Below are 115,343 nucleotides of genomic sequence, written 5' to 3'. Positions count from 1 at the left end.
GCGGAGTCGAAGGAGTGGATCAGCTACGCGATCTACCAGGTGCGTACGAAGGAGGAGGCGGTCGAGTGGACCTCGCGGTTCCTGAAGCTGCACCGCGACCTGTGGCCGGGTTGGGAAGGCGAGGCTGAGGTACTCCAGATGTTCGGACCCGAGGACTTCGCACCGCCGGCCTGAGTCTGTACCCAACGCGTACCCAACTCGGACCCAACGCGTCCTTCGGGCCGAGAGTCACGCCGGGATGGTTGGATCGGTAGCCATGATGGCTGCCGACCACCATCAAGCCGCCCGCCGTGCCGTCGAGGCGGTCTGGCGGATCGAGTCAGCCAGGCTCATCGCGGGCCTCTCCCGGATCGTCCGCGATGTCGGTGTCGCCGAGGAGCTCGCCCAGGACGCCTTGGTGATCGCATTGGAGAAGTGGCCCGAGTCAGGCGTCCCGGACAATCCGGGCGCCTGGCTCATGTCCACCGCGAAGCACCGCGCGATCGACATCCTGCGCCGGCAGTACCGCTACGAGGACAAGCTCGCGGAGCTCGGTCGGGCACTCGCCGTGCAGGAGGCCACTGCCGGGCCCGACCTCGTCGCCGCCATCGATGATCACATCGGTGACGACCTGCTGCGGTTGGTCTTCACTGCCTGTCATCCGGTGCTCAGCACCGCCTCCCGGGTGGCATTGACACTCCGGCTGCTCGGTGGGCTCACCACCGTGGAGATCGCGCGTGGGTTCCTGGTGCCAGAGCCGACGGTCGCACAGCGGATCGTCCGCGCGAAGCGAACCCTCACCACGAAGCAGGTGGCGTTCGAGCTTCCGACGCCGGGTGAGCTGGGCGAACGACTGTCGTCTGTTCTTGAGGTCATCTACCTCATCTTCAACGAGGGCTACTCAGCGACCGCCGGCGTTGACTGGATGCGCCCGGCACTGTGCGACGAGGCGCTGCGTCTCGGCCGGATCCTGGCCGGTCTCATGCCCAGCGAACCCGAGGTGCACGGCCTCATCGCACTGATGGAGTTGCAGGCGTCCCGGACACCCGCGCGCACCAGCCCGTCCGGCGAACCCGTCCTCCTACCGGCACAGGACCGCAGGCGGTGGGACCGGTTGTTGATCCGGCGCGGCCTGGCGGCACTCGAACGCGCCGGAACCCTCGACGGCGCCTTCGGTCCGTACGCGTTACAGGCCGCGATCGCTGCCTGCCACGCCAGGGCGGCCACACCTGAGGACACCGACTGGGACCGGATCGCCGCGCTCTACCAGGTGCTCGCCCACGTGCGACCGTCACCCATCGTGGAACTCAACCGCGCTGTGGCGGTCGGGATGGCCGTCGGCCCCGCCGAAGGGCTGGCTCTTGTTGACACGCTCCGCGCCGAGGGAACGCTGCGGAACTACCCGCAGCTACCTGCGGTCCGCGGTGACCTGCTCGCCAAGCTCGGCCGGCACGCCGAGGCACGGCAGGAGTTCGAACGCGCCGCCGCGCTCACCCGCAACGATGGCGAACGCACCCTCTTCCTTGCTCAGGCCGAGGCGGACGAAGGTCCACGCGAGTCGGCCTGACGGGAAGCCGCGCCCGGGCACCTGGTCAGGGCGTGGTCTCTCGCCGGTCGACAACCTCGCCCTCGATCACGGGTCCGGGCGACGACCCAGCGGGGACACCGGGCCCACCATTGGCGCGGCGTACCCGCTCCATCTGGCGGGCGAGCCGGCGACCGAGAACCCACCTGAGCATGCGTCGCGTGACTGGCCGGGTGCCTGGGAAGAGCAGCGCCAGCCCGGCCGCGTCGGTGACGAACCCGGGCGCCACCATCAACGCCCCGCCGACCAGGACGAGTCCGGCATCGAGCAGCTCCCCGTCGGGCGGCCGGCGTTCCTCCAGCGCGCGGTTGAGGGCCCGCCAGGTACGTCGGCCCTCGCGCTTGACCAGCCACAGACCGGCCGCGCTGACCGTGAGCAGAGCGGCCAGCGTCCACCAACCGCCGATCACCTGTCCCACCTGGATGATGACGTAGATCTCCAGCAGGGGTAGGCCGATCAGTGCGAGGAGTGCGAGCAGCGGCATCAGAGCGTTCACCTTCGTTTCCCGGACACCAGCTCCCGGATCTGCTGGACGCGGTACGCCGCGCCCCACGCGGTCACCCGGCGGAAGGACTCGATCATGACGTTCCGGTCCATCTTGCTGGTGCCGTACTCGCGTTCGAGGAACACGATCGGCACCTGGGCAATCCGGAAACCGGTCCGGTAGGCCCGCCAGGCAAGCTCGATCTGGAAGCAGTACCCCTGCGACGCGACGTCGTGGAGGTCGATCCCCTCGAGAGTAGCTCGGCGGAACGCCCGGAACCCCGCGGTCGCGTCGCCCAGCGGGAGGCCGAGCGCAAGCCGCGCGTAGAGGTTCGCGCAGCGGGACCACACCTCCCGCGCCTTCGACCAGTTCTTGACCCGACCGCCCGGCACCCAGCGGGCCCCGATCACCAGGTCGGAGGTACGCAGGGCCGCCAGCAGCTGCGGCAACTCCTCGGGTTGGTGGGAGCCGTCGCAGTCCATCTCGCAGAGGACGTCGTAACCGCGCTCCAGCCCCCAGGCGAAGCTCTCGCGGTAGGCGGTGCCAAGACCTGCCTTCCTGGGCCGGTGTAGTACGTGAACCTGGGGGTCCTCAGCCGCTACCCGGTCGGCGATCTCGCCCGTCCCGTCAGGCGAGGCGTCATCGGCGACAACGACGTCCGCCTCCGGCACCGACGCCCGGAGCCGCTTCAGGGTCCGCTCGAGGTTGTCCGCCTCGTTGTAGGTAGGCAGGACGACGAGGATCCGACCCAGGTCGGCGAAGGTCCGCTCCACTGACTCGCTCATACGCATCCTCGCTTCGCTCCGGGTGCGCATGAGGCACTCAAGGCGCTGCGTTGAATTGTTCGCTCGCTCACGCGGCCCCCTTGTGCTCTGGTGTCGCCCGATCGGTGTCCGGATCCGTGGACGTGCGCCGGCGCCGGCGACTGAGGGCGAGACCAACCGCGCCCAGGCCGACGGCGATCAATAACCATTCGGGAACCGCGCCCAGGCGGGCGGCCAACGTCGGCGTGGTGCGCAGCGGCACCTTCGCGACGTACACCTGGCGGGTGGCCTCCTTCGACTGCGCGATCACTTTTCCGTCGGGGGCGATGATGCCGCTGATGCCGTTCGGGGACGCGACGAGAGCTTCCTTGCCGTACTCGATCGCGCGCATCCGGGTGATCGCGAACTGCTGCTGAGGCTGGCCGGTGCCAGTGAAGGTGGCGTTGTTGGTCTGGACGACCAGCATCTGCGAGTCTCCCTGGCCGACCTCGCGGACGATGCCGTCGTAGGCGATCTCGAAGCAGATGACCTCACCGACGTCGTAGCCGGCGATCCGCATCGTGCCAGGCTTGTTACCCGCGTAGGTGTCGCGCCCCACCAGCTGCAGCCGGTCGATGTAGGGCAGGAGGAGCTGGCGGAACGGGATGTACTCCCCGAACGGCACCGGATGCTGTTTGACGTAGGTCTGTCCCGGCCCGGTCTTCGGGTCCCAGACGACACCGGTCGTACGACGGTAGTAGGGGCCTGGGCCGTCGAGGATGGCACCGACCAGGATCGGTACGCCGGCGGTGTGGACAGCCTGCTCCACGGTGTCCCGGGTGATCAGGTCGTTGAACGGGTCGATGTCGGTGGAGTTCTCGGGCCAGAGCACGAAGTCGGGCCGGGGCACCCTGCCCGCCTCGACGTCGCGCATCAGCTCCTGGGTGGCCGCGAGGTGGTTACGGGTGACGGTACGCGCGCGGCCGAGGAACTCCAGTCCGCGGCCGGGGATGTTGCCCTGGACGACAGCGACCGTGGCCGTGCCCTCCCCCGCGGTCGGCAGTGGCACGAGCAGCCCGCCGAAGGCGAGCGCCGCGGCCGCGCCCACGGCAACTCCCCGGACGCCGAGCCCGCGCCCACGCGCGAGCACAGCCCAGAGCAGGAGGTTGCCGACCAGGGCGGCGACGAACGACACGAACGGCACACCGGCCAGGCTCGCGAGCGCGGCCATAGGGGTGTCGTCGAGGGCGAACGCGAGCCGACCCCACGGAAATCCCCCCAGCGGGAACACCCCCCGTGCGAACTCGACGCCCACCCAGAGAGCGGCGGCCCAGACCGGCCAGAGCCGCAGCCGCGTGACGAGGGTGAGACCGGCGCCGAGAGCCGCCATGAACGCGGCCTCGACCAGGCTCAGGGCGAGCCAACCGTCGAGGCCGGCGACCCGGGACCACTGCAGCAGCACGAGGAAGAAGCCCACTCCGAACCCGAAGCCCAGCAGGGCTCCCCGGCGTACCCTCACGCCCCGACAGACCAGCGTGAGAACGGCCACGGAGAACGGCATGAGCCACACCCAGCCGAGCGGCGGGAAGGTCACGGCGAGGGAGGCGCCTGCCACCACCGCGAGCGCGAGCCGCGAGGGCAGCGTGTCCATGCGTCTCCTGGTGCCGGTGGCGCTCGTCGCGACGCTCGCGCGCTCGACAGTGCGCTCGTCGACCGTCAAGGCCACCGCCCTTCTCCGAGGTGGGGACTGAGCCGGTACGGGGGCTCACGAACGTCGATGACGAACGCGACGGATCCCGGCGTCACCAGATGTCAGGACGGTACAACGCGTAGCTGTGTTCTGGTGTCCCCGGGCTCAGAACTGGGCGGGGCAAAGTGCACGTAACAGACAAGCCCGGGACCTCGGAGGTCGCGGGCTCTTGGAGAGACGGAACGGCCCGCACGCCCTTCGGACCGACGCGCGACCCGCAGGCTGCGTGCCACGCATCGTTGTCTACTGGGCGGCGGACCGTTCCGTGGCCACCCCACCGCACGGAGCGGGTCCCAAGTCGTCGCGTGGTACGAGAACTGGCTCCGGACTCCTCACGCGAGGACCAGGACTCCGGCCCGAGCCGAATCGACCTGCGGTGGACAGGACACGACGATGGCGAGGAAGGCCGGGTGGTGTCAACCAGCCCATGACCTGCACAGACGCCATAAACACGCAGGTCATCGGCCCTTTCGGTCCACCTGCGCGACGCCCAAATTTTGTCGGACGTTCGGCGTGTCGGATCCCGGCGTGTCGAAGGCTTACAAGATCGGCAAGCGGGACAGCACGGAGCGTATCGCAGGCAGCGAGATCATGGGAATGCCGGCACCACAACCGTCGCCCGGGCCGTCACCGCGACGATCGGCTCGTCGAGGACCCGCGCGGCCGACTCCCCACGCTCCGGCTCCCCCCGGGCGAGGACTCGCGCCGCGAGGTCCAGGTCGCGGCTCCGCCTCCCAACCCGCACCACGGTGGCCGACACCTCGAGCAGGTCGCCGGCGCGTACGGCGGCGCGAAACTGCACGTCGGCGTACGACGCCAGCAGCCCCTCGTCCCCGTCGGTGCGTACGCACACCTCGGTCGCGACGTCGCCGAACAGGCAGAGCACGTACCCGCCGGCCACCAGGTTGCCCGCGTAGTGCGCATCGGCGTACGACACGTACCGGCGATGGGCGACGGTGAGGCCAAGTCGCGGGTCGGCCCCGGAAGCAGACCCTGAAGCTGAGGTTGAGGTTGATGCTGCAGCTGAACTGGAGCTTGAGCCTTCAGCGGAGCCTGAGGCTGACGTAGAGGTCGAGGTGGAAGCCTGCTCGCTCATGCGCGTCCTCGCTTCGCTCCGGGCGCGCATGAGGCACCAGGCACACTGTGCTGAATGATTCGCTCGCTGCGCTCGCTCATGCACGTCCTCGCTTCGCTCCGGGCGCGCATGAGGCACTAATGGCGCTGTACTGAATGATTCGCTCGCTGCGCTCGCTCATGCACGTCCTCGCTTCGCTCCGGGCGCGCATGAGGCACCAGGCACACTGTGCTGAATGATTCGCTCGCTGCGCTCGCTCATGCGGTCCTTTCTCGGTACGGCGTGGATCGGCTGTCCACCAGGGCGTGGACGAGATAGCTCGCGACCTCTCCGGGCGTGGTACCGCGACCGAAGACCCGGTCGACGCCGAGATCAGCGGCCATCGACTCGTGGAAGCGCGGCCCGCCCACCACGAGCAGGGGGCGGTCCGCTTCGTCGTAGGCCTCCCGGAACGCCGCCGCCATCTCCCGCGTACTCCGGATGTGCGCGTCGTTCTGGGTCACGACCTGCGAGACCAGGATGGCGTCCGCGTGCTCCCGGCGGGCGCTGGCGACCAGGTCCGGAACCCCCACCTGCGCACCCAGGTTGACCACCTTGAGCTCGCGGTAGTACTCCAGCCCCTTCTCCCCCGCGAACCCCTTGACGTTGAGGATCGCGTCGATGCCCACCGTGTGCGCGTCCGTCCCGATGCAGGCGCCGACCACGACGAGCCGGCGCCGCAGCCCACGCCTGATCGTCAGGTTGGCTTCCTTCGGACTGAGCAGTGGGTAGTCACGCTCGACCACCTCGACCTTCGAGAGATCGACCAGGTGGCTCACCCGCCCATAGACGATGAAGTACGTGAACGCCGGCCCGACCGCCTTGGCGTGCACCACCATCGCCGGGTCGAGGCCCATCTTCTCCGCCAACTGCAGTGCCGCGCCCTCGGCGCGCTTGTCGTGCGGGACGGGCAGCGTGAACGACAGCTGCACCATGCCGTCCCCGGTGGTGTCACCGTACGGCCGGACGATGCTGCGCCCGCTCATGGCCTCGCCTCCTCCAGGAGTTCGGTGGCGGGGTTGTAGTAGTCGCTCGACTTCTTCGCCACGCCGTCGAGTCCCTTGCCGCCGGAGGCGGGCCGGCGCATCAGCCCGAAGGTTCCGTCCGCGATCGCGTTGAGCAGGCCGTCGTCAGTGATGCGTTCGAGCAGGTCGACGGCCTCGGCGAGCACCTGGCGGGCGCGCTGGGCGATGAAGCCGTCCGGCGCTGGCTGGAAGTCCTCGTGCAGGTTGCCGCAGGCGTTGAGAACGTAGCGGACGTTGCGCAATGCGAGGTCGCGGTCAGACAACCACGGCGTCACGACCGCCTCGGTCATCATGCCGACGAGCAGGATCTGCTGGCCGGTGAGGATGCCGGCCAGGTTGAAGAAGCCGTCCAGCAGATAGCCGCGGAAGATGTCACCGTCCATGTGCCGGGTCGGCGGCATCCACTTCAGTGGCGCCTTCGGAAACAGCTCGCGGGCGAGCAGGGCGTGGGCGAGTTCGAGCCGGAACGACTCGGGCCGGGCCGGGTCGATCTCGAACGCGTGCCCGAGGCCGAGCTGCCAGTCCTCGAGTCCCGCCTCCTTCGCGAAGTACTCGTTCAGCAGCTGCGAGACCGTCACGGTGTGGGCGGCGTCGACCGCGTCCGCGGTGGTGAGGTAGTTGTCCTCGCCGGTGTTGATGATGATGCCGGCGCGGGCGTGGATCTGGCGGCTGAACCGCTGGTCGACGAAGGTGCGGATCGGGTTGATGTCGCGGAAGAGGATGCCGTACATCGAGTCGTTCAGCATCATGTCGAGGCGCTCGAGCCCCGCGAGCGTGGCGATCTCCGGCATGCACAGACCGGAGGCGTAGTTGGTGAGCCGGACGTAGCGCCGGAGCTCCTTGCTCACGTCATCGAGGGCCGCCCGCATCAGCCGGAAGTTCTCCTGCGTGGCGTAGGTGCCGGCGTACCCCTCCCGGGTCGCGCCCTCGGGTACGAAGTCCAGCAGCGACTGCCCGGTCGAGCGGATCACGGCGATGACGTCGGCGCCCTCGCGCGCGGCCGCCTGGGCCTGCGGGATGTCCTCGTAGATGTCGCCTGTCGCCACGATGAGGTAGATCCACGGCCGCTGGGGCGGGTCGCCGAGTCGCTTGACCAGGCGCTCACGCTCCCGCCGCCGGGTGTCGATCCGACGGATGCCCGCGTTGACCGAACGCCGCGCGGCGCGGGCAGCCTGTCGGGCCCCCGAGCCGTCCGGCATCCGGAACCGCACCGAGCCGGCGGACGCCTTCTGGGCAAGGGCGGCGAGATCGTCGGCCGTACCACGGGTCAGCGCGTCCCAGACCGGGAGCGCGACTCCGTGGTCGAGCCCGACGTCGGCGCGCACGGCGTCCACCAGGCGGTTGACCCACGGCGTGCCGTCGGGGTCGGCTCCGGTGAGCCCGGCGAGCCGCAGCACGGCGCGCTCGACGGAGACAGTCGTGTGGGCCCGGGCCAGCTGGACGATCGGGCGCCCCGCGCGCCGGGCCAGTGACCGCGCTCTGCGCACGGTCGCCGGGTCCAGCTCGAGGTGGCGGCGGTAGGCCGTCGTGGTCATGGTCGCTCCCTGTCGTACACGGTCTGCCCGGCGACGACGGTCCGGACACAGCCCGGCGTCGGCGCACCCGGCGTGAGCGGCGGAAGCCCCGGTCCCGTGCGGTCCCACACCGCGAACGTGGCCTCCCCACCTACCCGCAGCGTTCCCCCGTCGTCGTGGCCGGCGGCATACCAGCCACCGCGGGTGTGGGCGTCGAACGCCGCGCTCACGTCGATCCGGTGCTCGGGGTTGTGGTGGTACGCCGCCGCGCGGACCCCTCCCCACGGGTCGAACGGCGTCACCGGCGCGTCTGACCCGAACGCCAGCGGAACGCCGGCGCTCAGGAACGCGGCCCACGGGTTCGCGGCCAGGGCACGGTCGGGACCGAGGCGGGCGGCGTACATCCCCTCCCGCCCACCCCACTCCGCGTCGAATGCCGGCTGCCCGCTCACCACCACGCCGTATGCCGCGAGCGCCCGGACAAGCTCCGGCGCGATCAGCTCGACGTGCTCGAGCCGGTGCCGGGACGCGACCAGCTGGTCAGCGCCGACCGCCTTCTCCGCGAGCCGGAACCCCTCGACCACCGCCGACGTGGCGGCGTCACCAATGCAGTGGAACCCTCCCTGCAGCCCGGCCCGCGTACACACGATCAGGTGCTCGGCTATCTCCTCGGCGTCGAGGTAACCGTGGCCCGCATGCCCCGGTCGATCGGCGTACGGCGCCAGCAGCGCGGCGGTCCTCGACCCGAAGGCGCCGTCGGCGCACAGGTCACCGGCCGCGCCCGCACAGCCGAGCGCGCGGGCCCGCTCGACCCCACCGGTGGAGGCGTGTTCGCCCCAGTAGCGGACGACTGTGGGGATCGGCCGCTCCCCCGCCACCTCGTCCAGCAGGGCGAGATCGTCGACGGGGTTGACGTGCGGTGCGGCCATCTCGTGGACCGAGCCGATCCCGACCGCCGCGGCGGCGGCGAGCGCGGCGACGATCGCGTCCTTGCGCTGGGTACGGGTCACCAGCGCCATGGCGGCGTCCCGGGCCGCGTGGTGGGCCTCGCGTTCGACCCGGCTCGTGCCATCCCAGCCAGGTGCCCGCACCAGCTCCGGCGCCCGGTCGAGGAGCGCTCCCGACACGAGACCGGAATGGACGTCGACCCGCGCGAGGTAGACGGCGCGACCCGGGGTTGCCCGCTCGAGCTCGGTACCGGACGGGATCCGGGGGTCGGGCCAGCCGGTCTCATCCCATCCGAAGCCGAGGATGACCGCGTCGCTGTTGGTCCTCGCGTACGCCGCCAACGCGTCCAGCAGGTCCTCGCGACGGCGCGCGTCCGCGAGGTCCAGGCCGGCCAACCGCAACCCAGCCTGCGACAGGTGGACGTGCGCGTCGACGAACGCGGGCGTCACGAGCCGGCCGCCCAGCGCGACGATCTGGTCGGCGCCATTGGCGTACGGCTCGATCCCGTCGTCGGTGCCCAGCCAGACGATCGTGCCGCCGTCGACGCAGAAGGCGGTCGCGGCCGGGCTTCCGGGCGTGTGGACCGCACCGCCGCGGAAGAGGATGCGCTGCGAGGAGGAGGTGGTCATGCGCCCATCCTGGCCTCGAACACCGCGCGGACGCCGGGCTCGGCGCGCAGCAGGTCCAGGGCGTACGCCGCGTGACCGGGCACGTAGCCGTTCCCGATCAGCATCGTGACGTCGGCGGCGAGGCCCTCGGCTCCCAATGCCGCGGCACTGAACGACGTGGCCATGGAGAAGAAGATCACGGTCCCGCCGGCGGCGGTCGCGAGGACGGCGCCGCCCTCGCAGTCGGGTACGTCGACGCACACCACCGTCACGTCGGCCGGACCGCCAGCCTTCTCCACCGCTGTGGCCAGTCCGACCGGGTCGCGGGCGTCCGCGCGGACCACGGCGTCGGCGAGCCCTGCCTTGGTGAGCGCCCGTTCCTCGGACTCGACGGGTACGACGCCTATGGTGCGGGCAGCACCAGCTCTTCGCGCCGCCGCGAGGGCGAGGGACCCGGACTTGCCGGCCGCACCGATCACGCAGACCGTGGGCGCGCGGTAGCCCTCGACCACCCGCGCTGTGAGCGCCGGCGCTCCACAGACGTCCATGACCGCGAGCGCGAGCGGCGCCGGGAGATCGTCGGGCAGCTTCGCCGCGATCGAGCGGCCGAACAGGATCGCGTACCCCTCGCACGGGACCTGCTCGCCGCGACCGTCCCAGCCACGCAGGTCGTCCTCGATCACCAGCGGGGTCAGCGTGAGGGAGACCAGCGTGGCGATCCGATCCCCCGGCACCAGCCCGAGCGGTGACGCCGGTCCGACCTCCTCGACCGTTCCGACCAGCATGCCGCCGGACCCCGTGACGGGGTTCTGCATCTTGCCGCGAGCCCGCACGATCTCCAGGACAGCCCGCCGCACCGCATCGGGATCGCTGTCGTGGGCCTCATGGAGTTGGCGGTACGACGCGGCGTCCAGGTTGAGCCGCTCTGTCCTGATCCGAACCTCGTCAGGCCACAGGTCGGGCCGGACGTCCAGGCGGGTGGCGGCCTGCGGGAGGACACCGGGGGGCTCGAGCACGCGGTGCAGCCCGATCGGGGATCCGGGCGGGCGGGCTGGCTGGGACATGTAAACACGACCTCCTGGGAGATCCTGCGGGCTACAGTCATTGCTACTGGATATTCTTCTGTATTCTGCCGGACAGACAGTACGACATCCTCAATCTGGCTGCTTGGTCGGAGGAGTTTCCGTGACGCAGACATCCCAGGGGCAGCCCTACGACTACCGCTTCCACCCGCTCGTCGAGCCGGGCTGGACCCGGTTGCCCGGATGGCGGGACGTGACGGTCGCCGAGTGGGAGTCTGCCCAGTGGCAGCGGGCGCACTGCGTCAAGAACGTCAGGCAGCTCCAGTCCGTCATGGGTGACCTGCTCGACGAGCGGTTCTACGCCGACCTCGAACGCGATCAGTCCGAGCGGGCGACCATGTCGATGCTGCTTCCGCCGCAGATGCTCAACACGATGGTCCCGGGTGAAGCCCCCACAACCGAGACGTTCTACGCGGATCCGGTCCGCAGGTACATGCTGCCCGTGTTCTCTGACCGGCGTACCGACTGGCCTTCCCACCCGCGGGCGACCCGGGACTCACTCCACGAGCACGAGATGTGGGTGGCCGAGGGCCTGACCCACCGCTACCCGACGAAGGTGCTCGCCGAACTCCTGCCGACCTGCCCGCAGTACTGCGGGCACTGCACCCGCATGGACCTCGTCGGCAACTCCACCCCACAGGTGGAGAAACTGAAGTTCGCGCTCAAGCCGCAAGGCCGCCTTGACGCGATGCTGGACTACCTGCGGGCGCATCCCGGCGTCCGTGACGTGGTGGTCTCCGGCGGCGACGTTGCCAACCTGCCCTGGCCCCGACTGGAGGCGTTCGTCTCAGCTCTCCTGGAGATCGAGAACATCCGCGACATTCGCCTGGCCACCAAGGCGCTGATGGGACTCCCCCAGCACTGGCTCCAGGACGAGGTGCGCGCCGGCATGGAGCGGCTCGCGCAGACCGCCAACGCGCGCGGCGTGATGATCGCGATCCACACGCACGTCAACGCCGCACAGTCGGTGACGCCGCTCGTCGCTCGGGCCGCCAAGGCGATGTTGACAACCGGTATCCGCGACGTCCGCAACCAGGGTGTGCTCATGCGTGGGGTCAACGACTCCACGCAGCAACTGCTCGACCTGTGCTTCGCGTTGCTCGACGGCGCGACGATCACGCCGTACTACTTCTACATGTGCGACATGATCCCGTTCAGCGAGCACTGGCGGATCTCGGTCAAGCGTGCCCAGAGCCTCCAGCACAGCATCCTCGGCTACCTTCCCGGCTTCGCGACCCCGCGGATCGTCTGCGACGTGCCGTACGTCGGTAAGCGCTGGGTGCACCAGGTGGAGCAGTACGACGAGGTGCGCGGCATCAGCTACTGGAAGAAGAACTACCGCACCGGCATCGAATTGGCCGGCGACGATGACGCTCTCGCCAGGACGTATGAGTACTACGACCCGATCGACGCCCTACCCGCGGCGGGCCAGGCGTGGTGGCGTGAGCATGGCGGCGGCGACCACCTGGCGGTCGCCGAGCAGCGCGCCGCCGACTCACGCGCCACCTCCGAGCGTCAACTCCTCCTTGACACCACCTGAGTGACCGAAGGAGACGCCACGGCGTGACTCGAGGTGGCGCTGGATCCAGCAGCCCCTGTCCGTGAGGTAATCCGCGGCCCGCGAGTACGTTCGCGACTTGTCCGAAGCTTCTCTGTGTGAAGGGGGTCGATCCTTCGGACCAGTCCACGATCCCTCGCCGCGGTGGGGCCAGTTGTCCCACAAACCGGACGGGCTTGCGGTTGGCTGAAGATCGAGGCCTATTCGAAACCCTCACGCCGACAGGTCGCGGCTTCGTGAGGGTAGCGGGCGGCAACTTGGCGGAGGTGTCTCGGCTTCTAAGCCGACACTCCTCCGCCAAGTCACCGCAACCTCGATGGGCGATCTCGCATAGTGAGCCCACGATATGAAACAAGGTCGCTGGGCTTGCCGGGCTGTCAGAGGTTTCTCGGTCTCTTAGCCGAGAAACCTCTGACAACTCGGGCTTGCGCCTCCCCATCAGGTCGCCGGCCGCCTCATAGGGGCCAGGTCAGTCCTGGCCGAGCACCCGCGCGATCTCGGGTTCGGCGTCGACGTACCCCCGCAGGAGGTCACGCGCGACCGACACCGAATCCACCAATGGGTGCAGGGCGAACGCCTTCAACGCCGCGTCGGATGAGCCGGTCGTCGCCGCCTCGATGGTGAGGCGTTCGACCGCCTTGATCTGCTGCATGAGTCCAAGCTGGTGAAGGTCTGGAGCAGTCGTGGCGAGCGGGTGCGCGCCATTGGCATCCACCAGCGAGGGCACCTCGATGACGGCGTCTGCGTCCAGGCCGGAGAGCGTTCCACCGTTGCGGACGTTGAGGATGATGGTCGACTTCTCATCGCGCGCGATGGCGGCCATCACCGCGAGCGCCACGCGTTCGTACCCCGCCTCTTCGGTCTCGATTTCCAGCGCGTCGGCCTCAGGCGTGTCGTCATGGCGCTTGCCCTTCGCCTCCGCCATATAGAGCGCCTTACGCTCGGCAATCGTCTGGCGCCACAGGTCCAGTGCGTGGCCGGAGTCCTCACCGGCGGCGCGGTAGAAGTCGGCCTGCTGGCGGGCCAGGAACTCCCCTCGGGTGTTCGGCTGGTCGATGATCGACCGGACGGCGTCCCGGTTGAAGTAGTAGTAGTACAGATACTCGTTCGGAACGACACCCAACGTCTGGAGCCAGGCCGGTCCGAAGATCGCGCCCTCCTCCAGTGCGGAGACGGCGTGCGCGTTCGCGAGGAACTCCGGGAGCCGGTCCCGTCCCTCGACGATCAGGCGGCGCAGCCAGCCAAGGTGGTTGAGGCCCACGTAGTCGACCTGCACCCTGGTCGCGTCGATCCCGAGCGAACCAGCGATCCGGCGGCCAAGCCCACCAGGGGTGTCACAGATGCCGATCACCCGCTCCCCCAGCACCCGCTGGAGCGCCTCGGTGATCATGCCAGCCGGGTTGGTGAAGTTGATGAAGTACGCCTCGGGCGCGAGCGCCTTGACCCGCTCGGCGATGCGCAGCATCTCGGGGATCGTCCGCAGGCCGTACGCCAGACCTCCCGGCCCGGTCGTCTCCTGGCCGAGCACGCCCAGATTGAGCGCGACCCGCTCGTCCCGCGTACGCCCTTCCAGGCCACCAACCCGGATCGCGGCGAAGACGAAGTGCGCCCCCTCGAGCGCCTTGTCGAGGTCAGTTGTGACGACGACCTTCGGCGGGTCGTCATATCCCTTGGCCAGTTGGCTCAGGACGGACTCGATGACGGCGAGGCGTTCTGGCGACTGGTCATACAGCGCCACCTCGTCGACACGGGGCGAAGCAGTGTCGCGCAGAAGTGCGCCGTACACGAGTGGGACCCGAAATCCCCCTCCGCCAAGAATCGCCAGCTTCACGTTATTAGTACCTTTCCGCCTGCCTGTCGGCAGATATCAACCGTTTCTTTGTCGGCGTCCGGAGTCGTGATCAGGACGTCGATTTCGGTCAGGCTGCAGATCTTCAACGAGCCCTTGCCCGGGAACTTGTGGGGCTGAGCAAGGAGTACGACCGATTCGGCGGCGGCGATCATCGACCGCTTGGTCGAGGCTTCCACCATCATGTCGTCGACCACCTGGCCGTCGCGCCGGATGCCGGTGCACGAAAGGAACACCCGGTCGGCCGAAACCTGCTGAAGTGCGGCCTCCGCCAGTGATCCCACCAACGAGCGGTAGTTTCGGCGGAGCATGCCACCCAGCAGGATCAGCTGTACTTCCGGATCGTCGCGGAGCTCGTCGAAGACCGCGATGTTGCTGGTGATCACGGTGACCCGGCGCCCGTGCAGATGGCGGGCCAGTCGAGACGTCGTCGTCCCGATGTCGAGCAGCAACACGTCGTCGTCCTCGACCAGATCCGCGGCGGCCCTCGCGGCCACCGCCTCCTTGGCCAGGCTCTCCTTGTCGTGGGAGACGGCGAAGGGGGGCTCCTCACCGCTTTCGTCGAGGAGCATCGCGCCGCCGTACACGCGCTTGAGCTCGCCGTTGCGGTCCAACCGCTCGAGGTCACGACGGATGGTCGCCGTACTCACGCCGAGTTGGGTGGCCAACTCCATGGCGGACACGGTGCCTTGGGCACGCAGGGCCCTGACGATGCGTCGGTCCCGCTCACGCTGCAGCACGGCGGGATCGTATCCAAAAATTCGCGCAAGGTCACGCAGGTCTTGTCAAAGTCGCTCAGCTCTTGCACACTCGCTGAACACGTATGAGCGTTTGGGAGGCCAACCGGTGTCAGCCGACAGCGCGCCCGCGGCGTCCGCGACGGAACGACCGCGGGTCGATGTATTCCTGGCGGGGGCGCTGTTCTTCGACCTCGTGTTGGCCGGGATAGAAGCGATGCCCACACCGGGCACCGAAGTGTGGGCCCGCGCTCGCGCGGTGTCACCAGGCGGTGTCGCCAACCGCGCGGTCGCTGCCGCGCGCCTCGGACTTCGTACCGGCCTGGCCGGACGCGCCGGCACCGATCTGTTCGGCAGTCACCTCTGGCAGCTTCTCCACGAGGAGGCCAACCTCGACCTGCGCTGGTCGGAACTCTCGCCCGCGATCGAGACAGCACTCACCGTGTCGGTGACCCAGGCCGAGGACCGCAGGTTCCTCAGCCACGGGGAGCCTGACTGGGAGTCCATCACCACGTTGACTCCTGAGCGACTCCCCCTCGCCCTGGCCGCGCAGCTTGGTGTCACCGAGAACGCCGTGCCAGCGTGGGCCCGCCAGCTACGCGGCGAGGGCACGCTGCTCTTCGGTGGTGTGGGCTGGGACGCCACCGAGCGTTGGTCGCCTGACGTTCTCGCCAACCTCGAGCACTTCGACGCCCTCGTGCTCAACACCACCGAGGCGACGGCATACACCCGCACGGACGATCCCACCGTGGCCGCCAAGCAGCTGGCCGAGCGGGTTCCTCTCGTCGCGGTCACCGGCGGCGACCAGGGCGCCGTCGCGGTCGACGCGGCGACTGGTGAGCTCACCTCCGCTCCGGCGTTGACAGTCGAGGCGGTCGACCCGACCGGCGCCGGTGACGTGTTCTTCGCGTCGTTCATCTTCGGCACCCTCGCCGAATGGCCGTTGCGCGAACGCCTTCTTTTTGCCAATCTCTGCGCCGGGCATTCGGTACGAACGCTGGGAGGCGCGGTAAGCGCACCCACCTGGGAGGACCTGAACTCCTGGCTGATGAAGTATGACCCGCAAGGCGAGGAGTCGAGCTTCGCTTTCCTGGGTCCCGAGGTCACGCGACGCACGCGTCCGTGACAACTACCAGCAAGAAGGTAATTCCATGAGTCCACGAAAGACGTTGGGGAGCCGCCCGGGTCTCGCGCGGGTCGGCCTCGCACTCGCCGCGCTGCCGATCGTCGCGGCGGCGGCATGCGCGCCCGGCGGGAGCAGCGGTGACACCGGGGCGACCACGAAGCCAACCGGTCAGATCCAGACCGACCCCGCCAAGGCCGGCAAGGCCACCTTGACAGTGTGGGACATCAACACGTCGGGTGGGGCCAACGACGCGATGCTCAAGCTCAACAAGGAGTTCGAGCAGAAGTACCCCAACATCAAGATCAACCGGGTCTCCCGCACCCTGAACGACACGAAGACCACGCTGAAGCTGGCGTTGTCCGGCGACAACCCGCCCGACGTCGTCCAGGCCAACCAGGGCTACCCGGACATGGGCGCCTTCGTCAAGGCGGGCTTGCTCACGTCACTCGACGAGTACGCCAAGGTCTACGGCTGGAACACCAAGTACCCCAAGCAGCTGCTGGACCTCAACAAGTTCTCCACCAACGGTCGCGACTGGCAGACGGGCAGCCTCTACGGCGTTTCCCAGACCGGCGAGATCGTCGGCATCTACTACAACAAGGATCTGTTGACGAAGGTCGGCGTCGAGGTTCCCAAGACCTTCGCGGAGTTCGAGGCGGCGCTGCCCAAGATCAAGGCCGCGGGTGAGATCCCGATCCAGTTCGGTACGTCCGACAAGTCCCCGGCGATCCACCTCTTCGGTGTGGTCCAGGCGGCCACGGCCGGCAAGCAGGCGGTGCGTGACCTCGTGACGGCGAAGGGCAACGCCTCCTGGAACGACAGCGGCACCACCAAGGCCGCGCAGCTGGTCAGCGACTGGGCGCGCAAGGGCTACTTGACAAGCGGCGCGAACGGCCTGAGCGGTGACGCCGCGTCGGCCAACTTCGCCAAGGGGCAGGGTGTCTTCCGCATCGACGGCACCTGGCGGCTCGCCGAACTCGAGAAGGCCATGGGTGACAAGGTCGGCTTCATGAGCCCGCCGCCGGCCCAGGCCGGTCAGTCCAGCGTCACCCAGGGCGGCGAGGGTCTCGCCTGGGCAGTCACGTCCAAGAGCAAGAACCCCGACGCGGCGGCGGCGTACCTCAACTTCATCACCAACCCCCACGCCGACGACGTGCTCGCCGAGACCGCTAACCTCCCGGCGGTGGCGCCACCGAACTACCAGCCGAAGTCCGGCACCCTCACCGCCGACATCTTCGGTGAGTGGAAGAAGATCAGCGAGAACGACGGGCTGGTTCCGTACCTCGACTACACCACCCCGACGTTCTACGACACCCTGACCGCCAACCTCCAGCAGCTCATCGGCGGCAAGATCAACGTCAAGCAGTTCACTGGAAATCTGGAGGCGGACTACAGCGCCTTCAAGAAGTCCATGTGAGGAAACCGGAGTCTGTGTCGGTGTCCGCGGAGAAGATGGCGGCAACGGCGGAGGTGGGCGCGATCGCGGTCGTGCCCACCTCCGCCCGACGCGCGCCACGCAAGTCTGACCGGATCGCGTATCTCTACCTGCTCCCGGCGCTCGTTGTCTTCGGCGCCTTCCTGTTGTTCCCGTTGCTCCACGGGTTCTGGATCTCGTTGTACGACTGGGACGGCCTGTCGCCCGCGACCTGGGTCGGGTTCGACAACTACGTCCAGGCCATCGCCGACGGAGCTCTGGGGAACGCGTTCCTTCACTCAGCGATCCTGATCGTCTTTTTCTCGGTGCTTCCGATCTGCCTCGCGCTTCTGCTCACCGGGCTGATGACGCACGCGACCAAGCTGAAGGGCATGGGCTTCTTCCGGGTGGTCATCTTCCTCCCGCAGGTGGTCGCCACCGTGGTGGTCGCGACCGTCTGGACGGCCATCTACGCGCCGCAGGGCGTGCTCAACCAGTTCCTGTCCGCCATCGGGCTGGAGGCCGTCACCCGGCCGTGGCTCGGAGACTTCACCTGGGCACTGCCGGCGGTCGGCCTGATCGGCACCTGGGTGCAGATCGGCCTCTGTCTCGTCCTCTTCCTCGCCGGGGTTTCACAGATCAATCCGGAGCTGTACGAAGCGGCTCGCCTGGACGGCGCGGGACCGGTCCGGGAGTTCTTCGCCGTCACCCTGCCTGGTCTCCGCCCGCAGATCGCGGTGGCGCTGACCCTCACTGTGGTGGCGGGGCTCAAGAGCTTCGACCTCATCTTCGTCGCCACTCGGGGTGGACCGGGCACGACCACGACAGTGCCCGGCTTCGAGGTCTACCGCCGCGCCTTCGATCTCAACCAGGTGGGTATGGCCTGCACGGTCGGCATCCTGCTCGCCCTGGTCATCCTCATCGTGACGACCGTGATCAACCGGATCGACCCGGGAGAACGCGCATGATCTCCAAGCGGGAAGCCACCCTCAACTACCTCATCCTCGGGTTCTTCGCCGTGATCGCGTTGTTCCCGCTCCTCGGGGTCCTGTCGTCGGCACTCACCGATCCGGCGAACTCCTCGGCGTCGTTGACGCTTCCGGACTCACCGCACTTCGCCAACTTCCTGACCGCCTGGAACCAAGGCCACTTCGGCACGTACATGCGCTCGAGCGCGATCGTGACCGTGAGCGTCGTGGTGCTGGCGAGCATCCTCGCGATCCTGGCCGGCTACGCCTTCGCCACCATGCGCTTTCGCGGCCAGTCGGTGTTGTTCTACCTTCTCCTGCTCGGCTTGATGGTGCCGAGCGAGGCGCTCATCATCCCGCTCTACTACGACCTACGCGACATCGGACTGACCGACACCTACTGGTCGCTGATCTTCCCGCAGATCGCGCAGTCCTTGGCGTTCGCGACCTTCTGGATGCGTAACTTCTTCCGCGGGATTCCCACCAGCCTCATCGAGGCGGCGCAGCTGGATGGCGCGACCCGCTGGGGCGTGCTGTGGCGGATTCTCGTGCCGATCAGCAAGCCGGCCCTGTTGACGATGTCGATGCTCATCTTCATGTGGACCTGGAACGAATTCCTCATGCCCCTGGTGATGATCACCGCCGAGGATCTCAAAACGGCACCGCTCGGCCTGGCGTTCTTCCAGGGACAGCACACCTCGCAGTTCTCGCTGCTGGCTGCCGGCGCGACGATCGTGGCGGCACCGGTGGTCGTGGTCTATCTGTTCCTGCAGCGCCACTTCATCGCGGGGATGCTGTCGGGAGCGGTCAAGTGACCGCGCGGCGCCCTGGTGTGGAGGGGTCCGGGACATGACTCCGACGTTCGTCTTCGTGCACGGCTCGTTCAGCAACTCGTTCCACTGGGCCCCGCTCCTGCGCGAGCTCACGCTGCGCGGCCACCGCGCGCTCGCTGTCGACCTACCGGGCCATGGCTTCGAGGCGGCGTACGCGGCGTCCTACCAGGCGCCGCAGGACCTCGCGACCCTGGCCACCGCACCGGCCACGCTGGCTGGAGTCACGCTCGCGGACAACGTCGAGCATGTGATCGGGATCGTTCGACGAGCGTCGGAGCATGGGCCGGTGATCCTGGTTGGTCACAGCCGTGGAGGCCTGACGCTCACAGGCGTCGGCAACGCGGTGCCGGACCTGATCAGCCGGATCGTCTACGTCTCGGCCTGGTGCTGCGTCGACCTGACCCCCGCGGAGTACATGCAGACCCCTGAGTACTCCTCCGTCCGCATCAGCGAAGACACCTCCCCGCTGGTCGGAAACCCGGCCGAGCTCGGCGTGCTCAGGATGAACTGGCGTACGTCCGATCCCGCCACCCTCGCCCACTTCAGGGCCGAACTCCTGGCCGACGGGACCGAACGCGAGCTGCTGGCGTTCCTCAACACCCTGGAGCCGGACGAGAACCTCGACGTCGGCTCGGCGGACGATCGAGCCCAGGAAGCCACCTGGGGCCGCATTCCGCGTACGTACATCAGGCTCACCGCGGACCGGTCGATTCCCGTCGCGCTCCAGGACAGGTTCATCAAGGAAGCGGACGCCCGCGCGCCCGACAACCCGTTCGACGTGCATTCGATCGACAGCAGCCACGTCGGAATCCTGATCCGTCCCACCGAGGTCGCCACCATCCTCAGCCACCTGGTCGCCTGAGACGCCGCGCCCGCCGGTTTTACGGCCATCACGTCGAGGCGCTCTCCTCGCGACGCGCCAGCATCAGACACAGGGGTGCGCAGACGATCATGGACGCCGCGATCACGATCGCTGTGGTGGTGAACGCCGCCCGATAGTCGCCAGCGCCCAGCGTCGAGAAGAAGAGCGCACCGAGAACGGCCACACCCAACGCCCCGGCGAACTGCTGCCCGGTGCTCAGGATCCCCGACGCCGACGCGGCGTGCCGTGCCGGCACCGCGGCCATGAAGAGCGTGGTGAGCGGCGGCATGATCAGGTTGATACCGGCACCGAGCAGCACCAGCCCGGGCACGATCGACCAGGCGCCGACGTCCGGCGTGGCCAAGCCAGCGGGCAGGAGGGCGAGCGCGCCGAGCGCGCCGAGCACACAGCCAGCACCCACAGTGCTTCGGCCGAACCTCATGACCAGGCGGCCGACCAGCGGGGCCATCGACATCGCGCCGGCACACAACGCGATCGTGACCACGCCGGCCCGCAGGGGCGAGTAGCCCAGGCCGTTCTGCACCCACAGGGTCAGGACCAGCAGGAGACCGCTGAAGGCGGCGAACACGATCAACTGGATCAGCAGCGCCGAGCCGACTGACCGGATCCTGAGGAGATCGGCCGGCAGCAGGGGGGCGGTCTGCCGCGTGCCCTGGCGCGCTTCGACGACAGCCAACAGCACGACGGCCAGCACGCCGCCGACCAGGCACAGCCAGCACCAGAGCGGCCAGCCGAGACGGCTGCCTTCCAGGAGCGGCACGATGACCGCGACCAGTCCCACCGTGAGGACGCCGGCCGACCAGATGTTCGGCCGGATCGCGCCCGGCACCCGCGTCTCCGGCACCAGACGGGCACCCAGGACGACAAGAACGGCGGCGATCGGGACACTGACCACGAAGACCATCCGCCAGCCAGATCCGGCCAGGTTCGCGTTGACGAGAACGCCGCCGAGCACCAGGCCGAGCGCCTGGGCAACGCTGGCCACGATGCCGAACAGCCCGAACACCGAGGCTCGCTCCCTGCCATCGAAGATCCCGTAGATGGTGCTGAGGACCTGTGGCGCGATCCCGGCCGCCGCCAGTCCCTGGGCGACGCGTGCGGCGATCAGCACGGTCACGTTGGGAGCCAGGGCACACGCGAGGCTGGTCAGTCCGAACGCCGCGATCGAGAGCAGGAAGACGCGTTTACGGCCGAAGAGATCCCCCAACCGCGCGGACGTGATGAGCGCGACCGCGAAGGCGAGCAGGTACGCCGCCGAGATCCATTCCAGGTCGGTGGCTCCGGCGCGCAGGTCGCGTTGGATGCTCGGAAGGGCGACGGTGACAATCGTGACGTTGATCAGGTCCAGCATGAAGGCCACGATCAGGACCACCGCCGCGTACCACCGGCGCGGATCAGGGGTCGGGGCCGGCTCGCGCTCGGCGAGGGCGGCGGACGCGGTGTCGGCGTTCACGGCATGCTCCTCCATGGCTTGGGGTCCGTAAAATCTTTGGGAGGCGACAGGCTTGGTTCGAGACTTGTCGTTGAGACAACTTTGTCGTTCAGGCGATTCTGTCGTCTAGACGACAGATTATGAGGGGAGGTCGGCCATTGGCAAGCCAGTCAGAAAAGCGCTGCCTGCTGGGTCAGATCGAGGCTGCCCTGAGCCGCTTCGGAGCCGCCTCCGCGCGGACCGACCACCTGGACGGAGCCGAAGCCGGGCTCACCCTCAGCACCTGCGAGGCGAACTTCCTCAATCTGCTGGTGTTGCACGGACCCCTGAGTCCTGGACAACTTGGGCAGCGGAGCGGCATCGGCTCCTCAGGCACGATCACCGGGACGATCGACCGGCTGGAGCGCGCGGGATACGTCCGGCGGGTCCGATGCGTCGATGACCGCCGCAAGGTCGTCATCGAGCTGGCCGACGAACACCTGGCCCACCAGAGTTGCCGCTCGCGGCGCGTCGCGGCGATCGCCCGCGGCTACACCACCGAACAGCTCACCGTCGTCGCGGAGTTCCTCGACAGGCTAGCCGAGGCAGAGTCCGAGCCAGCCGCGGCCCAGGACACGTCCCGCGCCACCAAGCGGTGAGAAGGTATGGGACATGCGCAAGCTCGTTTACTACATCGGCATGACCATCGACGGCTTCATCGCCGCACCCGATGGCGGATTCGACTTCTTTCCGGTGTCGCAGGACGTCATCGACTTCATCGTTGAGGCCTACCCCGACACCCTGCCGACGCATGTTCGCCAGCAACTCGGCGTTGACGTCGAGAACCCCACCTTCGACACCGGCGTTCAGGGGCGCGCCACCTACGAACCCGCCCTTGCGATCGGGATCACCAGCCCGTACGCCCATCTACGCCAGTACGTCGTTTCGGAGAGCATGAAGGAATCCCCCGATCCCACGGTCGAGATCATCTCCGGCGACCTGGTGGACAAGATCCGGGAGTTGAAGGCCGAAGCCGGCAAGGACATCTACCTGACGGGCGGTTCACGCCTGGCCGGTGCGCTGCTCGACGAGATCGACACCCTCGTCATCAAGCTGTACCCCATCGTCATCGGCACCGGAATCCCCTTGTTCACCAGTGATTTCTCCCCCACGCACTTCACGCTCGTGGACAACCGCGCGCTCGAGCGCGGCACCGTCATCCTCACCTACGACAAGAAGTCATCCGTGGAGGTATAAGAGCCTGTGAACGTGCTCTTCTGCCTATGCCTCGGCGCCTGACCCGAGCTGCTGCTGGGCGGATCCGGTGAGCCGCCACGTCGTCCACTCCTCCATCGGCAGCGCGCCAAGCGCCTTGTAGAAATCGATCGAAGGCGCATTCCAGTCCAGAACGGACCATTCGAGCCGGGCGTATCCGCGTCGTACGCACTCCTCCGCGAGCGCTGTCAACAGAGCCTTGCCCAAACCCGAACCCCGGTGTGCGGGCTGGACATAGAGGTCCTCGAGATAGATGCCGTGCGTCCCACGCCAGGTGGAGAAGTTCAGGAACCACACCGCACATCCGACAACGACACCATCGACCTCCGCGACATGGGCGAAGAGGGCCGGCGCCGCACCGAACAGCGCCTCGCGAAGCTGCGCCGCCCTCAGATGGCATTCGTCCGCGGCGCGCTCGTACGCGGCGAGTTCGTGGATCAGAGCCACCACGGCATCGACGTCGGACTCGCGGACCCGGCGGACGCGGTAATCGGGCACGACGACCTCCTCGAACGGCGTACTGTCACCACATGGTCGCCGACCTGCCTCGCGGGTCTCGCGCCGGGCTGATCGTCGAGGTGGGGGCGGGCCCAGGCGGGCGTAGCCCGCGTGGGCCCGCCCCCAGACTCGTTCACGGTTGGCCGGCCCCCATCGGTCCGGGCAGCAGGTGGCGACGGCCCATGTCCCCCGTGGCCGCTTGATGCCAGGAGCCGAACGCGACGTCCTCGCCGCCGCATCATGCGGGCAGATCGGTCACCCCTCCCGGCGATTCGACTCCGGAGACCCGACATGGTGCGACAAAGGTCACTGCTCGGCCTGACGACAGCCCTCCTCCTCGTGTCCGCGTGGTTGCTACCGGTCCCCGCCGCCGATGCCGCGAGCACCCTGAACGCCGCGAACTTCCGGCTTACGAAGTCGGCGTACTCCGGCCTCATTCACGACCTCGACGCCGCGTTGCCCAACGTCTCGGTGCCGGACGTCGTCGCCGACGCCAACCGGACCGCCAGCAGGTGCTCGCCCGGAGCAGCTGTCCTAGTCGTAGCGTTCTGCTGGAACTCCGGCGACGCTGCGACCACCGCGTGGTACCCCCAGGCCATCACGACCTCCGCCGACGCCTACGCCGCCGGAACATACGAGGGCGCGAGGGTGATCATGACCAGTTGGTACGACGCCGCCGACGACGGCATCGACAAGGGCGTGCGGGTGTCGTTCGTCGACTGGTCCAACACCTCCGCACCGGTGTACCGCCACACCCTGCTGGTCGAGCCCTACACCCGGTCAGACGGCAAGGCGTCGTTCCGTTCGGTCAACATCCACGCCGGCGGGATGTTCTGGTACGGCTACTACCTCTACGTCGCGGACACGAACATCGGGTTCCGCGTCTTCGACCTCCGCCACATCTGGCGGGTCACCACCGGAGACAGCACGAAGATCGGCCTCCAGGCGGACGGAAGCTACCAGGCGTTCGGCTACAAGTACGTTCTACCGCAGGCCTTCCGCGACACCCGGTCGACGGCGGGTGGGTACCCCCACCTCAGGTTCTCCTTCGCCGCTCTCGACCGCACCAGTACACCGGACAGCGTGGTCGTCGGCGAGTACGGCTATCCGGGCACCGGCACCCGCCTGGTGAGGTTCCCGCTCGACTACACCACGCGGCTGCTGCGCGCCTCCTCTGACGGGCTCACGCCCGGCACCGAGGCGTACGACATGTCGGTGACCAGCATGCAGGGTGCGACGGCGATCAACGGGAAGTTCTACCTGTCCACCAGCGACGGCGATTCCAACAAGGGCGACCTCGCGACCTTCCGGCCGGGTGGCTCGGTGGCCATGCATTACGACACGCTGCCGATCGGGCCGGAGGACGTGTCGTACTGGGGCGACCGTGACCAGTTGTGGTCGCTGACCGAACACCCCAACCAGCGGTCGGTCTTCGCCATCCGAGCCTCGGCGTACTGAGCCCTGGGCCGGCTGAGCTCACGGGCCCGCCCGCTCACGAGCCTGCCGGCTGACTTCGGCCTCCCGGCTGGCAGTTATATTACCTATCGGTTATATTCAAGGCATGGCGACGACCTTCGACGTTCTGGCCGAGCCGACCCGGCGGCGGATCCTCGACCTACTCCTCGAACGCCCCCGGTCCGTCGGCGAGCTCGTGGACCAGCTCGGACTCAGCCAGCCGGGCACCTCCAAGCATCTCCGGGTGCTGCGCGACAACGGGTTCGTGCGGGTCCGGCAGGATGCCCAGCGGCGGTGGTACGAACTCCGCCCTGAGCCACTGGAGGAGATCGACGCGTGGCTGGCGCCGTACCGCCGGCTGTGGGCGAGCCGCCTCGACGCGCTCGAACGCCACCTCGACTCGATGCCTGATGACGATGCCGGATGACGATCCCGGATCGGGCTGAGCTTCGACGGACGGGTGGGGGCACAAGCTGACCGGCCGTCCGCCCGTGGCTTTCCGGGCTTACCCGTCAGCTCACGCCGACGGCGCCGCTGCCAGGCTACGCAGGTGAGTACACACGTAAGCCTTCATCCCGTGACCCCGGAGACCCGGCCCGTTCTCGAACGCCTGTGGCAGCTCTACCGGCATGACCTGTCGGAGTTTCGCGGGATGATGCCGGATGCGGACGGGACCTTCTCGCTCGGCCGGCTCCCGTCGTTTCTGGAAGACCCGGACCGGCGTGCGTACCTGATGTTCAGCGACTCCAGAGTGGCGGGGTTCGCCTTCGTGCGCGGGGTCAACGGCGAACACCGAGTGGTGGGCGAGTTCTTCGTCGTCCGCGCGGCGCGGCGCCAGCGCGTCGGACACCACGCCGCCCTCGCGCTCTTCCGCCTACACCCTGGCCCGTGGCAGATCCCGTTCCAGGAGGAGAACCCCGCAGCCGCGCACTTCTGGCGCCGGGTGGCGACAGCCGAGGCCGGCGACGCCTGGCACGAGGAAGGCCGTCCCGTGCCAGGCAAACCAGAGCTTCCTCCGGACGTGTGGATCACCCTCGCCGAGGTTGGCCTCTGAGCTTGCCAATTGTCAGAGGTTTCTCGGCTAAAAGACCGAGAAACCTCTGACAATTCGGGGGTCCACCCTGATGCAGGCAGACCGGGACCGCAATACCGAGCGTGCTTCGGGAACCGTCTTTGTCTACGCCTTCTCCGGTGTGGGTACGCGGAATTTCCCGCCATGCAATCGGAAATGTGCCACGTGAGGTAAGCATTTGCCACGTAAGGTCCGGCAGCTGGCGGGCGCGGCTGCCTCGGATGGGCGAGCCCATCTCAGATCGTGAAGACTTTGGGGTGCTATAACCCCCTGAAGTCTTCACGATCTCAGTGGCTTATTCAAAACCTCTGGCGCCGGAGAGGTTGCTGGATCTGAGCGGGAACCGGGCCATGATCAACTTTACAGAAATCGCCCAGGTTTCGCGCGAAGCCTGGGCCGCTTTCCAGAAATGATCTTGGTCGTGCCTCCGCCACGTCGCCTCCCGCTGCTTTCACGATGCCGCGACCTGCCGGCGTAAAGGGTTTCGAATGAGGCTCCCCGAGTTGTCATAGGTTTCTCGGCTAACAGACCGAGAAACCTATGACAAGTCGACCAGACCAAAGGACTTCTCTCATATCGTGGGCAGATCTGAAGGGCCTTGCGTCGAACCTCGACTAGATGCCCAGTTCCCGCGCGAAAGTGGGCATCTACTCAAGGTTCGGTGAGCATGGCTGCCTGGACTGCCACATCGCCGCCGGGTCCCACGTCGACCACCGCTCGGGCCAGGGCACAGCAAGCTGTCGGGCGGGACCGGGTTTTGAATAAGCCTCTCACTGAATACAGCAGCGTCTCGAATGGCGTACACCCTTTGCTGCACCTCACACGGCAAGTTCCCACCTCACGCGGCAAGTTCCCTTGCCTGGTGGGAACATACCCCGCCGCCGCGCACGGCAGGAGGCATACACAATGTGAGACACCACCTGCGGCACGCCCCGAACTTGGCGGAGGAGTTTCGGCAAAGAAGCCGAGGCGCCTCCACCAGGTCGACGCCCGCGTTGGTTCAGCGTGTGCGCCCGCGTACGACAGTCGCCGTCAGCGGCGCCGCTTGGTCGCCGCGCGGAAGAACTCGCGGTTCATGTCCGCGATGCTCTGCAACGGAATCCCCTTCGGGCAGGCAATGGTGCACTCCCCCGAGTTCGTGCAGCCCCCGAACCCCTCCTCGTCCATGGCCGCGACCATGTCGAGCACCCGGCCCTCGCGCTCCGGCGCACCCTGCGGCAGGACGTTGAGGTGGTTGACCTTCGCGCTCGTGAAGAGCATCGCCGAGCCGTTCGGGCAGGCCGCGACGCACGCGCCGCAGCCGATGCACTCCGCGTGCTCGAAGGCGAAGTCGGCGGCTTCCTTGGGTACGGCGGTGGCGTGCGCCTCGGGCGCACTACCTGTCGGTGCCGTGATGTAGCCACCAGCCTGGATCACCCGGTCGAGCGCCGACCGGTCGACGACCAGGTCCTTGACGACCGGGAATGCCGCGGCCCGCCATGGTTCGATGTCGATGGTGTCGCCGTCGGAGAACTGCCGCATGTGCAGCTGGCAGGTGGTCGTCCGCTCGGGTCCGTGCGCCCGGCCGTTGATGACCATCCCGCACGCGCCGCAGATACCCTCGCGACAGTCGTGGTCGAAGGCGACTGGTTCCTCACCGCGCAGGATGAGGTCCTCGTTGAGGACGTCGAGCATCTCCAGGAACGACATGTCCGGGCTGACGCCCTCGATCTGGTACGTCACCATCGAGCCCCCGTCCTCGGGCGAATGCTGGCGCCAGATCCGGAGGGTGAGCTTCATCGTGGACGTGGAGGTCGTCCCGTGGGTGGCGGCTGTCATGCGTAGCTCCGCTGGGTGGGGTGGACGTACTCGAAGTCCAGCGCTTCCTTGTGCAGCACCGGCGCGCTCCCCGAGCCGGTGAACTCCCAGGCCGCGACGTAGGAGAAGTCCTTGTCGTCGCGCACCGCCTCGCCGTCGGCGGCCTGGCTCTCGACGCGGAAGTGGCCACCGCAGGACTCGGAGCGGTGCAGCGCGTCGAGGCACATGAGCTCGGCGAGTTCCAGGTAATCGGAGATCCGGTTGGCCTTCTCCAGCGACTGGTTGAGTTCCGCGCCAGTGCCAGGCACCTTGACCCGGCGCCAGAACTCCTCACGGAGTTCGGGGATGCGGTCGAGGGCCTTGTGTAGACCCGCTTCGCTCCGGGCCATACCGCACTCGTCCCACAGGAGCTCACCAAGCTCGCGGTGGAAGGAGTCCGGCGTACGGTCGCCGTCGATGGCGAGAAGCAGGTTGAGCCGGTCCTCCACGTCGGCGACCGCCTCGGCGACGGCCGGATGGTCGGGCTCGACAGCATCGTGCGACGCGCGGGCGAGATAGTCGTTGAGCGTCGCGGGGAGGACGAAGTAGCCGTCCGCGAGACCCTGCATGAGGGCGCTGGCACCCAACCGGTTGGCGCCGTGGTCGGAGAAGTTGGCCTCACCGATCGCGAAGAGTCCGGGAACGGTGGTGGAGAGGTCGTAGTCGACCCAGAGCCCGCCCATCGTGTAGTGGACCGCGGGGTAGATACGCATCGGCCGCGAGTAGGGGTCCTCGGCGGTGATGCGTTCGTACATCTCGAAGAGGTTGCCGTACTTCTCGGCGACCTTGTCTCGACCCATCCGGGCGATCGCGTCCCCGAAGTCCAGGTAGACGCCCTGACCGCCCGGCCCCACCCCATGCCCGTCGTCGCAGACGACCTTGGCGGCCCGGGAGGCGATGTCGCGCGGGACCAGGTTGCCGAACGACGGGTAGATGCGTTCGAGGTAGTAGTCGCGCTCGGCCTCGGGAATCTGGTCGGGCGACCTGGTGTCAGCCTTCGCCTTCGGGACCCAGATCCGGCCGTCGTTACGCAACGACTCGCTCATCAGGGTGAGCTTGGACTGGTGGTCACCCGAGCGCGGGATGCAGGTGGGGTGGATCTGGGTGAAGCAGGGGTTACCGAAGTACGCACCGCGCCGGTGGGCCCGCCAGATCGCGCTCGCGTTGGAGTTCTTGGCGTTCGTCGACAGGTAGAAGACGTTGCCGTAGCCGCCGGACGCGAGCACGACGGCATCCGCGAGATGGACCGAGATCTGGCCCGTCACGAGGTCACGCGCGACGATGCCGCGAGCCCGCCCGTCCACCACGATCAGGTCGAGCATCTCGGTCCGGGCGTGCATCTCGACGTTGCCCGCCTCGATCTGGCGGGACAGTGCCTGGTAGGCGCCGAGCAGCAGCTGCTGCCCGGTCTGGCCCCGGGCGTAGAAGGTGCGCGAGACCTGGACGCCGCCGAAGGACCGGGTGTCGAGCAGGCCGCCGTACTCCCGGGCGAACGGCACGCCCTGAGCCACGCACTGATCGATGATCTCCACCGACGCCTCAGCAAGCCGGTGGACGTTGGACTCGCGGGCGCGGAAGTCCCCACCCTTCACGGTGTCGTAGAAGAGCCGGTGCACCGAGTCGCCGTCGTTCCGGTAGTTCTTGGCGGCGTTGATGCCGCCCTGCGCGGCGATCGAGTGTGCGCGCCGCGGCGAGTCCTGATAGCAGAACTGCACGACGCGGTAGCCCTGCTCGGCCAGCGTGGCGCCGGCCGACCCGCCCGCGAGACCGGTGCCGACCACGATGACCGTGTGCTTACGGCGGTTGGACGGGTTGACCAGCTTCGCCTCGAACCGGCGCCGGCTCCAGCGCTCAGCGATCGGCCCGTCAGGAGCCTTGGTGTCGGCGATCGGGTCGCCGACGGTGTACGACGTGTAGGTGGTCATGTCAGCTCACCACTCCGATCATGACGGCGACGGGGACGGCGATGAATCCGGCGGTCAGGGCGACGGCCAGAACGTTGGCGGTCACCTTCAGAAGGCGGTCGCGGTCGCGGCTGTTGGCGCCGAGTGTCTGCGCCGCGCTCCAGAACCCATGCCGGATGTGGAAGCCGAGCGCGAGCATCGCGACGATGTAGATCACGTTGACGTACCACACCTGGAAGTCCGCGACGACGTTCTCGTACGGATGGTGCGGCTTGCCCAGCGGGTTCACAGTGAGAGTCGTCAGGTCGAGAATGTGCCAGACGATGAAGAGAGCGAGGATGACGCCGCCCCACCGCATCGTGCGGGTGGCGTAGCTCGCGCGGGCCGGCGGCCGGTGCTGGTACCTGGTGGGCCGGGCGGCGAGATCACGCCGGCTGAGTTGGTACGCCGCGACACCGTGGAGCACCACGCAGGCGATGAGGCCGAACCGCTGCAGCCAGAGGAACCAGCTGGCGTGAAGCACTGGCTCGCCGATGGTGCGTAGCCAGCCTGCGTAGGAGTTGAACTCCTCCGGGCCGAAGAAGACCTTGAGGTTGCCGAGCATGTGGGCCACCAGGAACAACAGCATGAGGACGCCGGTGCCGGCCATGACGGCCTTCTTGCCCACGGTGGATGACCACAGCGTTCGAACGGCGGACGGGCGCGCCGTTCCAGTCGCCAATGCCATGGTTCTCGACCGTAGAGCCCTGAGGGTGAGAGGTCCAAGACATGATCGAGCTGGACTCCATAGGGTGCGGCTATCGTTGAAGCTGTGCAGCTCCAACAGCTCGCGTACTTCGTCGCCGTGGCCGAGACCCGCCACTTCACCCGGGCGGCCGAACGCGTGCATGTCGCCCAACCCTCGCTTTCCCAACAGATCAAGGCATTGGAGCGCGAACTCGGCGCCGACCTGTTCAGCCGCGCGCGGGGCAACATCACCCTCACGGACGCCGGAGAGGCGCTCCTCCCCCTGGCCAAGCGGATCCTCGCCGACACCGACACCGCGCGGCACGAGGTACAGGAACTCGCGCAGCTGCGGCGCGGCCGGGTCCGCCTGGGCGCCACCCCCAGCCTCTGTACCGGCCTCCTGCCGACAGTGCTGCGGGCCTACCACCGGCAGTACCCCGGCATCCGCCTGCTGGTGGAGGAGGGAGGCTCGCGCGATCTGGTACGCGAACTCGCGAGCGGCAGCCTCGACCTGGCGCTGATCATCCTTCCGCTGCAGAGCACCGACCCGGCCCTGGCCACCACTGAACTCCTGCACGAGGACCTGGTCGTCGTCTCGGCGGCGAGCGAGCCGGCACCGGTGGCGTCGCCGCGGATCCGGATCGAGGACCTACGTGACCTTCCGCTGGTGATGTTCCGCCGCGGCTACGACCTGCGGGAGTTCACGGTCGGAGAGTGCCGGGCGGCCGGCTTCGAACCCACCCTCGCCGTGGAAGGCGGGGAGATGGACGCGGTCCTGGGGTTCGTCGAGGCCGGGCTCGGCGTCGCCGTACTCCCCACCATGGTCGCTGACCGTCGGGACTCCGTACGGGTGACGCCGTTCGCGGGGCCCGGCCTGCACCGCACCATCGGGCTCGCGCACCGCAAGGACGTCGAACCACCGCGGGCCGCGCGGGAGCTGCGCCGGATCCTGCTGGACTATCTCGGGCACGCCGCCGAGACCGGATCACTCCCGCCGGGTACCCGGCCCGCGCGGGCTTAGAGGTCGCGCGACCTCTAAGCGCCTACGCGCGCCAGTTACTCGTGCCGTGCGGTGGTCACGGGCTCGGAAGGGACGTCCTGGTCCGACTCGGGACGCAGGTGGCGCAGCATGATCGTGGCGACGACGGCCGCGGCCACCATGATCGCGGAACCGATCGCCGTAGTCAGCTGCAGTCCGTCGACGAACGCCTCGCGGGCCGCTCGCAGCAATGCCTCACCCACCCGCTCGGGCAGGCCACGGGCCACCTCGGCGGCTCCACCGAGCGTCTCCCGAGCGGCGTTCAAGGCCTCCGCTGGCAGCGATGCCGGCACCGCCGCACCGACGTTCGCGCGGTACGCCGCGACGCCGACGCTGCCGAGGACCGCGATGCCCAGCGCGCCGCCGAACTCCGCACCCGTCTCCGACAGCGCTGACGCCGCACCCGCTCGCTCCGGTGGCGCGGCGGCCACCACCAGGTCGGTGACCAGGGTCGCGACGGCGCCGACGCCGGCGGCCATCGCCGCGCCGCCCGCGAGAATGACCGCCAGGCTGGAGTCGACCTCGAGCTGGGTGAGCATCGCGAAACCGAGCGCCGCCACGAGCAGGCCGGCCCCGATGACGTACGCCGGACGTATCCGTCGCGTCGCCACGGTCGCGAACGCCACCCCGATCGGCATCCCCAGGAAGGACGGAAGCGACCACAGGGCAGCGGTGAGCGGCCGCATGCCGAGCACCAGTTGGAGGTACTGCGAGCTGTAGAGGCTCAGACCCGCGAGCGCGAACATCGTCAGCGCGTTGGTGGCGATCGACGCGCTGAAGGTCCGGTCACGGAACAACCGCACGTCGAGAACCGGATCGGCCAGCCCTTTCTGCCGGCGTACGAACACCACACCGACCACCAGCCCACCGACGAGCGCCAGGACAGCCATTGGTCCGAGGCCGTCCTCGGCGAGCTTCTTGATGCCGTAGATGACCGGTAGCACGAAGGCCAGCGAGAGCAGCGCGCCGAGGAGGTCGAACCGGCTGGACCCGCTGTCGCGGAACTCCGGCAGCAGCGCGCGGCCCGCGACCAGCAGCAGCACCATGATCGGCACGTTGAGCAGGAACACCGACCCCCACCAGAAGTGCTCCAGGAGCAGACCGCCGACGATCGGGCCGAGCATCGCTCCCCCGGCGAACCCGGCCGTCCAGATCCCGATCGCCGAGCGGCGCTGCGCGGAGTCGTGGAAGAGGTTGCGGATCAGCGCCAGCGTGGAGGGCGCCAGCGTCGCGCCGGCGACACCCAGCAGTGCGCGGGAGGCGATGAGCATGCCCGCACTCGTGGAGTACGCCGCGAGGATCGACGCGAGCCCGAAGGTCGCCGCTCCGGCGAGCAGGAGCCGCCGCCGGCCGATCCGGTCGCCGAGGGACCCCATCGTGATCAGCATGCCGGCCAGGAGGAAGCCGTAGATGTCCATGATCCACAGCAGTTGCGTGCCGCTCGGCGCGAGATCCGCGCTGAGGAACGGCAGCGCGAAGAACAGCACGGACAGGTCCATCGAGACCAGCAGGCAGGGCAGAACGAGCACGGCGAGCCCGATCCACTCCTTCCAGCCGGCCTTCGTCGCAGCGTCAGTCATGCGGCAACTATACAAACGTCTTATACGTACGTATAGAACGGGCGTATAGATGTTGGGGGTAGCATCGGCCCTGTGGGACATCGGGAGGCACTGCTCGTCGGCGCCAAGAAGTGCCTGTTCGAGCGCGGCTACGCGCGTACCACCGCCCGCGACATCGTCGCGGCATCCGGCACCAACCTGGCGTCGATCGGCTACCACTTCGGTTCGAAGGAAGCGCTCCTCACCGCCGCGCTGATCGACGCGTACGGCGAGTGGGATGACGAACTCGTCCGGGTCGCGCAGGAAATCGCCCCCACCGGCGCCACCGGGCTCGAGCAGATCGAGGCACTCTGGGCCTGGATGATCGACGCATTCGACCGGCTTCGCCCGTTGATGGTCGCCAACATCGAGGCGTTCGCCCAGGCACAGCACTCCGAGGAACTCCGCGAGCTCCTCGCCAGCTACTACCAACGAATGCGGGAGAGATACGTCGCGGAGTCGGGGAAGTTCATCGGATCCAGCGATCTGAGCACCCAGGCGATCGCGTCGTTCCACATCGCTCTGTTCGACGGCGTGATCCTGCAATGGTTGATCGACCCGGAGAACGCACCGTCCGCCCGTGACCTCATAGGCGCGCTGCACGCACTCGTCGAGATCGCAAACTCCTCTGAGAACAAGCCGGTCAACTAGGAAGTCGCTGCACCGAGTTGGTTCGCTGTAGGCGATGAGACCTGTTCAGAACTCCCTGCGAGTTCCAGGTCCCCTTCGTTGGGGAGCCAAATGATCACGTATACGTGGTCATTACCTGCCTCGCATGGTGTCGATGCCATGCAAGGCATGCAATGACCACGTATACGTGATCATTTTTGGCAACACGGCTCAATCTGTGGGCCGGCGAGCCTGGTTCGCCTCGCGGAGGGCCGCCCAGGCATCCGCCACGGGACCCATGTGCCCGAGCTTGTCGGGGTTGTTCACCGTACGGATCGTCTGGATCTGCCCGTCGAGGATGTCGAGCGCCCAGGTGTTGAGGACCTTGCCGTCCCGGTCGCGGAAGATCGCGCCTGGCTGGCCGTTTATCTGGTGCGGCTCCACCTTCGCTCCGATCCGGGCGAACAGCGGAACCAGCGCGGCGAGCACCCGGGCCACGTTCTCGGCACCGATGAAGCGGTCGGCCCATTGCGGGGCCTTGCCGCCACCGTCGCCGACCATCTGGACGTCGGCCGCGAGGAACTCCCGCAGCCCGTCGACGTCCCCGTCCCGGAAGGCGTCGAGGAATCGCCCGGCGAGCTCGTCGCGCTCTTTGCGATCGGTTTCGAACCGGGGCCGGCCCGCGTCCAGGTGACGGCGCGCCCGCACGACGAGCTGGCGGCAGGCGGCCTCCGATCGCCCTACGGCCGACGCGATCTCGGGGTACTCGAATCCGAACACCTCTCGTAGTACGAAGACCGCGCGTTCGAGCGGGCTGAGCCGCTCGAGCAGCAGCAGGGCCGCCATCGACAGCGAGTCGGCCAGCTCCGCCGACCGCTCGGGGTCCTGGTATGGGTCGGTCAGCAGCGGCTCGGGGAACCACGGCCCGACGTACTCCTCCCGCCGGGCACGGGCCGAGCGCAGCACGTCGATCGAGATCCGGGTCACCACGGCCGACAGGAACGCTTTGGCCGAGGCGGGTGGTGTCGGGGCGGCCTCATAACGCAGCCAGGTCTCCTGCACCGCGTCCTCGGCCTCGCTCACACTGCCCAGGAGCCGGTAGGCGATCGAGAACAGCAGCGGCCGTAGTTCCTGGAACTCCTCGACCCGGGTCACGCCAGCTCCTCCCGGAAGCCCTGCCGCCAAGAGGGGTGGCGCAGCTGCCAGCCGAGCCCCGTCGCCCGCAACTGGTGAGCCTGCGGCACAAGCCGCCGGCCCAACACCCCGGTCCCGCCTGCGACGAACACCCGCATGACCATCACCGTCCTGATCAGAGCCTGTCTGTGACACCCGAGACAAGACGCCCCGGCCCATCTGTGACATGTGGTCAGGGACCACCCTCACCAGGGCACCGGGCCCTCCTCGCTGAAGAACCCGGCGGTCGGCCCGTCAGCGCCGAGGGTGGCCAGACTCACCAGGACGGCGGCGCCCTGCGCTGGGGTGAGGAACCCGGTGTGGTTGTTGCTGTCGGTATCGACGTAGCCGGGAGCGACCGCATTGACGAGGATGCCGTCCTTCCGCAGCTCATTGGCATACTGCACGGTCAACGCGGTGAGCGCGCTCTTGGACGGCGAGTACGCCGCCGACGGCAGGAGCAAAGCGAAGGGGCCCTCCGGGTCGCTGGCGAGGGTAAGCGACGCGGCGTGCGAGCTGACGTTGACGATGCGCGGTGCCGGTGACCGCCGCAGCAGCGGCAGCATGGCGTTGGTCACCGCGATAACCCCGAAGACGTTGGTCTCGAACACCGCCCGGACCATGTCCAGATCGACGGTGCTGGGGATCTGGTCGTAGGCGTCTTGGGGTGACACCTGCCCGGAACCGCTGATGCCGGCGTTGTTGATCAGCACGTCGAGGTGGCCGAAGCGCGCCTCGATCTGTTTGGCGGCCTCCCGGACGGTGGCCTGGTCGGTGACGTCCAGGGTGACCGCGTGCGCGTCGCCGCCTGCCGCGCGCAGCTCCGCAGCGGCCTCCTCGCCGCGCCGCGGGTCTCTGGCCCCGATCAGGACCGTCGTGCCCAGCGCAGCGAGCTGCTCGGCAGCCGCACGGCCGATCCCCTTGTTCGCCCCGGTAACCAGCGCGATCTTCTGGTGTGTGGTCTGCTCGCTCATGACCGGCCCCTTGCTATGGGAGTGTGCGTTCCTCTCAGAACCCTTTCTTCGAGACCCGAGACGAGACAACAGCCCGGCCACCTGTGACATGCCGACAGAGGATCTCCACGTCGCTGCCGGGCGGAAGACTCCCGTCGTCGCGGGCCCGCGGCGCATCAGACTCGATCGCCTTCCGGATGGCCCGCGCGATGACCGAGGGATCGGACGCCTTGCTGGCCTGATTGAGCGCCGTCTCCGCTCGCGCTGCCATCGCCACGGCGATCTGCTGGTACGCCTCGCGCCCGGAGGTCTCCCGCAACTTCCGTGGCGTGTCGTCCTCGAACTGGTTGTGCGCCCGATCGATCGGCACATCCTCGACAGCGCCGTGGAGCCCGATCCCGGCGTTGTTCACGAGTACGTCGATCCTCCGCTGCTCCTCGAGGACGGTGCGAACGACCCGCTCGAGGTCGGACATGACCGTCCATGCGGCGCGATCGAGCCCCTCCTGTGCGCCCGCTACGGCTCGCGGACGACGTCGCGGGGATCCTTGTCAGCACGCAGGCCTCGCCAGGACGGGTGCCACAACCGGCCGTCCCGCGTCCACAGGGCGAAGGCCACCTCGCCGACCAGCACCGGCTCGACCCAGCGCGCGTCCCGGGCGTCAGCGGTGGGCACGGGTTCGTCGAAGGGTGAGGTCGCACGCGCGAGCGGCGCGAGTTCTGCGGCCAGGGCCGCGAGGGTCTCCTGGGTGAAGCCGGTGCCCACCCGGCCGGCGTACATCAGGCGACCCCGCTCGTGGACGCCGCACAGCAATGACCCGAAGGTGCCCGCGCGCGAACCCTCACCGATCCGCCACCCACCGATCACGACCTCCTGCGTACGCAGATGCTTGACCTTGATCCAGGCGGGGCTGCGGCGTCCTGGTTCGTACCTCGAGTCCAGCCGCTTCGCGACCACACCCTCCAGCTGTTGCCGGGCGCTGGTGTCCAGGGCATCCGCCCCCATTCCGGGGAAGGTGGGCGGGGTCTGCCAGTTCGGTCCGGCCAGGCCGAGCGCGCTGAGGGTCTCCCTGCGAGCGGCGTACGGCTGGTCCAGCAACGGCATGCCGTCCAGATACAGGAGGTCGAACAGCAGGTACGCCACCGGCCGCAAGCTTGCCTTGACACCGGCACCACCCCGGCCGCGGCCTGGCAGCCCATGCATCCGGGACTGGAGTGCCTCGAAACTCGGTCGGCCCTGCTCGTCGAAGGCCACCACCTCGCCGTCGAGCACGCAGTCGCGGCCGTCCAGGACGTCGGCGAGCCCGGACAGCTCCGGATAGGTCGACGTGAAGTCCCGCCCGGACCGTCCTCGCAGAGCCAGGCGCCCACCCGCGGCGTACGCGATCGCACGTACGCCGTCCCACTTCATCTCGAACGCCCACCGCTGCTCATCAGCCGGGCGCGGCATCGCACCCGGAGTCGCCAGCATCGGAGCGATGTACGGAAGCCCCAGGACCTCGTCGGGCATACCCCGATCATCGCCGTTCGTAGACCCAGATCGCCGTGCTGGCGCCGAGCAACCGGAGCGGGTGCCGGTCACGCAGCCGCAGCCCGGCAGGGATGGCGGCCTTCGGGATGTCGGGGACCAGAAGGACGACCTTTCCGGCCGTCCGTGTCACCCGGGCCATCTCGGACAGGACGTCGGCAAGCCACGCTCCCGGCTCGCCCTGCACGCCGTATTGCCGGCCGAACGGCAGGTTGGACACGCAGGCGTCGACCGACGCGTCATCGAGATCGAGCTCCCGGGCGTCGCCCTGGTGCACGCTGGCCACGGACGCGTTCCGCCGGCTGGCCGACACCGCGCTCGGATCGATGTCGCGGCCCTCGACGCCCCACCCCGATGCCTTGGCCTCCGCGAGGATGGTGCCGGAGCCGCAGCAGGGATCGAGCAGCATGCCGGCGGATGTCGAGCCTCTCCCCCGCACCGGGCGGGTCGCCCGGGCCGCTGGGTCACGGGCCAGCGCCACCATTGCCGCGGCCACCGTCGGCCGCAGGGCGCCCGGGCGTTCGGATCTCCGGCCGCCATGTTGGCGCATCGCCGCGGTCGTGAGTCGGAGGCCGGCGACGAACCGGCCGCGGGCATACTCCAACGCCCACAGCTCCAGCTGCGCCGGGTCGGTGGTACGCCAGGACGGCTCCGCGGCCGCCACCCCACCGGAAAGGGCGCGGCGGAGTTCGGTGCGGTTCCAGGCGCGTTCCTGGAGAACCCTCGCCACCACGCGGTAGGTCGGCGGCCCCTCCCGACGCCCGCGCCGGGGTTGACCGGCGCCGCTCTGCCGGCGCCAGAGGTTGACTGCGCTCGTGAGGCGGGCCGGCCGCAGGAGCCGGCGCGCGATCCACGGCGGTCGGTCCCCCTCGGTCCGCAGCGTGCGGCCGAGTTCGACGAACACATCCTCGACACTGCGGAGCTCGAGCAGGGCCCGCTCGCGGCCCGGGTCGACCTCGCACAGCAGGACGTCCGCGCGACCGTCGTTGCCGGTGTCAGTGACATGGATGCCCGGCAGGTCCGCGAGCTCGCGCCTGACCAGGGTGGCGAGGCCCGGGACCGCGAGCACGAACATCCGGCTCGTGGACCCGGCCCCCGACGCTTGCTCCGACCTCCGTGCGGAGGACCGCCGCGACCGCACCGCCGACCGATCTGTCATAGGCCGGCCAGCCTAGCGATCCGGTCCGGCGCCCCGAGCCCGCGACCCACCCTGCCTCGGCGGCGTTCTCCCGGCGGACCGCGACTGGTCAGCCCATCCGGTCAGGATCGTCGTCGCCGGACCGGCTCGCGCCCTGGACCGGTCGCAGCTCGTACCGCACGGGTGTGTCGCGGTAGAAGAGCCGGTACACGAGAACCCAGAACCTCGCCTGGAACGACGAGACGTCCACGTCGTCCAGCCGATGAACGACGCACTCGACCGCCTCCCCGGTGACCCGCCCGCGCCGGTTGCAGGGAGCCACCGTGGCGCGCGGATCACGTGCCAGCCGCCGTACCTTCCACGTCCTTGACCGGGTGGTGAAGTAGGCCCGGTCCCCGGTCACCTGGATGCCGACCGGGGTGCCGACCCCCGCGCCGTCGCGGCGGTACGTCGTGAGGAGCGCGACCCGCGACGTACGGAGAGGCTCGAGGGCGGGATCAGCGTGCCCGGTCGCGGTTGGTCGGACGGTCATCGCTGCACCCCCGTCCCCGCTGGGGCGCTGCCGGCGAGAACCGGCGGAGTTGTCCGGCGGGTGTTCTGGAACGACGCGAACCGCCAGCCGCCGGCCTCCCGGACCGCGGTGAGCGTCATGATCGAGTCACGTTCAGGGTCAGGTGCGTCGGCACCGGCGAGCGTCGTACCACCGGTCGTCACCACCACGGCCACGTCGGGACGGAGGAGCCTGACGGAGGAGTTGGACTGGCTCTGGGTGCCGCCGCTGAGGCGAGATCCCCTGAGCGGTCCTTCGAACAACGGCCGGTGGATCTCCTCGATGGCCGTCCGGCCGTGGAGGTGGGCGCCGAAGAAGGTGATGTAGTCAGCGTCCTGCGTGAACAGCTCCGCGAACGCGCGCGCGTCGCCCGCATTCCAGGCCGCCACGAGGCGCTGCAGTAGGGCGTGGATCGCACTCTCGTCGGACATCTGCGACTCCAGTTCTTTCGGAACGGAAGGGATGGACGACCCCGCGACGGGGGTCCACTCCGCGAGCCGCAGCCTGGCTATCGTTACTGGCGTAGGTCCTGGACGGCCGGCTGCGTGCGAACGCGGAGTCGTTCGGGTCGGGCTCGGCCGGGTGTTGGCGCACCCGGCCGAGGCCTTTGTCAGGTGTCGGTCGATCGACCTCCCGGCGGCGTGGACTCTCGCGTCAGGTAGGCGTGAACGGCACCGAGGTCCTCGCCGCTGAGGGTCGCTGACCAGCGCAGCTTCCCCGCGCGTATCTCGTCCAGCAGGCTGCGGACCCAGGCGAGCTCGGCCGCCTTCACGGCGCTCTCGTACTCCAACTCCAGAACGAGGAGACGGGGAAGGCCGCCTTCGATCTGGCTCGAGGCCACACCGTCCAGGGACGCGATCGCGCCTTCGAGGCTCGCGGCGCGGGTGGCGAGGCAGCGTTCGACATCGCCCGGCGGAAGGCACCCCATCAGCGAGATCGCGGCGGCGAAGGTCGCGCCGTCGACGCCTGAATCTTCGAGCAGGCGGCGCAGTCGTCCGGCCAGGTCGGCTCGGCCGTCCGCGGTGATCTCGTAGACGGTGCGTTCCGGTCGCCGCCCCTCGCGGTGGGTCTCGACGGGGACGATCAGCTCGTCCCGGGCCAGGCGGTCAACCGCGTGGTAGAGGCTGCGGGGCAGGCCCGTGATGTAGTCCTTGTGCGTGTCGACGATGAACCGGTGGAGCTCGTAGGGGTGCCGCGGCCCCTGCACGAGAAGAGCGAGCACGGTCAGGCCGACCAGGTCTTCCTGCTTACGCCGGCGCGCCATGGTTCCGCTCCTCCCTCAGATTCGTGCATCGTTCTTTATTGCACGGTGCACTATAGCGGCAAGCAGGCCTCCTCCGCGACAAGGACCCGACTGAGTCCAGAATCTGGATGCCCTTGCTGTACGCAGTGAGGGCTTATTCAAAACTCCTGGTCGCCGCACAGTGGCGTGAGGATCCAAATGATCACGTATACGTGATCATTTGGGGCCCCAACCAAGGGGACCTGGAACTCGCATGGAGTTTTGAATGGCCTCATCTGCGATGGACTGCCCATCACGAGGCTGCCGGTGGGTTCACCAGGCTCCTGCGCGTGGTGAACCCACCACGGGCTTGGTGAGGTAACGCCGCCCGCGACCAGTTGTCACCGTGCAAGGCGAAACCCCAAGTTGTCATAGGTTTCTCGGCTAAGAGACCGAGAAACCTATGACAACTCGACCAGCGGCGCCCTAGACCGCGGGCGGGCGTTGTTCGTAGGGCGTCGACAGCACGATGATCGTGCGGGTCGAGACATTGGCCTTGGCCCGGATCCGCGCGAGCAATTCCTCGAGCGCGCCAGGGCTTGCCACCCGGACCTTGAGCAGGTAATTCTCGTCGCCCGCGACCGAGTGGCAGTCTTCGATCTCGGGAACGTCGATCAACAGGTCTGGCGAGTCGTCGGGCTGGCTCGGGTCGATCGGCTTGATCGACACGAAGGCTGTCAACGGCAGGTTGAGGGCTTCGTAGTCGACCACCGCGGCGTAGCCCTTGATGATCCCGCGCTGCTCCAGCCGGCGGACCCGCTGGTGCACAGCCGAGGTTGACAGACCCGTCATCTTGCCCAGGTCTGTGTAGGACATCCGGCCGTTGGTGGCGAGCAGCCGGACGATCTGTCGGTCGATCTGCTCCACGCCGGTCACCGTACCGCCTCAGTGCCTCGGCGGTCAGCCATCGACGACCACGAGATCACGCGGTCGGACGTTCAGCGACTCGACGCCGTCCTCGGTCACCACGACGATGTCCTCGATCCGGGCACCGTGGCGGCCCTCGAAGTAGATGCCGGGCTCGATCGAGAACGCCATGCCGGGCTCGAGCGGGAGGGTGTTGCCGGTGACGATGTAGGGATCCTCGTGGCTCTCCATCCCGATCCCGTGGCCGGTGCGATGGATGAACGCCTCGCCGTAGCCGGCGTCGCTGATGATCTGGCGGGCCACCGCGTCGACGGACTCGGCGGTGACCCCGGGCCGGACGTGCGCGGTGGCCGCCGCCTGGGCGCGCTGGAGTACGTCGTAGTAGCGCCGGATCTCGTCGTCAGGCTCGCCTCCCACGACGTAGGTGCGGGTCTCGTCAGAGCAGTAACCCGCCTCGGTGGTGCCGCCGATGTCCACAACGACCGGCTCGCCCCGCTGGATCACCCGATCGGAGACCTCGTGGTGTGGGGAGGCGCTGTTGGGGCCGGAGCCGACGATCACGAAGTCGACCTGGACGTGCCCCTCGGCGAGGATCGCGTCATAGATGTCGCGGCCGACCTCGCGTTCGGTGCGGCCCGGGCGTAGCCACTCTCCGATCCGCGCGTGCACGCGGTCGATGGCGGCCCCCGCCTCCCCCAGGGCCTCGACTTCGGCGGTGGTCTTGCGCATCCGCAGCTCCCGCAGGATCTCGCCGGCGAGGGTCTGCTCCACGCTGGGAAGCGCCGCACGGAAGGCGAGCACCTTCTCCGCCCACATGTGGTTGTCAAGCGCCGCTTGGCGTACGCCACCGGGCAGCAACGTGCCGACCAGTGCGTAGGCGTCATCCGTCTCCTGCCAGGGCACGATCTCCAGCCCGAGCGCGTCGGCCCCGGCCGCCTCGGCGGCGGTCCGTTCCAGGGCCGGCACCACCAGCGCGGGAGAACCCTCCACCGGAAGGACGAGACAGGTGAGCCGCTCGAGCGGCTTCGCGTCGTAACCGGTGAGATAGCGCAGGTCCGGCCCAGGCGAGACGAGCAGAACGTCAACCCCAGCGGATGCCGCGACGGCGCGGGCGCGGGCGAGCCGGTCGATCAGGTCAGTGGCAGGTGGCGAGAAGGACGTCACCCCGCTCACTCTAGAGCGTCCGCGCCCGGGCCGGCCCGCCGAGCGACGCCTCCGCCGCGCGGGGCCGGAACCACACAGTGGGGGTGGTCCGTGCCACCATCGGACGGTGACCGATCGTGCCGAGGCTGCCGCGCCCTCTGACCGGCTGATGCTGCTCGATACCGCTTCGCTGTATTTCCGCGCGTTCTTCGGCGTTCCCGACTCCGTACGCGCTCCGGACGGCGCGCCCGTCAACGCCGTACGCGGCCTGCTCGACTTCATCACCCGGCTGGTCAGCACCCATGCGCCCAGCCACCTCGTGGCCTGTTGGGACGACGACTGGCGCCCAGAGTGGCGGGTGAAGTTGATCCCGACCTACAAGTCGCACCGGGTCGCGGAAGCGGTGGCCAAAGGTCCCGACGTCGAGGAGGCGCCGGACGCCCTCGAGGCGCAGGTCCCGGTCATCCGCGAGGTGTTGCGGGCGCTCGGGATCGCCGTCGTGGGCGCACCCGCGTGCGAGGCCGACGACGTGATCGGCACGCTCACTGCCCGGGCGACCATGCCGGTGGACGTCGTGACCGGTGACCGCGACCTCTTCCAGCTCGTTGACGACGCGCGGTCGATCCAGGTGCTCTACACCGCGCGCGGTGTCGGCAACCTCGACGTGGTTGACGAGGCGTGGGTCGAGAAGAAGTACTCCATTCCAGGCCGTCTTTACGCCACCTTCGCCGTCCTGCGAGGTGACCCGTCCGACGGCCTGCCTGGGGTGCCCGGCGTCGGCGACAAGACCGCCGCCGCACTCGTCCGCACGTACGGCGACCTCGAGGGCATCGTGGCCGCCGCGGCCGACGACTCCAGCGCTCTCGCGCCAGGCTTGCGCCTTAAGATCCGGCAGGCGATCGACTACCTCCCGGCGGCCCGTGAGGTGGTCATCGTCTCCCCCGACGCGGAGCTGCCCGAGGTCGACGCCATGCTTCCCCGCAAGCCGGTCGATCCGGGGGCGTGGGATCAGCTGGTCGAGCGTTGGGGTCTGGGTTCGTCCGCCGAACGCGTGGTGGCCGCCCTCGCGGCGCGTCCGTCGTAGCCCCGCCGCGCGCGGGGACGAAGTGCGGAGAGCGGGCGGCGCTCGCTGTTCGGGGCCAGTTCACGACAGTGTGCGCGTAGGTTCAGCGACCAGTCCTAGCGTCGCGGAACATGATCACAACACGTGGGTTCAAGTCCCGCCTCCGTGGCCGCGTCCTCGCCGGCGCCGCGGCCACCGGTCTCGCTCTCGCCGGCACGCTGACGCCTGTCCTGGGGTCCAGCCCGGCAGCGGGTGACACCAACACCGTCGTCGTGTCCGAGGACTTCTCCGGCTCGACCCTTCCCTCCGGATGGAACGCCGTTCTGGGCGAGTGGAAGGTCGAGAAGGGCCGGTTGTACGGCACCTCGGTCAACTCCGGGCAGCTCAGCCGGATCACGTTCGGCCGGCACCTCACGAACTTCAGGTTCGAGGTGACGGCCCGCTTCGAGTCCGTCCAGGACGCCGCCCGCTGGACCGCGCTGGGTCTGGACGTCGCTGCCGACGGCTCCACGCCGTGGTCCATCGCGACGATGCGTTCGGGCACCACGGCGCCCAACGGCCTGGAGTTCGCCCAGCGCACCACCGCGAACACCTGGAACGTCACCGACACCGCTCCGGCACCCAAAACCGCCGGCACGGGCAAGGACGTCCGCATCGCCGCCGAGGTGCGCGGCAACCAGGCGCGGTGGTTCTTCAACGGCACCGAGGTCATGCGTACCACCCGCGTCCAGCGCTCACTTGAAGGAGGCCAGGCCCTGCTGGTCAACGGATCCACGGTCTCGTTCGACAACCTGAAGATCACCGAACTGCCGTCGCCGGCCTACATCCGAGCCCGCGGCGACGCCATGACGGTGATCGCCCACCGCGGCGCGTCCTCGGCAGCACCGGAGAACACCCTCGCCTCCGACGAGGTCGCCAGGCGGGCCGGGGCTGACTGGATCGAGAACGACGTCCAACCCACCAAGGACGGCGTGCCCGTCGTCCTGCACGACACGACGGTGAACCGGACCACCAACGGGTCCGGCAGGATCCGGGACCTCACCAGCACCGAGGTGGCCGACCTGGACGCGGGCTCGTGGTTCGCTCCGATGTACGCCGGCCAGCGCGTCCCGACCCTCGCCGCCCAACTGGCGGACCTGCGCACCCGCGGCGGCAAGCTGCTGCTCGAGATCAAGGGCGCGCACACCCGCGAGCAGGTGGCGACGATCATCCAGACGGTCCGCGACCAGGACATGGCCGATCGGGTGTTCGTGCAGAGCTTCGAGGTCGACCATCTGAGGTACGTCCGTGAGCTCGCACCCGAACTCCCGCTCGGTCTGCTGCGGAGCACCCTGGACACCGACCCCGTGGCGATTGCGAAGGACCTCAAGCTGACGTCGTACAACCCTTCCGAGGCGGCGCTGATGACCCGCCCCGACATCGTCAAGGACCTCCACGCCGCCGGCATTGCCGTGATGGTCTGGACGGTGGACAGCCCGGCCAGCTGGCAGCGGCTGGAGGCGGCCGGCATCGACGGGATCATCACGAACCGCCCGGCCGAGCTCCTCGGCTGGAACGCCGCGTACCTCCAGACACGCGAGGACTGAGCGTCGGACCCCGCGGGGTGGCGGCTCACGCCACGTTGGCGGAGGACTGTCGGCAAAGAAGCCGAGAGACCTCCGCCAACTCCCCAAAGTCAGCTCCCGCTAAGTTGGCGGGTCATGAGTCAAGAGTCCGAGATGGGCGCCGCCACCAACCTGCCGGAGGCCCCCCGCCGGGTCGCCGCCGTACTCCACGACCTCGGCGCGGAGGGCACGGTCCAGCGGTTCACCACAGAGGTGCCGACGGCGGCCGCGGCGGCTGCCGTGCTCGGGTGCGAGGTGGGCGCGATCGCCAACAGCCTGGTGTTCGCGGCGGGTGACGAACCCCTCCTGGTCCTCACCTCCGGCGCGCACCGGGTCGATACCGCGCACCTGGCCAGGCTGCTGGAGGTCCCGAAGATCAAGCGGGCCAGCCCGGAGTTCGTTCTGGCTGCCACCGGTCAGCACGTTGGCGGGGTCGCGCCGGTCGGGCATCCCGCACCGATCCGGACTCTGGTCGACGTGTGGCTCGGCAAGTACGACGTGGTGTGGGCCGGTGCCGGTGACCACCTGAGCATGTTCCCGACCACGTTCGAGGAACTCCTCCGCCTCACCCACGGCCAGCCGGTCGAGGTGGCCTAGCCGGCTCACCGGTGACCTCGGCGTACACCTCGTCCAGGTCGGCCAGGTGCTCATCGAGGGCAGGATCAGGGGAACCCGTCCACGGTCCGGCGAGGTCCGGACGGTGGCGAGCGACGTGGACCGCGAACGCCGCGATCTGGTCGCGAGCGTTCGCCTGCCGGCTGACCTGCTCGCCGACCGCGAGCCGGGCAGACCAGCACAGGTCGATCCGCTCCCGCAGCCATCGGGGTGCGAGAGCCTCGCGGCGGGCGCACTCGTCCGCGTGCGCCCCAGCGAGGACGGCGATGCGCTCCGCCAGTGGGCTCCCGCCGTGGGTCTCGGCCATCCGCTCGAACCGCGTCCACTCCCGACCCATCGAGCCCAGGCGTTCGCCCCATCCCTCCAGAACGACATGGCGCAGTGCCCGAGCCGCCTCACGCAGGAAGTAGGTCGCCTCGTCGAGGCGCTCCGCGGCCCGGGCCTCGTACGCGCGATCGCGGGCCCCCGCCGCTGACTCCCGCCACCAGGCGAGGCGCGCCTCGACCACTGTGGGATCGAAGCGGTTCGCCCCGATCCAGTCGAGGAAGCCGCGGGTGAGTTCGTCGTCGGGATCCGCGGGGCTTCCGCCGTAGGCCTTGTCCATGCCGTGGAACCAGCGTTTGTCCGCCCTCAGGCGTTCCACGGCGAAGTCCGGGCCAGCGGAGGTCGCTGCCTTCGCCTCCTCGACCGTGAACGCAAGCCAGCCGAGGTCCAGCGCCTGTGGCCGTCCACTGGCCGTCCACCAGCCGACAAGCTCTGCCTGTCGGCGTTCGACCTGGGCCGCAACCTCCTCCGACGCGACCGTGTAGATCGGGAGGAGGTCGATGTCGGACATCGGCCACGCCTCGCCACGTCCGAGGCTGCCGCCCACGATCAAGCCGTGAACGCCGGGTACCGCGCTGAGCGTTCGTACGGCCTCTGCCAGGCGTTCCCGCTGCAGCTCGCGCCAGTGGTCAGACGGCACCATCCGCGCCTCCCCGTTGCCGTGGACGGACAAGCCTGCACCGCGACGACCCGGTCGAGCAAGGGTGCGCCGATGATCTGGGCACGGCAGGCCAGGCTTTGTCCGTGGCCCCTGGCATCATCCTCGGCATGCTGAGGATGGACGTTGCGGAGCGTCGCCGACGGCTGGGTAGCCGCCACGGGCTCCACCCGAGCGCCCAGGCGAGCGATCCCCTCGAAGCGGCCCGCCGGGTCGTCGCCCTGCACGCGACCGATCCCGCGTCGGTGTTCCTCGCCGTCCGGGCACGAAGCCCACGGGCCACGCCGGCGAGCGTCGAGGACGCGTTGTACGACCGGCGGGACCTCGTCCGGATGCTCGGCATGCGCCGCACCGTCTTCGTCGTACCCACCGACCTGATGCGGGTGATCGGCGCGTCCACGATGCGCCGGGTGGCGGACACACAGCGCCGGCATCTTTTGAAGCAGCTTCGCGAGGCCGGCGTGGCGGACAACACCGAGGGCTGGCTCGCCGAGGTCGAATGCGCCGTGCTGGCGGCTCTCACCAAGCGCGGCGGCACGGCCATCGCGACCGAGCTCGCCGCTGACGAGCCGCGGCTGCGCACCTCCCTCCTGATGGCCGAAGGTAAGCCGTACGAAGCGCGTCAAAACATCACCAGCCGCGTTCTACTCCTGCTCGGCGCGGAGGGCCACATCGTGCGCGGCCGACCGACCGGATCGTGGCTGTCACAGCGGTACCAATGGACCCTTGCCGAGCTGTGGAGCTCCGACGCCCAGGAGCCGACGTCGCCGCGCGCGGCCCGCGCCGAGCTGGCCAGGCAGTGGCTGGCGGCCTTCGGTCCCGCTCCGGTCGCCGACCTGCGGTGGTGGACCGGCTGGTCCGCCACCGAGGTCAAGCAGGCGGTCGGCGACCTCCACGTGACTGAGGTGGATCTCGGCGACACGGTGGGCATCGTGCTGACTGACGACCTCGAGCGGACGCCTGCCACAGCCGAGCCATGGGTCGCGTTCCTACCCGCCCTCGATCCCACCGTGATGGGCTGGTCGGACCGTGGATGGTTCCTCGGCGACCACGAGAAGGCGCTCTTCGACCGAAACGGCAACGCCGGGCCCACCGTGTGGCTGGGCGGCCGCATCGTCGGCGGTTGGGCGCAGCGGCCCGACGGCGAGGTCGCGGTGAAGCTGCTGGAGGACATCGGCTCCGACCACCTGTCGCTGGTCACGGCTGAAGCCGCCAGGCTCACGGAGTGGCTCGGAGACGCCCGGATCATCCCGCGGTTCCGCACCCCGACCGAGCGCGAGCTGTCCGCTTAGAGGTCGCGACCTCTTAGTCAGCGTCCGACCCGAACGACGCGTACGCCACCACACCGCGCCGCATCGCCTCGACTGTCGCCCGCGCCGTCTCGCGGAGCGGGCCCTCGCCGGCCGCGTCAGCGACCTGGTCGGCGAAGTCGAGGACCTGCTTGATCCACCGCACGAAGTCACCCGCCGCAAGGCCGGACTCGTCGAGCACCTCGCTCAGCGTCGCACCCGAGGCCCAGCGGAACGCCGCCCACGCGAAACCCAGATCGGGTTCACGGAGGAAGTCCAGCTTGAAGTCGCTCTCCAGCGCGTCCAGGTCACCCCAGATCCGCACCACCGATGCCAGCGCCTCGCGCGCGATACCTCCCGGCAGCTTCGGCGGTCCGACGTCGTCGGGCGTACGCGACTCGTAGACGAGGGCCGAGAGGTTCGCGGCCAGCTCGGCCGGCGTCAGGCCCTTCCAGATCCCCTGGCGTAGGCACTCCGCCGCGACCAGATCGAGTTCGGCGTAGATCCGGGCGAGTCGGTCCCCTGACTCGGTCGTACGGTTGCCCTCGAGGTATCCCAGCTCGTCGAGCACGTCGCACACCCGGTCGAACTGCCGGGCGATCGTGTTGGACCGCTGCTCGACCCGGCGCTGCAAGCTCTCGGTCTCGCGCTCGAGCCGGATGAACCGCTCAGCCCACCGGGCGTGGTCCTCGCGTTCGGCGCAGCCGTGACAGGGGTGGGCTCGCATGGACGTCCGGAGCTGGTGGAGGGTGGCGTCCTCCTCGGCGGGCGACGGTGCACGCCGCGACCGGCGGACCTCGCCGTCCTCGGGCGCCTTCTGGCGCAAGGTCGCCGCCAGGTCACGCCGGTCCTGTGCGTTCCGGGCGTTGAACGAACGCGGGACTCGCAGGCGGGTCAGCGATTCCACGGGCTGCGGGAAGTCGACCAGCGACAGCCGGCGTACCCGGCGATCGACGGTCAGCACCGTGGGGCGGGGACCATCGCCACCGGCCGAGTGGCCCGGGTCCAGGACGACGGCGACACCCGCGCGCCGGCCGGCCGGGACCTGGATGACATCGCCTGGTCGGAGCCGGCCCAGCGAGTCGACCACTTCCGCCCGCCGGTCGGCGCGGTGCCGCCGGGCCAGGGTGTTCTCACGGTCCTTGATCGCGCGGCGCAGGGTGGCGTACTCCATGAAGTCACCGAGGTGGCACTCCATCGCCTCGCGATATCCGTCGAGGGCCTCCTCATTGCGGCGGACCTGGCTCGCGAGCCCCACCACCGCACGGTCGGTCTGGAACTGCGCGAACGACGACTCCAGCAACTCCCGCGCGCGTTCCCGCCCGAACTGCCGGACCAGGTTGACCGCCATGTTGTACGACGGGCGGAAGCTGGACCGCAGCGGATACGTACGAGTGGAGGCGAGGCCGGCGACCGCCGTCGGCTCGAGGTCGGGCTGCCAGAGCACGACACCGTGGCCCTCGACGTCGATCCCACGCCGGCCAGCGCGCCCGGTCAGCTGGGTGTACTCCCCCGGCGTGATGTCGGCGTGTGCCTGGCCGTTCCACTTGACGAGCTTCTCCAGCACCACCGAGCGGGCCGGCATGTTGATCCCGAGCGCGAGCGTCTCAGTGGCGAAGACCACCTTGACCTGCCCGCGCGCGAAGAGCGTCTCGACGCACTCCTTGAACGTCGGGAGCATGCCCGCATGGTGGGCGGCGAGACCGCGCTCGAGGCCCTCCAGCCACTCGTGGTAGCCGAGGGCCGCCAGGTCCTCTTCTGGAAGGTTGGCGCAGCGCTGCTCGACGTACCCACGGATCTCCGCCGCCTCGTCGGGACGGGTGAGCCGGATGCCGGAGTACATGCACTGCAGCACGGCGGCGTCGCAGGCCTGGCGGCTGAAGATGAAGACGATCGCCGGGAGCAGACCCTCCGCCTCCAGCTTCTCCGTCACCTGCGCGCGGGTCGGCGTGAAGGCGATCCGGCGGCCGTTGGATCGCTGCGGCCGGCCGCGCCGGGGTCCCCGGTCGTCGCGCCGGGCGAACTTCCAGTGGTCGCGGACGATCCGGGCGAGTTCGGGGTTGACCTGCGGCCGCGAGTCGGGGCGCCCGGTGTCGGCGAACAGGTCGTACATCCGGCGTCCCACCATGACGTGCTGGAAGAGCGGGACCGGCCGGCGTTCCTCGACGACGATCTCGGTGTCACCGCGGACCGTGCCGAGCCATTCGCCGAACTCCTCGGCGTTGGAGACCGTCGCCGACAGGGACACGAGCTGCACCGACTCCGGGAGGTGGATGATCACCTCCTCCCAGGTCGCGCCGCGGAACGGGTCGGCGAGGTAGTGCACCTCGTCCATGACGACGTACGACAACCCGGTAAGGGTCGACGAGCCGGAGTACAGCATGTTGCGCAGCACCTCAGTCGTCATGACGACGATGGGCGCCTCGCTGTTGATCGAGTTGTCGCCGGTCAGCAGGCCGACGCGTTCTGGGCCGTAGCGGTCGACGAGTTCGGCGTACTTCTGGTTCGACAAGGCCTTGATCGGTGTCGTGTAGAAGCACTTGCGGGCGTTCTCCAACGCGAGGTGGATCGCGAACTCGCCCACCACGGTCTTGCCCGAACCTGTCGGTGCGGCGACCAGGACGCCCTTGCCTGCCTCGAGTGCTCGGCAGGCGTCGACCTGGAACTGGTCGAAGCTGAAGTCATAGAGCTGTCGAAACGCCCTGAGCTGGGTACCACTGTCAACTCGCGATCGGGCGTACCGCTCCGCCGGGGAGCTCATGCCCTCCAGGCTACGGCCTCCGTGATCGCGGGCGGCGGCGGTGTCCCCGAACCCGCGCGTCTCATCGCGGCGGGGGCATGAAGACCTGGAGCGCACCCGGCACGCACTCGACGGTGAACGGAAGCGCGCCCATGCGTTCACCGTCGGCGTACGCCGTGAGGTCGGCCGAGGCGAGGTTGACCTTCTTGGCGCGATACATCGTCACCGCGGGGTGTCCGACGTGCGTGCCTTTGGACAGCTTTGGGAACATCCGCACCAGCTCGTGCCGCGGCAGAGCCCCCACCACTGTGATGTCGAGCAGCCCGTCAGTCGGGTCAGCGCCCTCGCAGATCCGCAGGCCGCCGCCGTAGGAACGGGTGACACCGGCCGCCACCAGCAGGGCGTCGGCGTGCTCCTCCTCGCCGTCAAGCTCGAGGACGAAGTGCTGGGTCCGGAAGCTGCCCAGCTCGGCGAGCACCGCGACGTCGTACCGCATCCGACCCCGTGGCCAGGTCATCTGGGTCATCCGCTCGGCCACCCGCGAGTCGAAACCCGCGCAGAGCACGGTGGCGAACCAGTCGCCGGCGCTGCTGCGACCAAGGTCCTGGGCCCGTGTGTGCCCCGCCACCACGATGTCGGCCGCCGCCAGCGGGTCGTTGACGGGAATGCCGAGCGCACGCGCCAGGTCGTTGCCAGTGCCGGCGGGGATCACCGCGAGGGGCGTCGAACTCTCCGCGACCGCCTGCAGCGTCAGATGGATCATCCCGTCGCCGCCGATGACCACCAAGCCGTCGACTCCTCGGGCCACGGCCCGGCGGGCGAGATCGATCGCCTCAGAGGCGTCTCGACCGGCTTCCCAGCGGGCCTTCAGACCCGCCTCGCGGAGGCGGTCGGTCACGGGGTCAGCAAGCCGGGCACCACGGCCACGGCCTGCGGTGGGATTGACGAGAACGACGATCTCACGGGCCACGCGGCGAGCGTAGCGGGCCTAGTCCGTCCCCGCAGCGCCGGTCTCGGCAAACGTCACCGAACGCCTGCGCTCAGTCGTCAACCTTCCCGGCATTCTCGATCTCGTCGATGTCAATGCCCTGCGCGATGAGCCGTGCCCGCCGCCGCCGCTCGATGAACCGTGCGATGAGCTCGGACACGAGGAACAGCGCCGTCATCGGGAGAGCGAGCAGCAGCATCGTGACCGGGTCGGTCGACGGCGTGGCGACCGCCGCGAACACGAAGATCCCGAAGATGAGCCACGAGCGGATCTTCCCAAGTCGCGCGGCCGACAGGACGCCGACCAGATTGAGCAGGACAACAAAGATCGGGATCTCGAACGCCACTCCGAAGATCAACAGGAGCCGGAGGGTGAACGACAGGTAGATACTGACGCTCTGGTAGTTGGAAACGCCGAGAGGCGTGAAATCGATCAGGACGTTGAGTCCCTTGGGCAGAGCGAAGTAGCCCATCACTACACCGCCGATGAACAACGGTGCCGCGGTGCCCATGAAGACCATCGTCCACTTGCGCTCATTGCGATGCAGACCAGGAAGGATGAATGACCAGATCTGGTAGAGCCAGACCGGGGAGGAGACGACAATGCCAGCGATCAGGGCGACCTTGAGCTGCAGCATGAGCGGCCCGGCGACGTCATCGAAGACGAGCTTCGCGTCGATCTGGCGTTCTTTGGCGAGATTGGCGATCGCCGACTCGAGCGGCTTCCGGAGAAGCTCGAAAAGGGCGTCATAGAAGATCCAACCGAGGACCATCCCGATGACGATCGCTGCGACCGCCTTGATGAGGCGGGACCGCAGCTCGCGAAGGTGTTCGACAAGCGTCATCCGACCTTCGGGATCCGACGGCTGTTTGGGGGTACCACCCGCCCGCAGCCGACCGAGAGAAAGGCTCACGACACCCCCAGGTTGGCCCGGTAGACCTCAGTGACGTACGACGACAGGGAGCAGGCTCACCGGTTGGTGCGCTCCGCGTCCGTGGCGTTCTGCTGGACCGTCGGCTGGGTGCCGTTGATGTTGTTGACGGTGTTGAGAGGCTGCGGCTGGGCGGCCGGCGCGGCCTCCGCCTGAGGCTTGTCCTCGTCGCGAAGCTCCTTCTTGAAGATCTTCAGCGCCTGCCCGATGCCCTTGGCGGTCTGCGGAAGCCGGGTTGCACCGAAGAGCAACACCAGGACGACCCCAATGATGATGAGTTCGGTGGGTCCAAGAGATCCCATGGTCCAGCCTCTCAGTCGGCGATTCTCAGCTGATGGTACGCCCTGTGCACGCGGATGGGTCTACGCCTTCGATCCGGCCCGCTGACCGACCTCGGCCGTCCGCCGACTCCGGTCAGGTGGATCGACCTCGCCCAGGTCTGCCGAGACAGCTTCGAGTTTGTCCACGGCGGCCTCGAGCTCAAGGAACAGCGCCTTGACCCGTCGCCACAACCAGACGCCCAGGAAGGCGTACAGGATGATGGCGAGCAGTGCGATCCCCCCGAACAACAACACCCATGTCACCTGGAGCACCCTAACGGTTGGGTGTGACAGAAGGGCACCCCAGCGCCGAGCGTTCTGACGCTCGTCACCGCGACGCCACCGGCCGGCACGGTGCTACAGACGCCAGCCCGCCGCACGCCACCGGCCGGGATCAGGTGGATTCGTACGCCGCGAGCGCCCGGACCGCATCCTCCCGGACGGCCTCGGCAAGCTCAGCCGGCTCGACGACGCGGGCGGTCCCGCCGAGGCGGAGTGCCAGGCGGCGCAGCCAGCGCGGATCAGCGACCCGCAGCCGGACCAGGAGGGACCCGTCGCGGAGCTCGGTCACCTCTTCGCAGGGGTAGTACTCAGCCACCCAGGCCGCCTGCGGGTCCAGCTCGAGCGTGGCGAGCGCGTCGTCCGGCGAGGGCTGGAACAACCCGGCCGAGAGGTCCCGGGGACGGGCCTGCGGTGGCGGCGCGGCTGGCTCGTCGAGGAGCTCGGCGGACGCCACCCGGTCGAGCCGGAACAACCGGACGTCCTCGGCCCGGTGGCACCAGCCCTCGAGGTAGGTCCACCCGTCGGCGAGGACCAACCGCATCGGGTCGACGTCGCGATCGGTGGTTTCGTCCCGCGTCGGCACCCAGTACCGCAGATGGAGCCTGCGTCCCTGGTCGAGGGCCTCGCGAACGACAGCCCCCACCTGCGGGTCCTCCCAACTGTCGACGCGTACGGCCACCTTGTCCATCCCGCCGCTGGCCTGCCCGGCGGCGTCCTCCAGCCGGGTGATCACGCGGTCGATGAGCGCACGCTCGGACTCGCGACCGGTCCCGCGGAGGACACGGAGAGCGACCAGTAGCCCCAGCGCCTCGTCGGCGGAAAGCCGCAGTGGACGGGCGAGGAAGTCGGCGTTCGACACGTGGATGACGCCCTCGCCCTCCACGGTGTCCATGTCGACCTCGATGTAGTCACCGGGCATCATCCCGGGCAGACCACAGAACCACAGCACACCGAGGTCGGCGACCAGCTGCTTCTCGGTGATCCCGAAGACGCGGGCGACATCGGTCACGCGGGCGCCCTGATGCGCCAAGAGGTACGGCAACATCGCGAGGAGCCGGCGTACCTGCTCCTTGGCACCACCAGGACCCGCTGACCTCGCTGGCTCGTACATCACCTGGCCACCTCCACAAGCAGGCCCTTCAGGTGCCGGATGACGGACTCACGCAGGTCGGGAGGGTCGAGTGCCACCGCGTCGGAGGCGTAACCGGCGATCTCCTCCGCCAGCGCCACCGCGTCGTGGAACGTCACCTCCGCGACGTCCCACCCGGGCATGTCGGGGGTCACCGACACCGCCCGCCGACGCAGGCCGTTGCCGGCACCCTCGCGTACCCGGATCCGCGCGACGCCGCGCTGGTCGGTCGCTGGAGAGAGCCGGGCGGCCTCGGCGCGGATGTCGACGCCGTCGGGCACCGTGAACGCACGCGGCTTGCCGAGCAGCTGGACCGAGCCGGTGATACGGGACAACCGGAACATCCGGGTCGCCTGGCGGTCGCGGTCGTGGCCCACGGCGTACCAGCGCCCGCGCCAGTTGAGGATGCCCCACGGCTCGAGAGTGCGATGCTGCGGACCGGTCGTGCCGGGACGGCGGTAGTCGAAGGTGACGACGGTGCGGGTCTGGACGGCGCGCCAGATGGGTTCGAACGCCGGCTCGCCCGCGGGCAGGCGCGGCTCGAGCGCCGACAGCGGCGTCGTGTCTGTGTCGAGGCCGTCGGCTCCGAGCTTCAGGACCGCCCGCGAGGTCGCCTCCGCCAGGCTGGCGTGCTGCCAGACCCGCGCGGCGAGCCCCAGCACGGTGGCCTCCTCGGCGGTGAACGTGAGCGGCGGCAACTCGAACTCGCTCCGGCGGATGCGGTAGCCAACCTCGTCGTCGAACCCAGAGGTCACCGAGCCGACCTCGATCGGAATGCCCAGATCGCGAAGCTCTTCCTTGTCGCGCTCGAACATCTTCTCGAACGCCTCTGGTGCCTGCTCGCGGTAGTCCTCGACGAGCTGGCGAAGCTTGGCTTTGGGAACGAAGTGCCGCGAAACGAGCAGGCAGATCACGAGGTTCATCAGCCGCTCGGACTTGCGGGGCGCCATGCGCTCACCCCCTCTCACGTGGCCGGGTCTCCACTCGAACAGACTAGCGACCGCTGGCGGGGCGGCGCCGCCCGTACACCGGCGACACGGTGTGGAATGTCGGGAATTGTCGTGGCGGCTCCGACTCGATGCCACCCCCAGCCGGTAGCCTCGCGCCCGTGATCCGGTGGCGGGAAGGCGTGGCGGGGCGCGTGCGTCGCAGCTGGGCGGGCGCGGTCGAACTCGACGTAGAGACTCCCGACGGGGTCGTCCCCTCCCTGGCGTACACCGACCTGGTCGGCAGTCCCGTCCCAGGTGACCTGGTGCTGCTCAACACCTCGGCATACGCGCTGGGTCTGGGTACGGGCGGCCTCGCCCTCGTGGTCGCCGTTCCCGACCGGCTCCCGGCGGATCGCGGCGGGCCGGGCCACCTGGTGAAGGCTCGCTACACGCCGCTGCAGGCCACGGTGCTGGGCGTCGACGAACCCGACTCCCCCGGTCACGACATCCTCCGCGACGCGGACGACCTCCAGGGCCTGCCGGTCGTCGTGGCTGACCTTCACTCTGCCCTCCCAGCGGTACTCGCCGGACTGTACGCCGCACGACCCGGCACGCGGGTGGCGTACGTCATGACAGACGGTGGGGCTCTGCCCCTGGCGTACTCCCGTACGGTAGCGAGCCTGCGCGACTCCCGCTGGCTCGCCGGGTCAATCACAGTGGGGCAGGCGTTCGGAGGCGACCTGGAAGCGGTGACGCTCCACACGGGATTGCTCGCGGCCCGATGGGTGCTGGACGTCGAGTGCGTGGTGGTCGCGCAGGGGCCGGGCAACCTCGGCACCGGCACCCGCTGGGGCTTCTCCGGCGTGGCGGCTGGTGAGGCTGTGAACGCCGTCGCCGCGCTGCGGGGTCATCCGGTCGCCGCACTCCGGATCTCAGCCGCCGATCCCAGGCCCCGGCATCGTGGCGTCTCCCATCACAGCCTGACGGCGTACGGACGGGTGGCGCTGGCGCGCGCCGACGTGGTCGTCCCGGATCTTTCCGGCGCGTTCGGCCAGCGCGTCTGGTCCGCTGTGGAGCCGCTGCGCGAACGGCACCACGTGGTCAGCGTTCCGGTGGACGGTCTTGACGTCGCGCTCGCCGACAGTCCCGTGACGCTGTCGTCCATGGGACGTGGCCTCGCCGACGACCGGGAGTACTTCCTCGCCTGCGCCGCCGCCGGCCGCCACGTCGCCGGTCTCCTCCCTAAAGGCTGAAGGGGGCCGGCGTGGGCCGGCCCCCTTCACCTACCGCGGAGACTTCCTACTTCGCGCCGAGGATGTCGACGACAAACACCACCGTGTCGGTCTTCTTCAGGTCAGTGCCCTGCAGGTCCTGCCCGAAGCTCTTGTCCGGCGGCAGGACGAGGAGGACCCGGCTACCGACCGTCTGCCCGGTCAGGCCCTCGGTCAGACCCTTGACCGCGGTCTGGCCGAGCGGGAGGTTCTCGTAGCTACCGCGCTTCCAGGAGGAGTCGAACTCCTTGCCGGTCCGCCAGTTGGCGGCCAGGTAGTGGAAGTTGATGGTGGCCTTCGCGTCGACCTTCTCACCCTTGCCCTTGATGAGCGGTTGGGCGACGAGCTCCTTGGGGGCCGATGCGCCCTTCGGGATCGTGATCGCGGTGGGAACGCCCTTGGCGTCGGTCTTGACCGTCGGCAGACCCTTCGGCGGCGTCACCGTGTCACCCTCGGCCTGGGCGAGCGGCTTGTAGGCGTCCTTGACGTCGATCACGAACACCAGCGTGTCGGTGCCCTGGATCCCGGCCTGCGGCTGGCCCTGGTCGCCGTACCCGTCCTTGGGCGGGATCGTGACGAGGATCCGGCTGCCGACCGTCTTGCCGACCAGGCCGGTGAGGAAACCGTTGATGAGCTTGCCCTGCTGCAGACCGAACGTCGCCGGCTCGCCCCGCTGCCAGGAGGAGTCGAACTCCTTGCTGTCACGACCGTTGATGCCGACGTAGTCGACGACGACCTCCTGGCCCTCGGAGATCTTCGCGCCTGAGCCCTGCTTGAGCACCTTCGACGCGGTAGCCGCGACGCTGAACGGCTTCTTGAACTCCACCGTGGGCTTCTTGCCCGGATCACCGGTGACCTTCACGGCATCGATGGTGCTGGCGGCGCTGGCCGAGGGGGATGTCGTCGAGCCCGCGGTCTTGGCAGAAGAGTCAGAGGAACCGCAGGCGGCGGCTGCCGAGACGACGAGGAAGGACGTCACTATCGCGGCAAGGACACGACGACGCACGAGAACACCTCAAGGGAACGATGGACAGGGGGACAAGCGAAGACACTAGACCGTGAATCTGAGACGACGCTGAGCGCCCCGCATGTGCACCGAGAGTATCGGGTTTTGGCAATCAGGTGCTTTTGCCCGAAAGCTCACATGCTCTGGATGAGCTTTTCCACCCGCTCGTCGACGCTTCTGAAGGGGTCCTTGCACAACACCGTGCGCTGCGCCTGGTCGTTGAGCTTCAGATGGACCCAGTCGACCGTGAAGTCGCGCCTGCGCTCCTGTGCCCGTTTGATGAACTCCCCCCGGAGTTTCGCGCGGGTCGTCTGGGGCGGCACCGACTTGGCCTCGAACACCTCGAGGTCGTTGGTCAGCCGGGTGACACCGCCCCGGCGTTCGAGCAGGTAGTAAAGGCCGCGTTCGCGATGGATGTCGTGGTAGGCGAGGTCGAGCTGTGCCACCCGGGGGCTGTTCAGAGAAAGGCCGTGCTTGGCGCGGTAGCGGGAGATGAGGCGGTATTTCACCACCCAGTCGATCTCCTTGTCGACCAGCGAGAGGTCGCCGGAGTCGACCGCCTTGAGGGTGCGTTCCCACAGGTCGAGGACGCGGGTGACGATCGGGGTGGCGAGCTCGCGGCGTTCGACGAAATCACGGGCCTTGGTGAAGTACTCCTCCTGGATCTCCAGCGCGCTGGCTTCCTTGCCGTTGGCCAGCCTGACCTTACGACGCCCGGTCAGGTCGTGGGAGATCTCCCGGATGGCCCGGATGGGGTTTTCGAGCGTGAGGTCCCGCAGGACCAGGCCCGACTCGATCATCCGGAGCACGAGGTCGGTGGCACCGAGCTTCAGGAGGGTGGTGGCCTCGCACATGTTGGAGTCGCCGACGATCACGTGCAGGCGGCGGTAGCGCTCGGCGTCGGCGTGCGGCTCGTCCCGGGTGTTGATGATCGGGCGCGACCGGGTGGTCGCGGACGAGACGCCTTCCCAGATGTGCTCGGCCCGCTGGCTGACCGCGTAGACGGCACCGCGGGGCGTCTGGAGCACCTTGCCGGCGCCGCACACGATCTGCCGCGACACGAGGTACGGGATGAGGACGTCGGCCAGCCGCGAGAACTCGCCGTGCCGGCTGACGAGGTAGTTTTCGTGGCAGCCGTACGAGTTGCCCGCCGAGTCGGTGTTGTTCTTGAAGAGGTAGACATCGCCCGCGATTCCCTCTTCGCGCAGGCGGCGCTCGGCGTCGACGAGCAGCCCTTCGAGGATCCGCTCCCCCGCCTTGTCGTGAGTCACCAGGTCGGTGATCGAGTCACACTCGGGGGTGGCGTACTCCGGGTGGCTGCCGACGTCGAGGTAGAGCCGGGCTCCGTTGCGGAGAAAGACGTTGCTGCTCCGCCCCCACGACACGACCCGCCGGAAGAGGTAGCGAGCCACCTCGTCCGGAGAGAGCCGCCGCTGGCCACGGAAGGTACACGTGACGCCGTATTCGTTCTCGAGGCCAAAGATGCGGCGGTCCATGGTCACCACACTATGTCGTCGCGGCACTGCGGGGGCGAAGCAAGCAAAGTCGATCTGGTCACGACTCGGCTACGAGTCCTCCGGCGAGCCCTCACCGGACGGTGGGACCGAAGTGGGCCCCGCGCCGGTGTCTGGTGCGTTAGGTGCCGACAGCAGGCGATCCAGTGCCGGACCGACAAGACGCCTGAACTTCCGCTTCTGGGTGCGGCCGCGGTCGAGAACGGCGACCTCGAGTTGGTTGGCCTCCAGCGTGCGTGGACCGTCGCCGTCGTGGCCGAGTGCGTCCAGCGCGAGCCCGAGCGCGGCCGGCAGCGGCTGCCCGGCTTGGTACCGCTGCTCGAGGTAGCTCCCGATCTGGTCGGCAGACCCACCCATCACCGCGAAACCGTGCTCGTCTGCCACGGAACCGTCATAGGTCAGGCGGTAGATCTGGTCGTCGTCGGCGGAGTCACCGACCTCGGTGACGAAGAGCTCCACTTCGTACGGCTTCTCCGCGACGCTGGAGAAGATCGTGCCGAGCACCTGGGCGTAGAGGTTGGCGAGGGCACGGGCCGTGACGTCGCGCCGGTCGTAGGCGTAGCCCTGCATGTCGGCGCTGCGGACGCCGGCGAGCCGGAGGTTCTCGAACTCGTTGTAGCGGCCCACCGCCGCGAACGCGATCCGGTCGTAGATCTCGCTGATCTTGTGGAGGGCACGCGAGCGGTTTTCGGCCACCAGGACGATGCCGTTGTCGTACTGGAGCACGACAACCCCGCGGCCACGGGCGATGTTCTTCCGGGCGAAGTCCGCCCGGTCCTTCATCTGCTGCTCGGGCGAGACGTAGAACGGCATGGTCATGACGCCTCACCACCTTCGGAGGCAGAGGGAAGAACAGGGGCACTCGGACCGTCAGGACGTCGCATCCGCCCCGCGAGGAGCTCGTCGACCATGCCGGCCACCTCGTCGTCGGACAACCGCTGGAAGCCCGCGTCGCTGACCGCGCCGACCAGAGGATAGATGCGCCGCATGACGTCCGGACCGCCGGTGGCCGAGTCATCGTCGGCGGCGTCGTAGAGCGCCTGCAGGCAGGCCAGGACCGCCTCACGCTGGTCGGCTTCCTTGCGGTAGAGCTTCTTCAGGGCTCCACGAGCAAACGTCGAACCCGAACCGATGGAGTGGAAATTGCGCTCCTCGTGCCGCCCACCGGTGGGGTCGTACGAATAGATCCGCCCCGAGCCGGTCTCGAGGTCGTAGGCGGCGAACAGCGGCACTGCGACCAGGCCCTGCATCGCCATCCCAAGGTTGGAGCGCACCAGCATCCCGAGCCGGTTGGCCTTGCCCTCAGTCGAGAGGAGCGTGCCTTCACGCTTCTCGTAGTGCTCGAGCTCGACCTGGAAGAGCCTGATCAGCTCGGCCCCGATGCCCGCGCTGCCAGCAAACCCGACAACGGAGTATTCATCGGCCTGGAAGACCTTCTCGACATCACGCACGGCGATCATGTTGCCGGCGGTGGCGCGCCGGTCACCAGCCATCACCACACCGCCGTCAAAGGCCGATGCCACGATCGTGGTGCCGTGCGGAACCTCGTCGGTCACCGGCGTGCCCGGCGGGGATCCCCACGGCAACATCTCCGGGGCGTAGGACCCGAGGAAGTCGACGAACGACGACGTCCCAGGGGTCAGGAGGGCATCAGGAAGACGCCCGGCGCCTGCTCGATCGGTGCCCACACAACTCCTTCCAGATAGCGCGCGGCCCGGCGCGAAATGGCCGGGTCATCCAGGAACTTACCGAGGGCACCGTCCCAGGTGAAGCACAGGAGGCCCCGCGCGGCGCGCGGTCCGCCTCACCTCCAACGGCCGTCGGCTCGACCTCGGGTCGGACCGAGGCCGTCAAGACGCGCCGCCGCCCGACAGGACAGCGACGCGCCTCGACGGGATCGGACATCTACATCACTGCCCGCCCTTTTGGACAAAGGACCGCACAAAGTCCTCAGCGTTCTCCTCGAGCACCTCGTCGATCTCGTCGAGGATCGAGTCGACGTCCTCGTCCAGAGCGTCCTTGCGCTCCTTGGCGTCCTCGTCAGTCCTGACTTCGGTGAGCTCCTCTTCCTCGGAACTCTTCCGTGTCGTCCTGTGCTGCTGTCCGCCACCGTCTCGTGTCGCCATGACCACCCTCCCCGAGCCGCTCCCTGAAGGGGTTGCGTTCGTGTCGCCTACTTGGACCCTACAAGCGCATGCCGACGTGGGGCAGGTACCCACCGCACCCGTCTCGACACACCTGGAGAAGGTTCGACTGGAGAATGGCGCCCGTCAGCCGCCAGTGATGGCCCTGACCAGGTCTTCCGCCGTACGACAGCGGTCGAGCAATTCGCCCACGTGGGCCCGGGTCCCACGCAACGGCTCGAGGGTCGGCACCCGTTGCAGAGACTCATGGCCCGGCAGGTCGAAGATGACCGAGTCCCACGACGCGGCAGCCACGTGCTCGGCGTACTGCGCGAGGCACCGGCCGCGGAAGTACGCGCGGGTGTCCTCCGGGGGGTTCTGGACCGCGGCGTTGATCTGGTCCTCGGTGAGGAGCCGCTCCATCCGTCCGCGCTCAACGAAGCGCGGGTAGAGCCCACGCTCGGGCCGCAGGTCGGCGTACTGCAGGTCGACCAGCTGCAGCTTGGGGTGACTCCAGTCGAGGCCGTCCCGCTCGCGGTACTGCTGGAGGACGGCCAGCTTGGTCACCCAGTCCAGCTCGCGGTTGAGGGACATGGGATCGGACTCCAGCCGGGACAGCACCGACTCCCAGCGGTCGAGCACGTCCTTGGTCTGCGGGTCGGCGTCGGTGCCGTAACGGTCCTCGACGTACTTGCGGGCGTTCTCGAGGTACTCCATCTGCAGCTGGATGGCGGTCAGCTTGCGACCGCTCTTGAGGGTCAGCAGGTGCTTGAGGCTCGGGTCGTGCGACACCTCGTGCAGGGAGGTGACCGGGTGCTCCAGACTCAGGTCGACGGTCAGGAAGTCGTCCTCGATCATCGCCAGCACCAACGCGGTCGTACCCATCTTGAGGTACGTCGCCACCTCGGAGAGGTTGGCGTCACCGATGATGACGTGCAGGCGACGGTACTTGTCGGCGTCCGCGTGCGGCTCGTCGCGGGTGTTGATGATGGGCCGCTTGAGGGTGGTCTCGAGGCCGACCTCCACCTCGAAGAAGTCGGCCCGCTGGCTGATCTGGAAGCCGTGCCGGCTGCCGTCCTGCCCGAGCCCGACCCGCCCCGCGCCACAGACCACCTGGCGGCTCACGAAGAACGGCGTGAGGTTGCGAACGATGTCAGCGAACGCCGTCGAGCGCGCCATCAGGTAGTTTTCGTGGCAGCCGTACGATGCGCCCTTGTTGTCGGTGTTGTTCTTGTAGAGCAGGATCGTGGTCGACAAGGGTGGCTCGGCCGCCCGGCGCGAGGCCTCGAGCATGACCCGCTCGCCCGCCTTGTCCCACAACACGAGGTCGCGGGGGTTCGTCACCTCCGGCGAGGAGTACTCCGGGTGCGCGTGGTCGACGTACAACCGCGCGCCGTTGCTCAGGATCGCGTTGGCCAGGCCCACCTCCTCGTCGGTGAGCTGGCTATCGTCGGCGAGGTCACGGGCCAGGTCGAAGCCGCGGGCGTCGCGGAGCGGATTCTCCTCCTCGAAGTCCCAGCGCGCCCGGCGGGAACGAATCACCTTCCCCGCATAGGCATTGACCACCTGGGACGACGAGAGCATCGGGTTGACCGTGGGCTGCCCGGCGACTGAAATGCCGTACTCGGTCTCAATCCCCATCACCCGGTGAACGCTCATGCGTGTCCTCGCTCCGCTGCGGGCACGCATGAGGCACATAGAGCGCTGTGTTGGACGATTCGCTCGCTCATGCGTGTCCTCGCTTCGGATACTGCTGGCTCATCGGACTCCCTGTCGTCGATGGTCTGACCCACGGACCGCGGCCAGTCCCCGCGCGATTGAGGCTCTTTGTCGAGCGTACGCGGAGAGGCCCTCCATAGAACGGATGGTTCGCCGATTATCGAAGATCGCCGCGGTGGATGATCAGCCGCCAGGCCAGCGGTGCCGTCGCTCAGGCGGGCCCGTCGGGCCGTAGCCGCGGAGGGCTCGTCCGCGAGGTGGCGAACGCGTGGTCGATGCCCGCCTGTCCGACCCCGCCGTCGTTGTCCACGCCGCCGTCGTCCGCGCCGAAGGACGGACGGGACTCACGGGACTGCCGGGCGGCGGCGTACTGCTCCAGACGCTCCCGCAGGACGGCGAACCCGAACGGCTTGACCAGGTAGCTGACCGCACCGCCGCGCAGCGCGCCCGCCACGGTGTCGACGTCCCTGGCCGCCGTGATCACGAGAACGTCGAACGGCGAACGCGGCATCTCGCGCAGTCGGACCAGAACGTCCAAGCCGCTCATGTCGGGAAGATAGATGTCGAGCAGGATGAGATCGGGCGGGTCCCGGCGTATGGCCGCCAGCGCCTCGGCGCCGGTCCGCGCCTCCCCCACGACGCTGAAACCGGGGACCTTCTCGACGAACCCCCGGTGTACGCGCGCGACTATGACGTCGTCGTCGACGACGAGGACCCGGATCATGCCCGCACCTCCGCGGTCTTGGGCAGCCAGGCATGGAAGACCGCGCCATGCTCGTGTCGGACGGTCAGGTCTCCGCCGCGGTGGGGGTGCACCATGCGGCCGAGGTCGAGACCGTGACCACGCGGCTCGTCGTTCTCGCTGCGTTTGGAGAGCCGCGCCGGAAGACCATATCGGCGACATCCGGTGTGAGGCCAGGGCCCGGGTTCACGAGCGGTCACCTGAGCGCGACCCTGGGGGAATGATCACGTTTGCGTGGTCATTCACCACGAAACGTGCCCGATTTACCTAGCGTGGTGGGGAATGACCACGCAAACGTGATCATTCCCCACCACGGCGGCTCATGCTTAGAGGTACTGGCCCGTGTTGGCGACCGTGTCGATCGACCGGCCTGCCTCCGAGCCCTCCTTGCCCTGGACGAGCGTGCGGATGAACACGATCCGCTCGCCCTTCTTGCCCGAGATCCGCGCCCAGTCGTCGGGGTTGGTGGTGTTGGGCAGGTCTTCGTTCTCCTTGAACTCGTCGACGCAGGCTTGCATCAGATGCTGGATCCGGACGCCCTTCTGCTGCTGCTCGAGGAAGTCCTTGATCGCCATCTTCTTGGCCCGGTTGACGATGTTCTCGATCATCGCGCCGGAGTTGAAGTCCTTGAAGTACAGCACTTCCTTGTCGCCGTTGGCGTAGGTGACCTCGAGGAAGCGGTTCTCCTCCAGCTCGGAGTACATCCGCTCGACCGTGCGCTGGATCATGCCCTGCACGCAGGCCACGGGGTTGCCACCGAACTCCGCGAGGTCATCGCCATGGAGCGGAAGCTCCTTGGTGAGGTACTTCGCGAAGATGTCGCGGGCGGCTTCGGCGTCGGGGCGTTCGATCTTGATCTTGACATCGAGACGCCCTGGCCGCAGGATCGCCGGGTCGATCATGTCCTCGCGGTTGGAGGCGCCGATGACGATGACGTTCTCCAACCCCTCCACACCGTCGATCTCCGACAGCAGCTGCGGAACGATGGTGTTTTCGACATCGGAGGAGACCCCGGATCCGCGGGTGCGGAACAACGAGTCCATCTCGTCGAAGAACACGATCACCGGGGTGCCTTCGCTGGCCTTCTCGCGGGCCCGCTGGAAGACCAGGCGGATGTGCCGCTCGGTCTCGCCGACGTACTTGTTGAGCAGCTCAGGGCCCTTGATGTTGAGGAAGTAGCTCTTGCCCTCCGTCTTGGCGTCGCGGACCGCGACCTGCTTGGCGAGGGAGTTGGCCACCGCCTTGGCGATGAGCGTCTTGCCGCAGCCGGGCGGGCCGTAGAGCAGAACGCCCTTGGGTGCCTTGAGGAAGTGCTCGCGGAACAGGTCAGCGTGGAGGTAGGGAAGCTCGACGGCATCGCGGATCTGCTCGATCTGACCGCGCAGACCACCGATGTCTTCGTAGCGGATGTCGGGAACCTCTTCGAGGATGAGCTCCTCGACCTCGGTCTTGGGGATGCGCTCGTAGACATATCCGGAGCGCGGCTCGAACAACAGGGAGTCGCCGGCCCGGATGGGGGTGTCACGCAGCGGCTCGGCCAACCGGGCGATGCGTTCGTCGTCGGTGTGTCCGATGACGAGCGCACGCTCGCCGTCCTCGAGCAACTCCTTGAGCATCACAACCTCGCCGACCTGCTCGTAACCGAGCGCGCGAACGACGTTGAACGACTCGTTGAGCATGACCTCCTGGCCCGAACGCAGCCGCTCGAGGTCAATGCTGGGGCTTACGGTCACCCGAAGCTTGCGACCGCCGGTGTAGATGTCGACGGTCTCGTCATCGTTGGTGCCGATGAAGATCCCGAAGCTCGCCGGCGGCTGCGCGAGCCGGTCTACTTCTTCCTTGAGCGTGACAATCTGCTCGCGGGCCTCCCGCAACGTCGCGGCCAGGCGTTCGTTCTGGGCCGTGACGTTGGCGAGCATCGCCTGTACCTCGGCGAGTCGCTGCTCAGTCTGACGACTCTCTCTCGGCGTCTCTGCGAGGCGTCGCCTCAGGGCGGCAACCTCCTCCTCGAGGTAGGTGATCTGGCTGGCGAGCTCGTCCGGCGAGCGCGCCCCACGTCCGTCGTCTTGTGCGGGCACGTCCCTCACCTCCCCAGTCCCTGTCCATGGGCGTCCATGGTTGGTGTCCGGCCTTTGACTCCACACCGAGCCAACGCGCCGACGCCTCTGACTTTATATCTCCGCACCCCCAGCAGGTCACGCTCCCAAGGCAGAACGTCACGAACTGATGGCGAATTGTGGCCGTTTCTTTCAGGCCAGAGGCCTCTGGCTCCCCAGCGTACGTCCGTTCCGTCAAGGGTCCAGAACATCAACGGGCGCGTTGTTTTACGGCGGTGTTCCAACCGGGTCAACGTTCTCCGGCTGGGCGCGGGCCGTCGTAGTCCTCGCCGTACGCCCCGGGCGCCGGGCGCCGGCGACGGCGTGGCGCCGTCACACCGGGAGCCAGGCGGCGGGTTGTCATGAGAAAACCGGTGTGTCCGATCATGCGGTGGTCCGGGCGAACCGCCAGCCCCTCCACATGCCAGGTACGCACAAGAGTCTCGCTTGCTGCGGGCTCGGTGAAACCTCCGTGTTCGCGAACGATCTCGACGACCCGGCCAAGCTGGGTGGTGGTCGCGACATAGCAACACAGCACACCACCGGGCCGAAGGATTTCGGCCGCCCACGAGACGCACTCCCACGGCGCGAGCATGTCGAGGATGATCCGGTCGACCTGCGGCGTCGTCGGCGCGGTCAGCACGTCGCCGACCGAGAGGTCCCACGTCGGCTGCGGTCCACCGAAGAACCGCTCGACGTTGCGGCGGGCGATCGCGGCGAAGTCCTCCCTGCGTTCGTACGACGACACCCGCCCGTGCGGGCCCACGGCTCGCAGGAGGGCACACGTCAACGCCCCTGAACCCGCGCCGGCCTCGACCACGTGCGCGCCCGGGAAGATGTCAGCCGTGATGAGGATCTGGGCCGCGTCCTTGGGATAGACGACCGTGGCACCACGCGGCATCGAGAGAACGTAGTCGGCGAGGAGTGGCCGGAACGCGAGGTACGGCACGCCGCCGGTGGAGGTCACCACGACACCTTCGGGCCGACCGATCAGATCGTCGAACGACAGGGCGCCACGGTGGGTGTGAAAGGTCTTGCCGGGCACCAGGGTGACAAGGTGCCGGCGGCCCTTCGGGTCCTCCAGCCGGACCTGCTCGCCAGCCTGGAGGAGGCGCGCGTCGGCCGATTCATCGGTTGGGTCGGAGGTCACCTCGTGGGTTGGCTCGGCGGGAGGGACGGAGGCAGGGTCGTGCTCCCCTTCGAAGGGGCCTGTCGGCGGCATGGCGGGAAGCGTAGCTAGGCCTACTTCCAGGTCATGAACGGGCCAGCGCACCGTCTACGTCGGCGGTCGCGAGTACGCCGTAGATGCGCCCGTCGGACTCCACCAGGAGGTACTCAGTCGCGGGCATACCACCCATGGCCCGCACCAGAGCCTCGCCGGTCAGCTCGGCGTTGAGGACCAGGCCCGGCTCGATCCGCCGGGCAACGTCGCCGACCGCCACCCAGGGCCGGCGATGCTCCGGCGTCGCGAGGACGGCGGCTTCGCTGACGAGTCCGGTCGGGCGGCCGTTGCTGTCGACGATCACCAGCGAACCGGCATGTGCCTCCTGTGCGCGCCGGATCGCCTCGGCCAGCGGAAGCTCGGGAGCGACGGGTACGCCGCGGCGGGCCAGTGACCGGGCGTGGATCGCGGGAAGCTTGCGCCGGATCCGGGCGGACATGAGTGCCTGTGTCGAGCCTGCCCACAAGAAGATCGCGATCAGCACGCTCCATGCGACGTAGAGCATGCGCGACGCGCCGATATCGCCGGAGAACAGGACCCACGGGGTGATCAGGACGAGAACGGCGACGGCCCGGCCGGCCCAGCCAGCGACCGCGGTCCCCAGGTGGGGACGTCTGGTGATCGCCCAGACGGCGGCCCGCAGGATCCGTCCGCCGTCGAGGGGAAGCCCGGGCAGCAGGTTGAAGAGACCGACGAGGAGGTTCGCCACGGCCAGTGCGGAAAGCGTCAGGTTTGGTAGCGGCATGCCAGCCACCGCTCCGGCGCCCACCCACGCCACACCACCGAGCGCGAGCGAGGTCACTGGACCGACGACCGCGACGGCGAACTCCCGCCATGGCGTCTCGGGCTCACGCTCGATCTCGGAAAGCCCGCCCAGGAACTGCAGGGTGACCGCACGCACCGGAAGCCCGAACCCGCGGGCGACCAGGACATGTGCGATCTCGTGCACCAGCACGGAGGCGTACAGCAGGATCGCGAAACCGAACGCCACCACGAACGACCAGATGCCAAGCCCCGGCACCTCCCGCTCGATCTGTCCGGTGAAGCCCCAGGCGATCAGCAGCGCGACGAAGATCCAGGAGATGTTGACGTAGACGGGGACGCCCGCCACCCGGGCAATGCGCAACGAACCCGGTCGACGGGGTTCCCGTTGCGTGTTGTTGGGGCGTGCCTCGCTCACCGTTTGTCCCCGTTCGTATGACCTCCGCGTCGAGCGTGCAGGCGTTCCCCCATCGTGGTCTCCTGTACGTCGTGCACCATGGCGTGCGTCATGCCTGCTTTCCTCGGACTGACTCACCGGTCTCGATGTCGAGCGAACGACCAGGTCACGGTCTGTGTTCCCGGCGCTGTGTGGATCCGGCCCTCATGGGCTTCGCCCATCCAGGCACCCCCACCAACCGTGCGCGGGCGAAGCATCCGCGAACAAGCCGGCCGGGGGATCATCGACAGCTCACGCTATCGCCCGCCGCGGCGGGTCCGTGGGTGGCTCCCCGGCGCTGTCGGAGGTCTGTCTTACGCTCTCGACCATGATCGGAGCAGGCCCGAGCACCGGGGCAGACACCGGAACGAGCAGCGACGGAGCCACCACCGCGACTGAGGGCGCGGATCGGCCGACGCCGCTGCAGGTCCTGTCGCCTTCGAGGGCGAGCGACTTCCTGACCTGTCCGCTGCGCTACCGCTTCCGGGTGATCGACCGCCTTCCTGAGCGACCGAGCCCGGAGGCGGCCCGCGGCACTGTCGTACACGCCGTTCTTGAGCAGCTGTTCGAGCTGCCCGCGGACCGGCGCACCCTCGCCGAGGCCGTCGCCCTGCTCGAGCCGCGTTGGGAGGCGTTGGTGGCGGCCGAGCCCGAGCTCGCCGCGTTGTTCGGCGACGAGGACGGCGGGTTCGTTCCGGAGCGGCTCGAGGAGTTCCTCGGCGTCGCCCGCGATCTGCTCGACCGTTACTTCACGCTGGAGGACCCCACCCGTCTGGAGCCCGCCGAGCGGGAGATGTACGTCGAGTGCCTGCTGGATTCCGGGCTCACCCTGCGCGGCTACGTCGACCGGCTCGACGTCGCCCCTGACGGTGCCCTGCGGGTCGTCGACTACAAGACCGGCCGCGCCCCGGGCCCGGGTTACGAGCAACGCGCGATGTTCCAGATGCGCTTCTACGCCTTGGTGCTGTGGCGGTTGCGGGGTGTCGTCCCGCGTCTCCTCCAGCTCATCTATCTCGGCAGCGGCGACGTCCTGCGCTATGAGCCTGATGAGGCCGACCTGCGCGCGACCGAACGCAAGCTGCTGGCACTCTGGTCGGCGATCGAACGCGCCCACGCGACTGGTGAGTGGCGGGCGAGTCCGGGTCCGCTGTGCAACTGGTGCGACCACAAGGTCCGCTGCCCGGCCTGGGGAGGCACTCCCCCGCCGCTTCCGACCGTGGCAGCCCGGGCCGAAGCGACCGACGTGTCCGAGGCGCCCTCGCCGCACACCTCCCCCGTCGATTTGTGAGCGCGCGCACCCCCACCTCGCCGGGAGGTGGTTCGCGGGCCGGCACCTTACGCTCTGACGGTGGACCAACGCGGTGGAGTGTGGCAGTGGGTGCGCGGTCATCCGTACGTTCTGGATGTCGCGTACGCCGTCGTTCTCAGTGTGATCAACGTCCTCGGCCTGGGATACAGCACGTACGCCGGGATAGAGTTTCGCGAACCCGATCTCTGGGGGATCCTGCTCAACGTCCTGGCCGCCTTTCCGCTGGTCTGGCGTCGCCGCTTCCCGCTGACCACGGCGGTCATCGTCCTCACGGCCTACATGACGTTGGGCTTTCTTGCTTACAGCTCGACCGGTGGTTCGGTGGCGGCACTGATCGCGATCTACACCCTCGGCACCCATGCCCCGGTCATGTCAGGGCTGGGGGTGACCATCGGCACCGCGGCTGTCTCGGGCATCTATCTGCACGTCAATCACGAGCGGTTCGCCGCCGCCGGCATCCCCTCAGATCTTTGGACCGTCACCGTGCAGTTCTTCATGTACGTCGGTCTGTGGATCATCGCTCGGGCGGTACGCGCCCGGCGGCTCTACCTCAAGGAACTCGAGGACCGTGCGGAACGCCTGCAGCGCACTGCCTCCGCGGAGCTTCGGGCCGCCCTGGCCGAGGAACGCGCGCGCATGGCGCGTGAGCTGCACGACGTGGTGGCCCATCACATCAGCGTCATGACGGTGCAGGCGGCCGGCGCCCGGCGCATGCTCAGCCGGGATCCTGACCGCAGTATCGAAGCGATGCGGGCGGTCGAGGAGACCGGGCGTTCCGCACTCGACGAGATGCGCCGCATCGTGGGCGCACTGCGGCATGTCGATGCCGAAGAACCTCCCACAGCGGCCGCTGAGCTCGCCCCGCAGGCGGGCGTGGCGGAGCTCGACGCCCTGATGGGTCGGGCCCGGGAAACTGGTCTGGACGTGGGGCTCACGGTCGTGGGAGAGCCACGAACCCTCCCGCCGAGCCTCGACCTGGCGATCTTCCGGGTGGTCCAGGAAGCTCTCACCAATACGCTGAAGCATGCCGGGCCGACACGGGCCGCCGTGGTCCTACGGTACGAACCCACCGCCGTGGTGGTCTCCGTCACCGATGACGGCGCCCAGCGATGGCACGGTGGCGCTCCACGGCCCGCCAGTGCCGACCGCGTCGGGCACGGACTCGTCGGCATGCGCGAACGCGTCACTCTGAACGGAGGAACCTTGCGGACCGGACCGCGTTCAGTCGGAGGCTTCGAGGTGCAGGCCAGTCTTCCCCTGGAAGAGGTGACGGTGTGAGCGACTCGACGCTGGAAGGGGGCACCCGGATCGCGGCCCCCATCCGGGTGCTCCTGGTCGACGACCAGCCCCTGCTCCGCACCGGCTTCCGGATGATCCTCGAATCCGAGCCCGACATCGCCGTCGTCGGTGAGGCCGGTGACGGCGAGAAAGCCGTCCAGGAGTCCCGTGCGCTCCAGCCCGACGTCGTCCTCATGGACATCCGGATGCCGCGCATGGACGGCGTGGAGGCGGCCAGACACATCACCGGCGCCGAGCGGGCGAGCCAGGTCAAGGTGCTTGTCCTCACGACGTTCGACCTCGATGAGTACGTCGTGGAAGCCCTACGTGCCGGCGCGTCCGGATTCCTGCTCAAGGACGTGCCGCCGGAGGAGTTGGCCACCGCGATCCGCATCGTCGCTCGCGGAGATGCGGTGGTCGCACCGGGCGTGACCCGTCGGCTGCTCGACAGGTTCGCCGGCAATCTGCCCGTCGGTGGCGGGCCATCAGACCCGCTCCTCACCCAGCTCACCGAACGCGAGCGCGAAGTCCTCCGGCAGATGTCGCGGGGAATGTCGAACGCCGAAATCGCTGCGGAACTCTTCGTCTCCGAGACCACCGTCAAAACCCATGTGGGGAACGTACTCGCCAAGCTGAAGCTGCGGGATCGCGTGCAGGCCGTGGTGTACGCGTATGAAAGTGGTCTGGTCCGGCCCGGCGTCGATGAGCGATGAAAACGGGCAATGCTCCATTGCTCTCATGCTGGCGTCCCCGCGGAGGGGCATGCTTCGCGGGGAGACGCCGCGTGACGTCGCACCCGTCTCAAATGGCGTACACCCGACCGTCCCGAATACTGAGAAACCAGAGGGCAACCCCGAGTTGTCATAGGTTTATCGGCTAAGAGACCGAGAAACCTATGACAACTCAACCAGACCAAAGAGCTTGTCTCATACCGTGGGCAGATCTGAAGGGGCCTCGCGTCGAACCTTGAGTAGATGCACAGTTCCCGCGCGAAGGTGGGCATCTACTCAAGGATCGGCGAGCCTGGGTGCCCCGGCCACTACATCATTGCGAAGTTCCACGTCGGCTTCCCGCTCAGGCCGGAGCGCAGCAAGCTGTCAGGTGCGACGGGGCTTGAAGAGGCCTCCCGCGGGAGGCGGGTTCGTCTCACGGATCGGACAGTTTACGGCTGGTTCAAGATCAACGTTCAGAAAACGCCTTAAGGTTGGCGCCGCGGATCGTGGGCGTGGCTCGCCATGCGAGATCGGCGCAAACCCAGCAACCGGCCGGCGAACGCCAGAGCCTTCGAATAAGCCGTACCCAATACGTGGGCGGCGTACCGACAAAGACGTGTCCGGACTCCTACGACCGACCGGGCAGCCGCTACCGGCACCGCACGGTGGTTAGTACAGGTGGCAGGCAACCTCGACCGCACCCGCCGGCCGCAGCCGGGGATCCTCGCCCTCATGGAAGTCCACCGCCACCGCGCCGTCCTGCGCCTCGAGTCGCTTGACGCCCTTCCAGAGCGGCTCCTGCGGATCCGCCTCACGGGCCCGCTGGACCAGTGCCTCCACATCACCCGGCCCGCGGCCCCGGCCAGGACTCAGCCGAACCTGGTGCGCGGGTACGTCGAGGCTGTCCAGGTTGCCGATCGTGGCGCGTTCGGCGTCGTACGCGTCCTCGTCAAGGCCCAGCCAGCGCTGCTCCAGCAGCGGACGCAGGTCGCGGGTCTCCCAGCCACACTTCTCGAACGCCGCCGGACACCGCGGGTGGAACGAACACCCGAGCGGGGGCGCCGCGGCGTCTGGGATCTCGCCACGGGGCAGGTCCCGCGGCACCAAGGCACCCGGATCGGGCTCGGGGATCGCCCGCAACAACGCCTTGGTGTAAGGGTGTTTGGGGTCGGAGAAGATCTCCTCGGTCGGGCCGATCTCGACAATCCGGCCGAGGTACATGATGGCGACCCGGTCGCAGAAGAACTTCGCCGTCGCGAGGTCGTGGGTGATGTAGACGTACGTCAGGTCGAGATCGCGCTTGAGGTCGAGCATCAGCTCGAGGATCTTCGCGCGCACGCTCATGTCGAGCATCGAGATCGGCTCGTCGGCGACCAGAAGCTCTGGGCCGAGAATGATCGCCCGGGCCAGCACCGCACGCTGCTTCTGTCCACCTGACAGGTCACTCGGGTATTTGCTCAGGAATCTCTCGACCGGCGCCAGCCCGACGCGTTCGAGTGCTTCGACGACCCGCTCCCGGCGTTCGGTGCGGTTGGCGACCAGCTTGTGGATCTGCAGCGGATGACCCACGGCGGCCTCGATGTCCATCGACGGGTTGAGCGCCGCACTCGGGTCCTGGAACACCATCTGGAGCTTGCGCCGAAACGGCCGCAGCCGGCGTTCGGACAGGGAGGGCAGGTCGTGCTCGCCGTACCGGACCTCTCCGCCGGTCGGCCTGACGAGACCAAGCAACGCCCGGCCGAGCGTGGTCTTGCCGCTGCCGGACTCGCCGACGAGGCCGAGAACCTCCCGCCGGCGCAGATCGAACGTCACACCGTCGACCGCCTTGACGACGTCCCCGCCGGCCCCGAACAACCGGCCCATCGAGCTTCCCCGCAACGCGTAATGGACCTGGAGGTCGCGGACCTTCATGAGAGCGTCGTCGGCACCACCGGGGGCCGAGGACGGCACCTGGGCATCAAGCTTCGTCGGCAACGCTGATCTCCTCCTGGGCCATTCGGGCGGTGCCGCCTTCGTCGATACGGTCGGCTGGGCCATGCAGCCAGCACGCGACTCGCGAGCCACTCGCCGTCTGGACCGCCACCGGATCCTGAGCACCGCACACCACCATCGCGTCAGGACACCGCGGGTGAAACTTGCACCCGGGCGGCGGCTCCACCAGGTCTGGCGGCGCACCCGGAATGTAGTGCAGACCCGTTGTCTGCAAGGAGATCGTCGAGCGCAACAGCTCCCGGGTGTAGGGATGCCGCGGCTTGGCGAAGACCTCGCGGGCGTCGCCATCCTCCACCAGATGTCCGGCGTACATCACTGCCACCCGGTCGCAGGCCTCGGCCACGATGCCGAGGTTGTGGGTGATGAGCAGGAGCGCGGTGTCGAAGTTGCGCCGCAGGTCGGCGAGGATGCGGATGATCTGGGCCTCGACGAGGACGTCGAGTGCGGTGGTCGGCTCGTCGGCCACGATGAACGCCGGTCGCAGCACCAGCGCCAGCGCGATCATGATCCGCTGGCGCATCCCGCCGGAGAACTCATGCGGGTAGGCGCGATACCGCGTCGGCGGGATACCCATCTTGCGGAGCGTGTCGATCGACCGGCGGCGCGCCTCTTCCTTGCCGATCTGGGGTTCGTGGGCGCGAAGCGTTTCCTCGAAGTGCTCCGAGATCCGCATCAGCGGATTGAGCCGGGTGAGCGGCTCCTGGAAGATCATGCCGAGCTCTGGGCCGCGCAGGCGGTCGATGTCGCGCCGCTTGGCCTGGAGCAGGTTGGTGCCCTTGAACCTGATCTCACCGTCGGCCTTCGCCCCGGCCGGCAGGAGGCCGAGCAGCCCGCGTCCCAGCGTGGACTTGCCGCAGCCGGACTCCCCTACCAGGCCGAGCGTTTCTCCCGGTCGCAGATCGAACGACACACCGTCGACCGCCCTGACCGGCCCTCGCTCGGTGCCGTACCACACCCGCAGGTCCGCCACGGACAGCACGGGTTCGGCGTACGACGGAACGTCCGCACGCGCCGCTGTCATCGGCCGCCCTCCTCCGTCGTCGACGTCTCGGGATCCGCAGGACTCCCGCCAACTCCAGTCCTCCGGTCCCGCCCGACCTCCGCCTTCTCGACCGGAATGGCGTTCTCGACCGGAGCCGCCGGCTGGCGCGGTGGCAGGACGACCGGCAGCAGCCGGCGTACGCGCAGGGTCGGGTTGAGCGTCTCGTTGAGCCCTTCACCAACGAAGGTCAACGCCATGACGAGCAGCACGATCGCAAGCCCCGGGTAGACAGCGGTCCACCAGATGCCCGACGTGGCGTCGTCCATGGCGCGGTTGAGGTCGTACCCCCACTCGGCGGCCTCCGTGGGCTGGATGCCGTAACCGAGGAATCCCAACGCGGCGAGGGTTCCGACCGCATCCGCGGCGTTCAGGGTCGCGATCACCGGCACGCTCTGGATGACGTTCGTGAAGAGGTAGCGCGACATGATGATGTGTGGCGGCGCGCCGAGCGCCCGAGCCGCCTCGACGTAGGTCGCTTCCTTCGCGCTCACGGTGCTGTTACGGACGACGCGGAAGTACTGCGGGATGTAGACGGCCGTGATCGCGGCCGCCGCCGTGGTGACCCCACCGCCCAGCTTGTCGGACAGCAGGAACGCCACCACGATCGCCAGCAGGAGGTACGGGAACGCGAACAACGAGTCCATGATCAGTACCAGGATCCGGTCCAGCCAGCCACCGACGAATCCCGCGACCAGGCCGAGCACAACACCGATGACGATCGTCAGGGCGAGCGCCATGAGGACGACCTTGAGTTCGGTGCGGGCACCCCAGACGACTCGGGAGAAGACGTCGAACGTCTGCACGTTGGTGCCGAACCAGTGCGTGCCCGACGGCTCACCCTGCTTGGGGAATCGCGCACCGCCGTCGCTCACCTGGTCGAAGTCGTACGGCGCGATGAGCGGAGCGAACACCGCGACGAGCACCATGAGCCCGGTGAGGACGGTGCCCACGACCAACATCGCGCGGGCGATGCCGGCCGACTGGCGGTACGGCGTGGCGATGACGAACGCGATGCGGGCCAGGCGGGACCGATGCGTCGAATCGTGCTGCGGTTCGCCAACCTCAACGGTTGGGGTGATGGCCATTAGTACCTCACCCTCGGGTCGATGAATGCGTTCACGAAGTCGATGAGCAGGCTGACACCCACCACCACCAGCGCGTAGATCGTCATGATGCCCTGGACGGCAACGTAGTCACGGGCGTTGATGTACTGCACCAGCTGGGATCCAAGACCCGGCCAGCTGAAGGTCGTCTCCGACAGGATCGCCCCGCCGAGGCAGAGCGCCGCCTGGAGTCCGAGCACCGTCACGAACGGCACCATCGCGTTGCGGAACGCGTGCTGGAACACCACCCGGCGCTCGGCGATCCCGCGGGCGCGGGCCGCCTCGACGTAATCGTCGCGTAGCGTCTGGGCGACGTTGACCCGGATCAGCCGGATGAACACGCCGGTGATCAACAGGCCCAGGGTGAACGCCGGCATGATCAGATGCTTCACTCCGTCGACGAAGGATTCCGTGTCACCGGCGATCAGCGCGTCGACCAGGAAGATGTGGGTCACCGGCTCGACCGTCGCCTGGGCGATTGGGCTGGCCTGCTGTCCGGAAGGAAGCCAGCCGAGGGTGCCGGTGAAGATGATGATCGCGACAACACCGACGAAGAAGACCGGCGCGGCGTAGGTGAGCACCCCGAAGATCCGGATCACCACGTCCAGCCAGGAGTTCCGGTAGCGCGCCGCGAGCAGACCCAGCGGGATGCCGATCGCCAACGCCACCAGGATGGCCACGACCGTGAGGCTCAGGGTCGCGGCGCCGTTGACGACGAGGATGTTGGTGATCGGGCGGTTGTCGCTGACCGTGGTGCCGAGGTCGCCGCGGAAGACGTGGCTCAGGTAGTTCCAGTACTGCAGGAGGATCGGGTCGTCGTACCCGCCCGCGGCCCGCCGTCGAGCAAGCTCCTCTGGAGGAAGCCGGCCACCGAGGGCCGCCGAGACCGGATCACCGGGTGCCACCCGCAGGAGCAGGAACACCATCGTCAGGAGGACGAAGACGTTCGGGATCACGAGGAGCAGGCGTACGACGAGGTACCTTCGCAGCGTGCCTGATCGGGCCGCCATCCCGACGCCACCTTCCTGACTGTTCGGTCTGTCTGTTCGGTCTGTCTGTCCAGGCCAGAGGCTCCGTCACCTGGTGTGCGGTGACGGAGCCCCCGGGGTGTGGATGTGGAACTACTTGGCCTTGCTGGTGTCAACCAACCAGAAGCGGAAGGTGTACAGCGGGTCGAAGGTGTCCTCGACACCCGTCACGCCGTCGCGCGTCACGGCGATCATGTTGTCCTGCCACAGCGGGATCAGCGGAACGTCCTCAGCACCGATGGTCTGGATCTCCTTGAAGGCCGTCTCGCGCTTGGCCTGGTCGGAGGTCGACTTCTGCTCCGTCAGCAACTTGTCGACGTTCGGGTTGGAGTAGCCGTACCCGTCGCCGATGAAGTTGTTGGTGGCGTAGAAGGGCGACAGGTAGTTGTCGGTGTCGGGGAAGTCGGGGTACCACCCCAGCTGCCAACCGTTGTAGGCGCCGGCTGCGTAGTCCTTCTTGTACTGCTCCCACGAGGCCGACTTGAGCTCGATCTTGAACAGCCCGCCGGCTTCGAGCTGCCGCTTGATCTCGCTGTACATGTCGGCCGAGGCCTCGCCGTAGTGGTCCGGGCTGTACCACAGCTGCGCGGTCACCGGTGTGGTGACGCCGGCCTGCTGCAGGAGCTGCTTCGCCTTGGCCTGGTCGGGCTGCGCTCCGAAGGCGGTCTTGAACGTCTCGTCGTGCCCGGGCAGGCCCTTCGGGACCATGGTGTAGAGCGGCGAGACCGTGTCGTTGTAGACCTGCGTGGCGATCGACTGCCGGTCGATCAGCGCGGCGGCGGCCTGGCGTACCTCCTTCTTGGCGAAGGGGCCCTTCTTGGTGTTGAAGGTGAGGTACTGGATGCCGGTGCCAGCGCCCTTGACGACCTTGACGTTCTTGGCCGCGCCGTTGGTCTCGAGGTCCTTCAGCAGGGTGGGCGTCAGCGTGCGGTAGGCGACCTGGACCTCGCCGCTCTCGATCGCGCTCTTGAGGCTCTTCTCGTCCTTGTAGACCTGGACGAGGACCTTGCCGTTGGCGAGCTTCTTGTCGCCGGTGTACTTCTCGTTGGGCTCGAGGATGATCTGCTGAGACGGGTCGTACTTCGTGATCTTGTACGGGCCCGAGCCGATGATCGAGCCGACCTTCATCGGCTGCAGCTTGTCGGCGGCGTACTTCTCGTTCGGCACGATCGACGCCGCGGCCGTGGTGAGGCGGAACGGCCAGGTGGCGTCAGCGAACTTCAGGTTGAACGTCACCGTCTGAGGATCGGTCGCCTCGGTGGATGCGAGCTGGTCGGCGAAGATGCTCGACGGACCGTTGGGGTCGGCGATCTTGATCATCCGGTCGAACGTGAACTTCACGTCCTCGCTCGTCAGCGGGCTGCCGTCAGAGAAGGCAAGGTCCTTCTTCAAGGTGCAGGTATAGGTCTTGGGGTCGCTGAACTCACACTTCTCTGCGGCGTCAGGCGTCGGCTCGCTGCCACCAGGCGGAATCGACAACAGGGTCTGAGCACTGTTGTAAAGAATCTCCCAGCCCGGGTTGTCATAGGAACCCGCCGGGTCAACCGTCCCGAAGGCGTCAGTCGTCCCGAAGACCAAGGGCTTCTTGCCGGCAGCCTTCTCGCCACCGCTGTCGCCACCATTGTCGGTGCTGCTGCCGCACGCGGCGAGGGCAAGTGCCAATGTGCCGCCTGCCGCCAAAGCCAGGAACCTACGGCTGGTGCTAGGTCGCATCTTCCACCTCAGTCATCAACGGAAGGGCCGGGTTGCGGCCCGCCCCGCACCCTAGCTGCCACTGACCGATACCGGAATGTCGGAGGGCGGCGGAGTGAGTCGCAATTAGACAACGAATGGCTGTGAGGAGAGCCCAAAGTGGCCATTCGGGGGCTAATGTGCCGCCTTTCGTTTCGGTCCGCAGTCGCGATGTCGCCGTACGCACACATGCGAGCGGGCCGACCTCAGACTGAGGTCGGCCCGCTCATCGCGTCTACCGCGTGGGGTGGAGGCGCGGCGCGTCAGCTCGTCGCGCGCACCCGGTCAAGCGCGGGCGGTGCCAGCGGGCTGTTCCGGGTCAGATATCCCCGTAGCACCTCGTAGTCACGGGTCCCACGCACCGCGTCCGTGAAGCCGGCGAACGCGGTCGTCCCGTCGCCGCCGATGAGGGTGTACGCCAGCGCGGCGAGGCGGTACTTCCGGTCGAGATCCAGCGGCTGCCCAGAGATCTGGACGTCGGCCGGATCGACCCGATCACCGACCGACCTGCTGGCGTCGTAGGAGTAGCGGACGTTCGCCGACACGGCGTACGGCGCGAACCGCACGCTCCCATCGGCCTGCGTACGCCACTGATCTTCCAGCGCCTTGTGGATCTGCGCGCCAGTGACTGTCACTGTCAAGACGGGGTTGGCATACCCGTACGCCGCCCACGCCTCGCCGAACAACACCCGTCCGGGCGCGTCGGCGGCATTGCTGCCGGGAGCGTGGAGCAGGTCACCACGGAGCGAGTTCGAGCCGCTGTGGGTGCGGTTCACCAACAGCGCGAGGTCGGCGCGCGCGGCCTTGTCGGCGTTCACCCGTTGCGAATCCTCATACATCGCGTCGGCCACCACGTCGCCGAGGGTGCTCTCGCCAGCGGCGTTCGCGGTGCGGGTGAGGTCGCCGGTGATCTCCGCGACCGGGCGGGCCTCCGTCTTGGCGCCGCGGTCCACCCAGTAGTCGACCAGGTCTGACGCCTTCTGGTCGGGCTTGACGTCACGGGTGACCGGGTGCACCACCGACCGGGTCTGGTCGCGCAGCACATCCTTGGTACGCCGGTCGATCTTGAGGTTGATCTCGCTGATCAGCTTGCCGTGGTAGCCGGCCTCGACAACGGGCCGTGGGTTTCCGGCCGGGTCGTTGACCGTGCAGTTGAACAACGCGTGCCAGTGTCCGGTGACGATCGCGTCGATGTCGGGGCTCACCTGGCGGGCGAAGTCGAAGATCGGCCCGGAGGGGTTGGCGCACCCGTTGAACTGCCCACCCGCACTGCCGCCTTCGTGCACGCTGACCACGATGGCGCGCACGCCCTTGCGCTTGAGCTCGGCGGCGTACCGGTTGGCCGTCTCGATCAGCGGAAGGTTGTCCAGGCCCGGTTGGTACGACGTCGATCCGGCGACGGTCGTATCCGTTGTCAGGTTGATGAACCCGACCGGTAGGTCGTCGCCGTCGCTGGTCTTGACCTGCTTGATGATGTACGGCGGAACGATCGGTGTCGTGGTGCCCTTCGTGGTGATGTTCGCCGTGGAATAAGGGAACGTCGAGCCCTTGAACCGCTTTCCGTTCGAGTCGGTGAAACAGCTGTCGACGTTGACCGTCCCGAAGCACTTACCGCGCCACATGTGGTCGATGAGGAAGCTCGGCGAGATGTCCAACTCGTGGTTCCCGACCGTGTTGAACTCGACACCGATCTGGTTGAAGAACTCCACCGTCGGCTCGTCGGCGTGGTAGGCGACCTCCGTCGGCCAGCCGCTGAACGAGTCGCCGGAGGTGAAGAGGATCGAGTTGGATTGACCGGCCGCGAGTTGCTTCAGATGGGTCGCGAGGTATGGCGCGCCGCCGACCACGAGTCGGGAGCCATCGGGCAGCGGGACGGTTCCGTTGGACACATCGTTGTGCGGGCGGAGGTAGCCGTGGAAGTCGGTGATGTTGAGTAGCTGGACGTCGACCGGTGGCGGCGTCTGGGCGCCGGTGGCAGCCGGCGGCGCCTGGGCCCCAAAGGCCGGTGCGGAGACACCGACCAGGAGCGCCGCGGCGCCCAAGGCCACGGCGATCCGGGCCCCGCGGCGAGGCGAGCTTGTCACCAAGTTCATCACTCCTTGAATGCCGTGCCGAACCTGCGCCGAGCACGCCCGCGAACCCGTGTTGGTTCTCGGGCGTGCTCGACCCATGAGCTGTGGTTGGTGCGTAGGAGCGTCACGCGCGCGAGTGACGGCCCATGATCGCCCAGGTGAGGGACGATTGAACAGATGAGTTCTAGAAATTGGCAAAAAGAGCACTAATGAACAATCGCGGCTGCGTATCCGCGCAGATCATGATCACTCGCCCCGTCCCTCGCCAGCGCGCGTCGAGCGTCAGTGCGACATCGGGGCAAGCGGCCTGCTCCGGAGCGTCGAACGCATGATCCCGGCTAGCGATAGGTCGCCGACTTGTCAGAGGTTTCTCGGCTAAGAGACGGAGAAACCTCTGACCGCTCGGGAGACGCCTACGTCCTACGCGTTGAAGTACTTCGCGTGCGGGTGGTGCACCACGATCGCGTCGGTGGACTGCTCCGGGTCGAGCTGGAACTCCTCCGAAAGCGTGACCCCGATCCGGTCGGGCCGGAGCAGGTCGACGATCTTCGCGCGGTCCTCCAGGTCGGGGCAGGCGCCGTACCCGAGCGAGAAGCGGGCGCCGCGGTAACCCAGCTTGTGGATCATCTCCTGGACGTCGTCGGTCTGGTCCTCGGCGCCGAACCCGATCTCCGCGCGGATGCGGGCATGCCAGTACTCCGCCAGCGCCTCGGCCAGCTGGACCGACAGGCCGTGGAGCTCGAGGTACTCGCGGTAGTGGTTGGCCTCGAAAAGCTTCGCGGTCGCCTCGCTGATCTTCGAGCCGATCGTCACGACAGTGAAGCCCACGACGTCGGTCTCACCCGACTCCTCCGGGCGGAAGAAGTCGGCCAGGCACAGGTGCCGGTCGCGTCGCTGCCGCGGGAACGTGAACCGGCACCGCTCTCCCCCGTCATCGTCGAGCACCACGAGGTCGTCGCCCTTGCTCACGCACGGGAAATAGCCGTACACGACCGCGGCCTCGAGCAGACCGTCGGTCTGGACCCGGTCGAGCAGCGCCCGCAGCCGCGGCCGCCCCTCGGTCTCGACGAGTTCGTCGTAGGACTTGCCACCCTCGCCCCGCCCCGGCTTGAGTCCCCACTGGCCAAGGAAGAGTGCGCGTTCGTCGATCATGCTGGCGTAGTCGGCGAGCGGAATGCCCTTGACCACCCGGTCACCCCAGAACGGCGGAGCCGGGACGGGGTTGTCGTACGCCACATCCGATCGCGCCGGCATCTCCGCGGCTGGAGTCTCGCGCAGCTGGGAGGATCGGACCCGGCGTTGCCGGAGCGCAGGCAGCTCCGCACCGGGAACGCCGCGCTTGACGTTCATGACCGCATCCATCAGGCGCAGTCCTTCGAAGGCGTCCCTGGCGTAGCGGACCTCGCCCTGGTAGAGCTCTGCCAGGTCTTCTTCGACGTACGCCCGGGTGAGCGCGGCACCACCGAGCAGGACCGGCCACTGGGACGCCTTGCCCCGGCCGTTGATCTCCTCGAGGTTCTCCTTCATGATCACCGTGCTCTTGACGAGCAGGCCGGACATACCGATGGCGTCGGCCCGGTGTTCCTCCGCTGCTTCGAGGATGTGGCTGATCGGCTGCTTGATGCCGAGGTTGACGACGTTGTAGCCGTTGTTGGTGAGGATGATGTCGACGAGGTTCTTGCCGATGTCATGGACGTCACCCTTGACCGTCGCCAGCACGATGGTGCCCTTGCCGGCCTCGTCGGTCTTCTCCATGTGCGGCTCGAGGAACGCCACCGCGGTCTTCATCACCTCGGCGGACTGCAGGACGAACGGCAACTGCATCTCGCCCTTGCCGAACAGCTCGCCGACGACCTTCATGCCTTCGAGCAACTCGTCGTTGACGATCTCCAGCGCCGACCGGCCGCTGTCGAGTGCCTCCTGCAGATCGGCTTCGAGGCCGTTCGCCTCCCCGTCGATGATGCGGCTGCGCAGGCGTTCGCCCAGGGGAAGGGACGCCAACTCCTGCGCCCGCGAGGCCCTCGCATCGGAGGCTTTGACGTCGGCGAACATCGCCAGCAGCCGCTGCAGTGGGTCGTAACCCTCGCGCCTGCGGTCATAGACGAGGTCGAGCGCGACCTCGCGCTGCTCCTCGGGGATCCGCGAGATCGGCAGGATCTTACTGGCGTGGACGATCGCCGCGTCGAGACCGGCCTTCACGCACTCGTGCAGGAAGACGGAGTTGACGACCTGCCGGGCCGCCGGGTTGAGACCGAAGGAGATGTTGGACAGACCCAGCACGGTCTGGACCTGCGGGTGTGCCGCCTTGAGCCGGCGGATGGCCTCGATCGTCTCGATGCCGTCCTTGCGGCTGTCTTCCTGCCCGGTCGCGAGCGTGAACGTCAGACAGTCGATGAGGATGTCGGACTCCGCCATCCCCCACTTCTCGGTGAGCGTGCTGATCAGGCGTTCGGCGATGGCGAGCTTCGTGTCGGCGGTGCGCGCCTGGCCCTCCTCGTCGATGGTGAGCGCAACGACCGCGGCACCGTACTCGCGCACGAGCGGCATGATCATCGCGAACCGGCTCTCAGCCCCCTCGCCGTCCTCGAAGTTGACGGAGTTGATCACGCACCGGCCACCGAACGCCTCCAGACCCGCCTCGAGCACGGGCGGCTCGGTGGAGTCGAGCATGATCGGCAGGGTCGACGCGGTGGCGAGGCGGGAGGCGACCTCGCGCATGTCGGCGACGCCGTCCCGACCCACGTAGTCGATGCAGAGGTCGAGCAGGTGGGACCCGTCACGGATCTGTGCCCGAGCGATGTCGACACAGTCGTCCCAGCGTCCCTCGATCATCGCTTCCCGGAACGCCTTGCTGCCGTTGGCGTTCGTGCGTTCGCCGATCGCGAGGTACGACGTGTCCTGCCGGAACGGCACGTGCTGGTAGAGGCTCGCGGTGCCGGGCTCGGTCCGCGGCTCCCGCCGGACGACGTCCCGGCCCTGCACCCGCTCGACCACCTGCCGGATGTGTTCGGGCGTGGTGCCACAGCAGCCGCCGACGAGGGACAGGCCGTACTCCTGCGTGAACTGCTCATGGGCGTCGGCCAACTCGGACGGCGTGAGCGGGTAGCGGGCACCGTCGGCGGTGAGCTCGGGCAGGCCGGCGTTCGGCATGCAGGACAGCAGCGGCCGCCCGTGCCGGGCGAGGTAACGCAGGTGCTCGCTCATCTCGGCCGGACCCGTCGCACAGTTGAGCCCGATCATGTCGATGCCCAGGGGCTCGAGCGCGGTGAGGGCGGCGCCGATCTCGGATCCGAGAAGCATCGCGCCGGTCGTCTCGACCGTGACGGAGACGATGATCGGAAGGTCGACCCCCGCCGCCGCGGCCGCACGGCGGGCCCCCAGGATCGCGGCCTTCGCCTGGAGGAGGTCCTGGGCGGTCTCGACGATCACAGCGTCGGCGCTGCCCTCGATCAGGCCGGCGACCTGCAGCTGGTAGGCATCCCGCAGAGTGACGAACGGCAGATGGCCGAGGGTCGGCAGCTTCGTACCCGGGCCTACCGAGCCGAGCACCCAGCGCGGATGGTCGGGTGTGCTGTAGCCGTCCGCGACCTCCCGGGCCAGCCGAGCACCGGCGACCGAGAGCTCGTAGATACGGTCCGCGATGCCGTATTCGTTCAGAGCCGAGAAGTTGGCGCCGAACGTGTTGGTCTCCACGCAGTCGGCGCCCACCGCGAAGTAGGCGTCGTGGATGGCGCGTACGACGTCGGGCCGGCTGGTGTTGAGGATCTCGTTGCACCCCTCCAGCGACTCGAAGTCGTCGAGGGTGAGATCGTGCGCCTGCAACATCGTGCCCATCGCACCGTCCGCCACGAGGACGCGATCGCGAAGCGTCTGGCGGAAGGCGGCGGCGTTGCGGCTCACGATGTGACTCCTTCTGCTGGGCCGAACTCGGTCAGGAGCGTCTAGCGTACTCAGACGGTCCGAAAGGTGGACTTCGTTCTTGCAGTCCGAGATCCGACGTCCAAGCCGCGGGCGGTAGGTCGCCTCCGTACGAGAGGCTGGGACACGTAGGCTTGCTGGGGCGGGATCGGTGGGGTGATACTCCGCCGGCGATGCCGGAGCGGGGTCGGATCGGTACGACCCCACGTCCGGGTGGTGACCCGACGAAAGGGAGGACGATCCACGTGATCGAGCTCGAAGGCTCGCTGGAACTGGAGGACCCGGTCCTGCTCGCAGCCTTCGAGGGATGGAACGACGCCGCCGACGCGGCCAGCGCGGCGCTCGACCATCTGGCGAAGGTCTGGAAGGCGCGCCCCATCGCGGCCCTCGACCCCGACGACTATTACGACTTCCAGGTCAACCGGCCGACCGTGCGGCTCGACCAGGATGGCGTCCGCCAGCTCACGTGGCCGACGACCCGGGTCCTGGTGGCCACGCCACCGGACGCACCGCGCGACGTCATCCTGGTCCGCGGGATCGAGCCCAACATGCGGTGGCGGCAGTTCTGCGACGAGATCATGACGCTGGGCGACAGTGTGGGCGCGGAGATGTGCGTCCTGCTGGGCGCGCTCCTCGCGGACAGCCCGCACACCCGGCCGATCCCCGTCACGGCGAGCGCCACCGATCCCGAGCTGGCGCAGGTCCTCGGACTCGAGGCTTCGCGCTACGAAGGGCCGACAGGAGTCGTCGGTGTCCTGCAGGACGCCTGCCAGAAGGCCGGACTGCCGGCGGTGTCGTTCTGGGCGGCGGTCCCGCACTATGTCGCGCAGCCACCGTGCCCGAAGGCGACCCTCGCGCTGCTCCGTAAGGTCGAGGACCTCCTCGACCTGGCCATCCCGCTCGGCGAGCTACCGGAGGACGCCCGAGCCTGGGAGCGGGGCGTCAACGACCTGGCCCGCGACGACTCGGAAGTCTCGGAGTACGTCCGCTCGCTGGAGCAGGCCCGCGACGCGGCCGACCTTCCTGAGGCGACCGGCGAGGCGATCGCGCGGGAGTTCGAGCGTTACCTGCGCCGGCGGCCCGAGCGCGGCGCTGACTGACCTGATCTGATCTGATCTGAAACTCACCCGGTCGGAAACACCCGGTCGAGTGGGTGGCTGGACTCTCCGGCCGCGGGAGACCCCATGCTGGCCGCATGGATGATCCGCCCCGCGACGACGCGGAGTTGCTGGCGATCGGCAGGTTCGCCCGGCTCTGCCGACTGAGCATCAAGCAGCTTCGCCACTATGACGAGCTCGGACTGCTGGTGCCGGCCTGGGTCGATACCCGTTCCGGCTACCGCTACTACCGGCCGGAGCAGGCCCGGGTAGCTCTCACCATCGGGCTGCTGCGTTCCCTGGACGTGCCGCTCGCCGACATCAGCCAGCTGCTCGACGGCGCCCCGGCCGCAGACGTACTCGGCAAGGTCCGCGACCAGCTGGAGGCGGAGCTGGCCCGCCGGCAGCAGTCGCTGGTGATGCTCGAGCGGCTGCTCGCCGACGGCGTACCCCGGTCCGAGGTGTCCCTCGTCCAGGTCGCTCCCCGCCGGGTGGCGCTGGTCCGCGACGTGACGAGCCCCAGCCGGATCGGTCCGGCCACCTCGGCGTGCGTGCGAAGGCTCCTCGACGCGTTCGTCGCGGCGGGACAGGTGCCGGGGCAGCCGATCATCGGACTGTTTCCGCTCGACGTCACCGACGAACTCACCGTCGCCGTCACGGCCGGGGCCGACGCACCAGTGGCCGGGACCACAGCCGATCTCCTTCCCGGAGGGACGTTCGCCTCCGCCACCCACCTCGGACCGTACGGCCAGATCGGACTCACCGCCCACGCCCTGCTCGCGTGGTGCGGCGAGCGTGGCCACCAGCCACAGGGATCGTTGCGCGAGGTGTACGTCAACGACCCGAACACGACGCCACCCGACCAGTTGGTGACCCACCTCATGATCAGACTGGAGGACCCCTCATGACCAAGCCCACCACCTCTACCGCTGCCACAACCGCCGCCACCGCCGCCTCCGGTCCGGAGTGGTACGCCGCCACCGAGACACCCGAACTCGTGGAGTTCGGCACGGTCCAGGGCCTCGGGATCGTCGGCCAGGGTGAGCCGGGCGGCCGGGTGTACGGCGAGAGCAGCCAGGCGTTGTTCGCGGTCGCCGGCGCGCTTACCGCGGTGTCCGCCGGAGCGTTCTCGATACCTCCGTTGGAGGGACGCTGGTGGGTGGAGGATGCCCGGCCGGTGTTCGAGGTGCCGCGCGCCGAATGGTGGTGGCAGCTGTTCCTGCGACTGCGCGGTGTCGTTCCGGCGCCACCCGGGCTTCGCCCGTCTGGACCCGCCCCCACCTCCGACGGCTTCGATCCAGCGTGGTTCGACGCCGCCCGGGAGGCCGCCCGGCCGGACGTACCCGCAGCTGCCCGGGTCCAGCTGGTGGCGTTCACCCCGGGACCTTGCGTCCAGGCCCTGCACTGTGGTCCGTACGCGGATGAGCCGGCAACGCTGGCCCGGATGGATGCGCTCATGCGCGAGCGCGGGGTGACGGTGTACGGCCTGCACCACGAGCTCTACCTGTCGGACGTCCGCGAGACGGACCCGGCGAGGATGCGCACGATCCTGCGGCAGCCGGTGCGCGCCGCCCGGTGAGCATGCGCGCGACCTCAAGGATCGGGAAGGGTTCCGGACTTCCTGAAGCGGGCGGCGCTTGCTGAGTTGTCATAGGTTTCTCGGCTAAGAGACCGAGAAACCTATGACAACTCGGGGCTTTCCCTTCGCCAAGTGAGGTGGGGACCAGCCGCGTGAGGTCCGCCAACGGGTGTACACAATGTGACCACGAGGCTGCCGCGCCTGCCTGCTGCCGGACGTCACAGGGCCTCGGGCAAGTCGCGGACACACCAGCTCATCGGGGCGTTGAGCTTGTGTCGTCAGAGCTTGATACCAAGCAGGGCGTCGCAGGTGTCCCGGACCAGGGTGGGGCTCTCGCTCGCGGCGGTGCCGTCCGCGAGGGTCGCGTCGGCCCACGCATCGACGACCGCGAGAGCGGCCGGCGCGTCCAGGTCGGCGGCGAGAGCGTCGCGTACTCCGTCAAGCACCTTGCCCGCGTGGGCACCGCCCGTCAGCACTCGCGCCGCCGCCCGCCAACGCTCGAGCCGCTGCTCGGCAGCCCGCAGGCCGTCGGTGGTCCACTCCCAGTCTTCCCGGTAGTGGTGGGCGAGCACCGCCAGCCGGATCGCCATCGGGTCGACACTGTCGGCACGCAACTGCGAGGAGAACACCAGGTTGCCCTTGGACTTCGACATCTTCTCGCCGTCGAGCGCCACCATGCCCTGGTAGACGTACGCATGGGCGAACGGCGAGCTCCCGGTCAGCGCCTGCGCCGCCGACGCACACATCTGGTGGTGCGGGAAGATCAGGTCGGATCCGCCGCCCTGCACGTCAAACCCCATACCGAGGTGTCGCAGGGCGATCGCCGTGCACTCCACGTGCCAGCCGGGACGCCCGCGCCCAAGGCTCGACTCCCACGCCGGCTCGCCCGGGCGTTCGTGCCGCCAGAGGAGGGAGTCGAGCGGGTCGCGCTTGCCCGGCCGGTCGGGATCACCGCCCCGCTCAGCGAACAGCTCCCGCATCTCCCCCGGCGACAGCCTCGACACCTGACCGAAGTTGGGGTCGGCCGCCACCGGGAAGTAGATGTCGCCGTCCACGTCGTAGGCGGCGCCACGCTCCCGGAGCCGCTCGATGGCCTCGACGACGAGCGGGATCGCCTCGACCGCGCCGACGTACTCCGCCGGCGGGATCACCCGAAGCGCGGCCATGTCGTCACGGAACAGCTCCGTCTGGCGTTCGGCGAGGACCTGCCAGTCTTCGCCGTTCTGCTCGGCCCGCTCCAGCAGCGGGTCGTCGACGTCGGTGACGTTCTGCACGTACCGGACGATCAGGCCCGCATCGCGCCAGGCCCGCCCGAGCAGGTCGAAGGCCACGTAGGTCGCCGAATGGCCGATGTGGGTGGCGTCGTACGGCGTGATGCCGCAGACGTACAGGCTCGCCTGCTCACCGCGCGTGCTGACGCGGCGCTGGCCGCTCGCGTGGTCATGGACGAGAGGAACCTGCCCGACTCCGGGCAGCCGTGGAACCTCAGGAGCGACCCAGGCTTTCATGGTCTTTGAGCCTACTGGCCCACGCCAACATCCCTGACGGGGCTGGGCTCCTGGCCAACTTGGGACACGGCGCGGGGTGGCGCGGAGGTGCCCGCAGATCCCACGGACAGCGCGCCGGCCGGGCTGGTCAGAACACCGGCCAAGGGATCGACGGCCAGCCGTCACCGGGCAGCGGAAACACGTGGGCCCGCCGGACCCCGGCCACCCGGGCGCGCAGTGCGGCGAGCTCGTCGGCGTCGAGGAGCCCTCCCATGGCCCGGCCGAGCGGGCCGTCGAGGTCGCACTCCACGCGCTCCAGCAGCTCGAGCTGCTCGTCCGGAATCGGCTCGCCCGCCCACCCCCACAGCACCGTGCGGAGTTTGTTCTCCTCGTGGAAGCAGAGCCCGTGGTCGACACCGAGGATCTGGTCGTCGTTGGACCGCAGCACGTGGGCGCCCTTGCGGTCGGCGTTGTTGACGATCGTGTCGAACACCGCCAGACGCTTCAGCCGGTCATCGTCGGCGTGTACCAAGCTGATCTCGTCGCCTTCGGTGTCGAACGCGTCCAGCACCACCCGCCACCCCTCGGGCACCTCCTGGCGCGGCACGATGTCGACCACGCCGAGGTCGGGATCATGATCGATCCAGACCTGGCACATGCCCTCACCGAAGGGGCCGTCGCGCAGGATGGTGGGGGGTACGAGGTTCCACCCGGATGCGGCTGACAGCAGGTAGGCAGCCGCCTCCCGGCGCGCCAGGCTGCCGTCCGGGAAGTCCCAGAGGGGGCGTTCACCGCGTACCGGCTTGTAGACGCCCGCCACGCTCACCCCGTCGAGGGAGATCGAGCAGTAGAACGTCGCGTTGGATGCGGACACGAGCCGGCCCTCGACCTCCAGGCGCCCTTCGCGGAGAAGGTGAAGGATCTCGGTGTGCTGCTCTTGGAGTGCCACGTCGGCCGGTCCGGATCCCGCGCTAGTCCGGAGTCGAGCGGCGGTAGCCGTTGAGCCGCGGGCACAGGTGGCCCTCCGGGTCGAGCGGGTTGCCGCAGAACGGGCACGGCGGGCGCCCCTGCGACACGACCGCCATCGCGCGCTGCACGAACGCCCGGGCCTGTGCACCGGTGATCCGCACGACGAGGGTCTCGGGACCTTCGGCCTCTGGCTCCTCGTCGACCGGCGGCGGCGGATCGGCCTCCTCCTCAGTGACCTCGTACGCCTCGATGATCACGCGTTCCTGGTCGCTGTCCCAGGCCAGCCGGAGGGTGCCCACCCGGAACTCCTCGATGATCGGCTGCTCGAGCGGCGCGTCATCGCTGAGCTCCTGGGGAGCGAGTGCGGGGATCACCGCGCTACCTCCGGTGAGGCGAAGGACCTCGTCGAGCATCGCGTCGACGCGCTCGGCGAGCACGGTGACCTGTTCCTTCTCCAGGGCCACGGTGGTGAGGAGATCCCGCGACCGGGCCTGCAGGAAGAAGGTTCGCTGACCGGGGTCGCCGACCGTGCCGGCGACGAACCGCTCAGGAGCGTCGTGGAAGTGAACGACACGGGCCATAACTTCAGACCCTACGCGCTTCGTGTGTCAGTGGTGTTCACGGCTGGCTCCTCCGGTGTCAGCCACCGCCACCGCCACCGGCGCCGGTGCCGCCTCCGACAACCGCATCACTCTCCGAGGCGGTACGCCGGCTCCGGCGACGTTTGCGGCGCGGCGGGACCAGCGCGGCGAGGTCGCCGCCGGTGTCGTTGACCCGGACCACGAACGACCGGAGCGGCGTGTAGCGCAGCACGCTGACCGAACACGGATCGACGATGATCCGTTGAAACTGGTCGAGGTGGAGCCCGAGCGCGTCGGCCACGATCGCCTTGATGACGTCCCCGTGGCTGAGCGCCACCCAGATCGCGTCAGGACCTTCCTCGGCCTCGATCCGGGCGTCCCACTCACGGATCGCTTCCACGGCACGGTCGGCCATCGAACGCAGCGACTCTCCCCCGTCACCAGGGAAGGTGACACCACTCGGGTGTTGCTGCACGACCTTCCAGAGGGGCTCCTTCGCCAACTGCTTGAGCGCCCTGCCCTCCCAGTCGCCGTACCGCACCTCGCCGAGGCGGTCCTCGATCACCGCCGGCGGCCGGCCCTCGAGTGCGGTGATCGCGGCGGCCGTCTGGCGGCAGCGTTCGAGCGGGCTCGTCACGATCCGGGCCAGCGGGATGGTGCTGAGCCTTGTGCCGAGCGTCTCGGCCTGCCGGACCCCGGTCTCGTCGAGGCCCACACCCGGCGTCCATCCGGCGAGTAGGCCGTCGACGTTTGCCCGCGTGCGTCCGTGCCGGACAAGGAAGAGCGTCGCCATGACTGCTGAGCCTACGAGGTCCGTGCCACTGACCGCGGCCCGCACACCCGCGCCGCTCCGGTCAGCGGCCCGGCCGCCCCACCCGCATGGCCACGAGCCGTCCGGAGGTCACGGACCGGGTGTACGAGAGAATGAGCGGGTGACCGGCGGCGGCGCGATCGAGATCGAGGCATTGCATCGCTCGTTCGGCGACGTCCGCGCCATCAACGGCGTCTCACTGCGGATCCGTGCCGGCGAGGTTGTCGGACTGCTCGGACACAACGGTGCCGGCAAGACCACACTGGTCCGCCTGGTGGCGGGCCTCCTCTCCCCGACAGCCGGTCGAGTGCGGGTACGCGGGCTCGATCCGGTGGCTGACGGGGTGGCCGTACGCCGGCTGCTCGGCGTACTCCCCACCGCGTCGTTCCTCGACCAGCGCCTCTCCGCGCGCCGCAACCTGGAGTTGGCGGCCGAGCTCTTCGGGCTGCCGCGCGCTGGACTGCCCGATCGGATCCGGCGGGCGCTGCGGGAGTTCGACCTGGCCGAGCGGGCCGAGGACCGGGTGGAGGGTTTCAGCGCGGGGATGCGGCAACGGCTGGCACTCGCGCGGGTGCTACTTCCGGGCCCGGAGATCCTGCTCCTCGACGAACCCTCCGCGCAGCTGGATCCGCTGGCTGTCCGGATGGTGCGGCAGTTGATCGGGCAGCTGTCCCGGGACGCCGGCCGGACCATCGTCCTGTGTACCCACGACCTTGCCGAGGCGCAGCATCTGTGCGACCGGGTGGTGGTCCTCGACCACGGCCGGGTGGTCGAGGAAGGGGCGCCGGCAGAGTTGGCCGCCCGGCTCGCCGCCGGTGCGGTCGAAGTGGAGGTGGCCCGCGCCGACGGGCCGGTCGCCCGCGAGCTCCTCGGTCGCCACGCCGGAGCTGGTCCGATCAGGCAGGTCGACGGGCCCGGCTGGGCCGACACCGTCGTCCTGCGGAACTCCTCGATCGGCCGGAGCCAGCTACCGGGGTTGGTGCGGGCGCTCGCGGATGCGGGCGTCGCGGTGTACGGCGTTCGCCCCTATGAACCGAGCCTCGAAGAGGTGTACGTCGCCCTCTACACCGCCCGCGAGCAGGTCGCCACCGCACCCAACCACGCGGTGGGACAGCCATGACCGCCGCGCAACCTCTTAACCTGCGGGCCATCCGCGCGATCGTGCGACGCGACCTGTCCATCGTTCGAACGAACCGCGCGGTGCTGGTCCCGCTGGCGGTTCTCCCGCTGGTGTTCGCCGTCGTGTTTCCCACTCTCGGTGGCCTGATCGCCAGGGTGGACGTGCCCGACGGCGATCTCCAACGCCTGCTGCGTACGGTGCAGGGCTGGGTGTTCGACGGCCTGCCGGACGGGTCAGGCGTCCAGCTGGCTGCGCTCCTGCTCGGCTATCTGCTCCCGCCCCTCACTCTGGTGATACCGCTCATCGTCGTCATGGTGCTCGCCACCGACTCGGTGGCCGGTGAGCGGGAACGCGGCACGCTCGAGGGACTGCTCCTCGCGCCGGTGAGCGATCGCGACCTGCTGGTGGCGAAGCTCCTCGGCGCCCTCCTCCCCGCGGTCGCGATCAACCTCGGCTGCGCCCTGATCTACCTGACCATCACCGACATCGCGATGTGGCCGGTCCTGGGTCGGCCGCTCCTCCCCCATGCCACCTGGTTGGTCCTGGTGCTGGTTGTCGCGCCGTCGGTCAGCGCTGCCGCGTTGGCCCTGGCGGTGTTCGTGTCGGCGCGGGCGCGAAGCGTCCAGGGCGCGCAGCAGATCGCGAGCGTGACGGTCCTTCCACTGGTGTTCCTCGTGGTGGGGCAGTTCTCGGGGTTGCTGTTCCTCGGACCGTGGCAGCTGGTGGGCGTCGCGGCCGTGTTGTGGGTGGTGACGGGCGGGCTGGTCTGGCTTGGATCAAGGTCGTTGCGCCGCGACCGGCTCGGGCCCCGCCTGCGCTGATCCCCGCTCCGGGAGGTTCACTCGGTCCGGAGGCCAGCTGTTGTGGCTCCGCGCCACAACGCCGGCAGGGTCAGGATCGTCGCCGCGAGCACCGCGCCAAAACCCGCGGCACCGAGCGCCGCGATGCCCGACCAGTCGTACGCCAGCTGCGCGCCGGACCCCATCTGCACCAGCGTGGCGAGGCCGAGGCCGACACTGAACGCCACCGCGAGAGCGAGGACGATCGGGATGGTCGCCTGCCACAGCAAGGACCAGGCGATCACCGAGCGGTCCACACCACCGGCCATGAGGATGGCGAGTGGACGGCGGCGCTCGCGGAGTTGCTCCAGCGCCATCACGAGCAGGCTGAGTGCGGCGAGGATCAGCACCACCAACGAACCCAGGAAGAGCGCCGACCGGATGAGCGCGTACGTCCGGTCGGTGAGCTGCGCGGAGGGCTGCCACACCTGCGCTGACCAGTCAAACCCGGCGACAACGTTGCGGACGTACTCCACCGTGTCCGGCTGGTCGGGTGCGGACACGAGTGCGAGCTGGGTCTGAAGCGCGGTGTTCCTCGCGCCCGCCAACGCTCCCGGCGTTGCCAGGATCCCTTCGCGGTAGAAGACGTCCTCCGGGGACGCGCCCCTGGGAGCGTTCAGGTCCTGCCATGGAAGCGCCTCAACGGACGGGAGCGTCGTCGGGATGGTCCAGTCGGGAGTGCCCGTCGTGCGGTCGTCGGCGCGGTTGTTGCGGAACCACACTGGGTCGCCAGGCGTGAGCTGCTCGCTGTCGTTGGTTCGCTTGGACGGCGGAGGCATCGCGCGGAAGACATCGCCTTCAGTGCAGCGCTCGATCTTCGCGAGACTGCGGAGCACTGGACAGGTCGCCACGTGGAGGCTCGCGTAGCGATCTCGCGTTCCGGCCAGCGCTTCCTGCGCAATCACTGGCGTCGTACGCACGCCATCGATGCCATTCAGCGTGGCGGCCAACCGGATCCCGTCATCTAGATCCGCGACGTGTGCATCGACGAAGATCGCCTTCCCATGGTCAGGGTTCTCCTTGACGTAGGTGGCCGCGGCCGGGATGAACAACGCCTGCAACGCGATCCCGCCGGCCAGCGCTGTCGCGACACCACCCACGATCCTGGCCGAAGACGCGGAGTCAAGCTGCAACCGGCGTACCGCGAGCTGCCATGCCGGCCTGCCACCGCCACGCAGCCAGTGGACCGTACGCTCGATCAGCCACGGCAGGAACGCCGGAACGCCGAGCAGGAGCAGCACGATCCCGGCGATGGTGGCATTACCAGCGCTGAAGGCCGCGAAGTCGCCGCGCAGCTGGGCCGCCAGCAGGCCGCCACCGGCGAGGAAGGGCAGGAGCCGCCACCACAGCCTCCGACGGGCGACGCGTGCCTGGCGGACCACGCCCAGTGGCTCGACGACCAACCGCCGGAGCGAGAAGAGGGCCAGGCTGACCGCGAGGAACGGCACCGCGACCAGGATCGGGACGGCCAGCACGGGTGCTGGTCGGATGTCGGAGGCGAAGAAGCCGCCGCCGAACACCGGGCCCGTGAGGTAGCTCGTCAGCGATCGGCCGGCAACGAAGAGCACCCCGCCAGCGCCGAGCCCTGCCACCGCGCCCACGAACGCCTCACCGGCGGCGATCCGGCGTACCTGCGCGCCGCTGCCACCTGCCAGACGGAGCGCCGCCAGCCTCCGGTCGCGGGCTTCGGAGGCAAGGCGGGTGCTGGCAGCCAGGAAGATCACGACCGGGATGAGCAACGTGGTGGTGCCGAGGCTGACCAGCAGGAGCAGGAACGGCGCGAACACACGAGGGGCCCCGCCCTGGGACCCGAACGCGTAGATCGTGACGACCTCCCTGCTCCCCGCCAGATCGGCGGCTCCCGCGTAGAAGACCAGCTCGTTGGGTCCCAGCAGCCCATCCGGGCCGATCGTCCCGATGATCCGCTGCGGAAAGCGGGGTCGCAGGAGCTCGCCGTCCGGCCCGCTGAGCAGGGACTTCAGCGCCGGCGACACGACGATCTCACCTGGCCCGGGTAGCCGGTCCACGCCGGGTGCGCTCGGCGGGTTGGAGCCTTTGAGCTGCACCCGGTAGCCCTTGATGTCCAGGTCCCGGAACTGGCCGTTGTTCCGGACCGCCAGGATCGGGTCCACGCCAGGCACGGGTTCGGTCCCGCCGGCCCGGAAGGGATCCGTGCGTACAGCCGCTCTGTCGTCGCGGGCCTGGAGCAACCCGGTCACCGAACTGGCCAGGAGCAGCACGGCGACGGCAAGCCCGACACCTAACGCGGTCATCGACAGCCGGACCCACGAAGCACGGCCACCCCGGAGTGCCAGCCGGCAACCAAGGCTGAGGTCGTTGACCCAGCCCTTCACCGCGCGACCTCCAGGTCACGCGTACGGCCGTCCCTGACCACAACCTCTCGGTCGGAGTACGCGGCGACCCGGGGCTCGTGCGTGACAAGGACGACCGCCGCACCCGTATCCCTCGCAGCGGTCACGAAGAGCTGCAGGACGCGTTCGCCGTTGAGGGAGTCAAGCGCTCCCGTCGGCTCGTCCGCGAAGACCACCGTGGGCCCGGTGACGAGGGCCCGAGCGACGGCCACCCGCTGCCCCTCCCCACCGGAGGTCTCGCCGGGCCGTTTGTTCGCCACGCCAGCGACCTCGAGGCGTTCGAGCCATGCCGTGGCCTTCTGCTCAGCTGCCCGCCGGCGTACGCCACCCAACCGCAGCGGAAGCGCGACATTCTCCAGGCAGGTGAGTTCGGGCACCAGCTGGCCGAACTGAAAGACGAACCCGAAGTCCGTCCGCCGCAACTGGCTACGCACGCGGTCGGACATGCCGCCGAGGTCACGTCCTCGGTAGCGCACGATCCCGGCGTCGGGTGGCACGATGCCCGCCAGGCAGTGCAGGAAGGTGGACTTGCCCGACCCCGACGGTCCCATCACAGCGACCACCTCGCCGGCCCTCAGCCGCATCGAGGCGCTGGTCAGTGCGGTGGTCGACCCGAACGACTTGTGCAGGTCGATCGCTTCGAGCAGGACGGGACCGGACGTCTGCACGGTGCCGGTGCCGCCTCCGGACGCGGACACGCCTGTCAGATCCGTCATCGAGAGATCTCCTCAGACAACTGGTCGAGCCGGGCGCTGGTGAGCTCCAACCAGCGCAGGTCGGCTTCGAGGTGAAACAGTGCGTGATCACAGATGAGCTGGTCGGCGAGGTCACCCGTCGACTTCCGCCGGGTGAGGTCGCGCATCAGCTCAAGGTGTGCGCTGCGCTGGGTCTCCAGCACGTCCTCAGCGTGCCGCCCGGAGAGCATCGCCAGGATGAGCTTGGAATAGAGCGTGCTCTGGAGATAGAGCTCCGGCTTCTCCGGCGTCGACAGCCAGTGCTCGACGTCGCTGACGCCGGCCGTGGTGATGGCGTAGCGCTTGCGCTCGGGTCCGGCACCGGGCTCGAGCCCGGTGACCTCGACGAGCCCGCCGCGGAGGAGTCGCGAGAGCGTCGCATAGACCTGCCCGTAGTGGAGGGGCCGGTCGTGCGCGAAGTGTTCGTCGTAGACCCGCTTGAGGTCGTAGCCGTGTCGCGGGCCTGACTCGAGGAGGCCCAGCAGGGTGTGTCCAACTGACATGCCCCGCACTCTACACAGTGTGTATACCTGCTGTGTAGACACCTCGTGTTTAGTCATCCTCGGGTCGCGTGAACTGCGGACTGACGGCTGGTCCCTGACCGCCGGTATCGGGTCGGGGGACCCCCTGGGCGATAGAGCCGTCCATAGGTGCCCCCGACCCAGGACCTGGGTAGGTGCTTCCCAGGTGAACCGAACCATGGGGGGATGACCGGGATGCCGACGTACATCAGCCTGATCAACTGGACCGACCAGGGGATCCGCAGCTGTAACGCGACCGTGGAGCGGGCCAACTCCGCCAAGCAACTCGCCCGGCGCTTTGGCGGCGAGATCACCGCGACCTACTGGACGGTCGGGCCGTACGACATCGTCACTGTGGCGGAGTTTCCCGACGAGGAGTCCGGGACCGCGTTCCTGTACGCGGTGGGTTCTGGCGGAAGCATCCGCTCGACCACGCTCCGGGCGTTCTCCGCGGAGGAAACGACCGCGATCCTCGGCAAGCTCCCGTAGCTTTCCGGCCCATCACCGGCGCTCGCGCGCCCCGAGCTTTCGGGGTCGCGCCGCCCGTCAGGCGTACGCCGTCACGACGCCGAACGCCAGCAATGCCAGCACGCCCGCGCCGAGGAGGGCGCGGTAGACCACGAAGGGTCGGAAGTCGCGCTGGGAGATGTAACGCATGAAGTAGACGATCACCATATAGCCGACGCCGAAGCTCACCAGGGTCGCGAGGATCGTGGGCCCCCAGTCGGGCGACCCCTCGTCCCCGATCTTGAGGACCTCGAAGAGGCCGGAGGCGAAGACGGCGGGGATCGCGAGGAGGAAGGAGTACTTCGCGGCCGCCTCACGGGTGTAGCCCATCAGCAGGCCGGCCGTGATCGTACCTCCCGACCGGGAGACGCCCGGGATCAGCGCGAGCGCCTGCGCGAAGCCGAAGACCATCGCCTCCGGGAGGTTCAGCTGGGTCAGAGACTTGCGGTTGCGCGCGATCGCGTCCGCGATGCCGAGGATGATCCCGAAGCCGATCAGGCTGCAGCCGACGTACACCAGGGAGCGCAACGCGGTCTCGATGACGTCCTTGAACAGGAAGCCCAGGATGCCGATCGGCAGCGTGCCCGCGATGATGTACCACCCCATCCGGGCGTCCGGATGGCGGCGCAGCGAGGGTTTGAAGAGCGCGGCCGTCCAGGTCCGGATGATCGCCCAGATCTCCTTCCGGAAGTAGACCACCACCGCGGTCTCGGTCCCGAGCTGGATGACCGCGGTGAAGGCCGCACCTGGGTCGCCCCAGCCGGGCACGAGCGCGCCCATGATCCGGATGTGCGCGCTCGACGAGACCGGGAGAAACTCGGTGAGACCCTGCAGCAGGCCGTAGACAAGGGCACCCAACCAACCGACGCTGTGCTCCACGCTTACTCTCCTACGCCCGAGGCAGCCAGGGCCTCCGCCATCGTCTGAAGTGTGCCGAGTTGGTCGTCGAGGCGCGCGCCAAACGGCAGAACCGACAACGTGGTCACGCCTGCCTCCGCGTACGCCCGCAGCCGCTGGGTGATCCGCTCGACCGGACCGAGCAGTGAGGTGGCGGCGACGAACTCCAGCGGAACCGCCTCGGCGGCGTCACGGTGCCGCCGGGCGAGGAAGAGGTCCTGCACCCGGGCAGCCTCCTCGGCGAAGCCCATCCGGACCGCGAGCGCGTTGTAGAAGTTCTGTGTCCGGCTGCCCATGCCGCCGAGATAGAGCGCGGTGTACGCCCGGACCGGCGCCGCGCATGCCTCGACGTCATTACCGACCACCACCGGGACCGTCGCGGCCACGTCGAACCGGACCGTGTCCTCGTCTGACCGGTCGGCCCGCACCCAGCCCGCCCTGATCTGGGCGAGGCTGTCGGGCAGGAAGTCCGGCGACACGAAGACACCCAGCCAGCCGTCGGCGATCTCGCCGGCCAACTGGAGGTTACGGGGCCCGACCGCCGCGAGGTAGAGAGGAACATGGTCGCGCACCGGTCGCACAGAAAGCCGGAGCGGCTTGCCGGGCCCGTCAGGCAGCGGGAGCGTGAGGTGCTCGCCGGCGTGAGTGAGCGGCTCGCGGCGCAGCGCCTGCCGGACCACCTCGACGTACTCCCGGGTGCGTCCGAGAGGGTCGGCGAAGCGTACGCCGTACCACCCCTCAGAGACCTGCGGACCCGAGACGCCAAGGCCCAGGCGGAACCGCCCGCCCGACAGGGCATCGAGAGTGGCCGCCGTCATTGCCGTCATGGCGGGGGCGCGGGCCGGGATCTGGAGGACCGCGGAGCCGATGTCGATGCGGCTCGTGCGCGCGGCCACCGTCGCGAGCACCGTCGCCGCGTCGAGGCCGTACGCCTCGGCGGCCCAGCACACCGCGTATCCGAGCCGGTCCGCCTCCTCGGCGAGGGCGAGGTTGTCGCCCAGGCTCTCGGCGTCCCAGTAGCTGAGGGTGAGTCCCAGACGCACAGGGCCGCCCCTCCTTCGTGCTCGTGCTGGTGCGGGTGCTGGTTCGGCGTCGGCACGCATGACGGCGCCGGGCGTGGCAGCCTGGCGAGCCTACTCGGCGAAGCTGTGGTGACCGACGCCAGGAGTCCCCGTCCCGCGGTCCCGCACGGACTCGCCGCGATGGTCACCGCGGGCGGTCCGCCCGACCCCGGCGACCTCGGCTTTTACGTGACCTTTTAATGTCCCCTCAAGCGCCGGGTCGCGTACGCGGGTGATGCTGAGCCGTGCCGAGGATGCCCGCGCGTCCCGAGGGGCCCGCGCCCCGGGAACGATTGGGGATCGTCGATGGAGCAGCGCTATCTCGGACGTACCGGCCTGAAGGTCTCGCGCCTGGCCCTCGGCACGATGACGTGGGGCCGGGACACCGACGAGCACGAGGCCCGCGACCAGCTCACGGCGTTCGTGGAGGCCGGCGGCACCCTCGTCGACACCGCGGCGGGGTACGCCGACGGTGACAGCGAGCGGGTGCTCGGCCGGTTGATGGGCCCCCTCGTCCAGCGCGAGGAGCTGGTCCTCGCGACCAAGGCCGGGATCTCCCGGCGTACCGGCGAACGCGTCGTCGACGTCTCCCGCCGCAGCCTGCTGGCCGAGCTCGACGGATCACTGCGCCGCCTCGGCGTCGACTGGGTGGACCTGTGGCAGGTGCACACCTGGAGCGACGCGGCGCCCCTGGAGGAGACGCTGTCGGCGCTGGACTACGCGGTGGCGAGCGGGCGGGTGAGGTACGTCGGGGTGTCCAACTACTCCGGCTGGCAGACCGGCCGCGCCGTGACCTACCAGTCGGCCTGGCCGGGTCGGGCAGCGATCGCGTCGACGCAGATGGAGTACAGCCTGCTCCAACGCGGCATCGAGCGCGAGGTGCTCCCCGCCGCGCGCGAACTCGGCCTCGGCGTCCTCCCCTGGTCGCCGCTCGGGCGCGGGGTACTCACCGGCAAGTACCGCACGGGCACGCCCGCCGACTCCCGCGCGGCGTCCCCGCACTTCGAACGTTTCGTCGGCGTCTATCTCGACAAGCGCAGCTACCGGATCGTCGACGCGGTGTGCCGCGCCGCCGACGGGCTCGGGCTCGCGCCGCTGGAGGTGGCGCTGGCCTGGGTACGCGACCGGCCCGGCGTGACGGCGCCGGTGGTGGGTGCCCGGACGGCGGCGCAGCTGCGCGGGTCCCTCACGGTCGAGGACGTCGAGCTCCCCATCGAGATCACCGCCGCCCTCGACGACGTGTCCTCGCTGCCGTTCGGCTATCCCGAGCGCGCCGAACATGACCGTTGAGAAGAGCCGCCAGTGGCGGTTCTGGGCCCGCGGGTCACGGCGCCGCGGTGGCCGCCCCTTCGACGGCGTGTACATGGCGTACGAGCGCTCCCCCGTGCTGGCCAAGCTCTTCTGCACCGTGCTCGACCTTCCACCTGAGGTGGAGCCGTTCTCCTTCATCACCGCCGACGGGCTGGCGACGCTCGCCCGCGTACTCGAGGTCGGCACCGGCGGGGTACTCGTCGACGTTGGCTGCGGGCGCGGCGGACCGGGTATGTGGGTGGCCCGGGCGACCGGTGTGTCCTACGTCGGTATCGATGCCTCCCCGGTGGCGGTGGAGCAGGCGGGGCGGCGGGTCGAGGTCTTCGGCCTGGACGGTCGGGCCCGCTTCGCCGTTGGTTCGTTGGACGCCACCGGGCTGGACGACGCCGGCGTGGACGCGGTGATGTGTGTCGACGCCTTCCAGTTCGCCCGCGACCGGGTCGCCGCCGGCAGGGAACTCCGGCGGGTCCTACGTCCGGGCGGCCGGCTCGCGTTGACAGGCTGGGAGCCGCGCCGCCGCGACGACCCGGTCCTGCCCGAACGCTTCCGTGGACTGTGGTTCGCCGACATCCTCTCCGAAGCGGGCTTCGTCGACGTGGAGGTGACCGAGCGGCCGGACTGGCACGACCGCTACCGCGCCGTCTACGAGGCGGTCCTGCGGCTCGAGCCGGGTGACGACGACGCCGTGCGCGGCCTCGCCCGGGAGGCGCGCTCCAACCTCCCCCTCGTGGGAAGGAAACGGCGAGTACTCGTGACCGCTCGCCGGCCTACCTGACCATCCCGGCCGGATCGGCCGGTGTCGGCCCGTCCAATGTCGGCGCCGCGTGCCACCATGGGGCGATGGCGGAGTACGAAACGCATCAGGTGCAGCTGCCGCGCACCCTCTCACGCAGAGTCGTCCGGCAGCTTCTGGTTGAGCGCGCGGAGTACGGCGGCTGGGAGCTGGCCAGGGTCCGCATCTACCCCGACGGCCGGCGAGTCGTCACGCTCCGGCGCCGCATCATCCGCGCCACCAAGACCTTCCCGACCGGCGCCGCGGCCCCTGTCTAGCGGTCCTGTCCACTAGATTGTCCGCATGCGACATAACGCCTAGCCATCCGGCGCACGGTCCACATCATCGGGCCCGCCCGGATCCGCTCGTAGCCGGCTGACCGCCACCTCTTCGGCCGCCAGCCTCAGGTTGATGTCGCCTTTCGTATGCCCGGCTTGCGTGTGCGTACCTGCCGGTCGTTTCCTCGCGTTCTGACCGACCGTCTCCGCGACCCTGCGTCCACGCAGTCGGGTGAGTTGGGCGACCTTTCTCAGACTTCGCCAATCGTTCCTCACAGAACAGGACTGACATGGCTTCCCAACACCCCGCACGTCCCACCGACGACGCTCAGAGCGCCGCCCCGCCCTTCGAGGACCTTGTTTCAGACGCGCTCGCCGCGGCCGCGACGATGCGCGGCTGGGACTTCGGCTATCTGCGCGGCCGGACGAGCGGCGACGACCTGTCCTGGTCGTACAACCACCTCGCCCGCGAGGCCATCGCGCACGCCGCCAGCCTGCTGGACCTCGACACCGGTGGCGGCGAACTCCTGGCCTCACTCCGGCCGCTTCCACCGCACACAGTCGCGACCGAATCCTGGGCGCCAAACGTGCTCGTAGCTCGGGAGCGCCTGGAACCTCTCGGCGTCGACGTCCGCACGAGCGAGACGGGGCGGCTACCAGTCGCAGACGGGGAGTTCGAGGTAATTCTTGCTCGGCACGCCGCCCTCGACGTCGACGAGCTGTGGCGGGTGTCGGCACCAGGCGGGATGATCCTCACCCAGCAAGCCGGCAGCCGCAACGACATGGAGCTGAACGCCGCCCTGGGCGCCGCTCTGTCGATTGATCCCGACTCCCACACCTGCGCCACCACGGTCGCCGCGCTGGAGAAGCGGGGCTTCCAGATCCTCCATGCGCGCGAGGAGTTCCCGGCGTACCACTTCCACGACGTTGCGGCCGTGGTTTACCAGCTGAGTGTGGTGTCCTGGACGATCCCTGACTTCGACGTCCGACGTTACGAGACGCGGCTGCGCCAGCTCGACGCCCGCATCCGCGCGGAAGGCCCGCTTGTCACGCACAACCATCGATTCGCGATCAAGGCCCGCAGGCCGGCGGCCCGCGCCTAGGAACCACCGAACGTCAGGCGAGGTCGAGGAACCTGTCGAGTACCCGCGCACCAAACTCCAGGGACTCCGTCGGCACCCGCTCGTCGATGCCGTGGAACATCCCCACGAAGTCGAGGTCCGGGGGCAGCTTCAGCGGAGCGAACCCGAAGCACTGGATGCCCAGGCGGTCCCAGGCCTTTCCGTCCGTACCCCCAGACATGAGGTACGGCACCGCACGACCGGCCGGATCCTCGGCCTGTAGCGACGCCCGCATCGCCTCGACCAGCGCGCCGGCGAACTCCGTCTCCGGCGCGCTGTCGACGTTGAGCATCTCGCGGGTGATCTTGTCCCCGATCAGCTTGTCGATGGTGGCGAGGAACTCCTCCTGCGCGCCCGGCACGAACCTCCCATCGATCACCGCGGTCGCCTCGCCCGGGATGACGTTGGCCTTGTATCCGGCGTCGAGCATCGTCGGGTTGGCCGTGTTGCGCAGGGTGGCTCCGATCATGCGGGAGAACGTGCCCAGCCGCGCGAGCGTCGCCTCGACATCACCGCCCGCCGGGTCGATATCGATCCCGAGTGCGTCCGACACCTCCGCGAAGAACGCCTCCGCCGTGGGGGTGATGCGCAGCGGCCAGTCGTACCTTCCGATCCGGGCGACCGCCTCGGCGAGCTCCGTCACCGGGTTGTCTCCGTTGCGCATGGAGCCGTGACCCGCGGTGCCCTTGGCCCGCAGGCGCATCCAGGCCAAGCCCTTCTCGGCGGTCTGGATGAGGTAGAGCCGCAGGTCGTCCCGCACGGTTAGGGAGAAACCGCCCACCTCGCCGATCGCCTCGCGGCAGCCCTCGAGGACCTCCGGGTGACGCTCGACCAGCCAGTGGGCACCCTTGCGGCCACCGGCCTCCTCGTCAGCGGTGAAGACCAGCACGATCGGACGCCGTGGCGGCCGGCCAGCGCGGGCCCGAGCCCGCAGGACCGACAGGACCATCGCGTCGAAGTCCTTCATGTCGACCGCCCCGCGCCCCCAGACGCAGCCGTCCTTGATCTCTCCGGCGAACGGGTCGACGCTCCAGTCGGCGGCGATCGCGGGCACCACATCGAGGTGACCGTGCACGAGCAGGGGCGCCGCCGACGGGTCGGTGCCCTCCCAGCGCGCGACAAGCGTCGTACGTCCGGGTTCGGGCTCATACAGGGTGGGGTCGAGGCCGGCCTCGGAGACCTTCTCCGCGACGTACTCCGCGGCCTTGCGCTCCCCCGGGCCACTGTCGTCGCCGAAGTTGGACGTGTCGATGCGGATCAGGTCGCGACAGATCTCCACGACCTCCGCATCGGGGTTGCTCCGTCGTGCGGCATCGTCGCGGGAAGAGGCTGCCGCGGCCCCTGTCACCTCGTCCGTCATAGTCCTCATCCTGCCGGGTGAATGTGCCAGTTCGATGACAAGGTGCCGTGGTGCGACCGCCCCCGGCCGGTTTGCTACAGTGAGCGCCGCGCAGCGCTACGGCGACGCGTGCGAGTCCGGGTGGCGGAATTAGGTAGACGCGCTAGCTTGAGGTGCTAGTGCCCGCAAGGGCATGGGGGTTCGAGTCCCCCCTCGGACACCAGTCAATGGGATCGGTCCCACCGAACTATAGTTCGATCTCTTACCAAGACGGCGAGCCGTGCGCTCGTGGTCTTTCGTATGCCGGGACGGTCGGGGAGGGGCACCGTTGGCCAGATACCTACCTAGGACAAGCCGGCAAGCCGCCCGTTTCAGGCAATCTGGCCGCTATCTGTGAACAATCACCAGGGTCGGGATGGTGAGGAGACCTGAGCTCACGGAGTCGGCGGCGTGGTCGAGGTCCTGCATCTGGAAGCGTTGCCCGTAACGCCTTGTGGCGCCTTCGACCAGCCTCGAGACGTGGGGGTCTGCCGCAAGGGCGTTGGCCGCGGTGTTGTGGATGAGGATGCGGAGCGCGTTGCGACCGGGCCTTACGGCTGGGGAGATCTCGACGAGGTACGGCGGTGCCCAGAGGGTGCCGCAGCGGGTGTCGTTGACCCAGATCTCGGCGGCGACTCCGATCGGCGGGGTCACTTGCGCCCGGTAGGAGTGCGGCGGGAGGTAGGCCTGTGTCTCGGGGGCAAGGGCGTCGCAGTCGCCGAAATCCAGGAGCACCCGGGCGGCTGGGTCGACGTCCGCCAGGTCGATCTCGGTCTCATAGGAAACCGCGCCGGAGTACGCCGACAGTCCGGGCTCTTCCTCCCAGCGGTGCGGCAAGGTCACCGGTGAGGTTTCGACACCGATGCGGGCCGACCAGGGACCGTCCAGAGGGAGTCGCCTCACTTCGTCCTCGGCTGAGGGCTGATCGCTCACAGGAACGGATTCGTCAACCGCGGCGATCACCGTCGCCTCGTAGGGATGCAGGGTCACCCGGATGCCTTCGCTGGAGCGGCCCAAGCCTCTCGTCTCCCCCGTTGTCGCATCCCACTGCTCGAGGTACGGCCGAGCTGTGCGCCCGCTGACGTGGAAGGTCCGCTCCTGGCTACCAGTGTTGGCGAGGAAGAACAGCTCCGCGTCGGCGAGTCGGCGATGCACGACCCCGATGTCGTCCGCCGGTGCCAGCGCCAGACCGGAACGGGTGACCTCCGCCAGCCTCGCCGCCAGCGCGGCCGGCGCAGCCGGCGCGGCCGGCGCGGCCGCGACCAGGACCACTCCCCCAGCCATCGCAACGTCGTCCAGCCATTGTCTGGTCGCCGTCGGCATCATCGTCGTCCGCGGTACGACGACAACCGGTACGGCGGCCGGGTCGATCACCTCGACGGCGTCATCGTCGATCAGGTCAAAATCGAGTCCAGCTTCGCGGATCGTCCGGGGAATGTCGTCACCGATCAGCCGCCGCGCCTCGCGGTAGAGGTTCAACGAACCACCGACGGACGGCCCCATCGCGGCGTACGCGTCGGAGGCCGGCACGTAGACCTTGACCGGTCGGACCGGACTCCCCTGGCGCAGCAGCCACGACAACCGGTGCAGGTAGCCGAAGAGTTCCGGAGCGACGGGCCACCACGGGTTGCGGTCGTCCAGCGCTCCGGCGGCGTAGAAGAACCAGCCCAGGCCGGGAGCGTCGGAGGGCGAGTAGGGCCAGCCGTGGCCAATCAACTGGTTCACGCCCGACAGGAAGTGCTCATGTGCCTCGGCCTTCAGGTCAAGCGGAGTCGCGCGAAACGAAGGCGAGTGCACCCACGTCCATGCCTCGGCTGAGACGACGGACTTCCCGTAGATGCTCGCGGCCGACGACGCCCAGCGTGTCTCGGGCAGCCTCGTCCAGCCCCAGCCCTCCCCTTCGTACAGGTCGGCCTGGCGGTAGCTGCTCATCGTCGCGGGCGGTTCGCCGTAGCTCTGGATCCGGAACGGCACGCCGTGACTTGACGCCCACCGGTGGAAGACCGCGACGAAGTTCTTCTCGTACAGCTCGGACAACGTGCGGTAGAAGTCGATGCGGAGCTGAGCCGATCCACCCGTGTCGACGAGGAGTTCGTACAGCCGTGGCCGGAGGTCGTAGCCGCGTCTCTTGCTGAACTCCTCGAAAGCGTCACGGGTCCAGTCGGCGTGATAGACCTCGAGGCTGTCGCAGAACACCGAACCGACGAGCTCCGGCGTCGCCGCCGCCAGCAGGGGTTCCGCCACACACCGGATGTGCTCCGCGGCCGCGGAAGCGGAGTAGTGATCCAGCACCGGACCCTCGGCACCCACGGCCGCCCGCTTGACGTTCTGGCCCGTCGGCCGGGAGTACGCGACCAGCACCTCGCGGGGTCCGCTCCCTCGGGGTACGCGGATCACCCCGTCAGTCGCCTCGAGCGAGGCGTACGAACTCGGTGTCCCGGCCGCGCCGTCACCGACGAAGGCGGCGACGAACTCGTCGCCGGGCCACAAGACGGATACGGGTACGTCGAGCGCCGCGCCGGTGATCTCGCGCCGGTCCCAGTGCAGCCGGCGCGCGGCCAGCTCCGGACCGATGTGCCCGCCGCCGAACGACCATCCACTCCCAAGGGTCAGGTCGAACCGCAGCCCCAGCTCACGAGCCCTCCGCGCAGCGAACCGCACCTGGTCGTAGAACTCCGACGAGCCGAAGGGAGTCTCAACGGGGCCGAGAGGATAGACGAACGAGACCTCGACCCCGCCGATCCCGGCCGCCGCCATCGCCCGCAACTGGCGTTCGAGCTCGCGTCGTTCGACTACCGGGCCGAACCACCACCAGCGCATCATCGGGCGTCCCTCGGATGGCGGGGATGCGAACATCCGGCGGATCTCGCTGACTCCTGACATGGGCCCTCCGGTCGTCGAGGCCAAGAGTGGTCTGCAGCCGGGCCGTCGCCCTCGCAGCCATACGGCTCCAGACACACACGTACAGGACGGAACGGACGGTACCGTCCTTGGAGGTTCGCTGCCATCGCGGCGGCCCCGGTTGTCGGTGGCGTGCGGGAGAATGCCCGGCATGGGCGTAACCAGCAACCGGTTCCTGCGGATGGTCGACAGGCTCGCCGAGGTCGAGCGCGTTGACGCGACGAACTACACGTCGTTCAGCGTGCGTGGCATCCGGTTCGGCTACCACTGGCCGCTGACCGAGACGGTCGGACTCAAGCAGCTGCTGTCGGAGCAGATCGCTCTGGTGTCGGAGCGCCCGGACGTGTTCGAGGTGCAGTTCACGGCCGGCGGGTTCGGCTGGGTCGTCGTTCATCTGCCCAGAATCGATGCTGGCGAGCTTTCCGAGCTGGTCTACGAGGCGTGGCGTCTGTCGGCGCCGCAGTCGCTCGCCGACGAACACCCCCATCCTGGTGCCTCCGCCCTCGCGCCCTGAAACCGCCGTGAAACCGCGCTAAAGCCGGCGGCGCGCACTCTCGATCTCGGTCGTGGCAGTCAGAGCCACAGTGACGAGACGAGAGAGCATGACCACCGCCCCAACCCCACCAGCGAGCAGGGCCCGAGCCGCGGGCAGTGCCGCCCCCGCCATCAGGGCGGCCGGGCTGCGCAAGTCGTACGGCGATCAGACCGTGCTCGACGGCATCGACCTTGTGGTGCCCGCCGGCACGATCTTCGCGCTGCTCGGCCCCAACGGAGCCGGCAAGACCACCACGGTCCAGATCCTGTCCACGTTGATCCGCGCCGACGATGGGGACCTGCGCGTCGCGGGCCACGACCTGAGTCGGGAGCCGGACGCCGTCCGCGGCGCGATCGGGGTCACCGGGCAGTTCTCAGCGGTCGACAACCTCCTCACCGGCGAGGAGAACCTGCTCCTGATGGCGGACCTGCGCCACCTGGGCCGCCGGGTGCGCCGCCAGCGCGCCGCCGAGTTGCTCGCGAGGTTCGACCTCGAGGATGCGGCCACGAAACCGGCCGCGACGTACTCCGGCGGCATGCGGCGCCGGCTCGATCTGGCGATGACGCTGGTCGGCAACCCGGAGATCATCTTCCTCGACGAACCCACCACGGGCCTTGATCCTCGGAGCCGCCGGTCCATGTGGCAGATCATCCGCGACCTCGTGGCCGGCGGGGTGACGATCTTCCTCACCACGCAGTACCTCGAGGAGGCCGACCAACTCGCGGACCGGATCGCGCTCCTCGACCACGGGAAGCTGGTCGCCGAAGGCACCCCGGCCGAGCTCAAGCGCCTGGTGCCGGGTGGCCACATCCAACTCCACTTCCCCACCGCGATCGAGTACGCCGCGGCCGCCCGTCTGCTCGGCGACGTCGTACGCGACGACGACGCGCTCACGCTGCAGGTGCCAAGCGACGGCGGCGTGCACTCGCTGCGGGCCCTGCTCGACCAGCTGGACAACGCCTCGGTCGAGGTTGGCGAGCTTTCCGTCCACACCCCCGATCTCGATGACGTCTTCCTCGCCCTCACCGGCCGGGAGCCGGCGACCGACCAGGTTAAGGAACCCATCCGATGAGCACCGTTTCGCACACCTTCAGCGACTCCGCGACCATGCTGCGGCGCAACCTGCTGCACATGGTGCGGTACCCGTCCATGACCCTGCTGTTGTTCGGGATGCCGATCATCTTCCTGCTGCTGTTCGTCTACGTCTTCGGCGGGACGCTGGGCGCGGGCCTCGGCGGGGCATCGGGCGGTCGCGCGGAGTACCTCCGGTACGTCATCCCCGGCATCTTGATGATGACGCTGGCCGCCGTGAGCCAGGGCACTGCGGTCTCGATCGCCATGGACATGACCGAAGGCATCATCGCGAGGTTCCGCACGATGGCGATCTCGCGTGCCTCGGTGATGACCGGGCATGTCCTCGGCAGCATCCTGCAGGCGCTGATCGGTCTGACGCTCGTCATCGGCATCGCGGTCCTGCTCGGGTTCCGGCCGAACGCGGGGCTCACCGACTGGCTGGCGTTGATCGGCGTACTCGCACTGATCTCGCTCGCTCTGACCTGGCTGACGGTCGCGATGGGGATGGCGAGCAAAACCGTGGAGTCCGCGAGCAACGTGCCGATGCCGCTGACGCTGCTGCCGTTCCTCGGTAGCGGGTTCGTACCCACAGACTCGATGCCGGCCGGACTGCGGTGGTTCGCCGAGTACCAACCGTTCACGCCGTTCATCGAGACGATCCGTGGTCTGCTGGTGGGTACGCCGATCGGCAGCAGCGGCTGGCAGACCGTCGCGTGGAGCCTGGGCATCGCCCTGCTCGGGTACGTCTGGGCCCGCCGGCTCTACGACCGCGACCCGTCCCGCTGACCCCTCGCTGACCACCTGAAGGAGAGACCGATGACCGCCATCGCCGATCAGTGGGGCATCCACCCGCGGCAGTTCTGGCTGCGTGGGGAGCAGCCGGAACACCTCGTCGAGTACGACGAACAGTCTGGCCTGTGGAACGTGTACGGCCATCCGGAGGCTCTACGGATCCTCAACGACCCGGCGACGTTCTCCTCCGACACCTCGCGGTTGTTTTCGGACACCATCGACAAGTCGTTCAACGAAGGCAACCTGGTACAGATGGACGCGCCGGAGCACCGCAAGCTCCGCCGACTGGTCAGCCACGCGTTCACCCCGAAGATCGTGGCCGACCTGGAGCCTCGGATCGCTGGGCTCACCCACGAACTCCTCGACGCGGTGGCCGATCAGGACGAGATCGAGCTCGTGGCGGATCTGGCGTACCCGCTCCCGGTGATCGTCATCGCCGAGCTCCTGGGTGTACCCAGCAGCGACCGCCATCTGTTCAAGCAGTGGGTGGGCGCGCTGTTCGAGAACCGTCCTGACATTTCGCTCAAGCGGGACAGCGAGGAGTTGGAACGCGAGCTCGCGGAGCAGATGGGCCAGCTGCAGGAGATGCTCGACTACCTCCGTGACCATGCCGCCGAGCGCCGGCGGCGGCCGCGACCGGATCTGCTCACGGGACTGGTCCAGGCCGAGGTCGACGGGGAACGACTGACCGACAACGAGGTGGTGAACTTCGCCAATCTCCTCCTCATTGCCGGCCACATCACCACGACCATGTTGCTCGGCAACACGGTCCTGTGCCTCGACCTGAACCCCCACCAGGCGGCCCGCATACGCGCGGATCGTTCGATGGTGCCGGCCGCGATCGAGGAATCCCTGCGGGTGCTCAGCCCGTTCTCGCTGCTCGGGCGGTCGACCTCCGCCGAGGTGGAGATCGCCGGCCAGCCGGTGCCGGCTGACCAGTTGCTGATGGTCTGGATCGGGGCGGCGAACCGCGATCCGCGGCAGTTCGCCCACCCCGAGGTGTTCGATCCGAGCCGGGATCCCAACCCCCACCTGGGGTTTGGGCGCGGGGTGCACTTCTGCCTGGGTGCGCCGCTGGCCCGGCTGGAGGGCCGGATCGCGTTGAACATCCTGCTCGACCGCTTCCCCGCGTTGCGTACGGATCCAGACAATCCACCGACGTTCATCCCGTCGGCCGAGCTCACCGGCGTGAAGGCGCTACCGCTCCGCACCCGCACCCGCACCCGCACCTGATGGATGCTGCTACCGCCACTGGGCGGGCGGCTGCGATGCCCTGACCTGCCGCCGCAGCCGGAATGCGATGAGGGCGAGCGCGACCGCGGCGTACCCGCAGAGAATCGCGAACCCCACCCACCACGGGAGCGGGAAATAGCCGGCCAACGGGGCGTAGTGGGCGACGACCTGCGGGTACTCGCGGACCGTTTGCTGGACCGCGAACCCCGCGGCAGGAGTGAGACGAAGCAGCCACCTGGCCACGTCGTCGGGCAGCAGCGGCAGGACGGCCAGGAGATAGGGAAGGACGACCGTCGAGATCGCGACGAGGACTGCCGCCCAGCCCCGCCGGAGCAGCATGCCGAGGGCGAGCGCAATGACAGCCGCGACAGCGAACACCGCCCCGATGCCGACGACCACCCGCAGTCCCGTGAGCGTCGACACCGGAACGACGCTGAGTCCCTTGGCACGCAGCAACACCGCGCCGGTGGGCACCACCACCGCGGCGGCGACCGATCCGACGACGAAGGCCGCCGCGCCAACCAGCAGAGCCTTCGCGGCCAGCCTCCGGCCGGTGAACGGCGGGCTGCCGCTCACGCCGGACCGGTACTCCGCGGTCATGAATCGTGCTGCCACCACGAGCACGATGATCAGGCCGATGGCCAGGCCCACGAGGGTTTGCTCGATGGTGTGACCGCCGCCCTCGGGGACCGGCGCGATGTCGCCGGATCCAGTGACGGTGAGCCTGCCGTTCGACTCGACGAGGCCCGGCGGTCGGTGCAATCGCTCCCAGTCGGTGTGGCCCATCTCGCCGACGGGACCATGACGCCATTCGCCGCCCGCCGCACCTTTCAGGCTGACGTGGTCGAAGGAGGCAGTGGCCTGGGTGAAGCGCGACTCCGGCAGGCCCGCCCCAAGGCCGACCCGGCGGAGCGTCAGATCCCCGGGGGAAGCGGTGAACAGGCCCACCCGCACTGTCTCGGGCAGACCTGGCAGCCGGGCGGCGCCGACCTTCGTCCAGCGGGTGCCATCAGCCGACTCGTAGCCGGTGATGGTGTCGCCGGAGCGGGTCAGGCGCAGCCAGCGCGGTGACGCCGCCGACACCTTGCCCGGACTGCCGGCGATGTCGTGGACGTAGTCGTACTGCATCCGTACGCCGTGGCTGCCGGTGACCATCAGCGCCGCGTAGGAGGAGCCCTGCGCGGTGCCGTCCTTGATGATGATCCCGGCCTTCGCCCACGGCACCAGGCCGGAGACGATCTCGTCGTGGTCAGGCGGTGGGTACGTGATGATGCCGGTCATGGACGTCATGCGGACGGTGATGCTGCCGTTCACGCCCAGCGGCTGGTGCGCGAAGTAGAACATGTCGCTCACCGCCTGGCCCCGCGGCCCGACCGGATCGGTGGGGCAGGGAACCTCCACCGGACCCTCGCTGCAGGAGGAGCGGTTGCCGACCACGGTGAGCAGCAGACCGATGAGGATCACGACCAGCGTCGCTGCCACCATCGCGATCAACCGGCCCCGGCTCCGGAACCTGGTCCATTCCTGGCGGACCAGAGCGGTCAGGGGCGGGGCAGCGGCTTCGTTGAGTGCTTCCATGCGGTCGGTTCTACGGATCTGGCCATAACACGGTCCGAACCACGGTTGTTAGGTCCGTGTTAGACCCGGCATGCGATCCTGAGGTTCTTTCCACGATCTGGGAGAGACGCATTGGGTACGCTGCGACACCAAGAGGTGCGGGCCCGGACCGTGCGGCTGCGTTTCACCTTCCTGTATGCCGTGCTGTTTCTGGTATCTGGCATCGGTCTGCTGGCCCTCACCAACCTGCTGGCTGGGGGCATGAGCGAAAGCCAGCCCGTGCCGGGGCAGAACGGCTCCACCCCGCAATCCAGCCTTGCCCCCGCTCAGGAGCGCATCCGCCAACTCGAGTCGCAGCTGGCGGATATCCATACGGTTCAGTCGCGTCAGCTTCTGATGGGCTCGCTGATCGCGCTGGTGGTGATGGTGGTGGTCTCGATCGTGCTGGGGAACGCGGTGGCTGGGCGGGTGCTGCGGCCGCTGCGGACGATCACGTCGGCGACGCGACGGATCTCGGCGGACAACCTGCACGAGCGGCTGGAAGTTCCGGGTCCCACCGATGAGGTCAAGGAACTCGCAGACACCATTGACGGACTACTGGAACGCCTGGAGGCGTCGTTCGCCGCCCAACGCCGGTTCGTCGCGAACGCCTCCCACGAGCTGCGGACACCGCTGACGACGATGCGGGCCTCGCTGGATGTCGCCGTGGCCAAGCCGGAGCCGGCACCACCGCAGACGGTCGCCCTGGCGGATCGGCTGCGTACCGAACTCGACCAGGTCGACCGCCTGTTGGAGGGTTTCCTCGTCCTCGCCCGCGCCCAGCATGGGGCACTTCCCGACCGGGGTCTCCCCGACCGGGCAGCGGTGTCGCTCGGCGATCTGGTCTCCGAGGCCCTGGCGACGCACGCCGCCGGGATCGCGGCGAAGAACCTCACCGTGCAGGACGGCGATCTTCACGACACCGCGTTGACCCAGGGCAGCCCGACCCTGCTGGCCCGCATGGCCGGCAATCTGATCGACAACGCCATCGCCCACAACGAGGACGGCGGGTGGATCCGGGTCGCCAGCCACGCCGAGGACGGCTCAGCCCACCTCGTTGTGGAGACCGGCGGGCCGCTTCTCGATCCAGGACACATCGCCCGGCTCGGCGAGCCGTTCCAGCGACTTGCCGCCGACCGGACGGGTTCGGAGACCGGCTCGGGTTTGGGTTTGTCGATCGTCACCGCCGTCGTCGCCGCACACGGCGGCCGCCTCGACTTGCTGGCCCGGCCCGAAGGCGGGCTGCGCGTCACCGTCTCGCTTCCACTGGCGACGGCCGCACCGCAAGGCGCACCCGCGTGAGAATCCTGGTGGTCGAAGACGCGCGCTCGCTCGCCGACGTCCTGGCCGAAGGGCTACGGGATCAGGGCATGGCTGTCGACATCGCGCACGACGGCGTGACCGCCGCCGCCAAGCTCGACCTCAACGCGTACGACGTCGTCGTTCTCGACCGCGACCTGCCCGGTATCCACGGCGACACTCTCTGCCAGATGATCACAGGCCACGACGAACGCCCGATGGTCCTCATGCTCACCGCGGCCGGGTCGCCCGGAGACCGGGTCAGCGGTCTTACCCAGGGAGCCGACGACTACCTCGCCAAGCCGTTCCACTTTCCCGAACTCGTCCTGCGTATCCGCGCACTGGCCCGCCGGCGACCCACTGCCCGCCCGCGCACAGTGCGGGTGGCCGGCATCGAACTCGATCCCGTACGCCGCAGCGCCACCCGCGATGGGCTGCTACTCGACCTGTCGGTCAAGGAGTTCGCGCTTCTCGAAACCCTCCTGCGGGCCAGCCCGGCCTTCCTCAGCGCGGAGGACCTGCTCCAACAGGTGTGGGACGAACACGCCGACCCGTTCACCAACACCGTCGCCGTCACCATCGGCCGGCTGCGCCGCAAGCTTGGCGGCCCACCGGTCATCGCCACGACACCTGGAGTGGGCTACCGCATCACCGATCCAAGCGATTAGGTGTTGTCGACACTTCGTGGGGAGATACCGCAACGCCTATTCAAAAGAGCCAGTCGCGCCGGACGGCTTGCTGCGCCCTGGCCCGAGCGTGCGCTACTTGTCCGAAGGTTCTCCGCGTGAGAGGGGTGTCGATCCTTCGGACAAGTCCACGATCCCTCACCGCAGCAGGGCTGTTGTCTCGCCTGCCGGACGGCTTGCGGCGTATCTCGGAATCCGGGCGGATTGGGTGTACGCGATATGAGACAGCTGGCACCTCACGCGGCAAGTCGTCACCATGCAAGGCAAATTGCGCGTGCTTCGTGGGGAGATGCCGCGTGAGATCCCGCCCGTCTCAAATCGTGTACACCCAAGCGTTTCGGATGCTGAGAAATGCAGGGGTAACCGAGGGTTGTCATAGGTTTCTCGGCTAAGAGCCCGAGAAACCTATGACAACTCGAACAGACAAAAGGACTTGTCTCATATCGCGGGCGGATCTGAAGGGCTTGCGCCGAACCTTGAGTAGATGCCCAGTTCCCGTGCGAAAGTGGGCATTTACTCAAGGTACGTGATCATTCCCAGGCGCCGCGGTCACGGAGTACGTCGAGAGCGGCGGCCCGCAGCTCGTCCCGGCTGAGGTTGGCGTACGACGACACCGCCTCCTCGTACGCCGACTGGTCCGCCTCCACCGCGGCCTGACGCACCCGAGCCACTGACATGGTGGGCCGGAAATACCGCAGGAACCGGAACCGCTCCGCCAGCGCGACCAGCCGCACGCCTGACCGCGTCGCCCGCCCATCGCCGGTGCGTACGGCCGTGTAAAGGTCCACCATCGCCAGCGCCAGCAGGAGGGCGCCCCAGAGCGGACCTTCCATCAGGTAGGGCGGCGGGTTGGGCACCGGATGGGCGAGCATCGACGACAGCCGTTCCGGTAGTTCGGCAGTGATCGACTCGACCAGAGCGAGCCGGCCGTGCTGCGCGTGGGCGACCACGCAGACCGCCTCGGCCTCGATCGCCCAGGGATCCAGGTCGGCGGGTTCGAGGAGGGGCGAGCGGTCATTGAGGTTCCGCGCCAGGTCGACGACCCGCCGCCACATCCGCAGACCTGCCTCGACCTCACCGCGGGCGAGCAGGAATTCGGCCCGAACGCCAAGGTCGTAGCCGAGCGCTCCGGGCTTCTCGCTCCCCTGGGCACCGCTCGCCTGCTCCATCCAGCGCTCCGCCTCGTCCAACTCCCCGCGTTGGATGTTGGCGAGCGCCAGCCACCACCGGATCCCGTCCAGGTCGGACCAGGAACCCATCTTCTCCAGCACCGGCAGTGCCGCCATCAGATGGTGCCGTGCCTCCTCACCCGCGGGTTCCGCCTGCAGGCTCAACTCACTGATCCGGGAATGCGTGAGGCCTCGCAGCCACGGAATCTCCAGGTCCTTCAGTGCCTCGAGCATCCGTCGGGCCGCCGCCAACGCCCGCTCCAGGTCGGCCTCAGCCTCCCAGGAGTAGCTGAGGAGGACGTTCGCCGCAGCGGCCACCAACGGCTGGTCGTTCTCAGCCAACGCCTGCAGCGCACCCCGGTCGCCGGCCGGGACGTTCAGCAGCACCTCGGCGGACCCGGCCAGTGTGTTCGGCGGC

104 protein-coding genes and 1 tRNA gene (2 of these 105 running past the window's edge) are annotated in these 115,343 nt (G+C 68.6%); 40 read left to right on the top strand and 65 right to left on the bottom strand.

All coding sequences use genetic code 11. The annotated features are described in order from the left end of the window. Window positions 1-174: the end of a YciI family protein gene (locus tag B141_RS0104080; protein WP_020573900.1), read on the top strand. Its footprint begins 195 nt before the window's first position; only the last 174 of its 369 coding nucleotides appear in the window; the start codon falls outside the window, past its left edge; its stop codon occupies window positions 172-174. 82 nt (window positions 175-256) lie between these two features. Continuing rightward, window positions 257-1,546 carry an RNA polymerase sigma factor gene (locus B141_RS0104075; protein WP_020573899.1) on the top strand — a complete coding sequence of 430 codons (1,290 nt, stop codon included), beginning with the start codon at window positions 257-259 and terminating at the stop codon, window positions 1,544-1,546. Window positions 1,547-1,571: 25 nt separating this feature from the next. Here the strand turns inward: B141_RS0104075 and B141_RS0104070 are convergent, their stop codons facing one another. From B141_RS0104070 to kdd, 8 genes are all read right to left on the bottom strand, one after another. Then, a complete protein-coding gene (locus tag B141_RS0104070) occupies window positions 1,572-2,048 on the bottom strand; it encodes an FxsA family protein (protein WP_040420455.1) in 477 nt (158 codons plus the stop codon). Between the two features lie 8 nt (window positions 2,049-2,056). Next, on the bottom strand, window positions 2,057-2,833 hold the full coding sequence (locus tag B141_RS0104065; protein ID WP_020573897.1) for a polyprenol monophosphomannose synthase: 777 nt from the start codon (window positions 2,831-2,833) through the stop codon (window positions 2,057-2,059). A 67-nt stretch (window positions 2,834-2,900) separates the two neighbouring features. Then, the gene (lnt, locus tag B141_RS38775; protein ID WP_020573896.1) at window positions 2,901-4,517 is read right to left on the bottom strand and encodes an apolipoprotein N-acyltransferase; all 1,617 of its coding nucleotides are present in this window, start codon (window positions 4,515-4,517) and stop codon (window positions 2,901-2,903) included. A gap of 613 nt (window positions 4,518-5,130) precedes the next feature. Continuing rightward, a complete protein-coding gene (kal, locus tag B141_RS38770; RefSeq protein ID WP_084678081.1) occupies window positions 5,131-5,637 on the bottom strand; it encodes a 3-aminobutyryl-CoA ammonia lyase in 507 nt (168 codons plus the stop codon). 236 nt (window positions 5,638-5,873) lie between these two features. Further along, complete coding sequence (gene kamE / locus B141_RS0104050; RefSeq protein WP_020573894.1) at window positions 5,874-6,641, bottom strand: lysine 5,6-aminomutase subunit beta; 768 nt, start codon at window positions 6,639-6,641, stop codon at window positions 5,874-5,876. Further along, window positions 6,638-8,215 carry a lysine 5,6-aminomutase subunit alpha gene (gene kamD, locus B141_RS0104045; RefSeq protein ID WP_020573893.1) on the bottom strand — a complete coding sequence of 526 codons (1,578 nt, stop codon included), beginning with the start codon at window positions 8,213-8,215 and terminating at the stop codon, window positions 6,638-6,640. The genes kamE and kamD overlap by 4 nt, the downstream gene beginning before the upstream one ends. Beyond that, complete coding sequence (locus tag B141_RS0104040) at window positions 8,212-9,771, bottom strand: amidohydrolase (protein WP_020573892.1); 1,560 nt, start codon at window positions 9,769-9,771, stop codon at window positions 8,212-8,214. Before B141_RS0104040 ends, kamD begins: the two co-directional genes overlap by 4 nt. Continuing rightward, window positions 9,768-10,814: an L-erythro-3,5-diaminohexanoate dehydrogenase gene (gene kdd, locus B141_RS0104035; RefSeq protein WP_020573891.1), complete on the bottom strand. Its 1,047-nt coding sequence runs from the start codon at window positions 10,812-10,814 to the stop codon at window positions 9,768-9,770. Before kdd ends, B141_RS0104040 begins: the two co-directional genes overlap by 4 nt. A gap of 121 nt (window positions 10,815-10,935) precedes the next feature. On the opposite strand from kdd, the gene B141_RS0104030 reads away from it, so the two are divergent. After that, a complete protein-coding gene (locus B141_RS0104030) occupies window positions 10,936-12,372 on the top strand; it encodes a KamA family radical SAM protein (RefSeq protein WP_020573890.1) in 1,437 nt (478 codons plus the stop codon). Window positions 12,373-12,859: 487 nt separating this feature from the next. On the opposite strand, the gene B141_RS0104025 is transcribed toward B141_RS0104030, so the two are convergent. Further along, window positions 12,860-14,221, bottom strand: a complete 1,362-nt coding sequence (locus B141_RS0104025; RefSeq protein ID WP_020573889.1) for a 6-phospho-beta-glucosidase — start codon at window positions 14,219-14,221, stop codon at window positions 12,860-12,862. After that, window positions 14,218-14,979 carry a DeoR/GlpR family DNA-binding transcription regulator gene (locus B141_RS0104020; protein WP_020573888.1) on the bottom strand — a complete coding sequence of 254 codons (762 nt, stop codon included), beginning with the start codon at window positions 14,977-14,979 and terminating at the stop codon, window positions 14,218-14,220. The genes B141_RS0104025 and B141_RS0104020 overlap by 4 nt, the downstream gene beginning before the upstream one ends. 106 nt (window positions 14,980-15,085) lie before the next feature. On the opposite strand from B141_RS0104020, the gene B141_RS38765 reads away from it, so the two are divergent. The 5 genes from B141_RS38765 to B141_RS0103995 are packed head-to-tail and all read left to right on the top strand — an operon-like array spanning window position 15,086 to window position 20,179. Then, window positions 15,086-16,102 (top strand): carbohydrate kinase family protein, encoded by a 1,017-nt coding sequence (locus B141_RS38765; RefSeq protein WP_020573887.1) that lies wholly within the window; start codon window positions 15,086-15,088, stop codon window positions 16,100-16,102. A 25-nt stretch (window positions 16,103-16,127) separates the two neighbouring features. Beyond that, window positions 16,128-17,519, top strand: coding sequence for an extracellular solute-binding protein (locus B141_RS0104010; RefSeq protein ID WP_020573886.1), 1,392 nt, complete (start codon window positions 16,128-16,130; stop codon window positions 17,517-17,519). Continuing rightward, window positions 17,516-18,484, top strand: a complete 969-nt coding sequence (locus B141_RS0104005) for a carbohydrate ABC transporter permease (protein ID WP_237742609.1) — start codon at window positions 17,516-17,518, stop codon at window positions 18,482-18,484. The genes B141_RS0104010 and B141_RS0104005 overlap by 4 nt, the downstream gene beginning before the upstream one ends. Then, on the top strand, window positions 18,481-19,299 hold the full coding sequence (locus B141_RS0104000) for a carbohydrate ABC transporter permease (protein WP_020573884.1): 819 nt from the start codon (window positions 18,481-18,483) through the stop codon (window positions 19,297-19,299). The genes B141_RS0104005 and B141_RS0104000 overlap by 4 nt, the downstream gene beginning before the upstream one ends. 34 nt (window positions 19,300-19,333) lie before the next feature. After that, complete coding sequence (locus B141_RS0103995) at window positions 19,334-20,179, top strand: alpha/beta hydrolase (RefSeq protein WP_020573883.1); 846 nt, start codon at window positions 19,334-19,336, stop codon at window positions 20,177-20,179. 28 nt (window positions 20,180-20,207) lie between these two features. On the opposite strand, the gene B141_RS38760 is transcribed toward B141_RS0103995, so the two are convergent. Beyond that, a complete protein-coding gene (locus B141_RS38760) occupies window positions 20,208-21,653 on the bottom strand; it encodes an MFS transporter (RefSeq protein WP_063828562.1) in 1,446 nt (481 codons plus the stop codon). Between the two features lie 137 nt (window positions 21,654-21,790). Between B141_RS38760 and B141_RS38755 the strand changes: the two genes are divergently transcribed. Then, on the top strand, window positions 21,791-22,270 hold the full coding sequence (locus B141_RS38755) for a MarR family transcriptional regulator (protein ID WP_020573881.1): 480 nt from the start codon (window positions 21,791-21,793) through the stop codon (window positions 22,268-22,270). Window positions 22,271-22,283: 13 nt separating this feature from the next. Continuing rightward, window positions 22,284-22,868, top strand: coding sequence for a dihydrofolate reductase family protein (locus tag B141_RS0103980; RefSeq protein WP_020573880.1), 585 nt, complete (start codon window positions 22,284-22,286; stop codon window positions 22,866-22,868). Between the two features lie 24 nt (window positions 22,869-22,892). On the opposite strand, the gene B141_RS0103975 is transcribed toward B141_RS0103980, so the two are convergent. Next, a complete protein-coding gene (locus B141_RS0103975) occupies window positions 22,893-23,384 on the bottom strand; it encodes a GNAT family N-acetyltransferase (RefSeq protein ID WP_020573879.1) in 492 nt (163 codons plus the stop codon). Window positions 23,385-23,675: 291 nt separating this feature from the next. On the opposite strand from B141_RS0103975, the gene B141_RS0103970 reads away from it, so the two are divergent. The 3 genes from B141_RS0103970 (at window position 23,676) to B141_RS0103960 (ending at window position 25,893) form a co-directional block, all read left to right on the top strand. Continuing rightward, window positions 23,676-24,842, top strand: coding sequence for a hypothetical protein (locus B141_RS0103970; RefSeq protein ID WP_020573878.1), 1,167 nt, complete (start codon window positions 23,676-23,678; stop codon window positions 24,840-24,842). A 103-nt stretch (window positions 24,843-24,945) separates the two neighbouring features. Continuing rightward, on the top strand, window positions 24,946-25,266 hold the full coding sequence (locus tag B141_RS0103965) for an ArsR/SmtB family transcription factor (protein WP_020573877.1): 321 nt from the start codon (window positions 24,946-24,948) through the stop codon (window positions 25,264-25,266). A gap of 123 nt (window positions 25,267-25,389) precedes the next feature. Next, window positions 25,390-25,893 (top strand): GNAT family N-acetyltransferase, encoded by a 504-nt coding sequence (locus tag B141_RS0103960; protein ID WP_040420394.1) that lies wholly within the window; start codon window positions 25,390-25,392, stop codon window positions 25,891-25,893. A 1,050-nt stretch (window positions 25,894-26,943) separates the two neighbouring features. On the opposite strand, the gene B141_RS0103955 is transcribed toward B141_RS0103960, so the two are convergent. From B141_RS0103955 to B141_RS0103945, 3 genes are read right to left on the bottom strand one after another with little or no spacing between them, the layout of a single operon-like run. After that, window positions 26,944-27,690 (bottom strand): succinate dehydrogenase/fumarate reductase iron-sulfur subunit, encoded by a 747-nt coding sequence (locus B141_RS0103955; RefSeq protein ID WP_026256889.1) that lies wholly within the window; start codon window positions 27,688-27,690, stop codon window positions 26,944-26,946. Between the two features lie 35 nt (window positions 27,691-27,725). Beyond that, entirely contained in the window at window positions 27,726-29,672 is a 1,947-nt protein-coding gene (locus B141_RS0103950) for a fumarate reductase/succinate dehydrogenase flavoprotein subunit (RefSeq protein ID WP_020573874.1), read from the bottom strand. 1 nt (window position 29,673) lies between these two features. Continuing rightward, window positions 29,674-30,378 carry a succinate dehydrogenase cytochrome b subunit gene (locus B141_RS0103945; protein WP_051113947.1) on the bottom strand — a complete coding sequence of 235 codons (705 nt, stop codon included), beginning with the start codon at window positions 30,376-30,378 and terminating at the stop codon, window positions 29,674-29,676. Between the two features lie 84 nt (window positions 30,379-30,462). Between B141_RS0103945 and B141_RS0103940 the strand changes: the two genes are divergently transcribed. Further along, entirely contained in the window at window positions 30,463-31,398 is a 936-nt protein-coding gene (locus tag B141_RS0103940) for a LysR family transcriptional regulator (protein ID WP_020573872.1), read from the top strand. 35 nt (window positions 31,399-31,433) lie between these two features. Here the strand turns inward: B141_RS0103940 and B141_RS0103935 are convergent, their stop codons facing one another. Further along, on the bottom strand, window positions 31,434-32,996 hold the full coding sequence (locus B141_RS0103935; RefSeq protein ID WP_020573871.1) for an MFS transporter: 1,563 nt from the start codon (window positions 32,994-32,996) through the stop codon (window positions 31,434-31,436). 72 nt (window positions 32,997-33,068) lie between these two features. On the opposite strand from B141_RS0103935, the gene B141_RS0103930 reads away from it, so the two are divergent. Beyond that, window positions 33,069-33,665 carry a TetR/AcrR family transcriptional regulator gene (locus B141_RS0103930; protein ID WP_020573870.1) on the top strand — a complete coding sequence of 199 codons (597 nt, stop codon included), beginning with the start codon at window positions 33,069-33,071 and terminating at the stop codon, window positions 33,663-33,665. 189 nt (window positions 33,666-33,854) lie between these two features. Here the strand turns inward: B141_RS0103930 and B141_RS0103925 are convergent, their stop codons facing one another. From B141_RS0103925 to B141_RS0103875, 11 genes are all read right to left on the bottom strand, one after another. Continuing rightward, window positions 33,855-34,778 (bottom strand): RNA polymerase sigma-70 factor, encoded by a 924-nt coding sequence (locus B141_RS0103925; protein WP_020573869.1) that lies wholly within the window; start codon window positions 34,776-34,778, stop codon window positions 33,855-33,857. Further along, complete coding sequence (locus B141_RS48980; RefSeq protein ID WP_157180779.1) at window positions 34,775-34,924, bottom strand: hypothetical protein; 150 nt, start codon at window positions 34,922-34,924, stop codon at window positions 34,775-34,777. The genes B141_RS0103925 and B141_RS48980 overlap by 4 nt, the downstream gene beginning before the upstream one ends. Before the next feature lie 78 nt (window positions 34,925-35,002). Next, entirely contained in the window at window positions 35,003-35,770 is a 768-nt protein-coding gene (locus B141_RS0103915) for an SDR family oxidoreductase (protein WP_020573867.1), read from the bottom strand. A gap of 34 nt (window positions 35,771-35,804) precedes the next feature. Next, entirely contained in the window at window positions 35,805-36,224 is a 420-nt protein-coding gene (locus tag B141_RS50540; protein ID WP_020573866.1) for a hypothetical protein, read from the bottom strand. A 41-nt stretch (window positions 36,225-36,265) separates the two neighbouring features. Then, window positions 36,266-37,258: a non-homologous end-joining DNA ligase gene (gene ligD / locus B141_RS0103905; RefSeq protein ID WP_020573865.1), complete on the bottom strand. Its 993-nt coding sequence runs from the start codon at window positions 37,256-37,258 to the stop codon at window positions 36,266-36,268. Between the two features lie 7 nt (window positions 37,259-37,265). Further along, on the bottom strand, window positions 37,266-38,435 hold the full coding sequence (locus B141_RS45245) for a TRM11 family SAM-dependent methyltransferase (protein ID WP_085944431.1): 1,170 nt from the start codon (window positions 38,433-38,435) through the stop codon (window positions 37,266-37,268). 88 nt (window positions 38,436-38,523) lie between these two features. Next, window positions 38,524-38,946: a PPOX class F420-dependent oxidoreductase gene (locus B141_RS45240; protein WP_020573863.1), complete on the bottom strand. Its 423-nt coding sequence runs from the start codon at window positions 38,944-38,946 to the stop codon at window positions 38,524-38,526. Then, the gene (locus B141_RS0103890) at window positions 38,943-39,395 is read right to left on the bottom strand and encodes an SgcJ/EcaC family oxidoreductase (protein ID WP_020573862.1); all 453 of its coding nucleotides are present in this window, start codon (window positions 39,393-39,395) and stop codon (window positions 38,943-38,945) included. The genes B141_RS45240 and B141_RS0103890 overlap by 4 nt, the downstream gene beginning before the upstream one ends. A gap of 179 nt (window positions 39,396-39,574) precedes the next feature. Beyond that, window positions 39,575-40,228 carry a PadR family transcriptional regulator gene (locus B141_RS0103885; RefSeq protein WP_020573861.1) on the bottom strand — a complete coding sequence of 218 codons (654 nt, stop codon included), beginning with the start codon at window positions 40,226-40,228 and terminating at the stop codon, window positions 39,575-39,577. 444 nt (window positions 40,229-40,672) lie between these two features. Continuing rightward, window positions 40,673-41,113, bottom strand: a complete 441-nt coding sequence (locus B141_RS0103880; RefSeq protein ID WP_026256888.1) for an Lrp/AsnC family transcriptional regulator — start codon at window positions 41,111-41,113, stop codon at window positions 40,673-40,675. 33 nt (window positions 41,114-41,146) lie between these two features. Beyond that, window positions 41,147-42,277 (bottom strand): M24 family metallopeptidase, encoded by a 1,131-nt coding sequence (locus tag B141_RS0103875; protein WP_020573859.1) that lies wholly within the window; start codon window positions 42,275-42,277, stop codon window positions 41,147-41,149. 106 nt (window positions 42,278-42,383) lie between these two features. Here B141_RS0103875 and B141_RS0103870 point away from each other — a divergent pair, with 106 nt between their 5' ends. From B141_RS0103870 to B141_RS0103860, 3 genes are all read left to right on the top strand, one after another. Further along, entirely contained in the window at window positions 42,384-43,340 is a 957-nt protein-coding gene (locus tag B141_RS0103870; RefSeq protein ID WP_020573858.1) for a 5'-3' exonuclease H3TH domain-containing protein, read from the top strand. A 110-nt stretch (window positions 43,341-43,450) separates the two neighbouring features. Next, window positions 43,451-44,905, top strand: coding sequence for a glycerophosphodiester phosphodiesterase family protein (locus B141_RS0103865; protein WP_020573857.1), 1,455 nt, complete (start codon window positions 43,451-43,453; stop codon window positions 44,903-44,905). A gap of 114 nt (window positions 44,906-45,019) precedes the next feature. Beyond that, entirely contained in the window at window positions 45,020-45,520 is a 501-nt protein-coding gene (locus B141_RS0103860; RefSeq protein WP_237742608.1) for a YbaK/EbsC family protein, read from the top strand. On the opposite strand, the gene B141_RS0103855 is transcribed toward B141_RS0103860, so the two are convergent. Continuing rightward, a complete protein-coding gene (locus tag B141_RS0103855) occupies window positions 45,489-46,505 on the bottom strand; it encodes a nucleotidyltransferase domain-containing protein (RefSeq protein WP_020573855.1) in 1,017 nt (338 codons plus the stop codon). The genes B141_RS0103860 and B141_RS0103855 overlap by 32 nt on opposite strands. Before the next feature lie 125 nt (window positions 46,506-46,630). Between B141_RS0103855 and B141_RS0103850 the strand changes: the two genes are divergently transcribed. Continuing rightward, window positions 46,631-47,812: a winged helix DNA-binding domain-containing protein gene (locus B141_RS0103850; RefSeq protein ID WP_026256886.1), complete on the top strand. Its 1,182-nt coding sequence runs from the start codon at window positions 46,631-46,633 to the stop codon at window positions 47,810-47,812. A gap of 13 nt (window positions 47,813-47,825) precedes the next feature. Here the strand turns inward: B141_RS0103850 and B141_RS0103845 are convergent, their stop codons facing one another. The 7 genes from B141_RS0103845 to B141_RS0103815 form a co-directional block, all read right to left on the bottom strand. After that, on the bottom strand, window positions 47,826-50,570 hold the full coding sequence (locus B141_RS0103845; protein WP_020573853.1) for a DEAD/DEAH box helicase: 2,745 nt from the start codon (window positions 50,568-50,570) through the stop codon (window positions 47,826-47,828). Window positions 50,571-50,631: 61 nt separating this feature from the next. After that, window positions 50,632-51,519, bottom strand: a complete 888-nt coding sequence (locus tag B141_RS0103840) for a diacylglycerol kinase (RefSeq protein WP_020573852.1) — start codon at window positions 51,517-51,519, stop codon at window positions 50,632-50,634. Window positions 51,520-51,589: 70 nt separating this feature from the next. Further along, window positions 51,590-52,450 carry a twin-arginine translocase subunit TatC gene (gene tatC / locus B141_RS38740; RefSeq protein ID WP_237742607.1) on the bottom strand — a complete coding sequence of 287 codons (861 nt, stop codon included), beginning with the start codon at window positions 52,448-52,450 and terminating at the stop codon, window positions 51,590-51,592. Window positions 52,451-52,506: 56 nt separating this feature from the next. After that, window positions 52,507-52,770: a twin-arginine translocase TatA/TatE family subunit gene (gene tatA, locus B141_RS38735; RefSeq protein ID WP_020573850.1), complete on the bottom strand. Its 264-nt coding sequence runs from the start codon at window positions 52,768-52,770 to the stop codon at window positions 52,507-52,509. Between the two features lie 60 nt (window positions 52,771-52,830). Further along, on the bottom strand, window positions 52,831-53,052 hold the full coding sequence (locus B141_RS0103825; RefSeq protein WP_157180777.1) for a hypothetical protein: 222 nt from the start codon (window positions 53,050-53,052) through the stop codon (window positions 52,831-52,833). Between the two features lie 130 nt (window positions 53,053-53,182). Continuing rightward, the gene (locus B141_RS0103820) at window positions 53,183-54,181 is read right to left on the bottom strand and encodes a helix-turn-helix transcriptional regulator (protein ID WP_020573848.1); all 999 of its coding nucleotides are present in this window, start codon (window positions 54,179-54,181) and stop codon (window positions 53,183-53,185) included. Beyond that, a complete protein-coding gene (locus B141_RS0103815) occupies window positions 54,181-55,149 on the bottom strand; it encodes a helix-turn-helix transcriptional regulator (protein WP_020573847.1) in 969 nt (322 codons plus the stop codon). The genes B141_RS0103820 and B141_RS0103815 overlap by 1 nt, the downstream gene beginning before the upstream one ends. A gap of 158 nt (window positions 55,150-55,307) precedes the next feature. Between B141_RS0103815 and B141_RS0103810 the strand changes: the two genes are divergently transcribed. Next, a complete protein-coding gene (locus B141_RS0103810) occupies window positions 55,308-56,381 on the top strand; it encodes a DUF3866 family protein (protein ID WP_026256885.1) in 1,074 nt (357 codons plus the stop codon). Window positions 56,382-56,427: 46 nt separating this feature from the next. On the opposite strand, the gene B141_RS0103805 is transcribed toward B141_RS0103810, so the two are convergent. From B141_RS0103805 to B141_RS0103755, 10 genes are all read right to left on the bottom strand, one after another. Beyond that, window positions 56,428-57,405, bottom strand: coding sequence for an FKBP-type peptidyl-prolyl cis-trans isomerase (locus B141_RS0103805; RefSeq protein WP_084678078.1), 978 nt, complete (start codon window positions 57,403-57,405; stop codon window positions 56,428-56,430). Window positions 57,406-57,539: 134 nt separating this feature from the next. Next, entirely contained in the window at window positions 57,540-58,901 is a 1,362-nt protein-coding gene (pafA, locus tag B141_RS0103800; RefSeq protein WP_026256883.1) for a Pup--protein ligase, read from the bottom strand. 69 nt (window positions 58,902-58,970) lie between these two features. Next, the gene (prcA, locus tag B141_RS0103795; RefSeq protein ID WP_020573843.1) at window positions 58,971-59,738 is read right to left on the bottom strand and encodes a proteasome subunit alpha; all 768 of its coding nucleotides are present in this window, start codon (window positions 59,736-59,738) and stop codon (window positions 58,971-58,973) included. After that, window positions 59,735-60,607 carry a proteasome subunit beta gene (gene prcB, locus B141_RS0103790; protein ID WP_020573842.1) on the bottom strand — a complete coding sequence of 291 codons (873 nt, stop codon included), beginning with the start codon at window positions 60,605-60,607 and terminating at the stop codon, window positions 59,735-59,737. Before prcB ends, prcA begins: the two co-directional genes overlap by 4 nt. A gap of 222 nt (window positions 60,608-60,829) precedes the next feature. Further along, complete coding sequence (locus B141_RS0103785; protein WP_020573841.1) at window positions 60,830-61,045, bottom strand: ubiquitin-like protein Pup; 216 nt, start codon at window positions 61,043-61,045, stop codon at window positions 60,830-60,832. A 144-nt stretch (window positions 61,046-61,189) separates the two neighbouring features. Next, window positions 61,190-62,701, bottom strand: coding sequence for a depupylase/deamidase Dop (dop, locus tag B141_RS0103780; RefSeq protein ID WP_020573840.1), 1,512 nt, complete (start codon window positions 62,699-62,701; stop codon window positions 61,190-61,192). A gap of 271 nt (window positions 62,702-62,972) precedes the next feature. Beyond that, window positions 62,973-63,485, bottom strand: a complete 513-nt coding sequence (locus B141_RS38730) for a response regulator (protein ID WP_020573839.1) — start codon at window positions 63,483-63,485, stop codon at window positions 62,973-62,975. A 344-nt stretch (window positions 63,486-63,829) separates the two neighbouring features. Further along, on the bottom strand, window positions 63,830-65,581 hold the full coding sequence (gene arc / locus B141_RS0103765; RefSeq protein ID WP_020573837.1) for a proteasome ATPase: 1,752 nt from the start codon (window positions 65,579-65,581) through the stop codon (window positions 63,830-63,832). 268 nt (window positions 65,582-65,849) lie between these two features. Further along, window positions 65,850-66,821 carry a tRNA (adenine-N1)-methyltransferase gene (locus tag B141_RS0103760; RefSeq protein ID WP_020573836.1) on the bottom strand — a complete coding sequence of 324 codons (972 nt, stop codon included), beginning with the start codon at window positions 66,819-66,821 and terminating at the stop codon, window positions 65,850-65,852. A 31-nt stretch (window positions 66,822-66,852) separates the two neighbouring features. Further along, window positions 66,853-68,001 carry a site-2 protease family protein gene (locus B141_RS0103755; RefSeq protein ID WP_157180776.1) on the bottom strand — a complete coding sequence of 383 codons (1,149 nt, stop codon included), beginning with the start codon at window positions 67,999-68,001 and terminating at the stop codon, window positions 66,853-66,855. Window positions 68,002-68,347: 346 nt separating this feature from the next. Here B141_RS0103755 and B141_RS0103745 point away from each other — a divergent pair, with 346 nt between their 5' ends. The 3 genes from B141_RS0103745 to B141_RS0103735 are packed head-to-tail and all read left to right on the top strand — an operon-like array spanning window position 68,348 to window position 71,319. Continuing rightward, on the top strand, window positions 68,348-69,307 hold the full coding sequence (locus tag B141_RS0103745) for a RecB family exonuclease (RefSeq protein WP_020573834.1): 960 nt from the start codon (window positions 68,348-68,350) through the stop codon (window positions 69,305-69,307). 60 nt (window positions 69,308-69,367) lie between these two features. Then, entirely contained in the window at window positions 69,368-70,606 is a 1,239-nt protein-coding gene (locus tag B141_RS51205; RefSeq protein WP_026256879.1) for a sensor histidine kinase, read from the top strand. After that, complete coding sequence (locus tag B141_RS0103735) at window positions 70,603-71,319, top strand: response regulator (RefSeq protein ID WP_020573832.1); 717 nt, start codon at window positions 70,603-70,605, stop codon at window positions 71,317-71,319. Before B141_RS51205 ends, B141_RS0103735 begins: the two co-directional genes overlap by 4 nt. A 669-nt stretch (window positions 71,320-71,988) precedes the next feature. Here B141_RS0103735 and B141_RS0103725 read toward each other — a convergent pair. The 7 genes from B141_RS0103725 to metH form a co-directional block, all read right to left on the bottom strand. Then, window positions 71,989-73,293 (bottom strand): ABC transporter ATP-binding protein, encoded by a 1,305-nt coding sequence (locus tag B141_RS0103725; RefSeq protein ID WP_020573830.1) that lies wholly within the window; start codon window positions 73,291-73,293, stop codon window positions 71,989-71,991. Beyond that, window positions 73,277-74,332, bottom strand: coding sequence for an ABC transporter ATP-binding protein (locus tag B141_RS0103720; protein ID WP_020573829.1), 1,056 nt, complete (start codon window positions 74,330-74,332; stop codon window positions 73,277-73,279). The genes B141_RS0103725 and B141_RS0103720 overlap by 17 nt, the downstream gene beginning before the upstream one ends. Next, window positions 74,329-75,438: an ABC transporter permease gene (locus tag B141_RS38725; protein ID WP_020573828.1), complete on the bottom strand. Its 1,110-nt coding sequence runs from the start codon at window positions 75,436-75,438 to the stop codon at window positions 74,329-74,331. Before B141_RS38725 ends, B141_RS0103720 begins: the two co-directional genes overlap by 4 nt. After that, window positions 75,438-76,466: an ABC transporter permease gene (locus B141_RS0103710; protein WP_020573827.1), complete on the bottom strand. Its 1,029-nt coding sequence runs from the start codon at window positions 76,464-76,466 to the stop codon at window positions 75,438-75,440. Before B141_RS0103710 ends, B141_RS38725 begins: the two co-directional genes overlap by 1 nt. Before the next feature lie 111 nt (window positions 76,467-76,577). Then, window positions 76,578-78,197 (bottom strand): ABC transporter substrate-binding protein, encoded by a 1,620-nt coding sequence (locus tag B141_RS0103705; protein WP_026256877.1) that lies wholly within the window; start codon window positions 78,195-78,197, stop codon window positions 76,578-76,580. A gap of 281 nt (window positions 78,198-78,478) precedes the next feature. Then, complete coding sequence (locus tag B141_RS0103700) at window positions 78,479-80,308, bottom strand: bifunctional metallophosphatase/5'-nucleotidase (protein WP_020573825.1); 1,830 nt, start codon at window positions 80,306-80,308, stop codon at window positions 78,479-78,481. 399 nt (window positions 80,309-80,707) lie between these two features. Next, window positions 80,708-84,187, bottom strand: a complete 3,480-nt coding sequence (gene metH / locus B141_RS0103695; protein ID WP_020573824.1) for a methionine synthase — start codon at window positions 84,185-84,187, stop codon at window positions 80,708-80,710. Window positions 84,188-84,450: 263 nt separating this feature from the next. Between metH and B141_RS0103690 the strand changes: the two genes are divergently transcribed. From B141_RS0103690 to B141_RS38720, 3 genes are all read left to right on the top strand, one after another. After that, on the top strand, window positions 84,451-85,305 hold the full coding sequence (locus B141_RS0103690) for a PAC2 family protein (RefSeq protein WP_020573823.1): 855 nt from the start codon (window positions 84,451-84,453) through the stop codon (window positions 85,303-85,305). Window positions 85,306-85,400: 95 nt separating this feature from the next. After that, the gene (locus B141_RS0103685) at window positions 85,401-86,210 is read left to right on the top strand and encodes a MerR family transcriptional regulator (RefSeq protein WP_020573822.1); all 810 of its coding nucleotides are present in this window, start codon (window positions 85,401-85,403) and stop codon (window positions 86,208-86,210) included. Continuing rightward, complete coding sequence (locus B141_RS38720; RefSeq protein WP_020573821.1) at window positions 86,207-86,881, top strand: GyrI-like domain-containing protein; 675 nt, start codon at window positions 86,207-86,209, stop codon at window positions 86,879-86,881. The genes B141_RS0103685 and B141_RS38720 overlap by 4 nt, the downstream gene beginning before the upstream one ends. A 278-nt stretch (window positions 86,882-87,159) precedes the next feature. Here B141_RS38720 and mshC read toward each other — a convergent pair whose 3' ends face one another. From mshC to B141_RS0103660, 4 genes are all read right to left on the bottom strand, one after another. Continuing rightward, window positions 87,160-88,389 carry a cysteine--1-D-myo-inosityl 2-amino-2-deoxy-alpha-D-glucopyranoside ligase gene (mshC, locus tag B141_RS0103675; protein ID WP_020573820.1) on the bottom strand — a complete coding sequence of 410 codons (1,230 nt, stop codon included), beginning with the start codon at window positions 88,387-88,389 and terminating at the stop codon, window positions 87,160-87,162. Window positions 88,390-88,516: 127 nt separating this feature from the next. Continuing rightward, entirely contained in the window at window positions 88,517-89,317 is an 801-nt protein-coding gene (locus tag B141_RS0103670) for an SCO1664 family protein (RefSeq protein ID WP_020573819.1), read from the bottom strand. Between the two features lie 22 nt (window positions 89,318-89,339). After that, window positions 89,340-89,918 carry a DUF3090 family protein gene (locus B141_RS0103665; protein ID WP_020573818.1) on the bottom strand — a complete coding sequence of 193 codons (579 nt, stop codon included), beginning with the start codon at window positions 89,916-89,918 and terminating at the stop codon, window positions 89,340-89,342. Window positions 89,919-89,976: 58 nt separating this feature from the next. Then, window positions 89,977-90,711 carry a histidine phosphatase family protein gene (locus B141_RS0103660; RefSeq protein ID WP_020573817.1) on the bottom strand — a complete coding sequence of 245 codons (735 nt, stop codon included), beginning with the start codon at window positions 90,709-90,711 and terminating at the stop codon, window positions 89,977-89,979. On the opposite strand from B141_RS0103660, the gene B141_RS38715 reads away from it, so the two are divergent. Continuing rightward, window positions 90,710-91,849: an ABC transporter ATP-binding protein gene (locus tag B141_RS38715; RefSeq protein ID WP_084678076.1), complete on the top strand. Its 1,140-nt coding sequence runs from the start codon at window positions 90,710-90,712 to the stop codon at window positions 91,847-91,849. The genes B141_RS0103660 and B141_RS38715 overlap by 2 nt on opposite strands. After that, entirely contained in the window at window positions 91,846-92,670 is an 825-nt protein-coding gene (locus B141_RS0103650) for an ABC transporter permease subunit (protein WP_020573815.1), read from the top strand. The genes B141_RS38715 and B141_RS0103650 overlap by 4 nt, the downstream gene beginning before the upstream one ends. 17 nt (window positions 92,671-92,687) lie before the next feature. On the opposite strand, the gene B141_RS0103645 is transcribed toward B141_RS0103650, so the two are convergent. The 3 genes from B141_RS0103645 to B141_RS0103635 are packed head-to-tail and all read right to left on the bottom strand — an operon-like array spanning window position 92,688 to window position 96,297. After that, window positions 92,688-95,042 (bottom strand): FtsX-like permease family protein, encoded by a 2,355-nt coding sequence (locus tag B141_RS0103645; protein WP_020573814.1) that lies wholly within the window; start codon window positions 95,040-95,042, stop codon window positions 92,688-92,690. After that, window positions 95,039-95,776 carry an ABC transporter ATP-binding protein gene (locus B141_RS0103640; RefSeq protein WP_020573813.1) on the bottom strand — a complete coding sequence of 246 codons (738 nt, stop codon included), beginning with the start codon at window positions 95,774-95,776 and terminating at the stop codon, window positions 95,039-95,041. Before B141_RS0103640 ends, B141_RS0103645 begins: the two co-directional genes overlap by 4 nt. Continuing rightward, on the bottom strand, window positions 95,773-96,297 hold the full coding sequence (locus B141_RS0103635; RefSeq protein ID WP_020573812.1) for a PadR family transcriptional regulator: 525 nt from the start codon (window positions 96,295-96,297) through the stop codon (window positions 95,773-95,775). The genes B141_RS0103640 and B141_RS0103635 overlap by 4 nt, the downstream gene beginning before the upstream one ends. A 204-nt stretch (window positions 96,298-96,501) precedes the next feature. On the opposite strand from B141_RS0103635, the gene B141_RS0103630 reads away from it, so the two are divergent. Then, window positions 96,502-96,804, top strand: coding sequence for a GYD domain-containing protein (locus B141_RS0103630; RefSeq protein WP_020573811.1), 303 nt, complete (start codon window positions 96,502-96,504; stop codon window positions 96,802-96,804). Between the two features lie 57 nt (window positions 96,805-96,861). Here the strand turns inward: B141_RS0103630 and B141_RS0103625 are convergent, their stop codons facing one another. Both B141_RS0103625 and B141_RS0103620 read right to left on the bottom strand, forming a co-directional pair. Beyond that, window positions 96,862-97,701: an undecaprenyl-diphosphate phosphatase gene (locus tag B141_RS0103625; protein ID WP_020573810.1), complete on the bottom strand. Its 840-nt coding sequence runs from the start codon at window positions 97,699-97,701 to the stop codon at window positions 96,862-96,864. A 2-nt stretch (window positions 97,702-97,703) separates the two neighbouring features. Beyond that, window positions 97,704-98,762, bottom strand: a complete 1,059-nt coding sequence (locus B141_RS0103620; RefSeq protein WP_020573809.1) for an LLM class F420-dependent oxidoreductase — start codon at window positions 98,760-98,762, stop codon at window positions 97,704-97,706. Between the two features lie 324 nt (window positions 98,763-99,086). Here B141_RS0103620 and B141_RS0103615 point away from each other — a divergent pair, with 324 nt between their 5' ends. The 4 genes from B141_RS0103615 (at window position 99,087) to B141_RS38705 (ending at window position 102,244) form a co-directional block, all read left to right on the top strand. After that, on the top strand, window positions 99,087-100,070 hold the full coding sequence (locus B141_RS0103615; protein ID WP_020573808.1) for an aldo/keto reductase: 984 nt from the start codon (window positions 99,087-99,089) through the stop codon (window positions 100,068-100,070). After that, window positions 100,060-100,866, top strand: a complete 807-nt coding sequence (locus B141_RS38710; RefSeq protein ID WP_020573807.1) for a class I SAM-dependent methyltransferase — start codon at window positions 100,060-100,062, stop codon at window positions 100,864-100,866. The genes B141_RS0103615 and B141_RS38710 overlap by 11 nt, the downstream gene beginning before the upstream one ends. A 65-nt stretch (window positions 100,867-100,931) precedes the next feature. Next, window positions 100,932-101,141, top strand: coding sequence for a DUF5703 family protein (locus tag B141_RS0103605; protein ID WP_020573806.1), 210 nt, complete (start codon window positions 100,932-100,934; stop codon window positions 101,139-101,141). Window positions 101,142-101,431: 290 nt separating this feature from the next. Continuing rightward, entirely contained in the window at window positions 101,432-102,244 is an 813-nt protein-coding gene (locus B141_RS38705) for a methyltransferase domain-containing protein (RefSeq protein WP_020573805.1), read from the top strand. 13 nt (window positions 102,245-102,257) lie between these two features. On the opposite strand, the gene B141_RS0103595 is transcribed toward B141_RS38705, so the two are convergent. Beyond that, a complete protein-coding gene (locus B141_RS0103595) occupies window positions 102,258-103,622 on the bottom strand; it encodes a M20/M25/M40 family metallo-hydrolase (protein WP_020573804.1) in 1,365 nt (454 codons plus the stop codon). Window positions 103,623-103,736: 114 nt separating this feature from the next. Here B141_RS0103595 and B141_RS0103590 point away from each other — a divergent pair. After that, a tRNA-Leu gene (locus B141_RS0103590) sits at window positions 103,737-103,824 on the top strand. 164 nt (window positions 103,825-103,988) lie between these two features. On the opposite strand, the gene B141_RS0103585 is transcribed toward B141_RS0103590, so the two are convergent. Further along, window positions 103,989-106,523, bottom strand: coding sequence for a glycosyl hydrolase (locus tag B141_RS0103585; RefSeq protein ID WP_020573803.1), 2,535 nt, complete (start codon window positions 106,521-106,523; stop codon window positions 103,989-103,991). A 169-nt stretch (window positions 106,524-106,692) separates the two neighbouring features. On the opposite strand from B141_RS0103585, the gene B141_RS0103580 reads away from it, so the two are divergent. The 4 genes from B141_RS0103580 (at window position 106,693) to B141_RS0103565 (ending at window position 110,175) form a co-directional block, all read left to right on the top strand. Beyond that, window positions 106,693-107,055, top strand: coding sequence for an MmcQ/YjbR family DNA-binding protein (locus B141_RS0103580; RefSeq protein WP_020573802.1), 363 nt, complete (start codon window positions 106,693-106,695; stop codon window positions 107,053-107,055). An 88-nt stretch (window positions 107,056-107,143) separates the two neighbouring features. Then, entirely contained in the window at window positions 107,144-108,148 is a 1,005-nt protein-coding gene (locus B141_RS0103575) for an ATP-binding cassette domain-containing protein (RefSeq protein WP_020573801.1), read from the top strand. Beyond that, window positions 108,145-108,936, top strand: a complete 792-nt coding sequence (locus tag B141_RS0103570) for an ABC transporter permease (protein WP_020573800.1) — start codon at window positions 108,145-108,147, stop codon at window positions 108,934-108,936. Before B141_RS0103575 ends, B141_RS0103570 begins: the two co-directional genes overlap by 4 nt. Before the next feature lie 30 nt (window positions 108,937-108,966). Beyond that, complete coding sequence (locus tag B141_RS0103565; RefSeq protein WP_020573799.1) at window positions 108,967-110,175, top strand: cytochrome P450; 1,209 nt, start codon at window positions 108,967-108,969, stop codon at window positions 110,173-110,175. Window positions 110,176-110,184: 9 nt separating this feature from the next. On the opposite strand, the gene B141_RS0103560 is transcribed toward B141_RS0103565, so the two are convergent. Then, the gene (locus B141_RS0103560; protein ID WP_020573798.1) at window positions 110,185-111,753 is read right to left on the bottom strand and encodes a DUF1349 domain-containing protein; all 1,569 of its coding nucleotides are present in this window, start codon (window positions 111,751-111,753) and stop codon (window positions 110,185-110,187) included. 150 nt (window positions 111,754-111,903) lie between these two features. Here B141_RS0103560 and B141_RS0103555 point away from each other — a divergent pair, with 150 nt between their 5' ends. Together B141_RS0103555 and B141_RS0103550 are read left to right on the top strand one after the other, a co-directional pair. Further along, window positions 111,904-113,073: a sensor histidine kinase gene (locus B141_RS0103555; RefSeq protein ID WP_020573797.1), complete on the top strand. Its 1,170-nt coding sequence runs from the start codon at window positions 111,904-111,906 to the stop codon at window positions 113,071-113,073. Continuing rightward, a complete protein-coding gene (locus tag B141_RS0103550; RefSeq protein WP_020573796.1) occupies window positions 113,070-113,738 on the top strand; it encodes a response regulator transcription factor in 669 nt (222 codons plus the stop codon). Before B141_RS0103555 ends, B141_RS0103550 begins: the two co-directional genes overlap by 4 nt. A gap of 548 nt (window positions 113,739-114,286) precedes the next feature. On the opposite strand, the gene B141_RS0103545 is transcribed toward B141_RS0103550, so the two are convergent. Beyond that, window positions 114,287-115,343 carry the final stretch of an ATP-binding protein gene (locus tag B141_RS0103545; RefSeq protein WP_020573795.1) on the bottom strand. It continues 2,111 nt past the right edge of the window, so 1,057 of the gene's 3,168 nt are visible here — the last part of the coding sequence; its start codon lies off the right edge, out of view; its stop codon occupies window positions 114,287-114,289.

The sequence above is a fragment of the Actinopolymorpha alba DSM 45243 genome (assembly GCF_000373925.1).
GTDB lineage: Bacteria > Actinomycetota > Actinomycetes > Propionibacteriales > Actinopolymorphaceae > Actinopolymorpha > Actinopolymorpha alba.
This window is presented reverse-complemented; position numbering and strand designations above follow the sequence as displayed.

Bases quoted from the DNA above. Each gene is read 5' to 3' on its own strand.
- B141_RS0104075 (WP_020573899.1), top strand. From the start codon at position 257: ATGATGGCTGCCGACCACCATCAAGCCGCCCGCCGTGCCGTCGAGGCG.
- B141_RS0104070 (WP_040420455.1), bottom strand. From the start codon at position 2,048: ATGCCGCTGCTCGCACTCCTCGCACTGATCGGCCTACCCCTGCTGGAG.
- B141_RS0104065 (WP_020573897.1), bottom strand. From the start codon at position 2,833: ATGAGCGAGTCAGTGGAGCGGACCTTCGCCGACCTGGGTCGGATCCTC.
- kal (WP_084678081.1), bottom strand. From the start codon at position 5,637: ATGAGCGAGCAGGCTTCCACCTCGACCTCTACGTCAGCCTCAGGCTCC.
- kamE (WP_020573894.1), bottom strand. From the start codon at position 6,641: ATGAGCGGGCGCAGCATCGTCCGGCCGTACGGTGACACCACCGGGGAC.
- kamD (WP_020573893.1), bottom strand. From the start codon at position 8,215: ATGACCACGACGGCCTACCGCCGCCACCTCGAGCTGGACCCGGCGACC.
- B141_RS0104040 (WP_020573892.1), bottom strand. From the start codon at position 9,771: ATGACCACCTCCTCCTCGCAGCGCATCCTCTTCCGCGGCGGTGCGGTC.
- kdd (WP_020573891.1), bottom strand. From the start codon at position 10,814: ATGTCCCAGCCAGCCCGCCCGCCCGGATCCCCGATCGGGCTGCACCGC.
- B141_RS0104010 (WP_020573886.1), top strand. From the start codon at position 16,128: ATGAGTCCACGAAAGACGTTGGGGAGCCGCCCGGGTCTCGCGCGGGTC.
- B141_RS0104000 (WP_020573884.1), top strand. From the start codon at position 18,481: ATGATCTCCAAGCGGGAAGCCACCCTCAACTACCTCATCCTCGGGTTC.
- B141_RS0103995 (WP_020573883.1), top strand. From the start codon at position 19,334: ATGACTCCGACGTTCGTCTTCGTGCACGGCTCGTTCAGCAACTCGTTC.
- B141_RS0103980 (WP_020573880.1), top strand. From the start codon at position 22,284: ATGCGCAAGCTCGTTTACTACATCGGCATGACCATCGACGGCTTCATC.
- B141_RS0103970 (WP_020573878.1), top strand. From the start codon at position 23,676: ATGGTGCGACAAAGGTCACTGCTCGGCCTGACGACAGCCCTCCTCCTC.
- B141_RS0103965 (WP_020573877.1), top strand. From the start codon at position 24,946: ATGGCGACGACCTTCGACGTTCTGGCCGAGCCGACCCGGCGGCGGATC.
- B141_RS0103955 (WP_026256889.1), bottom strand. From the start codon at position 27,690: ATGAAGCTCACCCTCCGGATCTGGCGCCAGCATTCGCCCGAGGACGGG.
- B141_RS0103950 (WP_020573874.1), bottom strand. From the start codon at position 29,672: ATGACCACCTACACGTCGTACACCGTCGGCGACCCGATCGCCGACACC.
- B141_RS0103945 (WP_051113947.1), bottom strand. From the start codon at position 30,378: ATGGCATTGGCGACTGGAACGGCGCGCCCGTCCGCCGTTCGAACGCTG.
- B141_RS0103935 (WP_020573871.1), bottom strand. From the start codon at position 32,996: ATGACTGACGCTGCGACGAAGGCCGGCTGGAAGGAGTGGATCGGGCTC.
- B141_RS0103915 (WP_020573867.1), bottom strand. From the start codon at position 35,770: ATGAGCGAGCAGACCACACACCAGAAGATCGCGCTGGTTACCGGGGCG.
- B141_RS50540 (WP_020573866.1), bottom strand. From the start codon at position 36,224: ATGTCCGACCTCGAGCGGGTCGTTCGCACCGTCCTCGAGGAGCAGCGG.
- ligD (WP_020573865.1), bottom strand. From the start codon at position 37,258: ATGCCCGACGAGGTCCTGGGGCTTCCGTACATCGCTCCGATGCTGGCG.
- B141_RS45245 (WP_085944431.1), bottom strand. From the start codon at position 38,435: ATGACAGATCGGTCGGCGGTGCGGTCGCGGCGGTCCTCCGCACGGAGG.
- B141_RS45240 (WP_020573863.1), bottom strand. From the start codon at position 38,946: ATGACCGTCCGACCAACCGCGACCGGGCACGCTGATCCCGCCCTCGAG.
- B141_RS0103890 (WP_020573862.1), bottom strand. From the start codon at position 39,395: ATGTCCGACGAGAGTGCGATCCACGCCCTACTGCAGCGCCTCGTGGCG.
- B141_RS0103885 (WP_020573861.1), bottom strand. From the start codon at position 40,228: ATGGCGCGCCGGCGTAAGCAGGAAGACCTGGTCGGCCTGACCGTGCTC.
- B141_RS0103865 (WP_020573857.1), top strand. From the start codon at position 43,451: ATGATCACAACACGTGGGTTCAAGTCCCGCCTCCGTGGCCGCGTCCTC.
- B141_RS0103860 (WP_237742608.1), top strand. From the start codon at position 45,020: ATGAGTCAAGAGTCCGAGATGGGCGCCGCCACCAACCTGCCGGAGGCC.
- B141_RS0103855 (WP_020573855.1), bottom strand. From the start codon at position 46,505: ATGGTGCCGTCTGACCACTGGCGCGAGCTGCAGCGGGAACGCCTGGCA.
- B141_RS0103850 (WP_026256886.1), top strand. From the start codon at position 46,631: ATGCTGAGGATGGACGTTGCGGAGCGTCGCCGACGGCTGGGTAGCCGC.
- B141_RS0103845 (WP_020573853.1), bottom strand. From the start codon at position 50,570: ATGAGCTCCCCGGCGGAGCGGTACGCCCGATCGCGAGTTGACAGTGGT.
- tatA (WP_020573850.1), bottom strand. From the start codon at position 52,770: ATGGGATCTCTTGGACCCACCGAACTCATCATCATTGGGGTCGTCCTG.
- B141_RS0103820 (WP_020573848.1), bottom strand. From the start codon at position 54,181: ATGTACGAGCCAGCGAGGTCAGCGGGTCCTGGTGGTGCCAAGGAGCAG.
- B141_RS0103815 (WP_020573847.1), bottom strand. From the start codon at position 55,149: ATGGCGCCCCGCAAGTCCGAGCGGCTGATGAACCTCGTGATCTGCCTG.
- pafA (WP_026256883.1), bottom strand. From the start codon at position 58,901: ATGGACCGCCGCATCTTTGGCCTCGAGAACGAATACGGCGTCACGTGT.
- prcA (WP_020573843.1), bottom strand. From the start codon at position 59,738: ATGACCATGCCGTTCTACGTCTCGCCCGAGCAGCAGATGAAGGACCGG.
- B141_RS0103785 (WP_020573841.1), bottom strand. From the start codon at position 61,045: ATGGCGACACGAGACGGTGGCGGACAGCAGCACAGGACGACACGGAAG.
- dop (WP_020573840.1), bottom strand. From the start codon at position 62,701: ATGAGCGTTCACCGGGTGATGGGGATTGAGACCGAGTACGGCATTTCA.
- B141_RS38730 (WP_020573839.1), bottom strand. From the start codon at position 63,485: ATGATCCGGGTCCTCGTCGTCGACGACGACGTCATAGTCGCGCGCGTA.
- B141_RS0103760 (WP_020573836.1), bottom strand. From the start codon at position 66,821: ATGCCGCCGACAGGCCCCTTCGAAGGGGAGCACGACCCTGCCTCCGTC.
- B141_RS0103745 (WP_020573834.1), top strand. From the start codon at position 68,348: ATGATCGGAGCAGGCCCGAGCACCGGGGCAGACACCGGAACGAGCAGC.
- B141_RS0103720 (WP_020573829.1), bottom strand. From the start codon at position 74,332: ATGACAGCGGCGCGTGCGGACGTTCCGTCGTACGCCGAACCCGTGCTG.
- B141_RS38725 (WP_020573828.1), bottom strand. From the start codon at position 75,438: ATGGCCATCACCCCAACCGTTGAGGTTGGCGAACCGCAGCACGATTCG.
- B141_RS0103710 (WP_020573827.1), bottom strand. From the start codon at position 76,466: ATGGCGGCCCGATCAGGCACGCTGCGAAGGTACCTCGTCGTACGCCTG.
- B141_RS0103705 (WP_026256877.1), bottom strand. From the start codon at position 78,197: ATGCGACCTAGCACCAGCCGTAGGTTCCTGGCTTTGGCGGCAGGCGGC.
- B141_RS0103700 (WP_020573825.1), bottom strand. From the start codon at position 80,308: ATGAACTTGGTGACAAGCTCGCCTCGCCGCGGGGCCCGGATCGCCGTG.
- B141_RS0103685 (WP_020573822.1), top strand. From the start codon at position 85,401: ATGGATGATCCGCCCCGCGACGACGCGGAGTTGCTGGCGATCGGCAGG.
- B141_RS38720 (WP_020573821.1), top strand. From the start codon at position 86,207: ATGACCAAGCCCACCACCTCTACCGCTGCCACAACCGCCGCCACCGCC.
- mshC (WP_020573820.1), bottom strand. From the start codon at position 88,389: ATGAAAGCCTGGGTCGCTCCTGAGGTTCCACGGCTGCCCGGAGTCGGG.
- B141_RS0103665 (WP_020573818.1), bottom strand. From the start codon at position 89,918: ATGGCCCGTGTCGTTCACTTCCACGACGCTCCTGAGCGGTTCGTCGCC.
- B141_RS38715 (WP_084678076.1), top strand. From the start codon at position 90,710: ATGACTGCTGAGCCTACGAGGTCCGTGCCACTGACCGCGGCCCGCACA.
- B141_RS0103660 (WP_020573817.1), bottom strand. From the start codon at position 90,711: ATGGCGACGCTCTTCCTTGTCCGGCACGGACGCACGCGGGCAAACGTC.
- B141_RS0103650 (WP_020573815.1), top strand. From the start codon at position 91,846: ATGACCGCCGCGCAACCTCTTAACCTGCGGGCCATCCGCGCGATCGTG.
- B141_RS0103640 (WP_020573813.1), bottom strand. From the start codon at position 95,776: ATGACGGATCTGACAGGCGTGTCCGCGTCCGGAGGCGGCACCGGCACC.
- B141_RS0103635 (WP_020573812.1), bottom strand. From the start codon at position 96,297: ATGTCAGTTGGACACACCCTGCTGGGCCTCCTCGAGTCAGGCCCGCGA.
- B141_RS0103630 (WP_020573811.1), top strand. From the start codon at position 96,502: ATGACCGGGATGCCGACGTACATCAGCCTGATCAACTGGACCGACCAG.
- B141_RS0103615 (WP_020573808.1), top strand. From the start codon at position 99,087: ATGGAGCAGCGCTATCTCGGACGTACCGGCCTGAAGGTCTCGCGCCTG.
- B141_RS38710 (WP_020573807.1), top strand. From the start codon at position 100,060: ATGACCGTTGAGAAGAGCCGCCAGTGGCGGTTCTGGGCCCGCGGGTCA.
- B141_RS0103605 (WP_020573806.1), top strand. From the start codon at position 100,932: ATGGCGGAGTACGAAACGCATCAGGTGCAGCTGCCGCGCACCCTCTCA.
- B141_RS38705 (WP_020573805.1), top strand. From the start codon at position 101,432: ATGGCTTCCCAACACCCCGCACGTCCCACCGACGACGCTCAGAGCGCC.
- B141_RS0103595 (WP_020573804.1), bottom strand. From the start codon at position 103,622: ATGACGGACGAGGTGACAGGGGCCGCGGCAGCCTCTTCCCGCGACGAT.
- B141_RS0103585 (WP_020573803.1), bottom strand. From the start codon at position 106,523: ATGTCAGGAGTCAGCGAGATCCGCCGGATGTTCGCATCCCCGCCATCC.
- B141_RS0103580 (WP_020573802.1), top strand. From the start codon at position 106,693: ATGGGCGTAACCAGCAACCGGTTCCTGCGGATGGTCGACAGGCTCGCC.
- B141_RS0103575 (WP_020573801.1), top strand. From the start codon at position 107,144: ATGACCACCGCCCCAACCCCACCAGCGAGCAGGGCCCGAGCCGCGGGC.
- B141_RS0103570 (WP_020573800.1), top strand. From the start codon at position 108,145: ATGAGCACCGTTTCGCACACCTTCAGCGACTCCGCGACCATGCTGCGG.
- B141_RS0103565 (WP_020573799.1), top strand. From the start codon at position 108,967: ATGACCGCCATCGCCGATCAGTGGGGCATCCACCCGCGGCAGTTCTGG.
- B141_RS0103560 (WP_020573798.1), bottom strand. From the start codon at position 111,753: ATGGAAGCACTCAACGAAGCCGCTGCCCCGCCCCTGACCGCTCTGGTC.